Consider the following 92,139-nt stretch of genomic DNA (forward strand, 5'->3'; position numbering starts at 1 on the left):
GGGGTTCCGCATCGAGCCGGCGGAGATCGAGGCGGCCCTGGCAGGGCACCCGGGTGTCGTCCAGGTGGCCGTGACCGTCCGCGACCGCCGCCTGCTCGCCTACGTGGTCGGCGCCGTGGCGCCCGAGGAACTGCGGCGGTTCGCCGGGCGGACGCTCCCCGAGTACATGGTGCCGTCGTCGGTGATCGGCCTGGACGCGCTGCCGCTCACCCCGAACGGGAAGGTGGACCGCGCCGCCCTGCCCTCGGGGTCCGCCCCCACCGCGGGGCGCGACCCCGGCACCCCCGAGGAGGAGTCGCTCTGCCGGCTGTTCGCCCAGGTGCTCGGCCTGGAGCGGGTCGGCGCCGACGACGGATTCTTCGACCTGGGGGGTGACAGCATCGGGGTGATCCGGCTGGTCTCCCTCGCGGCGCGGGAGGGGCTGGTGATCAGCCCGCGCGAGGTGTTCGCCCACCAGACGGCCGAGGCGCTCGCCCGCGCGCAGGGGGAGAGCACGCGGGACCTGGGAGAGGGAGGCCTGGAGATGCTGCTCCCGCTACGTGCCTCGGGCTCCCGGCCGCCGCTGTTCTGCGTGCACCCCGGTGCCGGGCTCGGCTGGCCGTACGCGGGACTGCTCCGCCATCTCGGCCCTGACCAGCCCCTTTACGCCTTCCAGGCCAGGGTGCTGGCCGAGCCCGACTACGTGGCCCCGTCGATCGAGGCGATGGCCCTGGACTACCTGGAGCGTCTGCTCCAGGTCCGGCCGCACGGGCCGTACCGGCTGGCGGGCTGGTCCATGGGCGGCCTGATCGCCCACGCCATGGCCGTGGAGCTGCGCGAGCGAGGGGAGGAGGTCGCGCTGCTGGCGCTGCTCGACTCCTACCCGGGCCAGGAGATCAACCCGGACGAGCGTGACGTGCTGGTCGAGTTGCTCTCGGCCATCGACTACGACGGGCCGGGCGAGATCGGCGACGTCGTGGAGTTCCTGCGCGAGCAGGGCGGCCCGTACGCCACGCTGGACGAGCGGACGCTGACGGCGGTCTACCGGAACTACCGGAACGGTGTGAAGATTTCCGAGGAGTACGCGCCGAGGATGTTCGAGGGGGATGTGCTCTTCGTGACCGCGGCTCACGGCCACGAGGAGGGCGGCCCCACGGCCGCCGACTGGAAGCCGTACGTCACCGGCGCCATCCATGATCACCAGGTCGCCTGCGACCATGCGAACATGTTGAGTCCCGGGCCCATCGCGGAGATCGCCGCCCTTCTCAGAGAGGACACAGAGTGAGCAGCAACCCATTCGAGGACCCCGAGGGCGTCTATCTGGCGTTGATCAACGACGAGGGCCAGTACTCTCTCTGGCCCGCCTGGTCGGAGATCCCGGCGGGCTGGACCGTCGCCTTCGGTGAGGACTCCAGGCAGGCCTGCCTGGACCACATCGAGGCCAACTGGACCGACATGCGGCCCAACAGCCTGATCAGGGCAGTGGAACAGTGAGCGGCCGAGTGCGCGGAGGAAACGCATGACCTGGCTGCGCTGCGCCTCCCCCCGTCCGGGGGCGACCACGCGGCTGTTCTGCTTCACGCACGCGGGCGGGTCGGCCACCGCCTACCGGGACTGGCCCGCGCTGCTACCCGACTCCGTCGAGCTCCACGCGACGCAGCTGCCGGGCAGGGCGGACCGGTTCGGAGAACCGTCGCCGGAGGACATGGACACGCTGGCCGACCTGGTGACCGAGGCGATGTCGCCGCTGCTGGACCGGCGTTTCGCGCTGTTCGGGCACAGCATGGGAGCGACGCTCGCCTACGAGGTCACCCGCCGCCTGGAGGCCAGGGGACTCGCCCCGGCACGGCTGCTGGTGTCCGGGGCGAGGGCACCGCACGATCCCCGGGAGAGGATCGCGGTCTCGGATTACGACGACGACCGCCTCGTCGCCGAGCTGGCCAAGCTCGGCGGCACCGAGGTGGAGATCCTCTCCCACCGGGCGATGCGCGAGATCGTCCTGCCCTACATCCGCGCCGACTTCCGACTGGTCGAGGCCTACCGCCATCGCCCGGGACCCCCGCTGCACACCCCGATCTCCGCTCTCGTCGGCGACGCGGACCCGGAGGTCACCCCGGCCCAGGCCAAGTCGTGGGAGGCCCGCACGATCACCGACTTCTCCCTCACGGTCTTTCCCGGCGACCACTTCTACCTGCAGCCGCAGCGCGCGCCGGTGGTCAGGGAGATCATCCGGCTGCTCGCGGGATGAACGAGCCGATCAGAGGATGAGCGCGAAGCAGTCCGGCCGGTAACCGCGAGGCATCGGCCCGGGAGTCTCCAGCGCCTTGTTGACATAGGAGAGCATCACCGGATCGAGCGCCTCCAGGTTGTGCCCGATGGCACCCTCGATGATCCCCTTGAGCGGGCAGTCGTCCTGGAGCATCCGGTTGGTCACCTGCTCGGGCGGTCCCTCGACGAAGGTCGAGGCGGCCTCCTGCTCGGCCTTCAGCCCGAGCGCGGTGTAGTCGACGCCGGGCTCGACCATGGAGGGGGTGTTGAGCTCCTGCATCAGGGCCGAGTCCGAGTGGAGCTCGTCGCAGACCGTCTCCCCGCCGCAGCTCCTGCGCAACTCCCCGGTCAGTTCGTGGTGCGGCGCCCCCAGGGTGACCAGCTCGGACACCTTGCCCGCCCCGCCCTCCGAGCGCAGGTACGCCCGGGGGACGATCCCCCCGAGGCTGTGCCCGACGATCGCCACCTTCTCGGCCCCGGTGGCCTGGAGCACCCCGTCCACGAAGTTCCCCAGCGTCCGGGCCGAGCGTCTGATCGAGTTGCTCCAGCCGTAGTCGAGGGCGAAGACGCAGTAGCCCTGCTTGCTCAGGTAGGGGGCCGCGACGGGCCAGGTCGCCGCCCCCGTGCTTCTCGCGCCGTGGACGAGCACCACCGGGTACGGCGCGTCCTGGCGGGGCCGGCAGTCGAAGTCGTTGGCCTTCGACAGTCCTTCCGAGGCCAGCCGTCTGGCCTCGGCGACCATGTCCACCTTGGGCGGCGGGGACGCGGACCGCCCGCCGGTGAGCGTGCCGGCCGCGACGGTGAGCACCGCGAACCCCGTCACGACACACAGGACGATCACGATGACGTGGCCGAGACGGAGCTGCCCCACTCGATCTCTCCTCAGAAAGAACGCCGGACAAGAGCCTTTCTCGCCACCCCGCACCGGAGCTATGCCCTGCCCGCGCCTGTTGCCGTCGCAAAGTTGGCACTCTCGCAACAAGCGGGGCCGGGGAACGTCCTCTCCCGGCGCCACAGCCGGGGGCGTCTACGCCTCCGGAGACCACTCGGCTGGCGGATTGTGTCGAAGAGTTGGCCTTCCTTGGGCAGTGAGTGCCCATGAGACGAGGCGTGGGGGCCGTTAGCGTCAGCCTGTGGGTGAACGAGTACTGATCGCGCTCGGTGGCAACGCGATGACGGGGCCCGACGGCGGGGCCTCACCCGGCGACCAGCGCCGCGCGGTCGAGCAGGCCGTCCGCCATGTCGCCGCGCTCATCGCCGACGGCCACCAGGTGACCCTCACCCATGGCAACGGCCCCCAGGTCGGCAACCTGATCCTGAAGAACCAGCTCGCCGCGCACGTCGTGCCCCCGGTGCCGCTCGACTGGTGCGGGGCACAGACGCAGGCCACCATAGGCACCCTCGTCCTCAACGCGCTCGACGGCCGCGCGGCCGTCGTGGTCACCCGCACGCTCGTCGACCCCGCCGACCCGGCCTTCCAGGACCCGGTCAAGCCGATCGGCCGCTACTTCAATGAGGCGGAGGCCCGTCGTTTCGAGGAACTCGGGCAGACCTGGCGCCGCTTCGACCGGGGCTGGCGCCGCGTGGTGGCCTCCCCCGAGCCGCTGGAGATCCTCGACGCCCCCGCGATCGCCGCGCTGGTGGCCGCGGGCTTCACCGTCGTGGCCGCGGGTGGTGGCGGTGTGCCGGTGGCCCGCGACGCCGGAGGGCGGCTGGGCGGGGTCGAGGCCGTGATCGACAAGGATCTGGCGGCGGCGGTGCTCGCCCGGGACGTGCGGGCCACGGTCCTGGTCATCGCGACGGACGTCCCCGGGGCCGTCGTCGGGTTCGGCACGGCCCAGGCCAGACCCCTGGGCGCCGTCACCGCGGCCGAGTTGCGCGTACTACACGCCGCCGGGCACTTCGCCGGCGGCAGCATGGGGCCGAAGGTCGAGGCCGCGCTGCGCTTCGTCGAGCAGGGCGGCGACCGGTCGGTGATCACCTCCCTGGAGAACATCGGGGCGGCGCTCACCGGCGAGAGCGGCACCGTGGTGCGAAAGTGAACATGACGCGATTGAAAGGTGGCAGGGATGCCGGAACCCATTGAAGTGCGCAAGGTGCCCATCGAGAGCGTGACCGACGCCTCCGGGCTGGCCCGGCTCATCGACGACGGGGTGATCGAGGCGCACCGGGTGCTCGCGGTGATCGGCAAGACCGAGGGCAACGGCGGGGTGAACGACTACACCCGGATCCTGGCCGACAGGGCCTTTCGCGAGGTGCTGGAGGCCAAGGGGCATCCTTCCCCCGAGAGCGTGCCGCTGGTGTGGTCGGGTGGCACCGACGGCGTGCTCAGCCCGCATGCCACGATCTTCGCCACCACGGCGAACGCCGAGCCGAGCGACGAGCCGCGGGTGAGCGTCGGCATCGCGATGAGCGATGTGATCCTGCCCGAGGACATCGGCCGGCCCGCGATGGTGGAGAAGGTGGCCGCCGGAGTGCGTGAGGCCATGAAGCTCGCCGGGATCGACGATCCCGCCGACGTCCACTACGTCCAGACCAAGACCCCGCTGCTCACCCTGTCCACGATCAACGACGCCAAGTCGCGCGGCAAGGACGTGGTGATCGAGGACACCGGCCCGTCGATGGACATCTCCAACTCCACCACCGCGCTCGGCATCGCCGTCGCGCTCGGTGAGATCGAGATGCCCGCCGCCGACCAGATCCACCGCGACCTGTCGCTCTACTCCTCCGTCGCCTCGTGCTCCTCCGGCGTCGAGCTGGACCGGGCCCAGATCGTGGTCGTCGGCAACGTACGGGGCATCGGTGGCCGCTACCGGATCGGCCACTCGGTCATGCGGGACGCGCTGGACGCCGACGGCATCTGGGAGGCCATCCGCTCCAGTGGCATCGAGCTGCCCGACCGCCCCCACCCGTCCGACCTGGGTGACCGGCTGGTCAACGTCTTCATGAAGTGCGAGGCCGACCCGTCGGGCAGCGTACGGGGCCGCCGCAACATCATGCTCGACGACTCGGACGTGCACTGGCACCGCCAGATCAAGGCCACCGTGGGCGGCGTCGCGGCCAGCGTCACCGGTGACCCGGCCGTGTTCGTCTCGGTCGCCGCGGTCCACCAGGGCCCGAGCGGCGGCGGCCCGGTGGCCGCCATCGCCGACCTCGGCTGACGGGTACGCGCTCGGGTGGGGCGGAAATCCTCCCCGAGCGCCACCGCGGGTAGGCTCCCGGTTCGTGCCGAGTATTCCGCAGCCCCTGGTCCCCGGCGACGACGGCGCCGCCGACGCCACCGTGACATCCGCGCTCGCCGCCTTCGCCGCGGGGGAGGCGGAGGCCGGTGCGGTCGTCGCCGCGCTGAGCGGGACACGGCTGCTCGTGCCCGTGGTCGCCCTGCTGAAGGAGTCGGAGATCGGCGAGCACGGGTTGCGGCAGGAGAAGGAGAGCGAGATGGCCCTGCCGAAGCTCGTCGGCGCGGACGGGCGCGAGGCGGTGCTCTCCTTCACCGGGATGGAGCCGCTGCGGAGGTGGCGCCGGGACGCCAGGCCCATCCAGGCCACCATCCTTCAGGTCTGCCAGGCGGCGGTGCACGAGAACACCGCCGCGGTGGTGATCGACGTCGCGGGCCCGGTGCCCTTCGTGATCGAAGGTGCTCTGCTGCGGGCACTCGCCGCGGTCGAGTCGGGCACCCTTGACGAGCTGGGCCCCGAGGTCACAGTGGCACGGATGGAAGAGATCGCCGAGCCTCCCAGGCGTCGGCGGTTCGGTTGGCCACCGCGTGGACGAGGTTGACCGTCAGAATCGCCGGAGCGATCACGGCGACGAACCCGCCGAAGTCGCGCTCGAAGACCAGGGCGAGGATCACCGCGGTCACGCCGTTCTGCTGGGCGAGCCCCAGGTGCACCCGGTCGATCAGCGGCAGGCCGTGGGTGAGCACCAGCGCGGCGACCATCTGCGCGGCGTACGCGGCCAGCCCGAGCAGCACCCCCATGCCCATGTTCGTCCCGCCGACGAGCAGCAGGCCCATCAGGAACGCCGACAGCGCGAACGCCACGCTCACCGCCCGCCCCAGCCAGCGCGCGTCGGGCATGCGCAGGTAGAGCCCGGCGGTCGCCAGGCCGAGCATGAGGGAGCTCCACGCGGCCGACACGACGGCCCCGGCCGCCGTCAGGTAGGTCAGCACCGGCGGGGCGTTCCTGATCAGCCGCCAGAGCAGGTAGATCCCGGCCGCGAACAGCGCGTTCAACCCCAGGTCGGCGAAGTACGAGGCCGACAGGCCGCCCCCTCCCGAGCCGCTGACCAGCGCCGCCGCGTAAACGGCCAGGATGATCGTCACCGGGTCGTCGAAGGAGGACCACGCCCCGAGGATCGTCTTCGCCTGGCTTGAGAGCCGGCTGTTCCGCATCACCCCGGCGACCGAGAGCGGGTCGATCTGGGCGACCACCACCGCCATGATCAGTGCCCGGGGGTCGCCCGAGACGAGGTAGACGACACCGGCGATGAAGGCCGTCTTGAGCAGCACCCCGACGGTGACCGCGAGCACGATCAGCCGGGAGTGCTCCCTGGCCTCGGCGCGGTCGATCCCGTGCGTGCTGCCGTACAGGCCGATCGCCAGCAGCAGGCTGCTGAACAGCACGTACGCGCTTGAGTGTTCCAGGTCACGCAGGTCGCCCAGGTCGGCGGCCAGCCAGCCGAGGCCGACCACGACGATCAAGAGCCCGATTCGGGCCACCGCTCACTCCCTGGGATGGGTCGCAGGTGCCCCTGAGGTCTCGCGGGGCGTTGTCGCTGGTTGATCGGCGGAAGGGTGAAGTGCCCGCGGATCGTGTCCACGAGCTTGGCCAGCTTGTCGTCGGAGACGTCGACCTTGCGCTGGTCCAGCGTCACCCCGATCAGGTAACGGGTCTCGTCGATCCAGTAGAAGAACATGGCCCCGCGCTCCACGTCGAGGACCGTGCGGATCAGGACGCCGCCCTCCAGCCCGCGCAGCTGCTGGTTGAGCCGCTGGGTGAGCCAGTTGAGCTGGTTGCCCGCCTTGAGATAGATCCTTCGGCGCTCTTCCGGGTCGGTGTCGTGGAAGAAGTGGGCCAGGTCCGCGTCGTCGAGCACGTCGGTGTAGAAGCAGCACCGCTGGTCGCCGAAGTAGGCCACGAAGTGCAGGTCCTCCTGGTCGACCATGGCGACGCAGCTGGTCAGCGCCTTCTCCACCGAGGGGCCGATGCCCGGCAGGGTACGGATCAGGATCTCCGACTCGCCGATCACCCTGCGCTTGGTGGCGGTGGGCAGCGGGCCCATCCCGGCCTCCAGGTACGGGAGATAGAGGCCCCGGCGATACTGGACGAGCAGGTAGACGCCGGTGACGACGGCGAACGCGCTCACCCCCGTGGTGACCAGGCCGTGCAGCTCGCCGGGCAGCCCGCCCTGCCAGAGCACGGGACCGAACGCCGCCACGAAGCCCAGCACCACCTCGATCGCCGCGGTGCCGGTCAGCGCGATCACCATCAGTATCGGAAGCCGCGCCCGGATCCGGCCGAGCACGGTGGAGATGAGGGCGAGCATCACGATCACCGAGACCACGGTGGCCGCGCGGGCCACGTCGTACTCCTCGCCCTCGATGTACCAGGCGAGGAGTTCGAGCAGCACCGGAAGGAGCACGAATGACGCGATGACCGCGGGCAGCTTGCTGAAGCGATCCGTGTCCATGCGCACCGTCCCTCCGGATATAGGGATCGGGTACAGCCTCTGTGATCATCGCGAGTCCCGTCAATGACCTTCGAGGTCACTTCGAGCCCTCAGATCCCCGGCGGGGCCGGGGTTCGCGGATTATGGTCGCTCCGTGAGCGAGTACGCCGAGCCGGCACACCGGCCCCCCAGTCCTCCTCGTACCGTCAGGCGCCCCCGGGTCCTCGGGGCGGTGGTGGTCTCGTGAGCCTCGTGGCGGCGCCGCTCCTCCCGGTCCTGGCGGCGGCCGCGTCGGGGGCGGTGATCGGGCTGTGGACGCGGCGCGTGGTGGCCCGCCACTCGGTGCCCGACGGGGAGCGGTCCGGGCGGCCCCGGCCGGTGGCGGGGGTCGTGGAGGTGACCACCGCGGTGGTGCTGGCCGCTCTCGCGCTGCGGGCGCTCTGGCCCGGCGTACCGGCCCAGGCGGTGACCACCCCGGCCGGGAGGGCCGGAGAACTGCTCGCCTTCGGCGGGCTGGCGGTGGTCGCCGTCGCCCTGTCCTTCGTCGACGCCGCCGTCCACCGGCTGCCCGACCGGCTCACCCTGGCCGCCTACCTGGGAACCGCCGTACCGCTCGCCGCGTCGGCCCTCGTCGACGGCCGCCTCGGCGATCTGCTCGGCGCGGGTCTCGGCGGTCTCGCCCTGGCGGGCTTCTACCTGGTGCTGCTCCTGATCAACCCGGAGGGAATGGGGCTGGGCGACGTCAAGTTCGCGGCGAGCCTGGGCACCGCCCTCGGCTGGCTGGGCTGGGACACCCTGGTCGCCGGGACCTTCCTCGGCCTGGTGGCCGGGGGCGTCTACGGGGCCGCCCTGATGGTCCTGCGCCGCGCGGGCCGCAAGAGCGAGATCCCCTTCGGCCCCTTCATGGCGATTGGCGCCCTCGCCGCGGTCCTCACCGCGCTCTGACCGCCGGCGGATGTCTCACTCCGTGAACCGGGGCCATTCCAGTGGGCGACACGTGGAAGACTTGTCAGCATGTTGCGTTGGTTGACCGCCGGAGAGTCTCACGGCCCCGAACTCGTCGCGATCCTGGAAGGCCTGCCCGCGGGGGTGGAGGTGACCACCGCCCAGCTGGACGAGGCGCTGCGCCGTCGCCGCCTCGGTTACGGTCGCGGGGCACGGATGAAGTTCGAGCAGGACGTCGTTACCATCGTGGGCGGGGTCCGCCACGGCCGCACGCTCGGCAGTCCCGTCGCCATCCGGGTGGGCAACACCGAGTGGCCCAAGTGGGAGACGGTCATGGCGGCCGACCCCGTCGACCCGGCCGTGCTGGAGGGGCAGGCGCGCAACGCGCCGCGCTCCCGCCCCCGCCCCGGCCACGCCGACCTCGCGGGCATGCAGAAGTACGGCTTCGACGACGCCCGCCCGGTGCTCGACCGGGCCAGCGCCCGGGAGACCGCGGCCCGTGTCGCGCTCGGCCAGGTGGCGCGGAGCTTCCTCAAGCAGGCCCTCGGCGTCGACATCGTCAGCCACGTCGTCTCGATCGGCGGGGCGGCGACCACCCCTGGCGTCATCCCCGGCCCCGGTGACCTGGCGGCGATCGACGCCGACCCGGTGCGCTGCGCCGATCCGGAGGGCAGCGCGGCGATGGTCGCCGAGATCGACAGGGCGCACAAGGACGGCGACACCCTCGGCGGCGTCGTCGAGGTGGTCGCCTACGGCCTGCCGCCGGGCCTGGGCAGCTACACCCACTGGGACCGCCGGCTCGACGCCCGCCTCGCGGCCGGCCTGATGGGCATCCAGGCGATCAAGGGTGTCGCCGTCGGCGACGGCTTCGAGACGGCCCGCCGCCCCGGCTCCCTGGCCCACGACGAGATCGAGAACACCGCGGACGGCATCCGCCGGATCACCAACCGGGCCGGTGGCGTCGAGGGTGGCATGACCAACGGCGAGCCGCTGCGCGTCAGTGCGGCGATGAAGCCGATCTCCACGGTCCCCAGGGCGCTGGCCACCGTCGACGTGCTGACCGGCGAGGCGGCCAAGGCCCACCACGAGCGCTCGGACGTGTGCGCGGTCCCGGCCGCCGCGATCGTCGCCGAGGCCATGGTGGCGCTGATCCTGGCCGACGCCGCGATCGAGAAGTTCGGCGGAGACTCCGTCGAGGAGGTCGCCCGCAACCTGTCCGGCTACCTCTCCTCGTTGGTGATCAAGTGAGCGGGCGCCAGGCCGGCGAGCCGCGGTCCAAGGAGGCCGGATGAGTCCCCGTGCAGTACTGATCGGCCCTCCGGGGTCGGGCAAGTCGACCATCGGACAGCTCCTGGCCGACCGGCTCGGGGTCGCCTTCCGCGACACCGACACCGACGTCGAGCTCACGGCGGGCAAGCCGGTGAGCGACATCTTCATCGAGGACGGCGAGGAGATCTTCCGCGAGCTGGAAGCCGACGCCGTACGGCGGGCGCTGGCCGAGCACGACGGCGTGCTCTCCCTCGGCGGCGGCGCGATCCTCGCCGAGGCCACCTGCGAGCTGCTGGCCGACCATCCGGTGGTCTACCTGGAGGTCGGTCTCTCCAACGCCGTCCAGCGGGTGGGCCTGGCCTCGGCGCGGCCGTTGCTCGTGCTGAACCCGCGCAGCCGGCTGAAGAAGCTGATGGACGCCCGTCGTCCCATCTACGAGAAGCTGGCCAGGATCGTCGTGGTGACCGACGAGCGCGAGCCCGGCCAGATCGTCGACGAGATCGTGAGAGGCCTGGAGCCATGACGATCTCCAGGATCAAGGTCGCCGGCGAGAGCCCGTACGACGTGGTGGTCGGCACCGGAGTGCTCGGCGAGCTGCCCGGCCTGCTCGGGCCGAAGGTCCGCACCGTCGCCGTGATCCACCCCGAGAGCCTGCCGGAGATCGCCCGCCCGGTCTGCGGCGCGATCGAGGCGGCCGGGTACGAGGTGGTCCCGTTGCCGGTGCCCGACGCCGAGCGTGCCAAGACCGTCGAGGTGGCCGCGGGGCTCTGGTCGGCCTTCGGCCGCGCGGGCATCACCCGGTCCGACGCCGTGGTCGGCGTCGGCGGGGGGGCGACCACCGACCTGGCGGGGTTCGCCGCCGCCACCTGGCTGCGCGGTGTCAAGGTGGTGCAGGTGCCGACGACACTGCTCGGCATGGTCGACGCGGCCGTGGGCGGCAAGACCGGTATCAACACCCCCGAGGGCAAGAACCTGGTCGGGTCCTTCCACCCGCCGGCGGGGGTCCTGTGCGACCTGGCCACCCTGGTCTCGGTGCCCCGCGACGACTACGTGGGCGGCCTCGCGGAGATCATCAAGGGTGGTTTCATCGCGGACCCGAAGATCCTCTCGCTCATCGAGGACGACCCCGAGGGGGCCAGGCTCCCCGAGGGGCGGCACACCCGCGAGCTGATCGAGCGCAAGATCCAGGTCAAGGCCGACGTCGTCGGCGCCGACCTGCGCGAGGGCGGCCTGCGGGAGATCCTCAACTACGGCCACACCCTGGCCCACGCCATCGAGCGCGTCGAGCGGTACCGGATGCGCCACGGCGAGGCCGTCGCGATCGGCATGGTCTACGCGGCCGAGCTGTCTCATCTGGACGGCAGGATCGGTACCGACCTCGTGGAGCGGACCAGGTCCATTCTGACCTCGGTCGGGCTGCCCACCGCCTACCGCCGCGAGGCCTGGCCCGAGCTCCGCGACCACATGCGCCTCGACAAGAAGAGCCGCGGTGCCACGCTGCGCTTCGTCCTCCTGGACGACCTGGCGAAGGTGTCCTCGCTGTCCGACCCCTCGGAGGAGCTTCTCGAAGCCGCCTACCGGGAGATCGCCCGGTGAGCTTCACGACACCGGTGCTCCCGGCGGGTATCGCGGGCCTCGGCCTGAGATCGTACCTGCCGGCCCTGCACGCCGTCGCCGAGAGCACCTCCTGAATCCGGGCGACTCGGAACTTCCCGCGCTCCGGCGGCCGCACCCGGCCCCCGGCGATCCCGGTGCCGGGGTCACCGGGGGCCGGGGCGGTTTCAGGAGGAGCTGAGGCGTTTGAGGGCGCTGCGGACCTTCGCCGGGTCGTTCGTGGGCCAGAAGGGCGGCAGGGAGTCGCGCAGGAACCCGGCGTAGCGGGCCGTCGCCAGCCGCGGGTCCAGTACCGCGACCACACCCTTGTCGTGCTGGCTGCGGAGCAGGCGGCCCGCGCCCTGCGCGAGGAGCAGCGCGGCGTGGGTGGCGGCGACCGACATGAACCCGTTGCCGCCCTTGGCGGCCACATGGCGCTGGCGAGCGGAGCTGAGCGGGTCGTCCGGGCGGGGGAAGGGGATGCGGTCGATGATGACCAGGCGCAGCGAGGGGCCGGGGACGTCGACGCCCTGCCAGAGGGAGAGCGTGCCGAACAGGCAGGTCGGCTCGTCCTCGGCGAATTGCTTGACCAGCAGCATCGTGGAGTCGTCGCCCTGGCAGAGCAGCGGCACGCTCAGCCGGTCGCGCAGGGCCTCGGTGGCCGCCTTGGCGGCCCGCATCGAGGAGAACAGGCCGAGAGTGCGGCCCCCCGCGGCTTCGATCAGCTCGGTGATCTCGTCGATGTAGGCCTCGGGCAGGCCGTCACGGCCCGGCTGGGGCAGGTGCTTGGCGACGTAGAGGATGCCGCTGCGGGGGTGGTCGAAGGGGGAGCCGACGTCGATGCCGTTCCAGCCGGCCCGGCTCTTGCCGGCCTTCTTCCCGGACTTGGGGGCGGCGCGCTCCTCGCCCGTCTCGTCCTCCTCGGCTGGCTTTCCGCCGCCCTCGGCGCCAAGGCCCCACTGGCGGGCCAGCCCGTCGAAGGCGCCGCCCAGGGCGAGCGTGGCCGAGGTCAGGATGACCGTACGGTCGCCGAAGAGCCTGTCGCGGAGCATGCCCGCCACGGTCAGCGGCGCCACCCGCAGCAGGGGTGGCCGCCGGTCGGTGCCCGCCTCCAGCCAGACCACCTCGGCCCGGTCGATCTCCTCGGCGTGGCCGAAGGCGTCGAGCATGCGCTGCGCGGTGTCGTGCACCTCGTCCAGGGAGGTGAAGGCCGCCTTGCGCAGTCCCGCGCCCTCCGGGTCGTCCTTGTCGCCGGTGCGCGGGCCAAGGGCGGTGATGCACGCCCACGCCGAGTCGCGGATCAGGGCGAGCGTCAGCCCGAGCACATCGGGAAGCTCGTCGAGGCGCCCGGCGGGGGCGGCGGCGAGGAGGGCCCTGAGGTCCTCTCCGGCCTCCATGAGCCGGTCGGCCAGGTGCTGCTCGATGAGCTTGCCGACCCGCCGCACGGCCACCGTGACCATGGTCTCCGACAGCTCGCCGCTGACCACCGAGGTGACGCGGTCGACCAGCTCGTGAGCCTCGTCGACCACGACCACCTCGTGCTCGGGCAGGAGCGGGAAGTCCTCCATCGCGTCGATGGCGAGCAGCGCGTGGTTGGTCACGACCACGTCGGACTCGCCGGCGCGGGCGCGGGCCAGTTCGGCGAAGCACTCCATGCCACTCGGGCAGCGCGTGGCTCCCAGGCACTCCCTGGCGCTGACCGAGAACTGGCGCCAGGCCTGCTCGTTGACGCCGGGGACCAGCTCGTCGCGGTCACCGGTCTCGGTCTCGTTCGACCACTCCTGGATGCGCTGGACCATCCGGCCCGTCGCGTTGACCTCCCGGGGGTCGAAGAGCTGGTCCTGCTCCTCGTCGGGCCACCCCGCGCTCGCCTTGTAGCGGCACAGGTAGTTGCGGCGGCCCTTGAGGATCGCGAACGTGGGCTCGTGCGGCAGCTGTGGGGCGAGGGCCTTGGCGAGGCGGGGCAGGTCGCGGTCGACGAGCTGGCGCTGGAGCGCGATGGTGGCGGTGGAGACGACCACGGCTCCCTTGGAGGTCATCGCGTGCCTGATCGAGGGGATCAGGTAGGCCAGCGACTTGCCGGTGCCGGTGCCCGCCTGGACGGCCAGGTGGTCGCCCGACTCGATCGCGTGCTGCACCGCCCTCACCATGGTGATCTGTCCGGGGCGTTCGACCCCGCCCACCGCCTCGACGGCGGTGCTCAGCAGGTCCTCAACCGGGGGGATGTCCACCTTTGAGGAGACGTCTTCGGGAGCGGTGATGGAGTCGGTCGGCACGACAGCCAACCGTACCGGCTCGCTCCGACAAGCGTGGCGGCTCCGGCGGGAGCGGTGCGTCCCCGCCTTCCTCGGTCCTGTCGTGATCCACCGGCTGACTCCGGCACGTGTCACAGGTCCTGCTCCCGGTTCGGAAAGACGACCCGCCGGACCCTTCCGGGTGCTTTCACGTTCGGTCATCGGAATCGCCGGATGGAGGCCCCGTCGTTCACGGCGGGGAGGAAACGCGGAAAACGATGCCGTCCGGTGGCGGTGAGTGACAGACTCGGTACGTGCTGGTGATGGAAATGCTCAAGCTCGCGCCCTCGCCTGAGCAGGAGCAAGGGCAGGGGCAGGGGCAGCGTGCCGACCTGCACTCGTGGGATTTCCCTCGACTGCGGACGTTCGTGACGTGCAAAGCGGTTTCGGCCGGGGTGGCGGTGCGGCCGGTGGATTCGCGTGACACCTCCCGCACCTGCCCGGGGGGCGGCCACATCGACAAACGGAATCGTCCTACCAGGGATGACTTTCGTGGTGTTTCGTGCGGGCTCGCCGGCCCGGTGGATTACTTCGCGGCGACCAATATCGGTCGCCGGGCAGTGCGTCACGCTGCCGGCGACGCGGCCTGAACCGTCGAATCCATCGACGGCGAGAAACTACGGGCTTGGCCCCCGGGGCAGAGAAGCTGACCTGGGCGTATGGCCTTCCCCTTGTGAGGGTCAAGCCTGGGGGGACATCTGGGCCCTGGAGCAGGTTCCCCCGCTCTTGAGCTTACGCTCGGATATAGTCCCCTTTAGGTGTTCTATTGCGTACCCTTTGCTCGTTAGGCGGTGACCGAGAGTGATGGTCGGCGTGACGGTGTCCGCCGCGATTGCACCGCGATTGCACCGCGTAAGGTGCGATTGCCCTGCAAAGTCCCTGCTCGAACTGGATGTTTGGGGCGTTTGAGTACATTATGTCCTCCATGTCGGAAGTTGTCCCGTTGCCGTCGTTCGGCGAGGTGTTCTTTGACGAGCGTGGCCAGGAGCGGGTGCTCCGGGTCACCTGGCACGAAGGCACGCTGGTGCTGAGCCTGTGGCGTGGCGAGATGTGCACCGCGAGTTTCCGCATGCCCATGAACGACGTGGGGCGGCTGGTCGACACCCTTGACGAGGGCTTCGTCCAAGCCGGTGGGCAGTACCCCGACGAGGTGGGCGAGCCCGTTCACACCGAGCAGCAGATCCACAGCGAGTATCCCGGCACCGGTCAGTACGCCAGACCTCGGCCCGAGGACTACGCCCAGCCCCAGCAGTATCCCGACCCGGCCGGTCACGTCCCCGTGCCGGACGAGCCCCGCCAGGCCGCCGCGCTCGGGCCGAACGACGTGCTCGTCGCGCGGGGAGTGGTGCCTCCGCCGGATCGGCCCGACTGGTCTCAGGATCGGATGGTGCCGGGGCACGGCTCCGCCGACGCCGTGCCGCGCGAGAACATGATCGTGAACGACGCCCTGCCCTACGGGCAGCCGCAGTCCTTCGATCCGCTCGGTACGGGCCCGGTGCCCGGCGAGGCCGCCTACCAGATGCCGGACGACCGCTACCCGCCCGCGCAGCAGCCCGCTCCGTACGGCGCCCAGCAGCCGGACCCCTACGGCACGCCCGCGCAGCAGCCCGCCGACCGGTTCGGCGCCCAGCAGCCCGATCCGTACGGCGTGCCGCCCCAGCAGCGGCCCGTCGACCCGTTCGCGTCGCACGCCGACCAGTTCCCCAACCCCGCCCGCCGGCCGGATCCCGACCCCTACGGGCAGGGGCAGCAGAACTCGACGGACCCCTTCGGGTTCGCCGCCCAGCAGCAGGCCGGGGGCCACGGGACCCAGCAACCCGACCCGTACGGCTACCCGGCCCCCGCGCAGCCGGATCCCTACGCGTTCGGCACCGCGCAGCCACACCAGGCCGGTCACCCCGCCGACCTCCGAGACCTGTACGGCTCGCCACCCGCCTACCCGCAGCAGGACGTCGATCCGTCCGACCCGCTGGGCCTGGGAGGCCAGTCCGCACCCGACCAGAGGCTGCCGCGCCCCTACCTCCAGGACCCGCCGCACTCCACGGGCGAGAGACTCCGCCCCGAACAGGGCTACGACGACCGGTACGACCGCCGTCGTGACGAGCACCAGTACGACGACAGGCGCCGCGAGGGTCGGCGCCGCGACGATCGGGAAGAACGCCGGGAGTGGTGACTCTCCAGGGGATGTGAGTTCCCCGGAGGCGGGTTCCGTCGTGTCCCGGGCGCGAGATCCACGCCCGGGGATAGCGTCGTTCTGGCCGCCGGGGTGAAACCCGGCGCTCCGCTGTCCCGGGTGGTTCGCGAGGCGCGCGGAGGTATGGAAGCCGATCGATCCTTACCGGGCGGGGTGGCGTGGACCAGTCGACCGTGGTGCAGACGCTGGCCGTGTCCGTCCTCGGCATCGCGGTGGCCGCGGTCGCCAGGCGCAGGGGGTGGCCGGCGCCGCTGCTGCTGGTGCTCGCGGGCCTGGTGCTGTCGCCCGTCCTCCCCGAGTACAAGCTCGACCCCGACCTGGTCCTGCTGGTCTTCCTGCCCCCGCTGCTCTACTCGGCGGCGGTCGACAGCTCCTACCTGAGGCTCAAGGACTTCCGCAGGCCGATCGGGCTGCTCTCGATCGGCCTGGTGCTGTTCACCACGCTGGTCATCGGGTGGATCACCCACCTGCTCCTGCCCGAGCTGCCGCCGGCCGCCGCGTTCGCGCTGGGCGCGATCGTGGCCCCGCCCGACGCGGTCGCCGCCGTCGCCGTGGCCCGCAGGCTCGGGCTGCCCCGCAAGACGGTCACCATCCTGGTGGGGGAGAGCCTGTTCAACGACGCCACCGCGCTCACCGCCTACCGGGTGGCGGTCGCGGCCGCGCTGGGAGGGGGCATCACCTGGCCGGAGGTCACCGCCGACTTCGCCCGGTCCGCGGTGGGCGGCGTGCTGATGGGCCTCGGGCTCGCCTGGATCCTGGCCCGGGTGCTGATCCGGTTGCGCGACCCGCTCATCGAGAACACCGTCATGCTGCTCGTCCCGTTCGCCGTCTACCTGGCGGCCGAGAGCGTGCACGTCTCCGGTGTGATCGTCGTGGTGATCGTCGGGCTCTACATCGGCCATCGCCTGCCCAGGGCGGGCTTCAGTACCCGGCTGCTGTCCGAGGCGGTCTGGCGGGTCCTCGGGTTCTTCCTGGAGACGATCGTCTTCGCGCTGATCGGCCTGCAGTTCTGGCCGATCATGAGAGGGCTGGAGTGGGCCAACCCGTGGAAGCTCGCCGGGATGGCGCTGGTCGTCTTCGCCGCCGTGGTGGTCACCAGGGCGCTCTGGGTCGTGCCCAGCCTCTACCTGCCCCGGATGCTGTCCGCGAAGATCCGCGAGAGCGAGCCCCACGCGCCGTCCTGGAAGCAGGTGACCATCGTGAGCTGGGCGGGCATGCGCGGAGTGGTCTCCCTCGCCGCGGCCTTCGCCATTCCGCAGACCCTGCGGGGCCGCGACCTGCTGCTCTTTCTCACCTTCTCGGTGGTGATCGGCACCCTCCTGCTCCAGGGCCTGACGTTCCCGGCGCTGATCCGCAGGTTGAAGATCTCCAACGAACGGGAGATCTACACCGACAACCTGGCCGAGGCGGCCGCCCAGCAGGCGGCCACCTCCGCCTCGCTGGCCCGGCTGGACGAGCTGGTGGGCGAGGGCGTCGACGAGGTCTATCGGGAGGTCGTCGACCAGCTCAGGGCACGTGCCGAGCGCCGTACCCTCGCCGCCTGGGAGCGACTGGGCAGCGGCACGGGACCACAGGGGGAGGAGACGCCCAGCACGGTCTACCGGCGCTTCCGCCGTGAGATGCTGGCGGTCGAGCGCGAGGTTTTCGTACGCCTCCGCGACGAGCGGCGCATCGACGACGAGGTGCTCCGCCGGGTTCTCCACGAGATCGACTTCGAGGAGGCCATTCTGGAGCGCGACTAGCCTCTGTCAGCCGCCCTGGGTGTAGACGGTCTTCCATCGCGAGCACCGCCCGGTCGGCCGTGCGGAGGTGCCCCGGCAGGTCCTCGCCTTGATCTGCAGGACCCCGCCGCCGTTCTTGCGGAACGTTCCCGGGCCGGGAACGCAGTTGTAGTAGGACGCCGTGTGCCACCGTCCGTTCCGAGCGCTCAGGTAACGTATCTGGGCCCACGCGCAGCCCGAGCCACGGGTGTCCTCCAGCGTGCCGTACACGACGAGGCCCGACTGGCCGACGGCGACCTTGCCCCAGGCCGCGGCGAGCCCGTCGGTGGAGTGCAGGGGGCCCCATTTCCAGACCGTGGGGGCGGCGGTGGAGGCCAGCGCCGGGGCCGAACCGCCGAGAGCGAGCGTCGCGGCGGTGGTCAGGCCCAGCAGGACACGAAGACCGGTACGCATGGAGGGGTTCCAAACTCTTGAGCATCGTTACATGTCAAGAGATAGGCCCTCGCGCTTGGAAAAGACTTGCGGCTGACATCCCCGCGGGGTGGAGGAACCCCGCTGCCGCCGGTCAGCCGATGATTTTGTCCACGTAGCACCACCGCCAGTCCTCGCCCGGTTCGAACGAGGCGATGACCGGATGGCCGATCACCGTCGCGTGGGCGGTGGCGTGCTTGTTGGGAGAGGAGTCACAGCAGCCGATGTGCCCGCAGGACAGGCACTTTCGCAGGTGAACCCAGCGATCTCCGGTCGCGAGGCACTCCTCGCACCCCTGCGGTGTGCGTGGCGCCGGGTCCTGGGCCTGCGCGAGATGTTGACAGATCTGCATGGTCTCCCCTTCGTCGGAACACTGATGATCGTACGGCCGGAGCCGCGGTGCGGTCCCCAACGCCTCGCGGTCCGGGTAACGAGCCGGTACGACAGGCGCCTGTCGCACCGGCTCGTTGGGTAGGGTCTGGGCATGCGACCCCTTCCGCGACGAATCCCCGCCCTCGCCGCCTCAGCGCTCGCCGCCGCCCTGATCACCACCGGTTGCTCAGAGATCCAGGAGGTGAGCCAGGGTATCGACAAGGCACAGCAGTGCGTGCAGGCCGCGGGCATCGTCACCGAGACCGTCTCGAAGGTCTCCGGCCTGCTCAACGACCCCGCCGCGATGGAGCAGGCGCTGAAGGACGGGGGCACCAAGCTGGGCGACCTGGCCGACAAGGCGGCCAACACCTCGCTGAAGGAGGCGGCCGACAGCGTCTCCAACACCCTGGAGGGCTTCAACGTCCCCGATGCCAACAGCGCCATCGACACCGCGCAGAAGGTGGCGACCGACTCGGTGCGGTGGGTCGAGCAACTGACCGGCGCCTGCGGATAGCCCTCACCTGCGGAGGCTCCGTCAACCCGGGTTCTCGATGGGGAATGTGGCTGAAATAGCGTCGTTCTCATGAAGCCTCCGGAGCGTGAACCGGACCCCCGGTTCACCCTTGCCAACGAACGCACCTACCTGACCTGGCTGAGCACATCGCTCGCGCTGAGCGCGGGCGGTGTGGCCATGGCCGCGGTCTCCGCCGATGTCTTCGTCCCCTGGATGCGGACCCTGCTCGCGGTGGTCCTGGTGTCGTTGTCGGCTCTGGCGGCCGCGATGGCCTACCCCCGCTGGCGTCGTGTCCAGCACGCCTTGCGCAACTCCGCCCCGCTGCCGCCTCCCGCCCTCGCGCCCCTGTTCGGGTACGGCGTGGCGACGGTCGCGGTGCTCGCCCTGATCCTCATTCTGCTGTCGCGATGAACAGCCCCTGGGACGAGGGCCTGCAGAGCGAGCGGACCCAGCTCGCCTGGATACGTACCAGCGCCATGCTGGCCGTCACCGCCCTGGCCGGTGCGGGCATCGCCCTGCGCGCCGGCACGCCCCTGATAGCGATCATCCCCTTCGTTCCGGCCCTGCTCTGCGCCGGCCTCCTGCTGACCCACACGGGCATCCGGTTCCGCCGCGTCCAGGAGGCGCTCCACCAGAGCCGTCCCCTCGACAACCGGGCCGACGCCCTCATCGCCTGGCTCGGTACCCTTGCCACCGCGGCCGGAGCCATCGCCTTCGTGCTGGCGAGGTTCGGAGAATAGGGACCTCGCGGCGTGTCACGATTGGATGATCCGTCCGGCCGCCCGGCGCCGATCTCGGTGTACCTCGTCGCGAGCTGCGGGCCGTCCGCGCCGACCGGCTCCTCGGCCTGCCGCCGGGGCCCGTGCACGACCGGATCGAGGCGGAGACGAATCATCGCGCCGGGTGGCCGTACGAGATCCTGACCACCCGTGACCGGCGGACCCTGCTGCCCGGCCGGGGCGTCCCCGGCCCGCCGTGCGGCCGTGAAACGGCCCGGCCGGCACCGGAGGCGCCCCGTGAGCCGGATCGGGCTCGGTGTCGAGGGCGGGTCCGGGCCGGGCCGGACCAGGGCCGGATCATGGCCGGATCAGGTCCGGTGGGGGCCGGTCAGGGGCGGGGGTCGCCGCCGAGGGCGACGGTCTCGGCGACCTCCGCGTGGCGCTCGGCCTCCTCGGCGGCGAACCGCTCGGTGTCGAGCTTCTCGGCGATGTCCTCGTCCTGCCGCATCAGCGCATCCAGGCTCTGGCCCGCCATGTCCAGCACGCCCATGTCGGCGTAGGCCTGCTGCAGGCGGGGGCTCCACAGCCCGATGTCCTTGACGCAGGGAACGATGCGGCTGAAGAGCAGCGAGCGGAACAGCTTGAGATATTGGGATTTGTCAACGGATTCCATGGCATCGGCGACCTCGGCCTTGTTCAGGCCCAGGTTCTCCCAGGTCTCCTGGCCGCGCAGCCGGTCGCGCATCAGGTAACAGCCCTCGATGACGAAGTCCTCGCGCTCGCGCAGCTCCGACTCGCTGAGCTGGCGGTAGTAGTCGCGCAGCGCCATCCGGCCGAAGGCCACGTGCCTGGCCTCGTCCTGCATCACGTAGGCGAGGATCTGCTTGGGCAGCGGTTTGGTGGTGATGTCGCGCATCACGCCGAAGGCAGCCAGGGCGAGGCCCTCGATGAGCACCTGCATACCGAGGTAGGGCATGTCCCAGCGGGAGTCGCTCAGCGTGCTGTCGAGCAGCGACTTCAGGTGCGGGTTGATGGGGTAGGCCAGCCCCACCTTCTCCTGGAGGAAGCGGGCGTAGGTCTCGGCGTGGCGGGCCTCGTCCATGGTCTGGGTGGCGGCGTAGAACTTGGAGTCGAGGTCGGGGACCGACTCCACGATCCTGGCCGAGCAGATCATCGCGCCCTGTTCCCCGTGCAGGAACTGGGAGAACTGCCAGGAGGCGCCGTGCAGGCGCACCTCCTTGCGCTGCTTTTCGTCCATCCGCTCCCAGAGCGGGGTGCCGTGGATCGCGATGGTCTCGTCGGGGATGCCGAGCACGTTGTACGGGTCGACCTCCAGGTCCCAGTCGATGCGTTTGACCGAGTCCCACTGCTTGTCCTTGCCCTTCTGGTAAAGGGCGAGCATGCGGTCCCTGCCGTTGTCGTACTCCCAGGTGAAGCGGGCGGCTCCGGCCGCCTCGACGTCCCACGTGGAAAGCTCGGCGGGGATGGTGTAGAGATCGTGTGTCGACATGCGGCCTCCAGAGACGTACACCGTACGTACGCAACGAGCGTGCCACGTACACTGTACGTACGTCAATGGAACCAATGAGGGGACAATGGTCATATGCCTGCCGAGCCACTGTCCCGAGCGCGCATCGTCGCCACAGCGATCGACCTGATCGAGCGGGAGGGCGCCGACGCGGTGTCCATGCGCGCGATCGCCGCCGAACTGGGTGTGGGCGTGATGTCGCTCTACAACCATGTGCCGAACAAGGAGGCGCTGCTGGACGCGGTGGCCGAGACCGTGCTGTCGCAGATCGAGTTCACCGACGACCCGGACGCCGAATGGACCGACCGGGTGCGCATGCAGGCGCTCGCCTTCCGGCAGATCGCGCATCACTACCCGCGGTGCACGATGGTGGTGGTCAGCCGCCAGCTCCGTTCCACCGCCGGGCTGCTCCCGGTGGAGCGGGCGCTGGCCACGCTGCGCGGCGCGGGCTTCGGGGGCGACGAGGCGGTGCGCGCCCTGCGGGTGTTCATCGCCTACATCGTGGGTTCGCTGCTGAGGGAGGTCGGGGTGACCCCGACGTTCGCCCCGGTGCACCGATCCGACGTCCGCGTCAGCGAGGTCGACCCCCTGCTGTTCCCGCAGGTCGGTGAGCTGGCTCCGGCACTCCACGAGTGCGACCACGAGGCGGAGTTCGCCTTCGGCCTCGAACTGCTCATCCAGGCGTTGGCCCTGCAGCTCAAGAGGTGACGCCCGGGACCTCGCGGCCCCGGGCGCCGGAGAGTGTTCCCTTCCCCTGGACACTCTCCATGCGGGTCAGTACCAGTTGCTCGACCGGAAGTGACCCCACGCGCCGCACGGTGACCCGTAGCGGCTCTTGATGTAGCTCAGACCCCAGTGGATCTGCGTGATCGGGTTGTACCGCCAGTCCCCGCCGCTGCCGCCCATTTTCGAGCCGGGCAGTGCCTGCGGGATGCCGTACGCCCCCGAGGAGTGGTTGTAGGCGCGGTGGTTCCAGTTGCTCTCCCTGGTCCAGAGGCTGTCCAGGCAGCGGAACTGGCTGTGCGGCCACGCGCGGCGGGAGACGAGACGATAGGCGATCGTCTTGTTCCTGCTCTTGGCGGTCCTCGCGACCGCCTTCACTCTTGGCTTCACCTGGGTGACCCAGGTGAGGCGATGAACGGTTCTCGCCGTCCCTTTCCTGGACGACTCGGCCGTGCTGTCGGCCTGTCCCGACGTCGAGGACCCGACCATCGCCGAGGCGGCGAGAACGGTCACGACTGTGTTGCGCAGAACGCGGTAGCTGTTCACATGGATCCTTGTCCTTGGGCCGCGTGCGGAAGCCGCAGGAGGGCACGTAGGTGCCTCTCGTACGGTCGGCGATCCGGCGCCCGTGGCTCGGGCGGGGAACGTCCGCGCGGTCTCGCCGGCCTGTTTCCGGCATGAGACGCCGCGGCGGTATCTCTAGGCGGCTTTCTAGTACGCGAGAGAGTGTCGGACGACGGATGGGACACGCGAAGGGAAGGTGTTTGCCCGATCTTCTTGATCTACGGGAGATTCGGCGAGGGTCCGGTTACGACCGGCGAATCGCCCATGCGTGGAGACGGTGTGAAAATCACCCCGTCATGGGGTTTCAGATCACCGCTTCGGGATCAGTAGATCAGTACCAGCCCCGCGAGCCGAAGTGCGCCCACGCCCGGCACGGTGATCCGTAGCGCTGCTTGATGTATCCGAGTCCCCATCTGATCTGTGTCCTGGGGTTGGTGCGCCAGTCGCGGCCGGCGCCGGCCATCTTGCCCGCGGGCAGTGCCTGCGGGATTCCGTAAGCCCCCGAGTAGCGGTTGCGGGCGCGGTGGTTCCAGTTGCTCTCCCTGGTCCAGAGTCTGCTGAGGCAGTTGAACTGGGCTCTGCTCCAGCCGTGCGCGGTCACCATCGGCCTGGCGACGGCCTGGTTGCCCGTTCTCGCCGAGGACGCCTGGGCGACCGTGGTGGTGGTGCCGAGGGTGAGCGCCGAGGCGATCATCAGCACACCGGTACGGCGTAGCGTCGACATGGGACTCCCTTGTGCCTTGGGGTTGAGGGACGGCCGCCACGATGCCCGGCGATCCGCGGCCGGGCCAGTCGACACTGTCTGTCAGGAGCCATGTCAAAGATCGGTAAGAGAATGATCAGAGCCTTGGTGAGGGGGGTGTCGTCTCACCTGTGGCCTCTGTCACATTTCACTTTATGGACGACATAACTCTCAAATGTGACAGGGGGATTAGGGTGCGGAGCATGGGAATCCGTGATATCGCCATCCACACTCTTTCCGACGTGCCCACCACCCTGGCCGAGCTGGCCGGGGAGCGGGCGGTCCTTGTCGTCAACGTCGCTTCCAAATGTGGCCTGACCCCCCAGTACGCCGCTCTCGTCGACCTCCAGCGGACCTACGGCGACCGGGGCTTCACGGTCGTGGGGGTGCCCTGTAACCAGTTCTACGGACAGGAGCCGGGCACCGCGGAGGAGATCCAGGAGTTCTGCTCCACCACCTACGGCGTCGACTTCCCGCTCCTCGCCAAGAGCGAGGTCAACGGCGAGGGCCGGCACCCGCTCTACGACCTGCTCACCCAGACCCCCGACGGCGAGGGCAAGGCCGGCGACGTCGAGTGGAACTTCGAGAAGTTCCTCGTCTCGAAGGACGGGGAGGTGCTCGCCAGGTTCCGGCCGCGCGTCCTGCCCGACGACCCCGCGGTCATCGAGGCGATCGAGAGGTCCCTCTAGCCGCGCAGCTGCCCCTGACGATCAGCTCGGTGGGCAGCAGCACTCCGCGCGGCCGCCTGGTGCCGCCGCGCAGCACCAGTTCGGCGGCGCGGTAGCCGATGTCCTGGGCCGGCTGGGCGATCACCGTCAGCGGCGGTGAGCACAGCTCCGCCCAGGGCACGTCGTCGAACATGATCAGAGACAGGTCCCTGGGGATGCGCAGGTCCAGCTCCCTGGCCGCCAGCACCGCCGCCTCGCCCAGCAGGTTTCCCCCCGCCAGCACCGCGGTCAGGTCGGGCCGGTGCTGGAAGAGCCCGGCCGCGGCGGCGTACGCGGAGTCGCGGCTGCCACGGGCGACGACGACCAACTCCTCGTCGACAAGGGGTCCGAGCGCCTGCCGGAAGAAGGACAGGCGCTGTTCCTGTCCGGGGCCGCCCAGGTAGGCGATACGGCGGTGCCCCAGCCCCTTCAGGTAGTCGACCGCGGTCCTGATCCCCGCGCGGTCGTCGGCCAGCACCGCGGGGATGTCGTCGTGCCCGGGGGAGAGCCGGTGCGCGAACACGGTGGTCAGCCCGGCCCGCAGGGTCGGCGCCCAGCCGTCGCCGTCACCGGAGGGGACCGCGATCACCCGGTCCACGCCCTGTTCGAGCAGCGTGCCGATCAGCTCGGCCTCACGCTCGGGATCGTCGCCGGTGGCGCCCAGGATCACCGGCTCTCCCGCCGAGCGCGCGCAGGTGAGCACGCCGTCGGCCAGACGGCCGTAGAAGGTGTCGGTGATGTCGGGCAGCAGCAGCCCGATCCCGCCCGAGCGCCGCTGGCGCAGGTTGCGCCCGAGCGCGCTGGGCCGGTAGTCGAGCTGGGCCGCGACGTTCAGCACCCGTTCCCTGGTCTCGGGACTCGCCGATCCACCGGACAGAACCCGGGACACCGTGGCGACCCCCACCCCGGCCGCCTCGGCGACATCCTTGATCGTCGTACGACGCATGTTCATGGAAACGATTCCATCATGCTTTCCGTGTTCGATCCAGCGCGAAGCGATAACGACTGCCCTGTTGACAGGGCAGAACCGGTCATCCCCTTGACAGGGATATCCGTTTCCGGTGAGATGCATGAAAACGTATCCAATATCGGGTGAACACGGGGTTGCCCGAGGCGCTAAGGACTTCCATGGCATCCATCGTTCTCAGCAAAGTCGACAAGATCTACGCGGGCGGCGTCAAAGCCGTGAACGGCCTCGACCTTGAGATCAAGGACGGGGAGTTCATGGTGCTGGTCGGGCCGTCCGGCTGCGGCAAGTCCACCGCCCTGCGCATGATCGCCGGGCTTGAGGACATCAGCGGAGGCGAGATCGCCATCGGCGACCGGGTGGTCAACCACCTGCCTCCGAAGGACCGCGACATCGCCATGGTCTTCCAGAACTACGCGCTCTACCCGCACATGACCGTCGAGGAGAACCTCGCCTTCGGTCTGAAGCTCCGCAAGATGCCCAAGGCGGAGATCGCCAAGCGCGTCAACGAGGCCGCCAAGATGCTCGGCCTCGACCAGTACCTCAAGCGCAAGCCCGCCGCCCTCTCCGGTGGCCAGCGCCAGCGTGTCGCCATGGGCCGCGCCATCGTGCGTGAGCCGCAGGCCTTCCTCATGGACGAGCCGCTCTCCAACCTGGACGCCAAGCTCCGCGTCTCCATGCGGGCCTCCCTCAACACCCTGCACGAGCGCCTGGGCGTGACGACCGTCTACGTCACCCACGACCAGGTCGAGGCCATGACCCTCGGCGACCGCGTCTGCGTGCTCCGCGACGGCCTGCTCCAGCAGGTCGACACCCCGCAGAACCTCTTCGACAAGCCGGTCAACCTGTTCGTCGCCGGCTTCATGGGCTCCCCGTCGATGAACTTCGTCAACGCCGAGCTGGTGCGCGGCGACGGCGGCGCAGCCGTCGCCTTCGCGGGCTTCAATCTGCCGGTGCCGAACGAGACCTTCACCGAGAAGCGCGGCCTCGACCAGTACTTCGGCAAGAAGATCATCCTGGGCATCCGCCCCTCCGACTTCGAGGACTCGGTCGCCGCCAACGGCGCCTCGGGCGGCTGGACCCGCCTGCAGGTCCGCGCCGAGGTCACCGAGGAGCTGGGCTCCGAGATCAACGTGCTCTTCCTGATCGACGCCCCGCCCGTCCAGCACCAGGACACCGTGGCCGCCGCCGACGCCGACGGCGACGAGGAGGCGACGCTGCCGCTGGTGGGCGACAAGTCGCTGTGGACCGCCCGGGTCAACTCCCGCAGCCACGTCCGTCCCGGCCAGAGCGTCGAGCTGGTCGTCGACACGCACAACCTGCACTTCTTCGACCCGGTCTCGGGTCTGGCGATCGGCCACGAGGCCAACGCCCGCGTCTGATCGGCCCGGCGGGCCCGGGGCCCGCCCTCGACCACCCTCGCAGGCCGGAAAGGGCCCGCGCCACGACCCCCTCCCGTGGCGCGGGCCCTTTCTGTCGGCGATGTCAGGCCGGTGTCGTCAGGTCAGTGGTGTCAGGTCAGCGGCGGCCGAAACGGCGGGAGACCAGGGCGATCACGTTGGCCGGAAGCAACCTGCTGACCCCGACGATGGCCTTGTAACGAAGGTCGGGGACGCTCACCAGCACACCGCGGGCCAGATCGCGCATGGCCTCGCGGGCGACGTTGTCCGCCGACAGCCACAGGAAGCCGGGGATGCTCGACTTGTCTATCGAGGCGCGCTCGTGGAACTCGGTGTGCACGAAACCCGGGCACAGGGCCATGACCCGCACGCGGCTGCCGGTCAGCTCCACGGCCATGGACTCGCTGAAGTTGACCACCCACGCCTTGGAGGCGCTGTAGGAGCCCCCGGGCAAGAACGCCGCCACCGACGCCACATTGATCACCGCGCCTCGGTCCCGCTCCCTCATACCCGGCAGCGCGGCCAGCGTCAGCCGCAGCACCGCCTCGCAGTGCAGCTTGAGCATCCGCACCTCCTCCTCCACGGGGACGTCGAGAAAGTGGCCCCGATGGCCGAAGCCCGCGTTGTTGACCAGCAGGTCGACCCCCTCGCGGAGCCGTCGTTCCACCGCCTCCAGGCCCTCCTCGGTCGCCAGGTCGGCGGTGAGCACCTCGCTGCTCACCCCGTAGCGCAGGCGTAGCTCCTCGGCGACCGAGGTGAGGCGTTTCTCGTCGCGGGCGACCAGGACGAGTGAGAATCCGTCGGCGGCCAGACGGCGGGCGAAGGCGGCGCCGATGCCGGCCGTCGCCCCGGTGATCAATGCGGTTGGCATACCCGCAGTCTAGGGACGACACGGTGGGGGAGGGGCGGGCGAACGCCCCGGGGCTTCCGGCCGGTGGCCGTGTCGACCCGTGATCGTCAAAGGGCGGAGAACAGTTGGCGATCTTTCGGTAAGTGTCACGAGGCGGCGAGCCCGTTCCCGACGAGGTTGCATATAACGGGTCCCAGGGACATGTCGCCCGCACTCCGGGTGTCGTTTCCGCAGCTTGAAATGCCGCCACCGGGGAGCTTGAAATGGCTGGAAAGTGTTTGGGATCCACCGTCTTGACGGTGGCCGCCGGGGCCGTACTGGCCTTCGGAATATCAACGGCGGCCTTCGCCGCGACTTCGACCACCGTGACCGGTCTGTCCGCGCCAGCGGTCCAGCCGGTGCCGTACCCACCGCGTCCCGCGGAGCAGGTCAACGCGATCGCCCAGGACCAGGTCAACACGATCGACCAGAACCAGAAGCAGGGAAACCACATCCGCCTGGAGAACCGCAGGAGGCATCACCATCGTAACTGTGCGGAGGGCTGCCGTAACTGCGGGGGGAACTGCCGCGGTGGCGGCTGTGGGAGAAGTGGGAGAAGCTGCAGGCCGCGCGCGGTAGCGGGGAAGCAGTTGCCGTTCACGGGAGCACCCATGGGGTCGATGGCCGCGCTCGGCGGTGGCCTGCTGGCCGTGGGAGCGACCGGCACGCTGATCTCGGTACGGCGCCGTCGATCTGCCAGTGCCGAGTAGGCGACGACGCCGGATAGTCGTGGTGGGCCTGCTGGTCCCCGCAGCCCTGGGGCTGGCGGGGGGCTGGTCGGTCCACCTCGGCATGCGCGTGCGCGATCACCTGGAGGCCGCCAGGGGCGCGCTGGTCCAGTTGCGCGCGGTGGTGGGCGCGGGCGATCCGCGCCCGCTGACCGAGGCGCTGGCAGAGGCCCGGCGGCACGCGGTCGAGGCCCGGCGGCTCACCGAGGGCCCGGACTGGTGGGTGATCGCGCACACCCCGATCGCGGGGAACGCCGCGACCACCGTGCGCGGTCTCGCCGGGGCCGCCGCCGAGCTGACCGATGTGCTCGCCGGCGTGCGGGAGGCAGCCGACCCGCTCCTGACGATCAGGACGCGCTCCCCGGGCGACCTGCGGCATCAACTGGTCGCGCTCGACGCCGCGGCGCCGGCCCTGGACGACGGCGTCACCCGTCTCGGGCGGGTGCTCGCCCACCTGGCGGCCGCCCCGGACAGCACCGGCCTGGGCAGGCTGGACGAGGCGCGTGACACGGCGCTGGGCGAGATCGGCCGGCTGCGTGGCCTGCTCCGTGACGCGGCGGACGCGGCAGCCCTGCTACCCCCGATGCTCGGCCGCGACGGCCCCCGCCGCTACTTCCTGGCGTTCCAGACCAACGCCGAGGCGCGAGGCACCGGGGGGCTGGTCGGGGCCTTCGGCATCCTGAGAGCCGACCACGGCAGGGTCTCCGTCGAGCGCCTCTCCGCCAACACCGGCCTGGCCACGAGTCCGGTCCCCGTCGCCGACCACGGCCAGGACTTCCTCGGGCGCTACGGAACGAGCGCGACCAAGATGCTCTCCGTCTCCAACCTCTCCCCGCACTTCCCGTACGCCGCGGCCACCTGGACGGGGCTGTGGGAACGGCAGGCCCGCGGGCGGCTGGACGGCGCCATCGCCACCGACCCGGTGGGTCTCGCCCACCTGCTGAGGGTGATCGGGCCGGTCCCGCTCCCCGGCGGGAGCGAGGTCACCGCCGAGAACGTCGTCGACCTCACCGAGCGGGAGGCCTACGCCCGTTATCCCGACCCCGTGGCACGCAAGCGGTTCCTCATCGAGATCGCCGGTGCCGTCAGCGAGGCGCTGCCCAGGTCCCTCGCCGACCCCACCAGGCTGCTGCCCGCGCTGTCCGACATGGTGAGCGAGCGGCGGATCCAGATCTGGAGCCGCCACGAGGCCGAGCAGCGGCGGCTGGCGCGTACCCCGGTCGGCGGTGTGCTGCCGTCGAGCCCGGGCCCGTTCGCGGGACTGGTGGTCAACAACTCCGCCGGAGGCAAGCTCGACTACTACCTGGAGCGCTCCCTCGACTACGAGCTGGGTCCCTGCCGGGGCGGGCTGCGCTCCTCGACGGTGCGGATCCGGCTCACCAACGACGTCCCGAGACGGACGCTGCCCTCCTACGTCACCGACAGGCTCGACGCCCCGCAAAGCGGCCACCTCCCCGGTTCCAACCTGCTGTGGGTGTCGCTGTACGGCGGACTCGGCGCGAGGATGACCGCGGTCCGTCTCGACGGCGAGCGGGTGACGGTCATCAGGGAGGCCGAACGCTCCCACCCCGTCTACTCGGCTCTCCTGGAGTTCGCCCCGGGACAGTCCAGGAGGCTGGAGTTCGACTTCACCGAACTCGCCTCCGACGAGCCGCCGCTGGTTCCGGTGCAGCCGCTGGTCCGTCCCCAGCGGACTCGCGTCACCCAGGACCCGCGGGGTTGCGCCTTCTGACGCCGAACTCCCCGGCGGGACGGCGGGTGGACCCGTCCGGCACCTGTCCTCGCGCGGTGTCGGCGCTCCGTATCGGCAGAAAAGAGCAAAGAGGCGCGTGCCACGGGCGGTGGCGTACCGCGGGCGATCTACCCTCGCGCCATGAGGGCTTCACCGGGAACCGATGGGATCGCACAGCACCCCGTGACCGTAGAAGGCGCCGGAGCACCGGGCGGTGGCGAGGGCGTCCCGGCCGGGCACGAGAGCTGCGGGCAGCGCTGCTGGCGGGAGACAGGGGAGGCGCGGGTGCCGCGGGACGGTGCCCGCTTCCGCATCCTCTTCGTGTGCACCGGCAACGTCTGCCGCTCCCCGATGGCCGAGCGGCTGACCCGCTCCGCCATCGGGCCGTGCCCTGCGGTCCAGGTGATCAGCGCGGGCACCCACGCCGAACCGGGGCGGGAGATGACCGAGCACGCCCGGCGGGTCCTGGTACGGTTCGGCGGCGATCCGGCCGGCTTCGGCTCCCGCCCGCTCGTCCCCGAGCTGGTGGCCGCCGCGGACCTCGTGCTGACGGCCACCCGCGGGCACCGCGCGGAATCGGTGGCCATGCACCTCGCGGCGGCCACCCGGACCTTCACCATCACCGAGTTCGGCACGCTGGCGCGGGCCGTGTCGCCCGAGGAGATCGTCCGGCACCGGGAGCCCGCCCGGCGGGCCCGCGCACTGGTCGACGAGACGCGGGCGCTGCGCGGGCTGGTCCGGGTCGACCGGTTCGACATCGCAGACCCGTACGGGCGATCCCGGCTGGTCTATCAGATGGTGGGACGGCGCATCGCGAGATCGCTCGCCGTCCCGCTCCGGTTGCTCACACACTGACCGGTTTCTTGGCCGGTTTCTTGGCCTCAGCCTCGTAGCCGTACCCGTAGTTGTAGCCGTAGTACGTGCCGCTACCGGCTGGGACGAAGTTCAGGACGGTCCCTACCACGCGGGCGTTGATCGACGACAGCAGTTCCGAGGCGCGGGCCATCTGTTCCTGGCGGGTCTTGCCGTACCGGGCGACGAGCAACGCGCCGTCGCAGAGCGCGGCGATCGCCGCCGCGTCGGTGATGGGCAGCAGCGGTGGCGCGTCGATGATCACCATGTCGTACGCCGCGGTGAGCTGGGCGAGCACCTCACGCATCCCGCCCGAGCCGAGCAACTCGCTCGGGTTGGGTGGGATCTGGCCGCTCGGCAGGACGGACAGGCTGGCCTCGCCCCAGACCTGGATGACCTCGTCCAGGCGTGCCCTGTCGATCAGCACGTCCGTCAGGCCGGTCGTCCCCTCGATGCCGAGGTAGCGGGGAATGCTGGGACGGCGCAGGTCGCCGTCCACCAGGACGACCCGCCAGCCGGCCTGGGCCAGCGTGATCGCCAGGTTGGCGGAGGTCGAGGACTTCCCCTCGCCCGGCAGGCAGCTGGTGACCACGAGCGACTTCGGCTGCCGGTCGACGCCGATGAACTGCAGGTTGGTCCGGAGCGCGCGGAACGCCTCGGACCTGGACGACCGGCCGCGGTTGCGTAGGATCAGGGGGTAGTGCCGCGCGTCCCGCTCGTAGCCGATGACCCCGAGGGTCGAGCTGCCCGACGCCTCCTGCAGCGCCTGGGAGGACTTGATGGTCGTGTCCAGCCGGTCACGGAGGATGATCGCGGTCATGCTGGCGAGCAGCGCGGTCAGCACGGCGATCGCCAGGTTGGCCAATGGTCTGGGACTGACGGGTTCCTCTGGGACCTCCGCCTTGTCCACTATCGTGATCTTGACGGTGGGGCGGCTGTGCGGGGTGGGCCGCTCGATCTGGTCGATCAGCTCCGCGAACCGGGTTCCCAGGGCGTTGGCCAGCTGGGAGGCCCGTGCGGGGTCGGTGTCGGTGACCGTGGCGCGCAGGAACACGGTGCCGGGAACGGCCGCGACGGTGATGTTGTTCTGGAGGCGCCCGATGTCCTCGCCCTCGACGATCTGGCCGACCACCCGGCGGCTGGACAGCAGGCTGGCGTAGGACTGCACCCGCTGGGCCGACAGCATGCCCGCCTGGTAGGCGGTGGAGAGACTGCCCTCCCTGTCGTAACCCGACACCAGCATGGAGATCGTCGCGACGTATTTCGGGGGCGTGTTCGCCGTGACGGTGAGCGCCGCGCCTACTGCCAGGATCACCGAGAGGAGGAGCAGCAGCCAGTTCCTGCGCGCCAGCCGTACGTAGTAGAGCAGATCCATGGGGTCAACGCCGCCTTTCGCGGATTTTCTGAGGGGTCTTGGGGCGCTGGACCGGCGAGTCGACGCTCACACCGCGCAGCAGACCGATGAGAACGACGGCGATCACACTCGCGACGACCAACGCGATGAGCGGTGACAGCCAGTCCAGGGCCATCGCCAGGCAGAGGGCACCGGTGACCGCTGTGATCGCGCCCAGCATCGCGGCGACCGCACGGGTTCCCAGGCCCGTGTGGCGTAGCCGGTGTGACACGTGGTCGGTGCCGCCCTGCAACGGTGAGCGGTTCGTCAGTATGCGGGAGAGGAAGACCACGCAGGTGTCGACGGTCGCGACGAAGGTCGGCAGGAGCAATCCGGCGATCGTCGCGTCCGGCGGCCGTCCCGTGACCAGGACGGTCGCCGAACAGGCCAGCGTGAATCCGAGGAACAGCGATCCGGAGTCGCCCATGAACATTCTCGCGGGTGCCCAGTTGTGCGGCAGGAAGCCCAGACACGCGCAGGTGAGCGCGGCCAGCAGCACCGCGAGCGCGATATGGCCCTGGACCAGGGCCGTGGCCGCGAGGAGACCGGCGGTCACGGCGGCGACGGTTCCCAGCGCGCCGTCCATGTTGTCCAGCAGGTTGAAGGAGTTCGTCATCACGACGACCCACACCACGGTGAGGGCGCCATCCAGCCAGGTACCGGTCAGAGGTACCTGGACGCCGGAGAGCACCACCCCGATCGCCACCACGGTCTCCACGGCCAACCTGGTGGCCGCGGGTAGGGGGGCGATGTCGTCGATCAGGCCGAGGACGCACACCGCGGTGGCGGCGAGAAGGATCGCGGTGATCTGCAGGTCGGCGAGGCCGAGCGCGATCACGGTGGGCGCGACCGTGCCCACCGCGATCGCAATGCCGCCGAGGTAGGGAGTCGGGCGGGTGTGGGCCCTGTGCCCGCCGGGGCGGTCGACGAGATCCCACCGCAGCGCCAGGCGCCTCAGCGGCACGGCGGCCGTCACGCTGAGCAGGCAGGCTGTTCCCGCGGTGAGGGCGATCGTCCCGCTCACCGGGGGAGCACCGCCGGATCGCCGGAGGATTCTCTGATGATCTCAGTGAGGATGTCGTCGAGAGAGCGCTGCGGAACCCAGCCGGTGAGCGCGCGGAGCTTCGTGGTGTCCGGAACCCTGCGGGTCATGTCCTCGAATCCCCGCTCGTAGGCCTCGGAGTAGGGGACGAGGTCGACCCCGGAGGTGGATCCGGTGAGCTCGATGATGAGTTTCGCCAGTTCCATGATGCTCACCTCGTTGGTGGAGCCGATGTTGAACGTCTCACCGATGGCCGCGTCCTCGTCGAGCAGTCGGAGCAGTGCGTCGACGACGTCCGCGACGTGCGCGAAGCAGCGGGTTTGGGTCCCGTCGCCGAAGACCGTCAGCGGTGTGGCCGACAGGGCCTGCCGGACGAGGCTCGGGATCACCATGCCGTAAGTCGGACTCTGCCGCGGGCCCACGGTGTTGAACAGCCGGACGATGATAGTCGGCAGGTCGCGTTCCTTGTGGTAGGCGTTGGCGAGGATCTCGTCGACGGCCTTGGCGGTGCTGTAGGCCCAGCGGACCACCGCGGGGCTGCCGAGGATGCGGTCGGAGTTCTCGCGCAGCGCGTCGGAGGAGTTCTTGCCGTAGATCTCGCTCGTACTGGTGATCAAGATCTTCTTCCGGTATCGGTGCGCGGCCTCGATGACGATCTCCGAGCCCCGGATGTTGGTCGTCAGTGACCGCAGCGGTTGCTCGACGATCAGCTTGACGCCGACCGCGGCCGCCATGTGGACGACGACGTCGCACCGGTGCACCAACTCGTCGACCATGAGTTCGTCCAGGACCGAACCGTGTACGAAACGCAGGTCCGGGTGGGGCCGCAGGTTCTCCAGCCGCCCCGTCGAAAGGTTGTCCAGGACGACGACGGAGTCACCACGCGCGAGCAGCGCGTCGGTCAGGTGCGATCCGATGAATCCACTGCCACCCGTTATCAGATAGTTGGTTCTTGGTGCTGTGCTCACGGGTTCTCCTCATCACGTGCTTGGAGAGATCTCTGTTGGCGGGAGGAAGCGGTGGTTCACGCGTACGTGCCAAGCGTTGACTCGATGCCCGGAACCTGGGTTGTCTCGAACCAGTCCACCGTTGCGCGGAGCCCGTCCTCAAGCGGGACGGGACACACATCGGGGAACAGTTCGAGCAGAAGGTGGGGAGAGGCCTGTGACTGCCGGATGTCGCCCGCCCTCGGCGGCAGGTGGGCCGACTCGACCGGGCGGCCGAGGACCTCGGCGAGGACGTCTATCAGCTGCCGGAGGGAGACCGTGGCCCCGAACGCCAGGTTCACCGGCTTCATGCTCGTCACCCGGCGGACGGCCGCGTCGGCGACGATCCGCGTCACCGACTCCACGTAGGTGAAGTCCCGTGCCTGCAGACCGTCGCCGTGCAGCGGCACCGGCTCGCCCCGCAGCGCCGCCGAGACGAACGCCGGGATCACGGCGGCGTAGGCGTGGCCGGCGGTCTGTAGCGGGCCGTAGACGTTGAAGAAGCGGAACGGCAGCACCGGCAGCCCGAAACTGTGCGCGTAGGCCAGGGCGTAGGCCTCGCCTGCGAGCTTGCTGGCCCCGTACGGGCTGAGCGGCCGGGTCGGCAGGTCCTCGTGCTTGCGCGGTTCCGGACGGTCGCCGTACACCGACGAGGAGGAGGCGAGGATCACGTGCGGCCTGTTCGCGCGGCACGCCTCGAGCACGTGGAGGGTGCCCGTAGCGTTGACGGAGTGCGAGGCCAGCGGATCGAGGAGCGAGCGGGGCACCGACGGGCGGGCGGCGAGGTGGACGACGGTGGCGACGTCCGCGACGAGGCCGGCCAGGAGATCCCGGTCCAGGATGCTGCCCATCACGAAGTCCACTCCGACACCGTCGAGGTTGGCGAGCTCTCCGCTGCTCAGGTCGTCCAGCACGGTGATGTTCTTGACTTCGGGCCGAGCCGCGAGCGCACGGCACAGATTCGCGCCGATGAACCCCGCTCCACCGGTCACCAGGACTCTCACTTGTTCGTTCCTCTCATGATTCCTGTGGTAACAAGGCGATCGCGGCGTTCCGCGTACAGTGCTCGATAAAGGGCTTCGGTGTCCGCAACGAGGCGCTCCACGCTGAAGGAGGCATTGGCCCATCGGCGGGCCGCCTCGCCCATCCGGCAGGCGAGCGCGGGGTCGGAGAGCAGCCTCACGGTATGTCGCGCCAGCTCCCCCGCGTCGGCTCCGGCCAGCAGGCCGGTGCGCCCGTCCTGGACGATCTCGGCGACGCTTCCGACTCGCGTGGAGACGGCCGGGGTTCCGGCCATCCCGGCCTCGATGAGGGTGAGGGGCGTGCCCTCGTTGTCGGAGGTCAGCAGGATCACGTCGGCTGCGGCGTATACCGTCTCGACATCTTTTCTCCACCCGAGCATGCGAAAGGAGTCCCCCGCAGGCCGGATGCTCCGCTCCACCTCCTCCTTGAGGTCGCCTCCTCCGCAGACGACGAAGCGGCAGTCGGGCAGGCTCCGCAGGATGGCGTTCGCCGTGGCGACGAACCGGTCCGGCCGTTTCACTGATGTGAGCCGTCCCACGAAGGCCACGACAGGCGCGTCCAGGGGAAGGTTCAGAGCGGCACGAGCCGCCCCGCGCTCGGGGATCCGGTCCAGCCGGACACCGGGTGGTATCACGACATACTGCTCCGACCGGCCGATCCCGGCCGCCAGCAGGTCATCGCGGACCTGCGATCCGACGGTCACCAGCCGATCCGACATGGACGCGAAGAGCCGTTCCGCCTGTACGTACAGGTGGCGTTTGGCCGGTGAGAAGTAGCCGTGCAGGAGATGGCCGTGGAAGACGTGGATCCGGGCCGAACCGACGCCGGCGAGGCGTGACGCCGTACGGCCGAGCGCACCCGCCTTGGCCGTTCGTGTGTGGACGACGTGCGGGCGGAACGCACGTATGGCGCTGATCAGATGGAAGAGGGCCCGATAGTCGTCGGTGGGTCTGAGCGGCCGGCCGAGGCCCGCGACTCGGTGAACCTGCACCGCCGAGTCGCGGAGCCGGAGGTGGTCCTCCTCGCCGCTGTCGACGTGACCGGTGTAGAGATGGTGGTCGAACTCATCCGGGTTCAGCCCTTCAGACAATCCCATTACCTGGGTAGCGGGGCCGCCGACATTCATCCGGGCAATGATTTCCATGACACGAATCCGACTGTCGGGCTTCACACAGGCTCCTTGCTGACAGGCGTGGCTCACGTCGAGAAGCTAACTAGGGATTCGGGCCGTTCCGTCCACGCCGTCACGGCAGTGGTGAAATGTTTTATCGCTCCCTACCAGCGCGTTATCGAGCCGCGTTGCCCGGTGTGACGGCCGTCCGCGTCGCTTCACGGACAGCGGGCTCAACCGACGGGATACGCCGGCGAAAAGAATCGGCAATGGGGGGTAATCACCAGGCCATGGACATCCTCCGGACATGATGACATCCGTCCCTCGGCGCTAGCGTCGCCGACGCAGAGTCGCTCGCTGGTGGGTCAAACCGACCGCCGGCCCCTGTGACGTCGTCCTGACGCGGACCGAAGGTAGCCTTCCGTGGAATATCTCATCGTTGCCGCCGCCGCAGTGGTGCTCGTCTTTCTTGTCCGTGCGAACCTGGGCGCCGCAGTGGCGCGCCGGGTCCTGCCGGTCCTGCTCGCCGCCTTCGTCGTCCGGCTGGTCGTCCATGTCCTGGTGATGCGGAGCGGTGTCATCGACTACGGCGGTGACAATCTGGGTTACGAGGGGAGGGCCGTTGGAATCGTCGAATACTGGAGGCAGGAGGGTTTCCAGTTCGTCACGGCCGATGAGATCGACACCCTCACCTCCGTCGCTGTGCCGTGCCAGGTCTTCGCGATCGTCATCTACCTGTGCGGTGGCCTCGCTCCGCTCGCCTGCACCGCCATCGTCGCGCTCCTCGCCTGTGCGCTGTGCATCGTCATCTACAGACTTGCCCGGCTCGTCGGCGCCGACGAGCGCTCGGCGTTTCTGGTGCTCGTCGTCACGGCGTTCATGCCCGCGTTCCTGTTGCACACCTCGGATACGTACAAGGACGGCTTCAACGCATTTCTCGTGGTGACCAGCATCGGCCTGGGAGTTTCGCTTTCACGACGATTCGACCTGCACAGGCTCCTCATGCTCGTCCCGCTGCTGTGGGCCCTGTGGTACGTGCGGCCGTACATGGTGTTCATGTGCGCGGTGCCGCTGATCCTTGGCATGGTGGGTCTCAAAAGCGTGTTCTCCCCGCGGCGCATGCTCGTCTTCGCGATGCTGCTGGTATCCGCCGTGTTCGTTTTCGGGGGCGTTTACGGGGAAGCCCAGATCGAGGCGGCCCAGGAGCAGCTTGAGAACGGCCAGTCGGCGGCCGTCCGTCGTGCCAACGGGGACGGGAGGTCGGGCGTCGCCTTCGAAGACGGCGGCGACCCGTGGAACGCGCTCGGCTCCAAAGTGCTCTACACGCTCCTGTCCCCGTTCCCCTGGACCGAGGGCGACCTGATATTGCATCTCGGGAAGATAGACGTCCTTATCTGGTATTTCCTTCTTTACAGCGCGGTGCGCGGGTGCCGCCGGCTGTGGCGCCGTGACCGCGCGACACTCCTGATCCTCATGTCGTTCATCATCCCGGGCACGATCTTCTACGCCAGCACCATGGCCAACATCGGCCTGATCTTCCGGCAACGCATACCGATCGTCCTGGTCACGAGTGTGCTCGCCGCAGTGGCGTGGACCAGGAGCTCACGGGACGAGGAGCAGCCCGCGGCCTCTCCTCCATGCGGGCGGCCTGCCGATGACGGTGTCTCGAAGGTGATCTGACAGCGCGACCGGGCCGGGGCGCCGGAGGAAGCGCGGCCGGTGCTTCAACGCCGGAACCATACCTCCGACATGACCAACGTTGGCCGAACCTTTCGCCGGTGCATGCTGATCATCACGGCTGCGTGCCCGCCGTCCGCCGTAGCATCGGTCGCGATACGACAGCCTGCGAATTCGCTTCAGGACGGATGGTTCGATCGCACGGCACCGAGCCGGCTCGAAGAGCCCGCGCACGGTCTCCTCCGTCTGCCGTCCGTTTCCAGGATCCGTCCCTTCCCGAGATGGGAGCCATGTGGTGATGATGCACCGGATCGACGTGAGCGCGGTCCCCGGCCTGGTCCTTGCCGGACGGCGGGCAGGCGACGATCGACCGCGCGGGGGAGCCGTCGTACCGCCTGATGTCTTCGCGACAGTGGTATGAGGTGTGCCGGATGTTGGTCACCGTTCTCACTCCCACGTTCAACCGGGCAGGGTATCTCCCGGAACTCCACGCGAGCCTGTTGCGTCAGGACATGGACCTGGAATGGGTCGTCATCGACGACGGGTCGACCGACGACACCAAAGATGTCATGGAAGAACTGGCCCGAATCAGCCCGTTCCCGGTCCGCTGTCAATGGCAGCCGAACGGTGGGAAGCACTCGGCGTTCAATCACGGGGTCTCGATGGCCCGCGGCGAGCTGATCGCTCAGATCGACTCGGACGACCTGCTCGTTCCCGGCGGGCTGTGCCGCCTCCTGGACCATTGGTCCGATATCGGGGACAGCCGGCGGTACGCCGGGGTCGCCGGCCTCTGCGTGGACGAGCGGGGGCACGTCGTCGGTGAGAGATTCCCGCGCGACATGATCGATGCAAGCTGGCAGGAAGCGGTCTATCGGTATTCCACGGCCGGTGACAAACCGAGGATGTACAGAACCGATGTCCTCCGCGCGCATCCCTTTCCCCTGAGAACGGGGTACGTCGCCGAAAGCGTGGTCTGGCGGGCGATCGGAAGAAATTATCTGACGCGCCACGTCAACGAGCAGGTCGTCGTGTGCCGTATGTCCGCGCAGAATCGCCTGACCCGGCGTCCCTTCGCCGAGATCGCCTCTGGGGCCGTCATGCAGCACGGCATCACCCTCGCGGAGGACATCGCATGGCTGCGCTTCAGGCCGGTTCATTTCGTCAGGGCCGCGGTGAACCTCTCGCGGGCCTGTTTCCATCAGAAGGAACCGGTGTGGCGCCGCTCCCGCGGGTTCGACGCGGTGGCCGCCAGAGCTCTGAGCCTGGGCTCGATACCACTTGGCTGGGTGTTCTACCGAATGGACCTGCTCTCCTCAACGCTCATGAGAAAGTCATCATGAGCGTTGAGGGGAGACTCGGCCCTCCCGGCTGAGGGCCCGTGACGTCCGTGACGGGTGTCTGATCACGGCCACCGCCAGCCTCCAGGCGCCTCCGCAGACCTCCCCTAGAAGGAACGCGGCATCAGGCATCATTGCGGCGCCACCGGGCGATCAGGCCGGAATCCGTCAGCGGTGCCAGTACCGAACGCGCCTCGGACAGGCGAGGCAGGAGATCGCGTAGCGGGAGGTGTGCCGAACGCGTGAACCATGCCACTTCGAGCAAGGCCATGAGGATGTAGGCGACGCTGGACGCGAGGGCGGCGCCCAGCGCGCCCCAGCGAGGAATCAACACCAGGTTGAGCAGGATGTTCATGGTCAGCGCGCCGACGGCGATGACAGTCATGGAGATCGGCCGGGCGAGCCGTACGAGATGCTGCTCGACCAATCGGATCACCGAAAGCGCGATCATTCCGGGGGCCAGTGCCAGCAGCGGTATGACGCTACCGGCGAAAGGCCGGCCGTAGACCAGCGGGATCAGCACGGGGGAGACGGCCGCCAGGATCCCGATGAAGGTTGCGGAGAGAAGCAGGTTGAGCCGGAGGGCGCGGACGGTGATCTGCTCGGCCTGCCGGATGTCGCCATAGGCCTGCCGGGGAAGCATGACCCGGGTGATCGCCTCTGCCGGGATGCAGGCAAGGGAGAGCGTCGTGACCGCGACGGTGTAGATCCCGACCGTGGCGGCGGAGTCGAGAGCGTTTATCAGCAGGGTGTCAACGGTCATCAGGAGATAGAAGGCCACCAGCCCGATGTGGTAGCGGCTCCCCATGGCGAGCTGGTGGCAGGCGAGCCGACCGTCCGTCAGCAGGGGACGTGGGCGGAGCGCCCGGATGAGAAGGATGAAAGGAAGGACCACTGACATCGTCCAGCACACGATGACGCTGGTCACCGTGACGTGGCCGGTGGCCGCCAAGACCAGAAGGGGGAGGCACTGGATCGACGCGGCGGCGACGGTACCGCGGTTGATGATGTCCACCTGTGATCGCAGCAGCGCGATGCCTTTGAGATTCGTGGCCGCCACGCCGAAAGGCACGGTGAGCAGTGCCAGGCCGAGCAGCGGAGACGTCGTCGACATGGCGCCGACACGCATCAGCGTCAGCGCGATCAGCGCGGTGGCCGTCCCCGAGAGCAGGCCGATTACCAGGCCGTTCGCGAGGAGACTGCGGTGCCGTGCCCGGTCCGTCCACAGATAGATCTGTGCTTTCTCGACAGACAGGTGCCCCAGCACGATGGCGGTGAGCGTCGTGGTCGCGATGACCGAGTAGGTCCCCCGCCCCTCGGGCTGAAGGGTCCGTGCGATCAGCACGCCCGTCACCGTGCCCAGCAACACCTGGACCGCATGGCTCCCGACGGTCTGGAGCACCCTGCTGAGGGAGGAGCTCAGGTCCGCGGTACGGGGCATCGGAAGCCTGTCCGGACGCCGCGGGGTGACCGCTCGGTTGAACGGCCGATCCGGTTGACCTCAGTGGATCTTGATCCGGAGGGAGAGGTGTGATGGACGAGTTCGGGGTCTGGGTGTGATGTTGTGGCCATTCCGGCTATTCCACACATCGGGTCTCCAGGAGTTGGTGGTACAGGTTGATGTGCTGGATGGTCATGGCGGTTGCGTCGAGGTTCTTGCGTGCCCAGGCGCGTGCGGCGGTCGCCAGGGTGGTGGCGTGTTGGGGGTGGGTGAGCAGGTGGGTGATGGCTTCGGCCAGGGCTGCGGGGTCGGCGGGGGGGACGAGGAGGCCGCGGTCTTCGAGGAGTTCGGGTGTGCCGCCCACCGAGGTGGCGATGGTGGGCCGGCCGGCGGCCATCGCTTCCATGACCGCGTTGCTGAGGCCTTCGGACAGGGAGGGCAGTACGACGATGTCGGCGCGGGCCAGGAGGCCGGCGGTGTCGGTGCGGGATCCGAGGAAGCGGACGTCGAGGCCGAGTGTGGTGGCCTGGGTTTGGAGGGGGGCGTATTCGGGGCCGTCGCCGACGAGGATGATCGTGCAGGGGTTGCCCTGCCGGGCCAGGGTGGCGGCGGCGTCGATCAGGAACCGGTGTCCTTTGATCTTCAGGAGGTTGGCCACGCACAGGATGACGGGCAGGGGGGTGTCGATGTTCTCTGGTTCGGCCGGGTCGAAGGCCGTTTCGGGGAGGCCGTTGTAGATCACGCTGAGTTTGTGCGCGGGGAGGTGTTCGACGGTGCGGGCGTCCTCGGCGACGGCGGCGGCGTTGGCGATGACGTGGTCGGTGACGCGGTTCACGGCCCGTTCCAGGGTCGACCCCCACCCAGGCCTATCCGGGCGGTTTCTCAGGCCCCGGCGCCCCGCGACGACGATCGGAACCCGTGCCAGCCGGGCGGCCACTGCACCGATCATGTAACTCTCGTAGAGGAACGCGTGTAACACATCGAGCCTGAGGCCGCGCAGTAGAACGACGAGGCGGGCGAAGGCCACCAGGTTCCGCCTCAGGGCCGGCAGCCCTGACGGCTTGCGGCCGAAACCGAGATGATGGACGCCGATCCCTGCCTCGCGCAGAGTCTGCTCGTGAGGACCGCCTTTCGACAGCAGAAGAACGTGGACCTCGATGCTTCTGAGACGCAGTTCTCTCGCCAGTAGGGACAGCTGTTTCTCCGCGCCTCCCAGCTCCAGCTGTCCGATGAGAAACGCGACGCGCCGCAGGCCGGCCTGCTCTCCTCGTACCGCAGAGAGCCTCTCGTTGATCGTGCGGCTGGCGGGCGGTTCCGCGTGCCGGGTCATCGCAGTTGCCAGGCGTGGCATCCGGCCCCGCTGATGAGGGCGCTCTCCGGGATTGCGTGCGCTCGGTTCCAGAGCTCGAACTGCAGCAGCGCCCACAGTCGGGCGCCGTGGTCGGCGCCGTCCATGTGCCTCCGGAGCAGTTCCTGGACCACCGCTGGTCGGAAGAGGCCCCTGCTGCGGGCGGTGCCGTCGGTGAGCGTGTCGTAGGCCAGTTCCCGCAGTTCGCCACGGAGCCACGCAGCGAGAGGCACACTGAACCCCTTTTTGGGATAGTGCAGCAGCTGTTCGGGGAGCCAGGGGGCCACCGCGCGTTTGAGCAGGAGTTTGGTCTGGCCGTTGCGGATGTGCAGCGCGCTGGGAAGGGTGGCCGCCCATTCCATTATGTGGTGGTCCAGGAACGGCGAGCGGGCCTCCAGTGAGTTGGCCATCGATGTGATGTCAACCTTGACCAACAGGTCGCCCGGAAGGTAGGTGAGGGTGTCGACATCCATGACACGGCCGAGATCGGTCTCAGCGGACGAACCCTGGAAGGCCTCCTCCAGCAGGCGGTAGCTGTCCACCCCCGTCAGTAAGTCCCGGAGCGGGTCGCTGTAGATCTCGGATTTCTGCTCCGGCGTGAAGTAGGACATCAGACAGGCGTAGCGCTGTGATGGACGCGCCGCGGCGAACCTCATCATCCGGCCCAGCCGGTGGGGCAGGGATCGGGAGTCGCTCCGCTCGCTCACGAGGGTGCCAGTGCGCGTGAGCGTCGCCGCCAGGGCCGGGGGCAGCGCCGGAATCCTACGGGCCTGGTTCATCAGCGCGTAGCGCTGGTAGCCGCCGAAGCACTCGTCGCCGCCGTCTCCGTTGAGCGCGACGGTGACATGCTGCCGGCTCAGCTGGGCCACGTAGAAACTGGGGATCGCCGAGGAGTCGGCGAACGGTTCGTCGAAGTGCCAGGCGAGGCGTGGCAGCATGTCGAGCAGGTTCGATGTCACGACGAGCTCATGGTGATCAGTGGAGTATCGGTCGGCGACCATCCGTGCTTTGTGGCGTTCGTCGTACCGACTGTCCTCGAAGCCGATGCAGAATGTCTTGACCGGCTCGGTGCTCTGCATCGCCATGGCGGCGACCACGGCGGAGGAGTCTACGCCCCCGGACAGGAATGCCCCGATGGGCCGCTCGCTCACCATGCGGATCCGGGTCGCGTCCAGGATTAGCTCGCGTAGCCGTTCCTCCTCCTCCCACTGGTCCACCACCGGTCGTGGGGTGCGGTCCAGCTGCCAATAGCGGTTGACCGTGATCCTGCCGTGTTCCCAGACGAGCACGTGTCCGGGGGAGAGCTTGTGCACGCCCTGGTAGATGGACCACGGCGCGGGGACGTACTGGTACGTCAGGTAGTGATGCAGGGCGACGGGATCGATCTCGCGGCCCATGCCGGGGTCCTGTGCGAGGGACTTCAGCTCGGACGCGAACCGGATAGAGGAGTGGTCGGCCCGCCAGTAGAGCGGTTTCTTGCCCACCCGGTCCCTGGCCAGAACCAGCCGCTGGCGGTCTCGATCCCAGATGGCGAAAGCGAACATCCCCCTGAGCCGGTGAACGAGCTCTACGCCGAACTCTTCGTAGAGATGCACCAGGCATTCGGAGTCTCCGGCGGTACGCAGACGGTGCCCCTTGGCGATCAACATGTCGCGAAGCTCGGCGAAGTTGTAGATCTCGCCGTTGAACACGGCCACGACGCGGTTGTCCTCGTTGTAGACGGGCTGGTCGCCGGTCGCCACATCGATGATCGCCAGTCGGCGCATGCCGAGTGCCGCGTGTTCGTCACTGTGGAAGCCCGCGCCGTCCGGTCCTCGGTGCACGATCACATCGCACATGCGGCGGACGAGTTCGGGGTCTGGGTGTGATGTTGTGGCCATTCCGGCTATTCCACACATCGGGTCTCCAGGAGTTGGTGGTACAGGTTGATGTGCTGGATGGTCATGGCGGTTGCGTCGAGGTTCTTGCGTGCCCAGGCGCGTGCGGCGGTCGCCAGGGTGGTGGCGTGTTGGGGGTGGGTGAGCAGGTGGGTGATGGCTTCGGCCAGGGCTGCGGGGTCGGCGGGGGGGACGAGGAGGCCGCGGTCTTCGAGGAGTTCGGGTGTGCCGCCCACCGAGGTGGCGATGGTGGGCCGGCCGGCGGCCATCGCTTCCATGACCGCGTTGCTGAGGCCTTCGGACAGGGAGGGCAGTACGACGATGTCGGCGCGGGCCAGGAGGCCGGCGGTGTCGGTGCGGGATCCGAGGAAGCGGACGTCGAGGCCGAGTGTGGTGGCCTGGGTTTGGAGGGGGGCGTATTCGGGGCCGTCGCCGACGAGGATGATCGTGCAGGGGTTGCCCTGCCGGGCCAGGGTGGCGGCGGCGTCGATCAGGAACCGGTGTCCTTTGATCTTCAGGAGGTTGGCCACGCACAGGATGACGGGCAGGGGGGTGTCGATGTTCTCTGGTTCGGCCGGGTCGAAGGCCGTTTCGGGGAGGCCGTTGTAGATCACGCTGAGTTTGTGCGCGGGGAGGTGTTCGACGGTGCGGGCGTCCTCGGCGACGGCGGCGGCGTTGGCGATGACGTGGTCGGTGACGCGGTTCACGGCCCGTTCCAGAGCCAGCACCCACCAGCGTTCCCGCTTGAAGAAGCTCAGACTGCGCCGGCCCGCGACGACGACCGGAACCCCCGCCAGCCGGGCGGCGGGTGGAGCCACGACGTAACCGAAGTAGAGAAACGCATGCAGCACCTGAGGCCTCAGATGTCGCAACAGACGTATGAGACGTGCGGCGGCGCGCAGGTTGGCGACCAGGGCCGACGGTTCAGAGGAGAGGGGTACGAAGCCGAGCCGGTGTACCTCGATCCCCACCAGGCGCAAAGTTTTCGCATACCCCTCATCTCCCCGCAGGACGAGCACGCTGACGTCGATATTCCTCGCGTGCAGTTGCCGGGCCAGCAGGGAGACCTGCACCTCGGTCCCCCCGGGCAGCGTCAGCTGCGGGATGAGAAGCGCGACGCGCCGGAGGCTGGACCTATCGCTGGCCGCCACGACGTTCCCCTTCCGGAGGCTGCTCTTCGGTATAAGACCCAATGTGAGGTGCCACGTCCGCGGTTCTCAGCCGGAGTGGTCGTCAGGTGTGCGGTGAGGGTGAGGACGTGACCGGCCGGCCGGGCGGGGCCGTTTGACAGGTGTCACCCTGAGGAGGATCGAGAGAAGTCGGCCGCCGAGCCTGGCCAGGCGCGCCGATCGCCGACGTGCGGACGCTGGTTATTTGACGCCGCGGATGACGTACAGCCCGCGGTGACGTTCGATGGAGACCTCACGCAAAGCCAGCTCCTGCGTCCACCGCTCAAGGCGCCGCCGGGTCTGCGGCTTTTCGTAGCGCGGCGAGAGCCAGTCGAAGGTGTCCAGCACCGACCAGCTCCGGGCGGTCTCTCTGTCCGTCACACCCAGATAGCGGTGGTTCGCGACCGGGATCAGGCGCGCCAGGCACTGTCCCGCCCACGGGACGGCGCTGAGCTTCATGGACAGGGGGAGCAGCTTCGGCACGACCTTCTCCACGAGGGCGTAGAGCTTGGCGGGAGGCACGTGTTTGGTGATCGGACGCAGCAACTGCCGGGGATGGGGATAGGCGACGATCGCCGCGTACACGTCGATGCAGAACCGGCCGCCGGGCCGCAGATAGCGGAACAGCGTCTTGAACGTCTTTTCGACGTCCGGCGTGTGCTGGATCACCCCGCAGCAGAACAGGAAGTCGAACGACTCCTCGGGAAACGGCAGTGCGTAGATGCTGGCCTGGACAAGCCTCAAACGAGGAAAGTGGCCGTTCGAGGCGGCGTTGGCGTGGACGGCGCTGGATATGTCGACCGACGTCACCTGGGCGCCGGTCTCGCACAGGACCTCGGTGAACCGCCCCGCCCCGCTGCCGCACTCGAGTACGGTCTTTCCCGTGAGCTCGGCGGCCGACCAGCCGCTCGCGTTCATCAGTCGATCACGCGAGATCGGCATGCCGGAGTGTGAGTCAAGCTGCGTCAGCCGGTGCTGGTTCCACTGGTATCCGAACCCCTCCGCGTAGTTGTCCCGGGGAACGAACCGTGGAATTCCATTGTCGATGGGATACGTGCCCGAGCATTCACCGCACCGGAGTTCGGTGCCGGACCGGAGCGGACCGCGGCAGCGAGGGCAGCACAGCACGGAGAACCGGGGAATCACGGTGTCCGCGCCGCCGTTCATGCCTTCGGAAAGAGTCATTTAATTGCCTATCCAGCGAGACAACAAGGATGGCCACGCCGGCTGGCCCTGGTCCTGAGACATGTTACGGAACGTCACCTCTCGGATGCGAACACGTGAGAGGGTGTGTCCTGACCTGGATCACTGAAAAGGGCCTGGTGCTTTCCCTCACGCTGAGTATCGCGCTCCACCATGGCCCGGTAGCGCCCCTGCCCGCCGCAGGGGTAGCCCCACCGGTATGCCGTACTGGTTGACCGCGTGAAGGACTGGCAAGGACTTGACCTGTATGAAGGACTGGCAAGGACATTGAAAAACGCGGACGTCCGGACCCGGCCGGGACGCCCGCGTCGTGAGACTTGCGTGCATGGCCAAGACTCCGCACCTTCAAACTTCCCCGGTGGATTCCCTTGAACGTACGGGAAAAGCACAGGCGAATGCGATTCCCCATGGAGGGCGCATCGCTCGGTGGCGGGGATTCCGGCGTCTTTACGCGTCGAGATGGCTGCCGGCGGCGTCCGTGACCGCATTGGCGGTGGCGGTGCTGGGTCTCTTCGGTGTCTCCGCCTGGGATATGGTCTGCTTCGGCGCCTATGTCGCCCTGGGGCTCACGCTTCCGGGACTGCTGCTGATCCGCGCCCTATACGGCGGCAGGCGGACGCTGGCCGAGGAGATCGCCCTCGGGCTGACGCTCGGTTACGCGATCGAGGTGCTCGCCTATGTCGCCGTCCGCGCGGCCGGGATGCCGCTGCTCGTCATGGCCTGGCCGATCACCACCTACGCGGCGTTCATCGCTGTTCCCCGCCTGCGCCGGCACTGGAGGGGCAGGAATCGTCTCACCGCGCCGCTCTGGTGGTCCTGGTCCCTCGCCCTGGTCGTCGCCTATCTGATCGTTTGGAGCGCCGCGAAGTTCTTCAGAGCGCATGCTCTGACGTGGCCGGCGCTTGGGGCGGCCAATCTCGACATGCCGTTCCACCTGGCGCTGATCGGCGAGTTGAAGCACCATATGCCGCCCACGGTGCCGATGGTCGCCGGTGAGCCACTCTTCTACCACTGGTTCGTCTACGCCCACCTCGCGGCGGCGAGCTGGATCACCGGCGTGGAACCGCTGGTGCTGCTGTTCAGACTCTTCATGCTGCCCATGATGGTCGCCTTCGTCGTCCTGATAGGGATGATTGGACGGCGCGTGGTGGGCGCCTGGTCGGCTGGGTTGCTGGCCGTCGCGGGCACTGTCTTCATGGAGGCCCCGAACCTGTACCTGGGAACAAGCGTCGGAATCTTCACGTGGCGTCCCCCTCAGTCGTGGCTGAGCCCCACCCAGGCCTTCGGTGCTCTCCTCTTCGCGCCGGTCGTCATCCTCCTGATCAACCTTCTTGAGCGCAGGCGTATCGCCCTCGGCTCCTGGGTCCTCCTGGGCGTCTTCCTCGTGGCGGTGATGGGGGCCAAGGCCACCTACCTACCCCTGCTCGCCATCGGCCTGACGGCGATCGCCGTGATCGAGGTGGCGAGACGACGCCAGATGCCCTGGCGTGTGCTCGTCGTGCTGGTGACTACCGCGATGTGCTTTCTTTACGCGCAGTCCGTGCTGTTCGGCCAGGCGCGCCTAGGGATGATCGTCGAACCGCTCGCCATGACCCGCAAGATATGGGCGGAGCTGACCGGTCAGGACGGAGACATCGAGCCATTGTCGGCCTCGGCTCTCGGCGTCACGCTGCTGTATCTGCTGAGCTGGGTCATAGAGTGGTGCGGGATCTGGGGCCTGCTGAGCCGACCGCGGTTGCTGCTGCGGCCTGCCGTGGTTGTGATGCTCAGCATCGGGGCGGGGGGGTTCTGCGCCACGCTTCTGTTCGGGCACCCTCATCATGCCGAGATGTACTTCTCCGTGGCGTCCTATCCCTATCTGGCGATTGTCGCCGTCTACGGGATCTTCGTCATCGTTCGGCGGGCTCAGGTGCCTCCGCGCGTGACGGCGTACGCGGTCGGCGCGGCGATCGTAGCGACCTGCTCGATCCGTATGATCTTCGGCGTCCGGATCCCCCTGGGCCCGGGCCAGAGCGAGATCCTCCTGTACCGGCCGTATATCGCCTTTGCGGCTCTCGCCCTGCCGATGATCGGCCTGCTCCTCGTCGCCAACAGACGGCGCCTCGTCGCCGCCGGAGCCATCACGATCTCAATGGTCACGGCCGTCGGCCTGCCCGCGGCCTGGGTGGCCCGTGTCCTCTCGCCGACCGTTTCCGCTCCGGCGGGCGGCGGCGCGGACACGGGCCCGGGAGTGCCGGCGCCGGTGATCCGCAGGGACGCCTTGACCGCCGGACGATGGTTGCGTGCCCACTCGGATCCGGACGACCTGGTCGCCACGGACACACATTGCCGAGGGAAATCCGAGAACCCCTGTGACAGCCGTGAGTTCTGGGTGTCCGCGCTGACCGAACGACGCGTGCTGGTGGAGGGGTGGGCGTTCAGCCCGGCGAATTACCAGCACTGGCACAGGGGCCTCGTAGCGGAGCACCTGCCGTTCTGGGACCAGGAGCGGATCCAGCTCAACGATGCCGCATTCCGATCGCCCTCGGCGGCTTCCATCCAGCGGTTACGGACGCGTTACGGCGTGCGCTGGCTGTTCGTCGACGAGCAGCACACCGGTGCGGACTCCAAGATCGGTGACGGCGCGAACCTGAGGTTCCGTTCCGGCGACTACGCCGTTTACGAGGTGCCAGACGGTACGGCCTGACTCCTTCGCCGCATCCCGGCCCCGCCGGTGCCCGCCGATCGATCCTCAGGCCGGGCATGAGCCGGAGTGCCGGATGGTTGAAGCGGGGAGCCGAAGCGCCCGCGGCGAGCATTCGCATTCCGGGCGGAGAGCCTTGTCTTGGCGTCATCGCATCACCTATCCGATGAGCAGCGCCATGGCGGCCATGGTCCGTTGCGCTCTCCTTGGCCTGGGGTTGCCGGCCGCCAATGGACATTCCGCAGCGGCGGAAACCTATGGCTCCGGCAACTTGTCGCCCGCCCTTCAGTAAAGGCGGAGGACGGCATGCAGCCACTAATTCGAGTCCCGCATAAATTCAAGCGGACAGGTGGTCGCTGAGGCCATGCGTTCTTCGCGGAAGGGCTCAAACACCGGTGGAGGCACTTGTTCCGGCAGGCGGTAAGGGGACGAGATCGCGTCCGCTGTCCCACACGCCGGCGAAACAACTGACCCCCGTCACCGACAAGCCGGTGCTCTATTACGGGCTCGAAGCGGTTTGGGACGCGAGCGTCACCGGCGTGGGGATCGTCGTCGGCGACACGGCCTGCGAGATCCGGGAAGCGGCGGGCGACGACTCCGGGGTCGGCCTCGACGTGCCCTTCCTCGCCGGAGAGGAGCCCTCCGGCCTGGCGCGCTGCGTCCTGACCGCCCGCGACTTCTCGTCGGCCAGCCGTTCGTGGAGAGGATCGCCCAGATCATGCGCTGGTATCGGAACAACGAGCCATGGTAGCGACGGTTGAAGGAGAGGACCTGATGAACGGGGAAGAACCGATGGGGTGCCCGGTCGACCGGATCGCGGCCGCATTGGTCTGCCCGTCCTGCCGCGTTCCCCTCGACGCGTCGTACGGATGCGCGGCCTGCGGAACCGGCGGTCACCGGACGGGAAACCAGCTCCGTTTTGCCGGCTTCGGAGACGCCGAGCTACGGGACGATCCGCTCAATCGGATCAAGGAGACCGTCAAGCGCCGTTTCGGGCCCGCATATCCGCTTGTGATCCAACTGCTCTCACCCGTGCTGCTGAGACGGTTCATCCGCCCCTTCCTCATGAGTTTCGATCTTGATCGTGATCTGGTGGCGGATCTAGGGTCGGGTACCAACCGCTATGACCCACGACTTCTCTGTGTGGACGGAGGCGCGTACGCCAACGTTGACATTGTGGGTGACCTGCGAACACTGCCGATCGATGACGGGGCTCTCGCCGGTATCGTCAGCATCGCCGTACTCGAGCACGTGCCGGATCCGCAGGCTCACGTTCGGGAGATGTGGCGCGTGCTCAGGCCGGGAGGGCGGGTGCTGTGCTACGTGCCCTTCATGCAGCCGTTTCACGCGTCACCGTATGACTACCAGCGCTACACCGAGGCGGGTATGAAAACCCTCTTCAGCCGTTTCGACGTGATGCACGTGCGGATAGGCGCGGGTCCCACCTCGGCCATGCTGTGGACATTCCAGGAGTGGCTGGCCCTCCTGCTCTCGTTCGGCAGCAGACGGCTCTACCGCGTGCTGGCCCCCCTGATGTGGTTGCTCTCGCCCATCAAGTTCCTCGACGTCCTGCTGGCGCGGCACCCCAACGCCACGGTGGCGGCCAGTGGGTTCGTGATCGAGGCGCAGAAGCCGGCGGAGGCCCGGCCGGAGTAGCGGCCGGGCCTCCGCAGTGCGCTCATCGACGTCGAACACCACGTCAACCCGGTAGCCGGTGCACTGGCGGCTGCCGACGGGAAGGTGCTCGCCATGCCGTGGGCGCGCCGAACGAGAAAACCGGGGGGCGGCAGGGTTGACCGGTGTGACCTAAGGCTTACGTAATGGATCACCAATGGACGGCAGCGCAACGTCTGCCGACTGATCCTTCCGTTGTTCACTTCGGCTGTGAAAGTAACCGATCGGGAGACGATTCCCTTCAACCGAACGCATATCTCGCCGAACGAGCTGGACTATCTCGCCGAGGCTGTATGCCGGCGATCCACCTGCGGAGACGGGCCGTTCACCCGGCAGGCCTCCGAGCTTCTCGAGAAGATCACCGAGGCGGGCCGGGCGCTGCTGACCACCTCCTGCACGCACGCGCTGGAGATGTCGGCGATTCTGCTCGCCCTCCAGGCCGGCGATGAGGTGATCATGCCGTCGTTCACCTTCATGTCGATGGCCAACGCCTATGTTCTCCGCGGGGTGGTGCCGGTCTTCGTCGACTGCAGGCCCGACACCCTCAACATGGACGAGCGGCTGATCGAAGCCGCGATCACCGATCGCACCCGGGCCGTCGTGGTCATGCACTACGCGGGTGTCGCCTGCGAGATGGAGGCGATCGGAGAACTGTGCGAACGGTATGATCTCGCGCTCGTCGAGGACAACGCCCACGGTCTAGGGGGGGCCTATCGAGGCCGGCCTCTCGGTTCGTTCGGCAGCATGGCCGCCCAGAGCTTCCACGCGACCAAGAACGTGCAGTGCGGGGAGGGAGGCGCGCTGCTTCTGAACGACGCGGATCTGGTTGCGCGAGCCGAGATCATCCGAGAGAAGGGCACCGATCGCAGCCGGTTCTTCCGCAGGCAGGTGGACAAGTACAGATGGGTCGACATCGGATCGAGCTATCTTCCGTCCGATGTTCTCGCCGCACAGCTAACCGCCCAGCTGGAGTCGTTCGGCACGATCCAGGCCCGGCGCCATGCGGTATGGCGCCGGTATCACGATGAACTGGCGGACTGGGGTACGGCGAACGGGGTCGCCCAGCCGACGGTCCCAGATGGCTGCGCCCATCCGGCGCATCTGTACTATCTCTTGCTTCCGGATCTGGTGAATCGGCAGGAGTTGATCGCCCACCTCTCGAAGAGGGATGTGCAGGCGGTATTCCACTACCAGCCGCTGCACTCCGCGCCCGCAGGGGTGCGATACGGGCGGGCGGCCCCAGAAGGATGCCCGGTCACCGAGGAGGTCGCTGACCGCCTTGTACGGCTGCCGCTGTTTGCTGATCTGGCCGAGGCCGACGTCGACCACGTGATCAACGCCGTCCAGAGCTACGAGGTGAACTGATGGTGTGTGACGTGATCCAGGCGCGAGCCCTACGGGCTCGGGAATCACCGTTGGAGTCACCCAGGTCCGGGTGTCCGGCCGGGCATCTCGCCGCTCCCGCTGAGGTCGGGCCTCCGTTCTCCGCGGTCCGAAGGCCGTCTACAGATCGGCCGCATACGTCATCGTGCATCGACACCCGGCTGACCGCTTCGACTGGTTCATGAAGCCGATCGCGCCCGGCCGGACCGTGATGCTCGCCGGCTCTCTTGCATATCGGCGGCTGTGTGCGCAAAGGGGCCGCGCACGCAGACGCCATCGCGGGATCTGCGTATGACAGGGATCATGCGTGCGGCTGCTGGGAAGGCGCTGGTTTCCACCAATTCTGCCGCACACGGAAGTCACTGCCTGACACATCTTTGTTCAGCGCCATCGAGGTGTGGCGGGCTGACAGGGACGAGGGCTGAGATCCGTTAGGTCTCGACGAGCGACACGAGCCAGGTCACGAGCGCCGGAAGAGTCCGTTCAGGCGGTAACACGCGATGATCGGAACCGTCTCTGACGCCAACCCCTGGTTGATTTCCGGTGGCCGACCATAATTCATTCGATCCCGTTACTCGATCACGATCCGGAGTGACTGCCATATGGTTGAAGTCGGAAGCGGGACCGCCCACGAGAAGGATTCACGTCCCGGGTGGCGAGCTCTGGTTTCGGCATTTTGGGGCCGACGTGTCGCGTATCTGCTGGCCAGCGCCATGACGGCTGTAGTCTATTGCGCTCTCCTGGGGCTGGGGCTGCTTGCCGTCAAAGATCGGGTTCCTTATGTCTTCCTGCTTGTGGCCTGCCAGTTCCTCACCTCGGTGATCGTCTATCCATGGTACAGGCTGGTGGTTTTTCGCGTTGCCAGGGAATCGTGGCTCGCGGGTTACCTGAGGTTCTACGCGGTCGGATTGGGCTTTCTGGCGGCGTCCGTTGTCGGTGTCCCGATTCTGGTGGAATTTGTCGGTATTCCGATTATGGTGGCACAAGGCCTGCTAATAGCCGTGAGTCCGCCGCTAAGCTACTTGACGCACCGGACGTGGACGTTTCCCAATCGGGAAAAAGTCTAGTCTTGTCAAGATGCCACACGTTCTTTGACAAAAGCGAAGGATGGCGGCGGGCTGCTAATTGGAGCTCCGCGTAAATTGAGCGTGCAGGCGGTCGCTGTGACCAAGCGCTCTTGGTGGAAGGACTCAACAACCATGAAGGCACTCGTTCTAGCGGGTGGCAAGGGGACGAGGCTGCGCCCGCTGACCCACACCTCGGCGAAGCAGCTGGTCCCCGTCGCCAACAAACCGGTGCTCTACTACGGACTTGAGGCGATACGGGACGCGGGCATCAGCAACGTCGGGATCATCGTCGGCGACACGGCCCATGAGGTCCGGGAAGCGGTCGGGGACGGCTCGAAGTTCGGCCTCGACGTGACCTACATTCCCCAGGAGGCCCCTCTGGGGCTTGCGCATTGTGTCCTGATCGCTCGAGAGTTTCTCGCCGATGAGTCGTTCGTGATGTATCTGGGCGACAACTTTCTGGTGGGCGGCATCAGAGACCTGGTGGAGGCCTTCTGCGAGGCTGACAACGACGCCCAGATCCTGCTCACCAGAGTCGCCGAGCCACAATTCTACGGAATCGCCGAGCTTGGACCGGACGGCGGGATCATCGGGCTGGAAGAGAAACCGGAGCACCCGCGTAGTGATCTCGCGATCGTGGGGGTCTACACGTTCTCTCCGGCCATCCATGAGGCGGTCAACGCGATCACACCTTCCGCCCGCGGAGAGTTGGAAATCACGGACGCCATCAAATGGCTCATCGACAACGGTGGCCGCGTCCGTTCGCACTTCGTGAGCGGCTACTGGAGAGATACCGGACGTCTGCAGGACATGCTGGAATGCAATCGCATCGTTCTGGAGGCGATCGAACCAGACATCCAGGGAACCGTTGACGGGTTCTCGGAGATAACGGGGCGCGTTGTCATCGAGTCCGGGGCGGTGGTGGAGAACTCGGTGATCCGAGGGCCTGCGGTCGTCGGTGCCCACAGCAAGGTAAACGGCTCGTACATCGGTCCCTATACCTCGATCGCCGAGGGCTGCGTGCTGGAGGATGCCGAGGTGCAATACAGCATAGTTCTGGGAGAATCCATCATCAGAGGCGTCTCAGGGCTCACGTACTCCCTGATCGGCCGAAACGTCGAGGTCATCCAGGCCAGAGGAGTGCCCAACACGCATCAACTCATGGTCGGCGACCACAGCAGGATTCAGGTACGGGCATGAGAATCCTTTGGCTGCACGTCGATGATCACTGCCGCGGTATCCAGCTCGTGTTGGACAAGGGTTCAGGCGGCGAGATCTACAACATCGGTGGTGGGGTCGAACTGACCAACCGAGAGCTCACGGAACGGCTGCTCGCAGCCTTCGGCCTGAGCTGGGAGATGGTCGTCCAGGCGCCGGACAGGCTCGGACACGACCGGCGCTACTCCGTGGACAGCAGCAAGATCGCGGCGATCGGCTACGAACCCCGTATTGACTTTGATGAGGGACTTATCCAGGTCGTGCGGTGGTACCGCGATCATCAGGACTGGTGGCGCCCATTGCAGAAAACCGGTCGATAACCGCTGGAGTGCTGCGGTTTGAATCGCCCTGGCCCAGGTGGAGACTCTGACGAACCCGAGTCCGGCGGAGCGGGCTTGATGGACGGACCCGCACCCGCCGCCGTAGGGCCTGTCGGACTTCACGGGCGCAGCACCGAGTAGAGGATCTGGTCGTGCCAGCCGCCGTCCCGCCATTGGGCGCGGCGCAGGATTCCCTCGCGTTCGAACCCGGCCTTCTCCAGAGCGCGTTGCTCGCCGTAGTTGGCGATGTCCGTGAAGGACTGGATGCGCTCGGCTCGCGTGTGGGCGAACAGATAGTCCACGAGCTGGCGCTGAGCCAGTGTTCCGATGCCTTGGCTGCGGAAGTCGGAGAAGACACAGATGCCCATCGCCCAGCACCAACACGTAGAATCCGGTCCCCAGGAGGTCGTCCACCACACCACCCATCCGGCCGGGCCACCGTCGACGTCGATGGTGAGGCGCCCGGAGTTGGTGCCGAGGAATCCGTTCTCGGCGAACTCCTGGCGGAGCCCGTGAGAAGAGCGGTGTCCATACCACTGAAGCTCGCCTCTGAGCTCGGGGGTAGCCCGTTCCGCCTCGAAGATGTCCAGGTCCTCCTCGCGGACCGGCCTCAGTTTGATGACCTCCATGACCTTCCTTTCATATGGCCTGCGCAGGCCTCGTGGCAGAGCGGTTCCAGCGGTGCCGGCTCGGGAGGAGGCCGGCCTGACGGATCGGTTCGGGTGGGCGCCAGGTGGACGCGAGCCGTAGGACATCGTTCCAGACAAGACTCCACGAGCATCTTTCAAAGCCGACCATGTGAGACCGGCATGCTGGAATGCGAGCTGAAACGCGTTGGCCGATGCCCACTTCACTGACATCCGGCCCCCTCCGTTTAGTCGCCTTCAGGACGAGCCGTAAAATTCCATTGTCGATGGGACGCATGACCGGGCACGCGTCGCATCAAGGATCGCTCCCCGGATACGCGGATCACGACAGCGCGGGCAGTGCGGCGTGGGGCGCCGGGGAGCCCCGATGTCTGCGCCACCAGACATGCGTTCCGAAAGAGTCATTCGATTGCTTATCCAACGAAATAGGAAAGATGACCACGTGGGCCGGGGCTCCCATTCCCGAGCCATGCTATGGATCGTGACCTCCCGAAGACAAACATGCGGGAGGCGTGTCCTGAGCTGTATCGCCGGAAAGGCCGCCGGCCTCGATCCGTATGAAGAACCGGCAAGAATAATGCCGGGGTAAGGACGTCCGTCCCCGCCTGTGGCGCTGCGGTGGTCCCCCCCCCGGCCTGATCGCCGCCTGGTGGCAGGTCCAGGTCCGGCATCTCCGGCTTGAACTGCGAAAATACCAACGAGCGTGACGAAAGGCCCTTCCGCCGGCCTTATGGCACCGACCCGCACGAGGCAGCGACCGGACCGCGGGCATGACCGAACCCAAAACCCGTCCCCACAGAAGATCAGCTCGATGTGAGTCGATTACTCCAAGATCATGAAAGATTCAAGGGGTGGCGTAGAAAATTGCGGTTTCGTCCTTGGTCTCATCAATATAGTGTAAATCCGGCCTGTGGGCCCGACCGGCCGACTTGGCAGTCATGAGACTGGCACTATGACTAGCGTATCCGTCGTAATTCCATGTTATCGATCCGAGCAGACGCTTCCGGTGCTGGTTGATCGCCTCCTTGTTGTTTTGTCAACCGCCGCCTCCGTGTCCGAGGTCATACTCGTCGTCGACGGTTCACCAGACAAGACATGGGAAGTCGCCCAACAGCTTGCCGATCGGTATGAAACGGTCCGCGCGCTGCTGCTGGCCCGGAACTACGGGCAGCACAACGCTCTCGTCGCCGGCATCCGCTGTGCTCGCTACGACACCGTGGTCACCATGGACGATGACCTTCAGCATCCACCAGAAGAGATCCCCAAACTCCTGGCAGGCCTCCGGCCTGACCTCGACATCGTCTACGCAGTCCCACGCGCTGGGACGCACGGATTCATACGTGATCTCGCCTCCAGATCGCTCAAGATCGGACTTTCTGGGCGATTTGGTGAGGCAACAGGCCAAGATATCTGCGCGTTCCGTGCCTTCCGCAGTTTTTTACGCGAATCATTGGACGGGGTCGCAGGCCCCCACGCTCTAATCGACATCTCGTTCTCGTGGGCCACCATGCGGGTCGGAACCGTCCCGGTAAACATAGAGCGCCGACTTATCGGGCGCTCCAATTACACCGTTCAGATGCTCATTCGCCATGCGATCCATGTCATGATTGGATACAGCACTATCCCGCTTCGCCTGGTCACCTATTGCGGGCTGCTGGCGGGGGCTCTCGGCGCCGTCCTTCTCACTGTCTTTCTTTGGAACTACTGGTGGGGGGACAGCACGCTCAAAGGGTTCACGTCGATAGCGTCCATGATTTCACTGTTCGCCTCTGCCCAGATGGTCGCCCTTGGAATCATCGGGGAATATCTCGGCAGGATCCATGTGGAGCGCATGGGGCGCCCCACGTACATCGTTCGCGAACGGTCCGAAAGTCGCGACTCACGCCTGTCGGCGACGCCTGACGTGAACGCGGAGACTTTCATCCGCCCGGGAGTCGGCGCTCACGAACGGTAGTCCGGTCCGAGGGCCTTCCTGGGAGACCCATACGAAGCCCGAGCAAGTCGAAAGTGTGAGGCGCATGAAACGGGTTGCGATAGTGCAATCAAATTATATTCCATGGAAAGGATATTTCGACCTGATTGCCCACGTCGACGAGTTCATACTCCTCGACGAGGTGCAGTACACCGACAGAGACTGGCGTAATCGTAATCGCATAAAAACGGCGATGGGTCCTAGATGGCTCTCGATCCCGCTCGCGCGCGGCCCCCGGAGCCAGCTAATCAACGAAACGGTCATTGCCGACCCGAACTGGAACATCATGCACTGGCGAGCTCTCACGCATGCCTATCGGAAGACCGCATATTTCGACGAGTTCGCGCCGGTCCTGGAGGGGCTTTACCGTGGATGCCGGGATGAGCGGCTTTCCGAAATAAACAGGCATTTCCTCGAAGGGCTCTGTTCGGTCCTTGGCATCCGAGTCGATCTGCGCTGGTCCACCGACTACGTCACCACGGGATCCAAGACGGAGCGCCTCGTCGATCTATGCCAGAAGGCGGGTGCCCATGAATATATTACCGGTCCGACTGCGCGGGCCTACCTCGATGAGAGCCTCTTTCGGAGAGCGGGCATCGAGTTGCGATGGTTCGACTACTCGAGTTACCCGGAATATCCACAGCTCCACCCGCCGTTCGACCACCGGGTGAGCGTCCTTGATCTTATATTCAACACGGGGCCGAATGCCATCGAACACCTGAAGATCGCTACTTCTGGGCGGGCATCGCGGTGAGCGCCGGCTCGATGCTGTTTCAACTGGGGTCACATCACACGGTATTTTCGGATGGGGTGGGCCAATCCCCACGAGTTCGAGCAGCCGACTTGGCGCGTGGCCCGTTTCTCCCTTATTCCGGCCGCACCCCGTCTGCGCGAGCAGGATTCTCCGATGAAGCAATGGGAAGCCTGCTCGGCCCTACATCCGGCATTTGATAAGTTCGACTTTGGTGGTGGCGTCTTCCACGGTGCCATCGCTGCAGGACGGGGTGAGCCCGGCGACGACGGCCGGGAAGTCTTTGGCGGGTCCGTGAACGACGGCGTGCGAAGCGGGCAGGTCGGGGTTGCGGGTACTACATTCGTAGATCTTGCGGGAGGGGATCGCCGCGTCGGCGGTAGTGGCTGATCAGAGCGCGGGTCTGGTGGAGTTGTCGGAGGGCCGACCAGGCCAGGACATGAGTGATGGCGTTGGTCGCGGGGGTGAGCAGCCAGGCCAGGACGCGGCGGATCTCGGCGAGCGAGGGCCGCAGTAAGCGCGCCGGCCTCAGGGCGGCGTCTTTAGGAGCAGTCGCTCTTTTCCCGCATCACCGGTGTCGTCTGCCGGCAGGTGTGCGCGCATGACGGCCAGGAACGCCAGCGCGAGCATGGCGATGGTGACGTGCCGGTGCCAGGGCGTCCACTTGCGGACCTGGTACTGGGTCAGGCCGAGCAGGTTCTTTCCGTGTTCGTTGTTCTCTTCGATCTTCCAGCGAATCCCGGCCGCGTCGATGAGTTCGGTGATGGCGGTGCCGGTGGGGGCGTGGGCCAGGAAGAACTCCACCTCGGCCGGGACGGCGACCGACCGGCGGATCAGCAGGGTGTGGGCACATCCGGACGCGGGAGACTGACCGGCGACGGTGACGGCCACCGCCGTCCAGTCGTAGACGCGCTCCCCCTTGGTGCCGTTGCCGCACGAGCGATGCTCCCAGATCTGCGGGTTTCCCGCAGTTGTCCAGCCCCGACCGGCGCGGCAAGGTCCTGCAACTCCTGGCCGCTCAGCCCTGGCGGGCCTGGAGAGGAAGCGAATTGGCCGCCATCCTTGAGATCGAGAACGTCAACAGCTTCCGCGGCCAACTGTCGCAATGGTCCCACCAGGGCTACATCAACAAGATCGGACCAGCTCTCTACGGCCCTATGCCCGCCAGGACTTAAGCCTTTGTCAGCAGGCTCTCAGTGGCAGGGCCCCATCGATCACTTCAACAGCCAGCAGATTCACCGGCAGAGAAACTTCGGAGAAGCCCCTGCCCCCCTCAAAGCCGAAAAGACGGCATCCGAGCTTCCACGACATCACGGGCCTAAGCGGTTCGTTTCCCTGAACGACGCGTGGAAGCTCGGTCCCAGCAAGACCGTAATCTGTAGCTGGATTACTAAGGCGAAGTAAACACCACATCAACCCAGTAGTTGCTGGATTGGGTGCTGTTGACGGGGAAATTATTCACTGCGCCGTAGCGGTATACGCCGTTTCCGCCTGCTGCGCTATCCGCGGGCGCGATGAGCGGGCCGTTTGCGTATTGCGTGGTGAAGTAAGGCCTCGTTACCGACCAGAATCCGGATGTGGTGTGGTAGGAGGCGATGTAGGTGGTGTCGGCGGTGATGCTCACGGGTGTGGAGAAGTTCACCTGTTGCCACCCGGATGCGGTCTCGTTGGTGAAGGTCGCGGTCGCGAGCAGCTGGCCATCGGTGGTCCACAGGCTTCCGGTGTGCGTCCCGGTGTTCTGCGGACCCTTGTAGAAGCGGATGCCGTCGATGGTTCCGGCCGTGGTCGCCTTGAATTTCACGCCGAGTGTAATGGCACTGGGGTCGGGCTGGGACTGGACGGCCGGGACCACCGTGTTGTCCCATAGGCTGTTCGAGGGGGTGAATACGACATCCACCCAGTAGTTGCTGGCTTGATAGGCGGCGGTTGGGAAGGAGTTCGTGGCGCCGTATTTGTATACGCCGTTTCCGCCTGCCGCGCTATCCGCGGGCGCGAGGAGCGGGCTGTTCGTGTATTGCGTGGTGAAGTAGGGTCTCGTTACGGAATAGAATCCGGATGTGGTGTGGTAGGAGGCGATGTAGGTGGTGTTGGCGGTGATGTTCACGGGTGTGGGGAAGTTCACCTGTTGCCACCCGGATGCGGTCTCGTTGGTGAAGGTCGCGGTCGCGAGCAGCTGGCCATCGGTGGTCCACAGGCTTCCGGTGTGCGTCCCGGTGTTCTGCGGACCCTTGTAGAAGCGGATGCCGTTGATGGTTCCGGCCGTGGCCGCCTTGAATTTCACGCCGGCCGTGCTGGCATTGGCATCGGGCTGGGATTGGACGGCCGGGACCGCTGCGTTGTTCCATAGGCTGTTCGAGGGGGTGAATACGACATCCACCCAGTAGTTGCTGGCTTGATAGGCGGCGGTTGGGAAGGAGTCCGTGGCGCCGTATTTGTATACGCCGTTTCCGCCTTCCGCGCCGTTCGCGAGCGCGAGGAGCGGGCTGTTCGTGTATTGCGTGGTGAAGTAGGGCCTCGTTACCGAATAGAATCCGGATGTGGTGTGGTAGGAGGCGATGTAGGTGGTGTTGGCGGCGATGTTCACGGGTGCGGGGAAGTTCACCTGTTGCCACCCGGATGCGGTCTCGTTGGTGAAGGTCGCGCTCGCGAGCAGCTGGCCGCTGCTGGTCCACAGGCTTCCGACGTGCGTCCCGGTGTTCTGCGGACCCTTGTAGAAGCGGATGCTGTTGATGGTTCCGGCCGTGGCCGCCTTGAATTTCACGCCGGCCGTGCTGGCATTGGCATCGGGCTGGGATTGGACGGCCGGCACGGCCGACGGTGGCCAGATGCTGCAGGGGGAGCACCCTGGGACGACGGTGACGGTCATTTCCGTCGGAGTCCCCTGAATATTTCCGATGTCATCGACCGCTCGGGATTTGACCGTTACCGTTCCGCTGCTGGGCGTTGTCCAGTTGTATCGCCAACTGGTGCGACCCGTTGCCTGAAACCATCTCGTCCCGCCGTCAAATGAAACCTCGACTCCGCCGACGACCCCGCCTCCGGTGTCAGCCGCCGTCCCTTGAACGGGGATGACGGTTCCAGCGGGTACGGTGCCGCCACTTGCCGGATAGGTGATTGCCGATGTGGGCGGAGCGGTGTCCGTTGACGCGACCGCCGGAACCAAACCCGGCTGGATGCTGGCCGGCTGGGTTTTCATGTCGGCCAGCAGGTTGACTGTCGCCTGCTGCATCCGGATATCCGTGGGGGGCGTACCGGCCAAGCGGCCGCCGCCTGCGGGTTTCAAATCATGATTGTCATCGAGTCCCCAGGACCACTGGACGGTCCCCGTGCCGAAGACCAGCGCGCCATTCGCATTCCTGTAGAGCGTAAGGCTGTGTGTCGGGGTTCCGGCGCCGTAGGTGCTGCCGAAGTTAAGCAGGTACGTCGATGATTTGACCAAGGTTGTCTTGGAGAATTTCACCAACCCCGCCGGTGCGAACCCGTTGTCGGATGCTTCGTCCCACTCGTACCCCAGCGTTCCAACGGGAAAGGTCGCCTCCTGGCCGGGTTGCAGGTTGGCAATAGACGTGTTGCGCCAAAGTCGCATGTCTCTATAGTCGGCGGAAACGGTGATGGCATCGTTTGCCGGAGTATTCACCATGTACAACGGTCCCGTTAGGGCGTTCTCGGGTCTTCCGCCATCCGATGGAGGGGAGAAACGGGGATCGCGCCACGTCCCTGTCCACTGTGGACTCGGATCGATCTTGGCGTTGGCGTGAGTCTCCTTGTAGCAGACCAGTGTCCGGAAAGGGGTGCCCGTTGCATCCAGAGAGTTCTCCCATCTGGTTTTCCAGAAAACCTGGTTTCCAGAGAGGAAGATGAGACTCACCCCGTTGTCCCGGGCGTTCTGGACATTGCTTCGCATTTCATTGGACCAGTACTCGTCATGTCCGGAGGAGATGAATATCTTGTGTTCAAGCAGCTCCGCCCCCCGGCTGGCCGTGTCGACATTGCTGGTGTAGCTGACGTCGTACCCGTTGGCCTCGATCCATCTGACCAGAGGGTATTCGGCCATGAAGAAACTGCTGCGCGTAAAAAGCGGGCGGTTGTAGCTGACCTTGTAGGCGCGCCCCACCGGCTTGCCGAGATAGAGGCTGTTACCGCCATACTGGTTGTACGCCTGCCATGTGGTGTCAGAGGTTTGAAGTAAGATATCCGAATTGCGGGAATCGTCCCGGATGATGAATAGGATCTGACTGGTCCCGGCCGTGCCGTCTTCCCGTATCAAATTCGCAGCATAGACTCCGGAAACGGCGTCATTCGGCACCGGCCAGGAGGCCGACAGCCCCCAGTTTCCGCAATCGATTAGACCGGTCGTCGTGTCCCCCAAACAGGCCGGTTGCGTCTGGGGCAAGGTAGCGGAGGGCTCGATCGTCGTTATCAGCCGTGCGCCCATGCCGCCATAATATCCAATGCGGTAAATATCTATACGATAATTGGTCGCATTGGTGTTCACCTTGAATTGGACGTTCTCCCCCTTGTTCACGCTCATTTGAGTGACGTACCCCTCGATGTTGGTGCTCTGGGTCGGTACGTCCCACTGACTGGGAGGAGTGCCCGGCAGACTGTTCTCTATACAGACGACAGAAGTGGGCGGGCAGTCGGCTCTGCGTCTCAGGGCATCGGGAGACCGACTCCTGATCTTCGTGCCGTGTGCGCTGTCAGTCGCGCCCTTGACGGGCGACATCTCATCGGAAGGGGAGGGAGAGGGGATGCGCCTGGAATTGCTCGGCGCCGGCCTGGCGGATTCCATCCCGTTCTCCATCGGGCCTGCCGACGCCATCACGGTCAGCGATGCGGCCTCCGGTGCGGGGAGCGGAGGTAAGGCCGCCCCCAGTAAGCCGAGCATGGCCACCGCGCCGCCTCCGAAGGAGGTCACGCTCCGGAGAATCCGCCGCAACCTCGGACCGGACTGTTGCTTGTCGTCTGGCACTTAAACTCCTCACTCGAACCATCGCAGTAGATGACTAGACGACTGAAAGCCTGACAATCTGATGACCGAAAGGGGCCAGGGACGCTCCCACCTGGGGGTGTCCTTGCCAGACCTTTATTGAGCTTCTGTTGAAGGGGGACACTCCTGACGGCCGCGTTGACTCTGGTGACGTGCCCTCAGCAGACCGGACCCGGGCCTCATGGACGACGCTGGCGCCGCCGAGACGGGTGGCGGTGAGCCGACGCTCTCGGATTTCGAGGGCTGAGACCGTGAACGTGGCAGTTCGCCATCGACCGGATCCGATGCACCGCCACCGCGATCAGCTGTGATCTGCTCACCTGGTTCTGCCTGCTGTGCCGCGACGACGATCTCGTGACCGCCGAACTCCGCCGCATCGCGGGCCGCCCCTCCCGCGTCCAGTCCCGGTGATACATCCGCACGGCTGCGCGTCTGGCTTTCTCCGTTCTCCATGTCCACGCGCACTCGCCTGATCCCGCGCCGCACGACGGCCTTGGGCCGAGTAGGTCACCATGGCCGTCGTGCGGGCTGCAGGCATTGCCCGCACCAGCCTGCCGGCGGCAAGCCGCCCGGACGATCAGAAGGACATCTGCGGGCCCGTGGAACCTCGCCCGGCGGGCGTGAGCCAGGCCGCCACGCCGCCCGGACACCGAAATCAGTGGTCGGCCACGGCGTCAGCCGACCACACCTTTGACCAGGAAAGATCGAGGCTAAGGCGAAACGAACATCACGTCGACCCGGTAGTCGCCGGACCGGTAGGAGCCGGTCGGGAAGGAGTTCTTCGCGCAACATTTGTATACGCCGTTTCCGCCTTCCGCGCCGTTCGCGAGCAGCCGGCCGCCGCCGGTCCACAGGCTTCCGACGTGCGTCCCGGTGTTCTGCGCACCCTTGTGGAAACGGATGCCGCTGACGGCTCCGGCCGTGGTCGTCTTGAATTCGATGCCGAGCGTAACGGCCTTGGAGACGGGATCACGTTGGACGGCCGGGACCGCCGCTTCGTTCAAGAGTTATCCGCAGGGGTGAACACGACATCCACCCAGTAGTTGCTGGCTACATAGGCGTCGGTTGGGAAGGAGTTCGCGGCACCGTATTTGTATACGCCGTTTCCGCCTTCCGTGCCGTTCGCGAGCGCGAGGAGCGGGTCGTTTGTGTATTGCGTTGTGAAGTAGGGTCTCGTTACGGAATAGAATCCGGATGTGCTGTGGAAGGAGGCGATGTAGGTGGTGTTGGCGGCGATGTTAACGGGTGTGGGGAAGTTCACCTGTTGCCACCCGGACGCGGTCTCGTTGGTGAAGGTCGCGCTCGCGAGCAGCTGGCCGCCGCTGGTCCACAGACTTCCGACGTGCGTCCCGGTGTTCTGCGCACCCTTGTAGAAACGGATGCCGTTGACGGTCCCGGCCGTGGTCGCCTTGAATTTCACGCCGGCCGTACTGGCTTTGGGATCGGGGTGGGACTGGGTGGCCGGGACCGTTGCGTTGTCCCATAGGCTGGCCTGCACGGTCTGGATCAGTTCGGGCGACCTGCTCGGGGCGAAATGGACGATGGCCTCACCGTCGTGGGTATCGCCGCCGAGATAGACGGCAGTGATCGAACGCTGCCCGGCGGCCAGGCTCGAGGTCGTGAAGGTGGCAGGGCCCGAGTTGTCGTGCCAGCCCGAGCCGATGATGGTCGAGCCATCCTTGAAGACCACCTCGCCCTGGGGGACGAGCGAGCCCGTGACCGGGCTCACCACGGCGGTGAAGGTGACCGGTTGTTCCTGCTGGGAGGGGTTGGCCGACGTGGTCAGGGTTGTCGTGGTCGGCGGGTCGTTCGGCACGCTGATACGGGTTTTCGGTGGGTCACTGGCGCCTTGGAGCGTGACCGTGTTGTTGAGCGCGAAGGCGCGGCCGTAGAGGGTGGCGCCGGGGCTCACCGTCACCGATGTCAGCGCCAGAACGTTTCCCCGGAAGGTGGAGAACGTCCCGAGCGTCGCGGAGTCGCTGACCCGCCAGAAGACATTGTCCTCTTGGGCGCCGTTCACAAGGTTGATGTTGCTGACGTTTGCCGCGGAGAGGGTGGACGCATTGAAGATGAAGACCGCGTCCGGATCATCGTCGGCATCGAGTGTGAGCGTCCCGGTTATTCCGAAGGTGCCGTTGGCGGAGTTGTAGACGCCCGGGGTCCTGGTCGTTCCGCCGAGCTCTGTCGGTATGGTGACGACAGGTGTCCGCCCGGCGATGTCGTTGTAGGCGGCGACCAGGTCGGCTTTGGCGCCGGACGCCGTAGCGTCGCCCACGTGGACGGCTCCGCTCACCGTGCCGGGTGGGAATCCGGTCACCGAGCTGCCCGGACTCACTCCGAGGTCTCCGGTGATCGCCGTGAGATTCGTATTCGTCACGGCGGTCCCGGCCAGAACGCCGAAGGACGCGGCGTCGCCGAGACTCACCGGTGCCTGATCCGCGTTCGCGCTGTGTGGCGTTCCGACGAGCACGTCCATCGACAGGACGGTTGTCAGCAGTACTACAAGCCAAGAGCGACCGACGCTCCGCCAGAGAAAGCCGCGGTGACCGGTTTCACGCTTCAGCTGTGCCGGTGAAGTCGTACTGGCCGGTTGCTCGGGTGGGCTGTGATGGGATTTGGACATGGGAGTCAACTCTCCGGTGATCTCAGGTGTCGGACCTTGCGTGCAGTCCGTACGTTAAGGATCAACCTCGCGATCCCTGCTTACTTCTGCCCGGTTGGTCACTGTTTTTAATAAAAATTAAAGATGCTGGTGGTGAGAAACGCCGACCTGACATCTTGGTTCCCGTTGAAGGCGCCGCGATTCATGAGAGCGGACAAGGATTTGCCGATGTCATTATGTGTCTACAGTGAATCGCGGGTCGAATTCCATCGACGCTTGTTTAAAGCAGAATTCACCTGCAGATATCTTCCGTGGCCAGTGCCCTGAGTGGGTTCGCTGTCCAGCCTCAGGCTTCCCTGGCAGATTACAGTGTCTTTGATTGTTTTCATGAGAGAACCCGCTTCGGACGGCCGCTTATGGCCGCTTACCCGGCCAGGGCGCTCAAGGCGATTAGGGGGCGCACTCTCGCATGGCAACGGGCAGGGCGCCGGCGGGACAGGGCGACCCCGGTGCCGCCGGCGATCGATCCTCGATCGCCGACGGCACCGCTTTGACCACTTGACGACAGGCATCCATCCCGACCTGGACAGACCCGGGCCAGGATTTTCAGCGGGCACCCAGGGCGGATGGCGGGGTGATGACGGTGAACAGGGCGTAGCAGGTTGATCCCCAGGCCGGATCCGGAATCGGGGGAGGTGCGGTGAGAATGCGCTTGGTCTCGGCAAGGGTGCCGTCCGAAGTCAACACCGCGATCCGAGGGCTGCTGAAGGGGGTGGTGGCTTCGGTCAAAGAGACGCCGATCACGCCGGTGGGGTAACTCGGCACTGCGGACAGGCCATGCCACGCCTGTGGCGGGGCGGTCCGGGGATTCTTGATCCGGGTGATACCACCTACGGCATGGGCGGTGAAGTTTGTATCAAATGGTGGAAATGTAAGCGAAGTCGGCGCCGTATCGATGCTGAAAATCATCACAGGCGGGCCATTCTGTCTTTCCTCCCCCCTTTTTTCGAGCGGTCCCTGTTTTTTGCCGCTGCCTTTTTCGCCGGACGGTCCTCTCGGTCCGAGAGGACCCCGGCGCCGGCCGTCCCGTCGGTGCCCGCACCGATCACACCGGCACCGACAGGACTTCCGGTGACGATGTCCGCGGGCCGGATGGAGAGTGGCGCCTCCATCCGTCTGCCGGTCCAGGAGAGTGGTCCCGGCCGTTTCGGTGGTCATACTTGCCGAGGTCGCTCCCGGAGTCGGGGATTCCAGTGTTCCGCAGGCTGTCGCCGATGCGGCGACCGCCGTGTTCCTGCGAGGAATCAATGGGTTCTCCCTGCGGCGAAAATCGGATTTTCGAGTCACCGCATTGCATGGCGGTGCAAACGAGAGATGCCCATTCATGAAGTGGTGATGCTTGATCGAAGTTACGATTGGGGCAAACAAACGACACGCCGAGATAAAAGGTGTCCGTTTGGTCGGTATCTTTCGTGATCTCAACTCATTTAGTGAACGCGCGCCGTTGTGCCGTTATCCGATTACCGTGGGAGGCGAGGTCCAGGCACAGGCGCATGCCGTGGTTCCGGAGTGCCCGGCTGATGAGACACCGGATATGGCGGTGCGGGTCACAAGTCGCCTGCGAGGCAGGACGTCATGAGGCCCCGCGAACAGGTGATTGCCAATGGCGCCTGTTCCTGCGGAGCCTCGTTGTCGTTGACTCTGCCGTGTCCGCGGCCAGTGGGCGGTCGGCGCACCAGAACGGGTGCCGACGGCTCTGGGGGTACGGCAAGGCGGTGGGTGGTGCCGTCGGAGTCGGCGGGCGCTGTCCCGTTCGGCATCCTCGATCTCACGATCTGAGAACGCCGGAGTCAGGAAAAGGTGCTGATCTATGTCGTCCCGCGGTCGAGCACCTGCTGATTCACCACGGGTGATTCGCTCGGGGCGAAGTTGACCCAGGCCTCGCCGACGGAGGTGCCACCGGCCACGTAGACGGCCGTGATGGGGTGCACGCCTTTGGTGAGTTCCGCGGTCGTGAACGTCGCGACGCCGAGGTCGTCGAGCATGGCCGAGCCGATGACGACGGAGTCGTCCTTGAAGAGCACTGTATTGGTGGGGCTGACCCCATGGAAGTCCCCGCTGACCCTGGCGACGAAGGTGACCGGATCCCCCAATCGGGACGGGTTCAACGACGAGGTGAGGGACGTATCGGTCTCTGGGGCGTTCGGCAGCATGATCTGGGTGGCCGGCAGGATGGTCGTGCCGTTCAAGGTGACCACGTTGTTCAGCGCCATGGCGCGGCCGTGCATCGCCGCGCCCGTCATCACCTTGACATCGTTCAGGGCCAGGACGGTCCCACGAAAGGTGGAGTATTCCCCCAGGGTCGCCGAATCGCCGACCTGCCAGATGATGTTGTCCTCCTGGGCGCCGTTCGTGAGGTCGATGTTGCTGGTCTTTGCCGTGTTGAGAGCGGAATCGGCTTGGAAGATGAAGGTTGCGTCCGGGTCGCCCTGAGCGTCGAGTGTGAGCGTCCCGGCTAGCTCGAAGACGCCTCCGGGAGTGTCGTAGACACCCGGCGTGATGGTCGCCCCTTCTCCAAGGTTCGGCGGGATGGTGGCGGTGGGTGTCCGCCCGGCCGCGTCGTTGTAGGCGGCGACCGCGTCGGCCTTTTCCTTCTGCGCCTCTGCATCGTTCTGGTGCACCTCTCCGCGCACTATCCCCGGTGGGAAGCCGGTCATCGTGATGCCCGGACTCAGGGCGACCGTACCGATGATCGTGGTGAGATCCGTGCTTGTGACCGCGTTGCCGGCCAGGACCGCGCAGTCCTCGGCCTGCCCGAGGGTCACCGGCTGTATGTCTGCGTTCGCGCTGAGTGGCGTCACAAGGGGAATGCCCAATGTGAGGACGGCTGCGAGAGCCGCTTCCAGGTAGGGGCTGAGGCCATTCCGGCGGAGAGCGCGAGGGCGATCACTATTTATCATAAGATTGTCCCTTTGTCCGGTAATTTGAAATCAATATGCACCTGAGCAATCGACCTTACTGTTGTCGTTCTCGCCATCCTGAATCGACATGCGGCGGACCCGCGAAATGCTGAGGCGACACGCCCAGGGGCCGCCAAATCAATGTTGTGAGAACACTCGGCTCCTACAGTCAGGTCATATATCACTTGAAGTGACGGGGGTCCTGACATGGGAGAGAAGCTGGTCGTTGTCGGCCAGGGTTACGTCGGCCTGCCTCTGGCGATGCGGGCGGTCGACGCGGGGTTCGACGTCGTGGGGATCGACCTGGACGAGTGGCGGGTCAAGCGGCTCAACGCCGCCGAGTCCTATGTCGAGGACGTCGGCGATGACCTGCTGGCCGCCGCCTTGGACTCCGGCCGTTACCGGGTCAGCGCCGACTACGCCGACGCGGAGGCGTTCGACATCTGCGTGATAACCGTGCCCACGCCGCTCCGCGAGGGCGTCCCCGATCTCCGTCACATCGGCTCGGCGGGCCAGTCCCTCGCCCCGCTGCTACGGCGGGGCGCGACGGTGATCCTGGAGTCCACCACCTACCCCGGGACCACCGAGGAGTACCTCCGGCCCCTGCTGGAGGAGGGCTCCGGGCTGCACGCGCCCGAGGACTTCTCCCTCGGCTACAGCCCGGAGCGGATCGATCCGGGCAATGCCCGGTGGCGCCTGGAGAACACGCCGAAGGTCGTGTCCGGAATCGACGCGGTCTCCCTGGAGAGGATCCAGGCGTTCTACGGGCGGATCGTGCAGAAGGTCGTTCCCGTCTCCTCGCTGCAGGTGGCCGAGCTGTGCAAGCTCCTGGAGAACACCTTCAGGCACGTCAACATCGCCCTGGTGAACGAGTTGTCGATCTTCGCGCAGCAGCTCGGGATCGACGTCTGGGAGGCGATCGACGCCGCCTCCACCAAGCCGTTCGGCTACATGCGCTTCACCCCGGGGCCCGGTGTCGGCGGGCACTGCCTGCCGATCGACCCCTCGTACCTGTCCTGGAAGGTCAAGCGCAGCCTGGGGCACAACTTCCAGTTCGTGGAACTGGCCAACGACATCAACGACCACATGCCGGACCAGGTCGTGCGCCGGGTCGGCCTCGCGCTGAACCGCCTGCGCAAGCCGGTCAACGGCAGCCGGGTGCTCGCGCTCGGCCTCGCGTACAAGAAGAACGCCGGAGACTGCCGCGAGTCGCCCGCGATCGACGTGGTCAGGGGCCTGCGCAAGCTGGGCGCGGACGTACGGGCCGCGGACCCGCATGTGGACTGCTTCCTGCTGCCGGAAGGCGTCGAGATCGTCGCCTTCTCGGAGCGGGAGCTGGCGGCGGCGGACGTGGTGCTGGTCCTCACCGACCACGACCACTTCGACTACGAGCTCGTCCAGCGGGCGAGCGCCTTCGTCCTCGACACCCGGAACCGGTGCCGCGGGCCCAACGTCGAGAGGCTTTGACCTCCCGGCGCGGGGTCCGCGGCTCCGCGGAGGGTCACGGCTTCATGACGCGGGCGATCAGCTCCTCGACCTGGCCGTTGAGCTTGGCCCCCCGGGGCCACCCGGCGTAGTGGGTGAGGAAGACGACGATCTCGCGCAGCTCGTCGGGGGTGAGGTCACCGGTCCTCAGCGCCGCGTCCAGTTGGAGCCCGACGACGTCGTCCATGCCCTGCCCGACGAGCAGGCCGACCAGCAGCAGCCGCCGGTCGCGGGTCGAGATCCCCTCCCTGGACCACACCTCGGCGAACAGGTGCTCGACGGTCATCCCGAAGAAGTCGCCCGGCCCGTCCCCGACGTGATCCCAGCCGTAGACCTGTTTCATGATCTCCAATCCGCGCTTCCGGCGGTCAGGAGTGGTGTCATCCGTGTGATCGCTCATGGGGCACTCCGAGTCCGTCGGCCAGCTGTTCCAGGGCGAGGGCGGCCAGGGGGGTCTCCACCCCTCTGGCCCGTGCCAGTTCCAGTGCGAGGGTAAGGTCTTTCTCCCTCAGAGTCCTAACATGTAGCAATATGTCGTACCAGGGATCGTCCGGCGTTACAGGTCCCGTCGTCTTCCTCAACATGATCGCCCCCGGGCCGCTGGTGATCGCGTCCGAGTGCTTGACGGCCCGCGCCGGCGCCTTCGGTGAGATCCCGCACGACTCGGCCCTGATGTCGTGCACGAGCAGCCCGCCGGGCCAGCCGGCCAGGTGCGTGGCTATCGGCGCGCCCATCTGCCCCAGCCCGATGAATCCGAGTCTCAACGGAGAACCCCCTCGTTGATTCGAAGGTCACACGATCGGGGTTGCGTCCACGTTGCGCCGCTCATGACCGGATCACCTGCCCGCCGTCCACGTTGAAGATCTGCCCGGTGATCCAGCCCGCCTCCTCCGACAGCAGGAACAGGCACATCCCCGTCAGGTCCTCGGGCCGGCCGAGCCGCTTGAGTGCCAGGTCACCGACCATCTGCCTGCGGTAGCCCTCGGGGACCACCGTCCGGGTGGCCTCGGGGTCGGTGGGGCCGGGGGCGATCGCGTTGACCCGGATGCCCATGCCGCCGAGTTCGTGGGCGAGCTGCTGGGTCAGGCCGTTGATACCGACCTTGGCCAGGCCTTGAACTCCTCCCCGGCCTGAAGGCCGGAGACTCTCCCGTCGCGTCGCGGTTCGGCCGCTGGGACCCGGCTCCTTCCCTCGTCGAGTGAGGTCGCTCGTTCCTCACGACCTCACTCTCCTCAGTCCAGTCCCCGGCGCGGCCTCACGGGATGGTCCCTCAGGGCGGTTCGCCTGGTCCTTCCCTGGTAGCAGTAGCCGGTGCGGCCTCACGGGCACTCCTCAGTCCGGGGGAAGATGGTTCCGGCCGTGGTGGCGAGGAGGCCGGGGAGGTCGCGGCAGGAGAGGTGGCCCATTCCCGCCTGGACCAGCGCGCCGTAGAAGGCCAGCTCGAAGGCCTGCAGGGCGGCGGGGGAGGCGTCGGTGGCGCCGGAGATCCGTTCGTGGACACGGAGCCGGATGCGGGCACGCAGCCGGAGGACGTTGGGCTCGTCGGCGAGCATCGCGGTGATGCCCCGGCTGCGCGGCACCGTACGGGTGCGGGAAAGTCGTGATAATCGGGGTATGCGGTTCGACGTTCTCGGCCCCACCCGGATCCGGCTCGATGATGGGCGCGCGGTCGTCGTGGGCGGGCCGCGGATGCGCGCGCTGCTCGTGATGCTCCTGCTCGACGTGGGAAAGGTCGTGACCACCGAACGGCTGATCGGCGGCCTGTACGGCGCCGATCCGCCCGCGGGCGTCGCCAATGCCCTGCAGTCGCAGGTCTCGCGGCTGCGCAGGGCACTCGGTGCCCAGGAAGTGATCGAGTTCCACCCGGCGGGCTACCGGCTCGTGGCCGGTGCCGATGCCGTCGACGCCCACCGCTTCGAGCGGCTCGCCGCCGAAGGCCGGCGTCTCCTGGCCTCCGGCGACCACGGGCGGGCGGTCGAATCGCTGGGCGAGGCGCTCTCGCTGTGGCGCGGGCCCGTGCTCGCCGACGTGGCGGAGTTCCCGTTTGCCCAGGCACCCTCGGCCAGGCTGGAGGAGCTCCGGCTCGACTGCGTGGAGGATCGCCTGCAGGCCGAGCTGGAACTGGGCCGCCACCGTGAGCTGGTGGCCGAGCTACAGGAGCTGACCGCCGCACATCCCCTCAGAGAGCGGCTGTACGGGCAGCTGATGCGCGCCCTGTACGGCTCGGGCCGGCAGGTCGAGGCGCTGGAGGTCTACGACAGGGCCAGACGGATCCTCGGTGAGGAGTTCGGCGTGGACCCGTCGGCGGAGCTGGCCGCCGTGCACCTGGCGGTGCTCAGGGCCGATCCCGAACTGACCGGTGCCCCCGCCGCCGGTGCCCCACCCCTCCGGTCGGGTCTGCGGGCCCCGCTGACCAGCTTCGTCGGCAGGGAAGACGAGATGTCCGAGCTCCGCGCGCTGCTCGGTGAGGCGAGACTGGTCACCCTGGTCGGCCCCGGCGGCGCGGGCAAGACCAGGTTGGCCGGTGAGGTCGCCGCCGGGGAGCAGGGGGAGGTGTGCTTCGTGGAGCTGGCCCCCGTCTTCGACGGCGGGGAGGTGGCCCAGGCAGTCCTCGGGGCGATGGGGGTCCGCGACGCCCGGCTGTTCCCCGGCCCCGGCCGGCCGGTGCCCACCCCCCTCGCCAGGCTGGTCGCGGTGCTGGCCGGTCGTCCGCTGCTGCTCGTCCTGGACAACTGCGAGCACCTGGTGGCGGAGGCCGCCGAGCTCGCCGACCGCCTGCTCGCCGCCTGCCCGGCGCTGCGCGTCCTGGCCACCAGCAGGGAGGCGCTCGGCATCACCGGGGAGGTGATCCACCCGGTCGCGCCGCTGCCGGTGCCGAGGGTCGGCACAGTTGCCGGGGAGGCCACGGCCTACCCGGCCGTGCGACTCCTCGCCGACAGGGCGGCCGCCGTGTGCCCCGGTTTCCGTGTCGACGACACCAACGTCGAGCAGGTGCTGGACATCTGCCGGGCACTGGACGGCCTGCCCCTCGCTCTGGAGTTGGCCGCGGCACGCCTGCGCTCCCTGCCGGTGACCGAGGTGGCCTCCCGGCTGGGCGACCGGTTCCGGCTGCTGTCGCGTGGCAGCCGCACCGCGCTGCCCCGGCACCAGACGCTGCGCGCCGTGGTCGCCTGGAGCTGGGACCTGCTCGACGACGACGAGCGGTCGCTGGCCGGGCGGCTGACCGTCTTCGTGGGTGGCGCGACGCTGGAGGCGGTCGGGCGGGTGTGCGGGCTGCCGGAGGCCGAGGCCGTCGACCTGCTGAGCTCCCTGGCGGAGAAGTCGCTCATCGAGCGGGTGGGCGGGCGCTACCGCATGTTGGAGACCATCCGCGCGTATTGCGCGGAACGGCTGGCCGAGACCGGCGAGACCGAGGTGCGCCGCGAGGCGCATGCCTCGTACTACACGGATCTGGCGGCCACGGCGGACCGCCGGCTGCGCGGCGCCGGGCAGCTGGAGTGGTTGCGAAGGCTGGACGAGGAGCGCGACGACCTGCACGCCGCGCTGCGCTGGGCCGTCGACACCGGCAGGACCGGGCAGGGGCTGCGCCTGCTGGCCGGGCTCGCCATGTACTGGTGGATGCGGGGTCGCCGCTGGGAGGGCGCGGGCCTGGCCACCGACCTGCTCGGTGTGATCGGGCCGGCCCCGGTGGAGGGACTGGAGGAGGAGTACGCCATCTGCGTGCTCGTCGCCTTTGGTGGCGAGTCGCGGTCGCCCCGGCTGCTGGCCCTGCTGGAGGCGGCCGCACCGCTCGTTCCGGCGATCGACCAGCCGTACCGGTGGCCGTTTCTGGCCATGCTGCAGGCGATGTTCACCGGCCCGGTCGCGGACCTCCGCTCCCACCGGCCGCGGATCCCGGCCATCGCCGACCCGTGGGTCCGGGCTCTGTCCCACTTCGGCTGCGGCTACTTGCAGCTGTACGACGGCGACGCCGGGGGCGCCGAGCGCTCCTTCGAGGACGCGCTGGAGCTGTTCGGCTCCATCGGGGAGCGGTGGGGCAGTGCCCTCACCCTGGCCGAGCTCGCCGACCTGCGGCAGGACGTGGCGGCGTCGCGCGCGCTGGCCGACGAGGCGCTCCGGCTGGCCGAGGAGCTCGAATCGGCCGAGGACATCGCGGATCTCATCTGCCGCAGGGCCCTGGGAATCGTGCGTGAGGGCGACCTCGCGACCGCTCACGCCGAGTACCTGCGCGCGGCCGTGTACGCCCGCAGGGCGGGCACGCCCGATGTGATGGCCAAGGTACGGCACGGGCTCGCCGAGCTCGCCAGGCTCCGCGGCGAGCTGGACGAGGCCCGCACCCTCGCCCGCGAGGCACTGGACCTGTGCCCGCAGGAGTGGTACGCCGCAGAGGAGACGCGGTTGCGCATCACCGTCGAACTGGGCCGGATCTCCACGTCGAGCGGAGACGGGGCCGGGGCGAGGGCCTGGTACCGCGAGGCGCTGGAACCGGCGCTCCACCGCTACCTGCTCGTGGCGGGTTCGGCGATCGAGGGCCTGGCGGAGGTCGTGCTGCTGGAGAACGACGTCCGGGGAGCGGCCCGGCTGCTGGGGGCGGCCACGGCTCTCAGCGGCGCCGCGGCGGCGCACCCGGACGCGGCCCGGGTCACGGCAGCCGTCCGCGCCCGGATCGGCGGCGCCGGGTACGAGAAGGAGTGGCGTGCGGGAACCCGCATGTCGCGGAGCGAGGTGCTTTCGATGCTCGAGGCATGACCATGTCCGGGTGACTCCGACCGCGCGGTTGTCAGTGGCCGTCAGTGGTTGTCAGTGGCCGTCAGCACGAGGTGCGCGGGCCGTCAGCGACGACGATCACGATGGCGGGCATGACCGATCACCTCCCGATCACCGACCGCCGCAGGCGGGCGACCCTCGCCGTCGCCTGCCTGGCGGCGCTGCTGCTCTCCGTTGACGTCACAGTCCTGCACCTCGCCCTTCCCCAGTTGGTCGCGGACCTGCGGCCCTCGGCCACCCAGATCCTGTGGATCGGCGACGCGTACGGTTTCGCGCTCGCCGGCCTGCTGATCACGATGGGCAACCTCGGCGACCGGATCGGCCGCAGGAGGCTGCTCCTCATCGGCGCCACGGCCTTCGGGGTGGCCTCGGCGGTGACCGCCTACGCGCCCACCCCCGAACTGCTCATCGCGGCCCGCGTCCTGCTCGGCGTGGCGGGTGCCACGATCATGCCCTCCACTCTGTCGATCATCCGTAACGTCTTCACCGACCCGAGGCAGCGGACCACGGCGATCGGTCTGTGGAGCGGGATGGGCGCGGCGGGGTTCGCCCTGGGGCCGGTGGTCGGCGGTCTGCTGCTCGATCACTTCTGGTGGGGGTCGGTCTTCCTGATCAACGTGCCGGTGATGGCGCTCATCGTGGTCGTCGGCCTCGCCGTGCTGCCGGAGTCACGCAACCCCGCCGCGGGGCGGGTGGATCCCGCGAGCGTGTTGCTCTCCCTCGTCGGCGTCACCTCTTTGATCTACGCTGTAAAGGAGGCGGCCGGTCACGGTCTCACGGATGCCGGAGTACCGGTGGCGGCGGTCGTGGGGATCGCCGCGCTGGTGATGTTCGCCCGGCGGCAGGCTCGGCTGGCCGAGCCGCTGATCGACGTTCGTCTCTTCCGGCGCCGGGCCTTCACCGCGTCGGTCGGCGCCAACCTCATCGCCATCTTCGGCATGTCCGCGCTGTCGCTGATCTTCGCCTGGTACTTCCAGCTGGTCCTGGGCTGGTCGCCGCTGCGTGCCGGTCTCGCGGGACTGCCCGGTGGCCTGTCGGCGGCGGTCGGCGGGGTGCTGGCGGCCGGGTTGATCACCCGATGGGGCCGGGCCAGGGTGGTGGCACTGGGCCTGGCGATGGCCGCCGCGGCCTTCGCCTGCTACAGCCGGGTCGGGCTCGACACCCCCTACCTCTACTTTCTCGTTCCCATGATCGTCTGCGGGGTGGGCATCGGGCTGACGTTCGCGGTCACCAACGACACGGTGCTCGCGAGCGTGCCCAGGGAGCGGGCCGGTGCCGCGGCGGCGATCTCCGAGACCTCCTTCGAACTGGGCGGCGCGTTGGGCATCGCGATCTTGGGCAGCATCCTGACCGGTGTCTACCGGGGCGACCTCCGGCTCCCGGCGGGGGTGCCGGGCGAGGTGACCGCCGCCACGGCGGAGTCGCTGCCCACCGCTCTGAGGGCCGCCGCGGCGCTCCCGGCCGAGCTGGGGGAGGTCGTCGCCGAGGCGGCCAGGCGGGCCTTCGTCACCTCGGTCGGGGTGACCTCGCTCGCCGCCGCGGTGCTGATCGCGGTCCTCGCCGCGGTCTCGCTCGCCGGTCTGCGCGGCGTGCCCGACGTGATCCCCGAAGAACTCCTTTCCGAACCGCGTGGCTGACCTGTAAGGCGCACGGATCACGTGGGTGCCGCGGCCCGCCACAAGGGGGGCGATTTCACTCGTGGCGGGAGAGCCGTGAAATCCTGAGAAGTCAGGAAAGGGGAAGCGGATGGGATGCGCGCTTGTCACCGGGGCCTCGCGGGGGCTCGGTGCCGCCATCGCCGTGCGGCTCGCCGAGGACGGCTGGACCGTCGCCGTCAACTACGCCCACGACACCGCGGGTGCCACGGCCGTCGTCGAGCGTATCTCCGCGGCCGGGGGCCGGGCGTGCGTGGCCCGCTTCGACGTGACGGACGAGGAGTCGGTACGGCGGGGGATCGCGGAGGTGGCCGAGAAGGCGGGACCGGTCGAGATCGTGGTCAACAACGCGACCGGGCCCCAGCCGCTGGTCCCCCTCGCCGAGCAGACCTGGGAGCATCACCTCGACCAGCTCCGGTTCTTCGTCAAGGCGCCGCTGCTGATCCTGCGGGCCGTGCTGCCCGCGATGCGCGAGGCCGGCCGGGGCCGGATCGTCAACGTGGGCAGCGAGGTCGTCGACCTGGGCAACGTCGAGATGGGGCACTATGTCGCGGCCAAGGCGGCGCTGCACGGTCTGACCCGTTCCTGGGCCAACGAGCTCGGACGGTACGGCATCACCGTCAACACCGTCGAGCCCGGCTGGATACCGGTGGAGCGCCACGAGGGAATGGACGTCGAGGAGTACCGTGCGGGCCTGCCGCTGGGCCGGATGGGGGTGCCCGCCGAGGTGGCCGACGCGATCGCCTTCCTGGCCTCGCCCGGCGGCCGTTTCATCACCGGCCAGCGCCTGGCGGTCAACGGCGGCAACACCATGTCCTGAGGCGCGCGGGCCACCGCCGGCCCCGCCTCCGGGACGCGTCGATCCCGTTTCCGGCCGGCACTCGTTCCCGGCCCGTGGTCCACGTGCTCCCGGCGCCCGGGTCCGAGCCGTCGCGAGAGCGCCGGTCGCCGGCCCGTGTCCTGACGGCCTGCCGGCCCGCCCGGCTCGGACAGTGCCCGCCCAGCTCCTGAGAGCGCTCTCAGTAGGGTGGAGTTTGGGCCGTCCGGCCAGGGGTGATGTGGCTGTATCGCGTTGCGAAGGGCCTGGTGGGCGGGGTTTGCAAGTCATGGGCCAGGCATCGAACAGGAGTTCAGTCGAGAGAGCGCTCTCGCGAAACTATTGACTCGGCAGCGTCACAGCGTAAGGATCTGCGAAGTGCGGACTCGGGGGCCGCCACGACCGTCGCTGTGCCTGGAGAACGGACCTTCGATGATCAGACCCTTCGCCCGGCCGGGCGCCAACCGGAGCCGGCTCGCGGTACTGGCGAGCCTCACAGTCCTGGCGGCCGGTGTCGCCGGAATCCCGAGCGCGGGCGCCGAGACCGCGACGGGCGGCCGGCAACCGGTGATCGGCAAGCCGGCCCTGGACGCCCGCGGCTGCGCCCGCATCGAGAAGAAGCTGCCCGCCCTCGCCGAGTGGCCCAAGGTCGACAGCGCCATCGATCAGAACCGGTCGGACGAGAAGCGGGTGGCGAAGATCCTCGCGGGCATGACGCTCGCCGAGAAGGTCGGCCAGATGACCCAGCCGGAGATCACCGCGATCACTCCCGACGAGGTCAAGCAGTACTTCATCGGCTCGGTGCTCAACGGCGGCGGCGCGTGGCCCAACCGTGACAAGCACGCCGCGCCGAAGGCCTGGCTCGACCTCGCCGACGCCTACTGGAACGCCTCCGTCGCCACCCGGACGAAGATCCCCGTCATCTGGGGCATCGACGCCGTCCACGGCAACAACAACGTCTACGGCGCGACGGTCTTCCCGCACAACATCGGCCTGGGCGCCGCGCAGGACCCGTGCCTGGTGCGTGACATCGGGGCGGCGACCGCCAGGCAGATTCGCGCGACCGGCCAGGACTGGGCGTTCGCGCCCACCCTCGCCGTCCCCCTCGACGACCGGTGGGGCCGTACCTACGAGGGCTTCTCGGAGGACCCCCGGATCACCCGCGCGTACGGCTACGAGGCGGTCAGGGGACTGCAGGGCAAGCACCCGCGCGGCATCGGCTCCGACGGCGTCATCGCCACCGCGAAGCACTTCATCGGTGACGGCGGCACCGTCAAGGGCGTGGATCAGGGGGTCAACCCCTCGTCCGAGGCCGAGATGATCAACGTGCACGGCCAGGGCTACTACAGCGCGCTCGCGGCCGGCGCCCAGAGCGTGATGGCGTCGTTCAACAGCTGGACCAACGCCGACCTGGGTATCAACGAGGGCAAGCTGCACGGCAGCAAGCGAGCCCTCACCGACATCCTCAAGCAGAAGATCGGCTTCGACGGCATCGTCGTCTCCGACTGGAACGGCATCGGCCAGGTCGCCGGGTGCACCAATGCGAGCTGCCCGCAGGCGATCAACGCGGGCATCGACGTGGTCATGGTGCCCAACGACTGGAAGGCGTTCATCGCCAACACGATCGCCCAGGTCCAGAGCGGTGAGATCCCGATGGCGCGCATCGACGACGCGGTGACCCGCATCCTGCGCGTGAAGCTGCGCACCAACGTGCTCGACGGGCCGAAGCCCTCCAAGCGCGCCTTCGCCGGTTCCACCGACGCGCTGCAGGCGAGGAAGCTCGCCAGGGAGGCGGCGCGCAAGTCGCAGGTCCTGCTCAAGAACAACGGCAAGGTCCTGCCGCTGGCCGCGAACTCCAAGGTCCTCGTGGTCGGCAAGAGCGCCGACAGCCTGCAGAACCAGACCGGCGGCTGGACTCTCACCTGGCAGGGCACCGGTAACGTCAACGCCGACTTCCCCAACGGCACGACGATCCTCGGCGGCCTGCGCGAGGCGCTCGGCGCGGCCAACGTCACCTTCAACGAGACCGGCGAGGGCGTCGACCCCTCGGCGTACGACGCGGTCATCGCGGTGATCGGCGAGACGCCGTATGCCGAGGGCGTCGGGGACCTCGCGCGGCGCTCGCTGGAGGCCGCCAAGATCTACCCCGCCGACCTCGCCGTGCTGGAACGGGTCAGCGGCAAGGGCGCGCCCGTCGTCACCGTCTATGTCAGCGGCCGGCCGCTCTGGGTCAACAAGGAGCTCAACCGCTCCGACGCCTTCGTCGCCGCGTGGCTGCCGGGCACCGAGGGCGGCGGCGTCGCCGACGTGCTCGTCCGGGGCAGGTACCGCGACGGTTTCACCGGCAAGCTGCCCTACTCCTGGCCCAAGAGCGCCTGCCAGACGCCGCTCAACGCGGGCACCGAGGGCTATGACCCGCTCTTCCCGCTCGGCTACGGCCTGCGCAACGGCCAGACGGGGTCGGTCGGCACGCTCGACGAGACCGCGCCCGAGTTCGGCTGTGGCGGGCAGGGCGGCGGCGGTGAGGCGACCGAGGATCTGGAGATCTTCAACCGGACCGACATCGCGCCCTACAAGAGCTTCATCGGTTCGGCGGAGAACTGGGGCGGCACCGAGATCGGCGCCGACGGCCAGGCGTCGCACGCCGAGATCTCCGTGGTGCAGTCAGACGTCAACGTGCAGCAGGACGGTCTGAAGGCGACCTGGAGCGGCACGGGCCCGGCCCAGATCTACATGCAGGACCCGGCGGGCGGCTCCGATCTTCGGGGCTATCTCAACTCCGACGCGGCTCTGGTCTTCGACACGATCGTCCACCAGGCCCCGGCCGCCAGGACCGTGCTCAGCGTGCACTGTGTCTATCCGTGCTTCTCCGAGGTGGTGGCGACCTCCCTCTTCCAGGGACTCCCGGCCGGGAGCAAGGCGACGGTCAAGATCCCCATCGCCTGCTTCGCCGCGGGGGGCCTCGACCTTGAGGTGGTCAACACCCCGTTCCTCGTCTACACCGACGGAGCCTTCTCCGCCTCGTTCGCCAACGTCCGCTGGGTGCCGAAGGCGGCCAACGATCCCGACGCCAAGAAGTGTGAGGACCTGACCTAGGGCTCTTCGCACACGAGAGACGCGAGGGACGGGGTTCGGTGGTGTCCGGCCATCGGGCCCCGTCCCTCGCGTCTCCGGTCCGGGGACGCGGGGGTCAGTCCGTGGGAAGCAGGGTTCCGAGCGGTCCGAGATCGAGGTTGAGGTCGGAGGGTGAGAGCCCGAAGCGTTCGCACAGTTCGGTCATCGCCTCCTCAAGACGCATGAGCGTCAGGCCCAGCACCTCGACCTGCTCCTCGGTCAGGTCCCCCTGCTCCATCCGGCGCACGCACTGGCGTTCCACCAGCTGTCGCACGAGTTCGACGAGGGTGAGTACGAGGCGGGTCAGGTCCCGCTCGACCGCCTCGGGGTCGGTGTTCACCCGCCACCGGCCGCCCCGCGCCGCTCTCCGGGTGTTCCGGAAGCCCTCCCAGGTGTTCACGGAGTCCTTCCGCCCGCTCGCCGGAGTCCCTTTCGCCGGAGTCACCGAGCGCGCCCTGCCGGATGTCCTCCGCGCGGTTCGCAGGTCCTCCGCGGCGGCGCGGAGCCTCTCCCGGGTGACGCCGGGGTCCTCCGTCTCGCGAAGATTCTCCGCGGGCGGGCCGCCGCCGGGACGGTTCACCGTGGGGACCCGTGGTCCGGTGGGTCGAGCGCGCTCGCCGGGGTGGTCGCGTCGGATGTCCGTACGACCGTGACCGCGCCCGGCGGGTGCACGGAGGGAATCGCGTCGGACGCCCGTACGGATGTGATCAGGGCACGCAGTGAGATGCGGACGAGGTCGATGTCGGCGATGGAGAGCACGAGGTCGCCGCTGACCACGACCCCGCCCGCCAGCAGCCGGTCGAGCAGGTCGACGAGTGCCACGCGTTCGGCGGGCAGGCGTCCCTGGGCGGCGAGCGCGGCGCCGCGCGGGCGGCGGTCAGGTGTCATCGGGCACCTCCCGGCCGGTCGTGCCGAGATCCAGCACGGTGAAGGAGTACGGCGCCCAGGGGCCGGTGAGCTCCAGGTCGATCCCCTGCCCGCGCAGGCCGTCGACGGCGGTGACGAACTCCTCGGCGTGATCCTCGTCGACGAGGTAGGCGCCGTTCAGCACCATCGGGTCCTCGCGGCCGGACAGCTCCGGATCCTGGGGCCGGTGCCGGTGGCTCGCGACGGAGGTGGCGGCCAGGGTGGCGTGGATGTGCTCCGCGCGCTCGGCCGCCTGGCGCCACGCGTCCTCCCGGTTGCGCAGGCTGGCCCGGCGGCGTTGCAGGTAGGCCGTCCCCGGCTTGCCGCTCTCCGCGGCACTCTCCCCTGCCGGCGGCGAGTCGGCCGCGGCCGGGGCGGCGTACGCCTTCACCCCCCACTCCCTGCGCCCGGTGACGTGGGCGAGCACCGCGGCGAAGTCGTCATGCCTGCGCCGCAGCAGGTCGCGGACCTGCTCCTCGCCGGTGTAGACCGTCACCAGCCGGACCGGTGCGGTGGGGGCCTCCTCCGCGACGGTCTCCACGACGCGATGGTGAGCGCGGGCTGTGTCTCCGACCCAGTCCAGATCCTCCAGAGAGCGCCGTAGCGGCTCCTCGCCGAACTCGTCCAGGGGCACCGGGCTCACGTACGCGACCAGGCCCTCGTGCGTGATCGCATGTACGGGCGCATCGGCCACGCCCGTCACGCCGGCGGGGAGGGTGCGGCCCAGGTCCTGGGCGATCGCGTAGAGGTACGTGCCCGCCTCAGCCATCGCGGTCCCCCTTTCTGGACCTTCTGGGCTCGCGAGGCTCCCGGTACCGCCTCGGCTCTCCGGCACCCCTCGACTCCCTGACCTCTTCGGGGAATCTGTCCAGGGAGCGGCGCCTTGGGGTCTCCCAGTCCTCCTCCGCGGCGGCCAGCCGGCGGCGCAGGCGGCGGTTCTCCTCGACCAGGTCACGGTCCTGCGCGGTGAGCCAGGGATCGTGCTCCCACCAGTCGATGCCCAGCTCCCGTGCCGTGTCGACCGAGGCGATGAGCAGGCGCAGCTTGATGGTGAGCAGCTCGATGTCCAGCAGGTTCACCCGGATGTCACCCACGATCACGATGCCTCTGTCCAGCACCCGCTCCAGGATGTCGGCGAGATTGGCGGGCTCCCGCCCGCCGGACGCTCCCCGGCCGTAGGGCTGGGAGAACGCGCCGCCGGGGCGTGCCACCTCGGCCATGTCAGCTCGCCTCGCCGCTGTCGGCCCTGCCGCGCCGGTAGCGCTTCACCCTGCGGTACGACAGCAGGTCCCCCTCGGGGCCCAGCTCGACCTGGTAGAGCGCGAGCATGTCGCCCGACGAGGGGATGTGCCGGTCCTCGACGACCTCGACCTCGACCAGCCAGCCGCCCTCCGTCGGTCGTACCTGTGTCACCCCCTCGGTGTCCTTCGAGGTCAGCTCGGCGATGTGCCGCAACCCGGTCGTTCCCGCGGTCGCCGCGGACAGGGCAGGAGAGCGTCGTCCCGGACGGCGGGCCTTCGCCTGTGGCCTGTCCTCCTCCAGGTCCTCCTCGTCCTCGACCTCCTCGTAGAACTCCTCGTCCTCCTCCTCCGGCTCCTCCTCGTCGAAGGCCTCGTCGGAGGTCTTGTAGGAGTCGTCGGCAGGGCGCTCCGCACGGGTTCTGCGCTTGACAGGCACGGGATCGCTCCCCTCGTTGTCTCTCCGTTCTCCGCCGGTGCGGCCGTACCGGCGGAGGTCCGGGCTAGGTGATCATCTCTCGGAGGATCCGCTCCGCGGCCATGGACTCCTCCTCCTCGGAGATCTCGCCGGATGCCCTGGCCTCCGCGAGCTCCTCCAGGCGGCGTCTGACCGCCGCGGGGCTCCGCAGTTCCATCTCGGCCTGTTCCTCAAGCAGCTCCGCGAGCCGGATCAGCCCGCGCAACGGCGCGAGCGGCAGACTGAAGATCAGTCCCAGTGGGTCCATGGTCGATCACCTGCCTTCAGGTCCTGACGAAGTCGTACGGTGCCAGCGGGCCGAGCAGGCGCAGCCCCACCCGGCCCGCCCACCGGGTTCCGAACTCGGCCAGGGCCTCCTCGATCTCCGGCTGCCGGTCGGTCTGCGCGAGCAGGGCCAGATGGGCGGCGTCCTGCTCATGGGTGGGTTCGCGTACCGCGATGGCGACGCAGAGCGGGGTGAAGACGTCGAGCAGCGCGGCGGTGTCGGCCTCGCGCTTGGCCGCGATCGATGTGTTGATCAGCTCTCCGAGCCGCATCCTGGTGTCCCACGTCGCCTCTTCGGGGCGCCCGCGGATCTCGTCGCGCAGCCTCGCCGTCTCGGGGTTCTCCTCCAGGACCTCCCACAGGATCGTCTGCTCGACATAGCGCCCTTTCACGATGTACTCCGCTCGGCCCTCCAGTTCGTTCAGCGTGTTGCGGAAATCGTCGTGGTACGGGGTGAGCAACTCGTCGACGACCGCCTGCGCGTCCGTCACCACCGCCCCGAAGCGGAGCGGGAGCACGGGTACCTCGGCGGCGGCTTCGTCCAGCAGCCGCTGGTGGGCCATGAGATCGTCCGGCCTGCCCAGCGGGCGGTCGGTGGGGACATCGCTCACCAGGGCGGCGATCTCGCCGTACCGCACCAGCCGGACCTGGCCAGGAGGATCTCCCACGCCGAGGGTGTCCGGGGTCAGCTCGACGTCTGCGGGAACGATCCCGTAGATGTAGGAGCCGGCTCCGCGCTCGGGGGCGCCGGACCTCTCGGACCCGGTGGGCCTGGGCCGCTTACCGGAACCGGTGCCACGCCGTCCGGGTGCCTGGCGCTTTTCGGACTTCGATCTGTCGGACTGGGCGGTCCCGGATTTTCCGCTGGGATCGCGCATCTCACTCTTCCCTCCGTCGTCTGCGCCGGGGGGCCGGTTCGCGCTCTTCTTCCTCCTCGAACTCCTCCTCCTTGGACCCGCCGGTCAGGCTGCGGAGCTTCTCTCCGGCCGCGTCCAGCAGCCCGTCCGTCGCGCCCTTGACCTTCGCCTTGCTGCCGCTCTGGGTCACGTCCTGCATCAGCTCCGGCAGCCCCTTCTGGCTGCCGACCTGGGAGAGGTCGAGGCGGTTGACCGCCTCCGCGAAACGCAGGTAGGTGTCAACGCTGGCCACCACGACTCGTACGTCGATGGTCAGGAGTTCGATCCCGACGAGGGAGACCCTGACGAAGGCGTCGATCACGAGCCCCTTGTCGAGGATCGTCTCGATGACGTCGGCCAGACCCGATGAGGATCGGTAGCCGCTCGCTCCGCCCCCCGAAGGTTGGACAATGGTCATGGTGTTCCTCTCCGGTACCTCCTTCGATCACGCCCTGGTGGCCGTCTTGCGACGGGCGGGACGCCTGGGCGGTTCCTCCTCCGATCTGCGGGACGCGCCGGAACCGCGGCGTCGCAACGGGCGCCTGGGCGGCTCCTCCTCTTCAGGCTCCTCTTCTTCCTCCTCGTATTCGCTCTCTTCTTCCTCGGGTTCCTCCTCGCCGGGCTCTTCTTCTTTTTCTTCTTCGAGTTCCTCTTCTTCCTCGGGGCCCTCTTCCTCTCCCTCGGGGCCCTGGGCCTCCTCCTCTTCCCGGAGAGCCGTCTCCTGGTCCTTGACGACCTTGCTGTCGCGGATCTCGCCGCGCCAGCCCTGAAGGTCGTCGGGGTGCAGGAGCACCTCGTTCATGACGTGCCGGCGGAAGTGCTTGAGTTCGAGGCGCGCGCGTCTGCCCTGGGCGCGCCACAGGTTGCCGGTGCGCTCGAACAGGCCCTGCGGGTGGTACTCCAGGACGAGCAGGATCCGGGTGAGCTCGGGGGCGATCTCGTGGAAGGTCACGGCGCCGTCCACGTAGCCCTTCGCACCCTTCGAGCGCCAGATGATCCGCTTGTCGGGCACCTGCTCGATGATCGTCGACTCCCAGATGCGGTGGGACAGGAAGACCTGTGCCTTCCAGTGCAGCTTCTCGTCGGACGGTTGGTCGACGTTCTCGACCTTCTTCATGAACTTCGGGAAGTCGCCGAACTGGGTCCACTGGTCGTAGGCCATCCGGACCGGAACACCGATGTCGATCGTTTCGATGATGCTCGTCAGCTTCAGCTTCTTGCCTTTACCCCCCTTTCCGCCCTTGCCTCCGGTGATCTTCTGTATCAGGCCACCGATGGCCATCTTGCCCAGTCCCTTCACCAGGCCCCCGGCCATCGATCCTTTCGAGCCGCCACCTGTCACGGCGCTCATCAGGCTCGATCCGTTGCCTCCGGCATAGTCGGTCAACCGGCCGGTCGCGCCCTTGACCTTGTCACCCACCGATGACAGCGCCCGCTCCCCGGCGGCTCCGAGGAGATTCTGGAACTCGTGGGTGAGCCGGTTCATGGGGGACTCCTGGCCGTTCTGCTGCTTGGGCCGGTCCGTTGAGGTCTTAGCCATCGAGATCACCCCCGTGCCCTGGCGGGTGCCCGCCTGGTGCGCGGCGGTGCCGATCCACGGCGGGAGGGGGCCCGGCTCCTGGGCCTGGCCGGCGCTTCCTCCTCTTCCTCTTCCTCTTCCTCTAGCTCCTCCTCTTCCTCCTCCTCGGGCTCTTCTTCCTCTTCTTCGTCCCTCGGCCGGGACTTCTCACGGGATCTCGTGGCCTTCCCGCGGCGCTTCCGGCGTTCCTCGAACTCTTCTTCCTCTTCTTCCTCTTCGGCCTGCTCAGGGTTTCGCAGTGACTCGGCCCGGTCGTGCAGCCTGCTGCTCAGCGAGTCGATCTGCTTGCTCACCGCTGCTTTGGCGGCGTCCTTGCCCGCGTCCAGAAGATCGCTGCGAATGCTTTCGGTGATCTTTTCCACTTCCGGAGATGAGGTGAGCATCTTCAGTCCCTGCTGCAACAGGTCGCCCTTGCCGGCGCGCAGGTGGCCGGTCACGCCGGCGATGGCCAGCACAGCCGCCAGCCGGTATTTCCCGCGCCCCAGAAGGTAGCCTCCGGCCACGGCGAGGGCCATTCGCACTACGTTGTTCACGATCACCACTCCTTGTCGATTGTCCTGCTGCGGAGTCCGTCTCATCTCTTCGAGTCCCCGGGGCCGGGCCCCGCCAGCGCACCACGGAGAAAGACGACATTGACCAGAGCCGACGCCCGTTGCGGTGAATGTGGGAAGAGCATTCCGTTCCCACAATTTCATTTCCCCATACCCTAGAAAACCCCCATAAAAGCACATATGGGCAAAAAAGGAACAAAAGGGATATTGCTCTGGCTGGGCCTTCCTTGGGAGCCGGATTCCCGTCGTGGGCTGAGGGGTGGAACAACCGTCCATCCGCCTCTGGTCTACGGCAGAGGTTGAGAGTTCAATGATGTGTTGGGGCCAACGGCGGAGCTTTGTAACAAGTGAAGCCAGGTTCCCGGAAAGATTTGGTCAAGATTCCTAAGACGAATGAGCCGAGACAGGAGAGAGGCGCTTAAAAAACGGGCACAACCACCTCGTTAACCCGTAAAGCGGAGGTACAGCCCTGGTGAGAAGATCGAGGGCCGGGTTCGCCTTGGTTGCCATGACGGTTGTTTCCACCATGGTCGGCGGGCTCACGGGATGTGCACGTGCGGAGTTCACCTACGTCCGCCACGACGACGGGCAGACATACTTCAAGGTTCCGGCGGCCTGGCAGAAGGTCGACCAGACGGCGCTGGACAAGGCGACCATCGGAGCCGACCTCGAATCGGCCACCGCGCAGCTGCGCAAACAGCTCATCTGGTCGACCGCCTACGACGCCCACAGCAAGCCGTCTCCAGACCACCTGCTCGGCTACGGCACCGAGGACGAACCATTCGTCTTCGCCCGGATCGCCAAGCTCCTCCCCGAGGAGCAGGACGCGCTCTCCCTGAACAGCATGCGCAACTCCGTCCTGCCCGTCACCGAGACGGTGCGCAAGGAGTACGCGGAGATCCCCGGCTACCCGCTGAAGGACTTCGAGCTTCTCGCCGACGAGGTGCTCCAGCCCGGAGACGGCCTGCGCGGGGTGCACGTGCGGTTCAACTACGCGATCGAGGGCGCCGGGACGGAGACCTTCGACCTCACCTCCTATCTGGCCCCGGACGGCAAGCAGATCTCCACCCTGCTGATCCGCTGCTCGGCCGCCTGCTACCGGAAGCGCGCCGGGGAGTTCGACAGGATCGCGCAATCTTTCAAGGTCAAACGACTCACCGGGTGAGGAGAAGCCCGTACATGAAGTCACCTCCGCAGCCCCCCACCTTCGAAGGACTACGGGCCCCCGGCTCGGGTCCGACGGACCCGCATCCCGACAAGCGTAAGAAGATGCCGTTCTGGGATCGGATCAAATTCCTCCTCATCCTGACGATCATTTATTTCATCCTGGTGTGGAGTGAGATGGCCTCATTTGAGGGCATCATGACGTTCCAGGATGCGATGATCACCACTGCCGTCGCGGCGCCGTGGATCTTCTGGCTCCTGGGCGCCGAGTTCCTGCGCCAGCTCCACTTCTTCGTCAGCGAGCGCTCCGCCGGATACAACCGGTTCTGGACGCGCGGTGTGTTCGGCGGCTTCGAGCGCTGGACCCACCGCCGCTTCTCCGACTGGAATCGCTTCAGGATGGCACGTGCCATCAAGTGGCTGTTCTGGATCGCGGTGCTCGCCCTCATCCTCGGCGAGGTGCTGGACACCTCTCCCGCGCTCGCGTTGTTCCAGGCGCCCGCGCTGCTCTGGCAGGCGCTGCCGTACATGGCGCAGCTCGCCTTCGCGTTCTTCTTCATCGCCTTCCAGTTCATCGGCCTCTTCTGGCTGCTGTCGCGGGGCGGCGTGGAGACCTACTTCCCCGACGACATCAAGACCCGCTTCACCGACGTGTGGGGCCAGGACCACGTCGTCGAGCGGGTCAAGGAGAACATCGTCTTCCTGGAACGGCCGGACGCGATCGAGGAGCGCGGTGGCTACGTGCCCAGCGGCCTGCTGCTGTGGGGTCCGCCGGGCACCGGTAAGACCCTGATGGCCGAGGCCGTGGCCGGGGAGACCGGCAAGCCGTACGTGTTCGTCGACCCCGGCGCGTTCGTCAACATGTTCATGGGCATCGGCATCCTGAAGGTGAAGTCGCTGTTCAGGAAGCTCCGCAAGCTCTCGCTGCGGTACGGGGGCGTGATCGTCTTCTTCGACGAGGCCGACTCCCTCGGACGGCGTGGCTCGCTGGCGCAGCAGGGGCCCAGGGGCGGCCCCGGATTCTCCCCGCACGCCGCCGGGTGCCATGGCTTCGGCTACCTCAGCGAGGACACCCGCTGGTTGCTGACCCGCAAGGGCGCGGCGGAGCGGGAGGAGCCGGACACCGGCCGCAGCCGCTTCATGATGGGCGGCATGGGCGGCGGAGGTGGCGACCCGGGCACGCTGCAGGCGCTGCTCACCGAGCTGTCGGGCCTGAAGAAGCCCCGGGGCATCGTCAACCGGCATGTGAGAAGGCTCTTCGGCATGCGGCCCAAGCCGCCGCCGAAGTACCGGATCCTGGTCATGATGGCCACCAACATGCCCAACTCGCTGGATGAGGCGCTGCTGCGGCCGGGCCGCATCGACCGCATCTACAAGGTGGGCTACCCGTCGAAGGCGGGCCGGGTCCGCACCTACCGGGGCTACTTCGACAAGGTCGACCACGAACTGACCGACGAGCAGCTGGACAAGCTGGCGACGATCACGCCCTACGCCACCGGTGCCACGATCAAGGACCTGGTGAACGAGTCGCTGATCACCGCGATCCGCGATGGCCGGGAGGTCATCACCTGGTCGGACGTGACCAGGGCCAAACGGCTCAAGCAACTCGGACCGCCCGAGGACGTGGAGTACATCGAGCGCGAGCGGCACGCGGTCGCGGTGCACGAGGCCTGCCACGCCGTGGCGGCCTACCGCACCCGCTACCACCTCGAGATCGACATCGCCACGATAGAGAAGGGCGCCGACTATCTCGGCATGGTCGCGAGCATCAAGCCCGAGGACCAGTTCACCCGCTGGAAGTCCGAGCACGAGGCCGACATCATGGTCTCGCTCGCCTCACTGGCGGGGGAGCGGATGTTCTTCGGCGAGGACAACTCCTCCGGCGTCTCGGGTGACCTGTTCTCGGCGACGTACCTCACCGCACTGATGGAGGCGCACTGGGGCATGGGGCGCGGGGTGACCTCGGTGCCCGCGCTGCAGGAACTGGAGATTATGGGAGGCAAGTCGATGCCCAAGCCCGGCGGCGGTGGCATCGGTTTCACCAAGACGCCAGGTGGCGGGCAGTCGCCGGCCCCCGACGTGCTGGGTGAGCGCATCGAGTTCAACCTGGTGCGCCTGCTGGACCGGACCGAGGAACTGCTGCGGGAGCACCGGAGAGACGTCCTGTGCCTGGCCCACGCGCTGGAGACGCACAAGACGCTCAACGGTGACGACGTGGTCGCGATCCTGGAGCGAAGGCAGGGGCCGCTGGTCGACGGCTCGGTCTATCTCTCGGACGACTTCTACGCCGAGATCGAGGAGTATCACCTGGAGGCGGCGCGGGCGCATCGCGAGCACAGCCACGTGTCGCGCACCCTGCCCGTCCCGGCGGCCCTGCTCAGGCTCGAACCCGCCGTCGCGGTCGTGCAGGGAGCGGTGGTGACGGGCAACGGCCACGGCGCCACGATGTCGGCCGGGCCGGCCTCGGCGGTCGCGGCCGAGCCGGACTTCGTGCCGTGGGGTGACGGCGGTCCGGTGCCCCGGCTGTCACCGCCAGCGCCCGTGCCGTTGCCACAGCCTCCGCCGTCCGGCGTTCCCGCGCCGCGGGGTGGGCGGCTGAGGGTGGTGCTCCTGGTCGTGGCCAGCCTGGTGGCGCTGGCGGCCTTCACCCTGCTGGGCGTGTACCTGCTCAATGGCGGGAGTGTCGTGATGGGCGGGGCGGGCTCGCTGGAGTCCGGCACGCTCCCGGTGGTGCTCGTCGCCGTACTGGCCGCGATCGTGGGAGCGGGCATCGTCGCCGCGGTCACCCGGGGATCGCGGGCCGCCAGGGCCAGGGCCGAGGCCCAGCGTGACAGCGCCGTGGAACGGGCACAGTTGCTCGCCGCGGCGATGGACCCCGAGGTCGCCATGCGGGTCCTCGGCTACAAGGGCACCGATGAGCGGCCCCCACGCTGAGGGCTTCGAACACGCACAGCCCGCCGGGCCGAGGCCGCGGGCGGGCTGTGCGGTCGGGAGGTTCCGGGGGAGCCGGTGAGCCGGTTCCCCCGGAGGCCCGTCAGTCGAACTCGCCGTCCTTCACGCCGCCGACGAAGGCGTCCCACTCGCTTCGGGTGAACGCCAGAGCTGGGCCGCCCGGATCCTTGGAGTCGCGGACGAGGTAAAGCCGATCGGCGTCGGCCTTGTGTCGGGCAACGGCCGGATCACCGGGGACGACCGCCACCTCCACGCAGTCGCCTCCGTTGGTGCTGCGACCGCTCTTACGCCACTCGGCGTCGGACAGATCCATCGTGGACCCTCGCACTTTTTCTTCCTTCTACGGCTAGGGGGAGGAAAACCTTCTCGCCATCTGGGCGATGAAGGCCGCCGACTCCTCCTGACCGAGTGCCATCTCGCAGAGGCTCTCGAACATGGAGGCGTATCGGCTGACCTGCTCCGGGTCGTCCGGCACGAGCCCGCTCGAGGCCTGCTCCAGATAGAGCAGGTCGGGAACCTCGGGCTCGGGGAAGCTGAGCAGGCAGAACTTGCCGTCCATCGCCGCGTGCGCCCCCGCGGAGAACGGGGCGACCCGGATCTCCACGTTGGGCAGCGCGCCGAGGTGGACGAGATGTTCCAACTGCTCCGACATGACGTCGCGCCCGCCGATCTGACGCCGGATCACTGCTTCGTCGAGCACCGCGACAAGGTGGATCGGGTCACCGGGTCCGTGCAGCAACCGCTGGCGCGAGATGCGCACGGAGACCGTCTCCTCGACCTGGGAGGGGGTCTGGACAATGGAGGTCGCCTCGATCACCGCGCGTGCGTACGGTTCGGTCTGCATCAGGCCGGGAACGACGAGCGGCTCGTACGAGCGCACGAGCGACGCCTCCGCCTCCAGCCCGATGTAGGAGTCGAAGCCCGGTTTAAGGGCTTGGCGGTGGGGGTGCCACCAGCCACGCCGCCGGGCCTCCACGGCCATCTGGATCAGGGAGTCACGTGCCTCCCCGGTCACGCCGTACACATCGGTGAGGGCCGACACGTCCGAGGGGCGGGGACGGGTCAGGCCCGTCTCGTATCTCCAGACGGTGGTGTCGGTGGAGCCGATCCGCTCGGCCACCTCCACCCGTGTCAGCCCGCTGTCCTTTCGCAGACGGTTCAGTTCAGCCATCAGGCGGCGATGACGGGCCGTGGGGCTGCGTCGAGAAGCCACGCATCTACCTCCCTCCGTCCTTTGATAGCAAATCTGTGGAATCTCAACATGAGGTATTGCAGTCCTTGATAGAACAGTTCACCGTGAGTGAGTGTGCCATCTCAGACGGCGATGTGCATGGAATGTCAACAACCCCCTCCTGCAGGAGGGGGCTTGAGGCGCGGTGATGCGCTTCGAAGCCCCGCGTTGACCAGCCCTGGCCATCATGAACTGGAGGTGTGATCCAGATGGCTACGTTGAACACAAGATTGCAGACCGACCTTGGGGTGCTTCCTCAGCTCCAAGCTCTCGAATCCGTGGGAGCAGACACGCCCGAGGGTGGGCACGAAACGGCTCACGGACACC

At 67.9% G+C, this 92,139-nt stretch carries 83 protein-coding genes and 1 pseudogene (1 of these 84 cut by a window edge); 40 read left to right on the forward strand and 44 right to left on the reverse strand.

Annotated elements, in window-relative coordinates:
• The 3 genes in view from ABT130_RS04140 to ABT130_RS04150 are tightly spaced (at most 25 nt apart) and all read left to right on the forward strand, a layout consistent with a single transcriptional unit that may run on beyond the window.
• Positions 1 to 1,264, forward strand: the end of a protein-coding gene (locus ABT130_RS04140) for a non-ribosomal peptide synthetase (protein WP_350952686.1). It extends 2,528 nt beyond the left edge of the window; the window shows 1,264 of its 3,792 coding nt (coding positions 2,529-3,792); its start codon lies beyond the left edge, outside the window; it ends in the stop codon at positions 1,262 to 1,264.
• Positions 1,261 to 1,473 (forward strand): MbtH family protein, encoded by a 213-nt coding sequence (locus tag ABT130_RS04145; protein ID WP_350952688.1) that lies wholly within the window; start codon positions 1,261 to 1,263, stop codon positions 1,471 to 1,473. The genes ABT130_RS04140 and ABT130_RS04145 overlap by 4 nt, the downstream gene beginning before the upstream one ends.
• 25 nt (positions 1,474 to 1,498) lie before the next feature.
• Positions 1,499 to 2,227, forward strand: coding sequence for a thioesterase II family protein (locus ABT130_RS04150; RefSeq protein ID WP_350952690.1), 729 nt, complete (start codon positions 1,499 to 1,501; stop codon positions 2,225 to 2,227).
• Positions 2,228 to 2,236: 9 nt separating this feature from the next.
• Here ABT130_RS04150 and ABT130_RS04155 read toward each other — a convergent pair whose 3' ends face one another.
• Entirely contained in the window at positions 2,237 to 3,118 is an 882-nt protein-coding gene (locus ABT130_RS04155) for an esterase/lipase family protein (protein ID WP_350952692.1), read from the reverse strand.
• Between the two features lie 262 nt (positions 3,119 to 3,380).
• On the opposite strand from ABT130_RS04155, the gene ABT130_RS04160 reads away from it, so the two are divergent.
• From ABT130_RS04160 to ABT130_RS04170, 3 genes are all read left to right on the forward strand, one after another.
• Positions 3,381 to 4,289, forward strand: coding sequence for a carbamate kinase (locus ABT130_RS04160; RefSeq protein ID WP_350916169.1), 909 nt, complete (start codon positions 3,381 to 3,383; stop codon positions 4,287 to 4,289).
• Between the two features lie 27 nt (positions 4,290 to 4,316).
• Positions 4,317 to 5,408 carry a barbiturase gene (bar, locus tag ABT130_RS04165; protein WP_350916171.1) on the forward strand — a complete coding sequence of 364 codons (1,092 nt, stop codon included), beginning with the start codon at positions 4,317 to 4,319 and terminating at the stop codon, positions 5,406 to 5,408.
• 64 nt (positions 5,409 to 5,472) lie between these two features.
• The gene (locus tag ABT130_RS04170; protein ID WP_350916173.1) at positions 5,473 to 6,027 is read left to right on the forward strand and encodes an SseB family protein; all 555 of its coding nucleotides are present in this window, start codon (positions 5,473 to 5,475) and stop codon (positions 6,025 to 6,027) included.
• On the opposite strand, the gene ABT130_RS04175 is transcribed toward ABT130_RS04170, so the two are convergent.
• The gene (locus tag ABT130_RS04175) at positions 5,948 to 6,967 is read right to left on the reverse strand and encodes a cation:proton antiporter (protein WP_350916174.1); all 1,020 of its coding nucleotides are present in this window, start codon (positions 6,965 to 6,967) and stop codon (positions 5,948 to 5,950) included. The genes ABT130_RS04170 and ABT130_RS04175 overlap by 80 nt on opposite strands.
• Positions 6,946 to 7,938: a hypothetical protein gene (locus ABT130_RS04180; protein WP_350952694.1), complete on the reverse strand. Its 993-nt coding sequence runs from the start codon at positions 7,936 to 7,938 to the stop codon at positions 6,946 to 6,948. Before ABT130_RS04180 ends, ABT130_RS04175 begins: the two co-directional genes overlap by 22 nt.
• 222 nt (positions 7,939 to 8,160) lie before the next feature.
• Between ABT130_RS04180 and ABT130_RS04185 the strand changes: the two genes are divergently transcribed.
• The 4 genes from ABT130_RS04185 to aroB all read left to right on the forward strand — a co-directional run bounded on the left by ABT130_RS04185 (position 8,161) and on the right by aroB (position 11,727).
• On the forward strand, positions 8,161 to 8,862 hold the full coding sequence (locus ABT130_RS04185; protein ID WP_350916178.1) for a prepilin peptidase: 702 nt from the start codon (positions 8,161 to 8,163) through the stop codon (positions 8,860 to 8,862).
• Between the two features lie 69 nt (positions 8,863 to 8,931).
• Complete coding sequence (aroC, locus tag ABT130_RS04190) at positions 8,932 to 10,110, forward strand: chorismate synthase (RefSeq protein ID WP_350952696.1); 1,179 nt, start codon at positions 8,932 to 8,934, stop codon at positions 10,108 to 10,110.
• Between the two features lie 40 nt (positions 10,111 to 10,150).
• Positions 10,151 to 10,654, forward strand: a complete 504-nt coding sequence (locus ABT130_RS04195) for a shikimate kinase (RefSeq protein WP_350916182.1) — start codon at positions 10,151 to 10,153, stop codon at positions 10,652 to 10,654.
• Positions 10,651 to 11,727 carry a 3-dehydroquinate synthase gene (gene aroB / locus ABT130_RS04200; protein WP_350916184.1) on the forward strand — a complete coding sequence of 359 codons (1,077 nt, stop codon included), beginning with the start codon at positions 10,651 to 10,653 and terminating at the stop codon, positions 11,725 to 11,727. Before ABT130_RS04195 ends, aroB begins: the two co-directional genes overlap by 4 nt.
• Before the next feature lie 185 nt (positions 11,728 to 11,912).
• Here aroB and ABT130_RS04205 read toward each other — a convergent pair whose 3' ends face one another.
• Positions 11,913 to 14,000, reverse strand: coding sequence for an ATP-dependent DNA helicase (locus tag ABT130_RS04205; RefSeq protein WP_451935130.1), 2,088 nt, complete (start codon positions 13,998 to 14,000; stop codon positions 11,913 to 11,915).
• Between the two features lie 281 nt (positions 14,001 to 14,281).
• On the opposite strand from ABT130_RS04205, the gene ABT130_RS04210 reads away from it, so the two are divergent.
• The 3 genes from ABT130_RS04210 (at position 14,282) to ABT130_RS04220 (ending at position 17,954) form a co-directional block, all read left to right on the forward strand.
• On the forward strand, positions 14,282 to 14,608 hold the full coding sequence (locus tag ABT130_RS04210) for a zinc ribbon domain-containing protein (protein WP_350952818.1): 327 nt from the start codon (positions 14,282 to 14,284) through the stop codon (positions 14,606 to 14,608).
• A 335-nt stretch (positions 14,609 to 14,943) separates the two neighbouring features.
• On the forward strand, positions 14,944 to 16,191 hold the full coding sequence (locus tag ABT130_RS04215) for a hypothetical protein (protein WP_350952698.1): 1,248 nt from the start codon (positions 14,944 to 14,946) through the stop codon (positions 16,189 to 16,191).
• Between the two features lie 179 nt (positions 16,192 to 16,370).
• Positions 16,371 to 17,954 carry a Na+/H+ antiporter gene (locus tag ABT130_RS04220; RefSeq protein WP_350952700.1) on the forward strand — a complete coding sequence of 528 codons (1,584 nt, stop codon included), beginning with the start codon at positions 16,371 to 16,373 and terminating at the stop codon, positions 17,952 to 17,954.
• Positions 17,955 to 17,960: 6 nt separating this feature from the next.
• On the opposite strand, the gene ABT130_RS04225 is transcribed toward ABT130_RS04220, so the two are convergent.
• Together ABT130_RS04225 and ABT130_RS04230 are read right to left on the reverse strand one after the other, a co-directional pair.
• Entirely contained in the window at positions 17,961 to 18,386 is a 426-nt protein-coding gene (locus ABT130_RS04225) for a hypothetical protein (protein WP_350952702.1), read from the reverse strand.
• Positions 18,387 to 18,498: 112 nt separating this feature from the next.
• Positions 18,499 to 18,756: a ubiquitin carboxyl-terminal hydrolase 14 gene (locus tag ABT130_RS04230; protein WP_350952704.1), complete on the reverse strand. Its 258-nt coding sequence runs from the start codon at positions 18,754 to 18,756 to the stop codon at positions 18,499 to 18,501.
• A gap of 132 nt (positions 18,757 to 18,888) precedes the next feature.
• Between ABT130_RS04230 and ABT130_RS04235 the strand changes: the two genes are divergently transcribed.
• From ABT130_RS04235 to ABT130_RS04245, 3 genes are all read left to right on the forward strand, one after another.
• A complete protein-coding gene (locus ABT130_RS04235) occupies positions 18,889 to 19,290 on the forward strand; it encodes a DUF8711 family protein (protein WP_350916197.1) in 402 nt (133 codons plus the stop codon).
• Positions 19,291 to 19,359: 69 nt separating this feature from the next.
• On the forward strand, positions 19,360 to 19,701 hold the full coding sequence (locus tag ABT130_RS04240) for a YidH family protein (protein ID WP_350916199.1): 342 nt from the start codon (positions 19,360 to 19,362) through the stop codon (positions 19,699 to 19,701).
• The gene (locus tag ABT130_RS04245) at positions 19,698 to 20,030 is read left to right on the forward strand and encodes a DUF202 domain-containing protein (RefSeq protein WP_350916201.1); all 333 of its coding nucleotides are present in this window, start codon (positions 19,698 to 19,700) and stop codon (positions 20,028 to 20,030) included. Before ABT130_RS04240 ends, ABT130_RS04245 begins: the two co-directional genes overlap by 4 nt.
• Positions 20,031 to 20,397: 367 nt before the next feature.
• Here the strand turns inward: ABT130_RS04245 and ABT130_RS04250 are convergent, their stop codons facing one another.
• Positions 20,398 to 21,519, reverse strand: a complete 1,122-nt coding sequence (locus tag ABT130_RS04250; RefSeq protein ID WP_350952706.1) for a ferritin-like domain-containing protein — start codon at positions 21,517 to 21,519, stop codon at positions 20,398 to 20,400.
• 93 nt (positions 21,520 to 21,612) lie between these two features.
• Between ABT130_RS04250 and ABT130_RS04255 the strand changes: the two genes are divergently transcribed.
• A complete protein-coding gene (locus ABT130_RS04255; RefSeq protein WP_350952708.1) occupies positions 21,613 to 22,245 on the forward strand; it encodes a TetR/AcrR family transcriptional regulator in 633 nt (210 codons plus the stop codon).
• A gap of 66 nt (positions 22,246 to 22,311) precedes the next feature.
• Here the strand turns inward: ABT130_RS04255 and ABT130_RS04260 are convergent, their stop codons facing one another.
• Together ABT130_RS04260 and ABT130_RS04265 are read right to left on the reverse strand one after the other, a co-directional pair.
• On the reverse strand, positions 22,312 to 22,806 hold the full coding sequence (locus tag ABT130_RS04260; RefSeq protein ID WP_030923427.1) for an aggregation-promoting factor C-terminal-like domain-containing protein: 495 nt from the start codon (positions 22,804 to 22,806) through the stop codon (positions 22,312 to 22,314).
• A 349-nt stretch (positions 22,807 to 23,155) separates the two neighbouring features.
• Complete coding sequence (locus ABT130_RS04265) at positions 23,156 to 23,548, reverse strand: aggregation-promoting factor C-terminal-like domain-containing protein (protein WP_350952710.1); 393 nt, start codon at positions 23,546 to 23,548, stop codon at positions 23,156 to 23,158.
• A gap of 221 nt (positions 23,549 to 23,769) precedes the next feature.
• On the opposite strand from ABT130_RS04265, the gene ABT130_RS04270 reads away from it, so the two are divergent.
• Positions 23,770 to 24,255: a glutathione peroxidase gene (locus tag ABT130_RS04270; RefSeq protein WP_350952712.1), complete on the forward strand. Its 486-nt coding sequence runs from the start codon at positions 23,770 to 23,772 to the stop codon at positions 24,253 to 24,255.
• On the opposite strand, the gene ABT130_RS04275 is transcribed toward ABT130_RS04270, so the two are convergent.
• Complete coding sequence (locus ABT130_RS04275) at positions 24,227 to 25,225, reverse strand: LacI family DNA-binding transcriptional regulator (protein WP_350916211.1); 999 nt, start codon at positions 25,223 to 25,225, stop codon at positions 24,227 to 24,229. The genes ABT130_RS04270 and ABT130_RS04275 overlap by 29 nt on opposite strands.
• A 176-nt stretch (positions 25,226 to 25,401) precedes the next feature.
• Here ABT130_RS04275 and ABT130_RS04280 point away from each other — a divergent pair, with 176 nt between their 5' ends.
• On the forward strand, positions 25,402 to 26,622 hold the full coding sequence (locus tag ABT130_RS04280) for an ABC transporter ATP-binding protein (RefSeq protein WP_350952714.1): 1,221 nt from the start codon (positions 25,402 to 25,404) through the stop codon (positions 26,620 to 26,622).
• Between the two features lie 136 nt (positions 26,623 to 26,758).
• Here the strand turns inward: ABT130_RS04280 and ABT130_RS04285 are convergent, their stop codons facing one another.
• Complete coding sequence (locus ABT130_RS04285) at positions 26,759 to 27,511, reverse strand: SDR family NAD(P)-dependent oxidoreductase (RefSeq protein ID WP_350952716.1); 753 nt, start codon at positions 27,509 to 27,511, stop codon at positions 26,759 to 26,761.
• 257 nt (positions 27,512 to 27,768) lie between these two features.
• Between ABT130_RS04285 and ABT130_RS04290 the strand changes: the two genes are divergently transcribed.
• The 3 genes from ABT130_RS04290 (at position 27,769) to ABT130_RS04300 (ending at position 30,844) form a co-directional block, all read left to right on the forward strand.
• Positions 27,769 to 28,239, forward strand: coding sequence for a hypothetical protein (locus ABT130_RS04290; protein ID WP_350952718.1), 471 nt, complete (start codon positions 27,769 to 27,771; stop codon positions 28,237 to 28,239).
• On the forward strand, positions 28,229 to 29,989 hold the full coding sequence (locus tag ABT130_RS04295) for a DUF4012 domain-containing protein (protein WP_350952720.1): 1,761 nt from the start codon (positions 28,229 to 28,231) through the stop codon (positions 29,987 to 29,989). The genes ABT130_RS04290 and ABT130_RS04295 overlap by 11 nt, the downstream gene beginning before the upstream one ends.
• A gap of 183 nt (positions 29,990 to 30,172) precedes the next feature.
• Complete coding sequence (locus ABT130_RS04300; protein WP_350952722.1) at positions 30,173 to 30,844, forward strand: arsenate reductase/protein-tyrosine-phosphatase family protein; 672 nt, start codon at positions 30,173 to 30,175, stop codon at positions 30,842 to 30,844.
• Here the strand turns inward: ABT130_RS04300 and ABT130_RS04305 are convergent.
• From ABT130_RS04305 to ABT130_RS04325, 5 genes are read right to left on the reverse strand one after another with little or no spacing between them, the layout of a single operon-like run.
• Positions 30,834 to 32,216 (reverse strand): tyrosine-protein kinase domain-containing protein, encoded by a 1,383-nt coding sequence (locus ABT130_RS04305; RefSeq protein ID WP_350952724.1) that lies wholly within the window; start codon positions 32,214 to 32,216, stop codon positions 30,834 to 30,836. The genes ABT130_RS04300 and ABT130_RS04305 overlap by 11 nt on opposite strands.
• A 4-nt stretch (positions 32,217 to 32,220) precedes the next feature.
• Complete coding sequence (locus ABT130_RS04310; protein ID WP_350952726.1) at positions 32,221 to 33,258, reverse strand: glycosyltransferase family 4 protein; 1,038 nt, start codon at positions 33,256 to 33,258, stop codon at positions 32,221 to 32,223.
• Positions 33,255 to 34,244, reverse strand: coding sequence for an NAD-dependent epimerase/dehydratase family protein (locus ABT130_RS04315; RefSeq protein WP_350952728.1), 990 nt, complete (start codon positions 34,242 to 34,244; stop codon positions 33,255 to 33,257). Before ABT130_RS04315 ends, ABT130_RS04310 begins: the two co-directional genes overlap by 4 nt.
• Positions 34,245 to 34,300: 56 nt before the next feature.
• Positions 34,301 to 35,266, reverse strand: coding sequence for an NAD-dependent epimerase/dehydratase family protein (locus ABT130_RS04320; RefSeq protein ID WP_350952730.1), 966 nt, complete (start codon positions 35,264 to 35,266; stop codon positions 34,301 to 34,303).
• Positions 35,263 to 36,429: a glycosyltransferase gene (locus tag ABT130_RS04325; RefSeq protein WP_350952732.1), complete on the reverse strand. Its 1,167-nt coding sequence runs from the start codon at positions 36,427 to 36,429 to the stop codon at positions 35,263 to 35,265. The genes ABT130_RS04320 and ABT130_RS04325 overlap by 4 nt, the downstream gene beginning before the upstream one ends.
• A gap of 390 nt (positions 36,430 to 36,819) precedes the next feature.
• On the opposite strand from ABT130_RS04325, the gene ABT130_RS04330 reads away from it, so the two are divergent.
• Together ABT130_RS04330 and ABT130_RS04335 are read left to right on the forward strand one after the other, a co-directional pair.
• Entirely contained in the window at positions 36,820 to 38,076 is a 1,257-nt protein-coding gene (locus ABT130_RS04330; RefSeq protein ID WP_350952734.1) for a hypothetical protein, read from the forward strand.
• Positions 38,077 to 38,504: 428 nt separating this feature from the next.
• Positions 38,505 to 39,413: a glycosyltransferase family 2 protein gene (locus ABT130_RS04335; RefSeq protein WP_350952736.1), complete on the forward strand. Its 909-nt coding sequence runs from the start codon at positions 38,505 to 38,507 to the stop codon at positions 39,411 to 39,413.
• Positions 39,414 to 39,534: 121 nt separating this feature from the next.
• Here the strand turns inward: ABT130_RS04335 and ABT130_RS04340 are convergent, their stop codons facing one another.
• The 5 genes from ABT130_RS04340 to ABT130_RS04360 form a co-directional block, all read right to left on the reverse strand.
• Entirely contained in the window at positions 39,535 to 40,851 is a 1,317-nt protein-coding gene (locus ABT130_RS04340; protein ID WP_350952738.1) for an oligosaccharide flippase family protein, read from the reverse strand.
• 136 nt (positions 40,852 to 40,987) lie between these two features.
• Positions 40,988 to 42,181 carry a glycosyltransferase gene (locus tag ABT130_RS04345; RefSeq protein WP_350952740.1) on the reverse strand — a complete coding sequence of 398 codons (1,194 nt, stop codon included), beginning with the start codon at positions 42,179 to 42,181 and terminating at the stop codon, positions 40,988 to 40,990.
• Positions 42,178 to 44,079, reverse strand: a complete 1,902-nt coding sequence (asnB, locus tag ABT130_RS04350; protein WP_350952742.1) for an asparagine synthase (glutamine-hydrolyzing) — start codon at positions 44,077 to 44,079, stop codon at positions 42,178 to 42,180. Before asnB ends, ABT130_RS04345 begins: the two co-directional genes overlap by 4 nt.
• Positions 44,080 to 44,084: 5 nt before the next feature.
• Positions 44,085 to 45,227, reverse strand: coding sequence for a glycosyltransferase (locus ABT130_RS04355; RefSeq protein ID WP_350952744.1), 1,143 nt, complete (start codon positions 45,225 to 45,227; stop codon positions 44,085 to 44,087).
• Between the two features lie 219 nt (positions 45,228 to 45,446).
• Positions 45,447 to 46,430 (reverse strand): methyltransferase domain-containing protein, encoded by a 984-nt coding sequence (locus tag ABT130_RS04360; RefSeq protein ID WP_350952746.1) that lies wholly within the window; start codon positions 46,428 to 46,430, stop codon positions 45,447 to 45,449.
• A 496-nt stretch (positions 46,431 to 46,926) separates the two neighbouring features.
• Between ABT130_RS04360 and ABT130_RS04365 the strand changes: the two genes are divergently transcribed.
• From ABT130_RS04365 to ABT130_RS04395, 7 genes are all read left to right on the forward strand, one after another.
• Positions 46,927 to 49,134, forward strand: coding sequence for a hypothetical protein (locus tag ABT130_RS04365; protein ID WP_350952748.1), 2,208 nt, complete (start codon positions 46,927 to 46,929; stop codon positions 49,132 to 49,134).
• A 392-nt stretch (positions 49,135 to 49,526) separates the two neighbouring features.
• Positions 49,527 to 49,892 (forward strand): sugar phosphate nucleotidyltransferase, encoded by a 366-nt coding sequence (locus tag ABT130_RS04370; protein ID WP_350952750.1) that lies wholly within the window; start codon positions 49,527 to 49,529, stop codon positions 49,890 to 49,892.
• Between the two features lie 13 nt (positions 49,893 to 49,905).
• Positions 49,906 to 50,787: a methyltransferase domain-containing protein gene (locus ABT130_RS04375; RefSeq protein WP_350952752.1), complete on the forward strand. Its 882-nt coding sequence runs from the start codon at positions 49,906 to 49,908 to the stop codon at positions 50,785 to 50,787.
• A gap of 228 nt (positions 50,788 to 51,015) precedes the next feature.
• The gene (gene rffA / locus ABT130_RS04380; RefSeq protein WP_350952754.1) at positions 51,016 to 52,170 is read left to right on the forward strand and encodes a dTDP-4-amino-4,6-dideoxygalactose transaminase; all 1,155 of its coding nucleotides are present in this window, start codon (positions 51,016 to 51,018) and stop codon (positions 52,168 to 52,170) included.
• 620 nt (positions 52,171 to 52,790) lie between these two features.
• Positions 52,791 to 53,255: a GtrA family protein gene (locus tag ABT130_RS04385; RefSeq protein ID WP_350952756.1), complete on the forward strand. Its 465-nt coding sequence runs from the start codon at positions 52,791 to 52,793 to the stop codon at positions 53,253 to 53,255.
• A gap of 132 nt (positions 53,256 to 53,387) precedes the next feature.
• Complete coding sequence (locus tag ABT130_RS04390) at positions 53,388 to 54,455, forward strand: glucose-1-phosphate thymidylyltransferase (RefSeq protein ID WP_350952758.1); 1,068 nt, start codon at positions 53,388 to 53,390, stop codon at positions 54,453 to 54,455.
• Positions 54,452 to 54,793 carry a GDP-mannose 4,6-dehydratase gene (locus ABT130_RS04395; protein ID WP_350952760.1) on the forward strand — a complete coding sequence of 114 codons (342 nt, stop codon included), beginning with the start codon at positions 54,452 to 54,454 and terminating at the stop codon, positions 54,791 to 54,793. The genes ABT130_RS04390 and ABT130_RS04395 overlap by 4 nt, the downstream gene beginning before the upstream one ends.
• A 119-nt stretch (positions 54,794 to 54,912) precedes the next feature.
• Here the strand turns inward: ABT130_RS04395 and ABT130_RS04400 are convergent, their stop codons facing one another.
• Entirely contained in the window at positions 54,913 to 55,422 is a 510-nt protein-coding gene (locus tag ABT130_RS04400) for a GNAT family N-acetyltransferase (protein WP_350952762.1), read from the reverse strand.
• Between the two features lie 970 nt (positions 55,423 to 56,392).
• Between ABT130_RS04400 and ABT130_RS04405 the strand changes: the two genes are divergently transcribed.
• A complete protein-coding gene (locus tag ABT130_RS04405) occupies positions 56,393 to 57,394 on the forward strand; it encodes a glycosyltransferase (protein WP_350952764.1) in 1,002 nt (333 codons plus the stop codon).
• A gap of 64 nt (positions 57,395 to 57,458) precedes the next feature.
• Complete coding sequence (locus ABT130_RS04410; RefSeq protein WP_350952766.1) at positions 57,459 to 58,166, forward strand: WbqC family protein; 708 nt, start codon at positions 57,459 to 57,461, stop codon at positions 58,164 to 58,166.
• Between the two features lie 525 nt (positions 58,167 to 58,691).
• Here the strand turns inward: ABT130_RS04410 and ABT130_RS04415 are convergent.
• The 6 genes and pseudogenes from ABT130_RS04415 to ABT130_RS04440 all read right to left on the reverse strand — a co-directional run.
• Positions 58,692 to 59,129 (reverse strand): annotated as a pseudogene (locus ABT130_RS04415) (IS701 family transposase); the annotation flags it as partial.
• A gap of 424 nt (positions 59,130 to 59,553) precedes the next feature.
• A complete protein-coding gene (locus ABT130_RS04420; RefSeq protein ID WP_350952770.1) occupies positions 59,554 to 62,694 on the reverse strand; it encodes a DUF4082 domain-containing protein in 3,141 nt (1,046 codons plus the stop codon).
• 1,169 nt (positions 62,695 to 63,863) lie between these two features.
• Positions 63,864 to 64,157, reverse strand: coding sequence for a DUF4082 domain-containing protein (locus tag ABT130_RS04425; protein ID WP_350952772.1), 294 nt, complete (start codon positions 64,155 to 64,157; stop codon positions 63,864 to 63,866).
• The gene (locus tag ABT130_RS04430; protein ID WP_350952774.1) at positions 64,154 to 65,629 is read right to left on the reverse strand and encodes an ice-binding family protein; all 1,476 of its coding nucleotides are present in this window, start codon (positions 65,627 to 65,629) and stop codon (positions 64,154 to 64,156) included. Before ABT130_RS04430 ends, ABT130_RS04425 begins: the two co-directional genes overlap by 4 nt.
• 732 nt (positions 65,630 to 66,361) lie before the next feature.
• Positions 66,362 to 66,724, reverse strand: coding sequence for a hypothetical protein (locus ABT130_RS04435; protein ID WP_350952776.1), 363 nt, complete (start codon positions 66,722 to 66,724; stop codon positions 66,362 to 66,364).
• Positions 66,725 to 67,623: 899 nt separating this feature from the next.
• Positions 67,624 to 68,715, reverse strand: a complete 1,092-nt coding sequence (locus ABT130_RS04440; RefSeq protein WP_350952778.1) for an ice-binding family protein — start codon at positions 68,713 to 68,715, stop codon at positions 67,624 to 67,626.
• A 207-nt stretch (positions 68,716 to 68,922) separates the two neighbouring features.
• Here ABT130_RS04440 and ABT130_RS04445 point away from each other — a divergent pair, with 207 nt between their 5' ends.
• Positions 68,923 to 70,182: a nucleotide sugar dehydrogenase gene (locus ABT130_RS04445; RefSeq protein ID WP_350952780.1), complete on the forward strand. Its 1,260-nt coding sequence runs from the start codon at positions 68,923 to 68,925 to the stop codon at positions 70,180 to 70,182.
• A gap of 34 nt (positions 70,183 to 70,216) precedes the next feature.
• Here the strand turns inward: ABT130_RS04445 and ABT130_RS04450 are convergent, their stop codons facing one another.
• The 4 genes from ABT130_RS04450 to ABT130_RS04465 all read right to left on the reverse strand — a co-directional run bounded on the left by ABT130_RS04450 (position 70,217) and on the right by ABT130_RS04465 (position 71,780).
• Complete coding sequence (locus ABT130_RS04450; protein ID WP_350952782.1) at positions 70,217 to 70,600, reverse strand: carboxymuconolactone decarboxylase family protein; 384 nt, start codon at positions 70,598 to 70,600, stop codon at positions 70,217 to 70,219.
• Positions 70,581 to 70,964, reverse strand: a complete 384-nt coding sequence (locus ABT130_RS04455) for an NAD(P)-binding domain-containing protein (protein ID WP_350952784.1) — start codon at positions 70,962 to 70,964, stop codon at positions 70,581 to 70,583. The genes ABT130_RS04450 and ABT130_RS04455 overlap by 20 nt, the downstream gene beginning before the upstream one ends.
• Before the next feature lie 61 nt (positions 70,965 to 71,025).
• Positions 71,026 to 71,310 carry an SDR family oxidoreductase gene (locus ABT130_RS04460; RefSeq protein ID WP_350952820.1) on the reverse strand — a complete coding sequence of 95 codons (285 nt, stop codon included), beginning with the start codon at positions 71,308 to 71,310 and terminating at the stop codon, positions 71,026 to 71,028.
• A gap of 209 nt (positions 71,311 to 71,519) precedes the next feature.
• On the reverse strand, positions 71,520 to 71,780 hold the full coding sequence (locus tag ABT130_RS04465) for a hypothetical protein (protein ID WP_350952786.1): 261 nt from the start codon (positions 71,778 to 71,780) through the stop codon (positions 71,520 to 71,522).
• 34 nt (positions 71,781 to 71,814) lie between these two features.
• Between ABT130_RS04465 and ABT130_RS04470 the strand changes: the two genes are divergently transcribed.
• The 4 genes from ABT130_RS04470 (at position 71,815) to ABT130_RS04485 (ending at position 80,535) form a co-directional block, all read left to right on the forward strand.
• Positions 71,815 to 74,949: an AfsR/SARP family transcriptional regulator gene (locus tag ABT130_RS04470; protein ID WP_350952788.1), complete on the forward strand. Its 3,135-nt coding sequence runs from the start codon at positions 71,815 to 71,817 to the stop codon at positions 74,947 to 74,949.
• Between the two features lie 110 nt (positions 74,950 to 75,059).
• A complete protein-coding gene (locus ABT130_RS04475) occupies positions 75,060 to 76,604 on the forward strand; it encodes a DHA2 family efflux MFS transporter permease subunit (RefSeq protein ID WP_350952790.1) in 1,545 nt (514 codons plus the stop codon).
• A 109-nt stretch (positions 76,605 to 76,713) separates the two neighbouring features.
• A complete protein-coding gene (locus tag ABT130_RS04480; RefSeq protein WP_350952792.1) occupies positions 76,714 to 77,442 on the forward strand; it encodes an SDR family oxidoreductase in 729 nt (242 codons plus the stop codon).
• Between the two features lie 429 nt (positions 77,443 to 77,871).
• On the forward strand, positions 77,872 to 80,535 hold the full coding sequence (locus ABT130_RS04485) for a glycoside hydrolase family 3 N-terminal domain-containing protein (protein WP_350952794.1): 2,664 nt from the start codon (positions 77,872 to 77,874) through the stop codon (positions 80,533 to 80,535).
• A 94-nt stretch (positions 80,536 to 80,629) separates the two neighbouring features.
• Here the strand turns inward: ABT130_RS04485 and ABT130_RS04490 are convergent, their stop codons facing one another.
• The 10 genes from ABT130_RS04490 to ABT130_RS04535 form a co-directional block, all read right to left on the reverse strand.
• Positions 80,630 to 80,953 (reverse strand): gas vesicle protein K, encoded by a 324-nt coding sequence (locus tag ABT130_RS04490; RefSeq protein WP_350952796.1) that lies wholly within the window; start codon positions 80,951 to 80,953, stop codon positions 80,630 to 80,632.
• 176 nt (positions 80,954 to 81,129) lie between these two features.
• Positions 81,130 to 81,441, reverse strand: a complete 312-nt coding sequence (locus tag ABT130_RS04495) for a gas vesicle protein (protein WP_350916340.1) — start codon at positions 81,439 to 81,441, stop codon at positions 81,130 to 81,132.
• Entirely contained in the window at positions 81,431 to 82,228 is a 798-nt protein-coding gene (locus ABT130_RS04500; RefSeq protein ID WP_350952798.1) for a GvpL/GvpF family gas vesicle protein, read from the reverse strand. Before ABT130_RS04500 ends, ABT130_RS04495 begins: the two co-directional genes overlap by 11 nt.
• On the reverse strand, positions 82,221 to 82,679 hold the full coding sequence (locus ABT130_RS04505) for a gas vesicle protein (RefSeq protein WP_350916346.1): 459 nt from the start codon (positions 82,677 to 82,679) through the stop codon (positions 82,221 to 82,223). The genes ABT130_RS04500 and ABT130_RS04505 overlap by 8 nt, the downstream gene beginning before the upstream one ends.
• A gap of 1 nt (position 82,680) precedes the next feature.
• Positions 82,681 to 83,136: a gas vesicle protein GvpO gene (gene gvpO, locus ABT130_RS04510; protein ID WP_350952800.1), complete on the reverse strand. Its 456-nt coding sequence runs from the start codon at positions 83,134 to 83,136 to the stop codon at positions 82,681 to 82,683.
• Between the two features lie 64 nt (positions 83,137 to 83,200).
• Positions 83,201 to 83,422, reverse strand: a complete 222-nt coding sequence (locus ABT130_RS04515; RefSeq protein ID WP_350916352.1) for a gas vesicle protein GvpG — start codon at positions 83,420 to 83,422, stop codon at positions 83,201 to 83,203.
• A 16-nt stretch (positions 83,423 to 83,438) separates the two neighbouring features.
• Positions 83,439 to 84,317: a GvpL/GvpF family gas vesicle protein gene (locus tag ABT130_RS04520; protein ID WP_350952802.1), complete on the reverse strand. Its 879-nt coding sequence runs from the start codon at positions 84,315 to 84,317 to the stop codon at positions 83,439 to 83,441.
• Between the two features lies 1 nt (position 84,318).
• Positions 84,319 to 84,753, reverse strand: coding sequence for a gas vesicle protein GvpJ (gene gvpJ, locus ABT130_RS04525; RefSeq protein ID WP_350952804.1), 435 nt, complete (start codon positions 84,751 to 84,753; stop codon positions 84,319 to 84,321).
• Positions 84,754 to 84,780: 27 nt separating this feature from the next.
• The gene (locus tag ABT130_RS04530; protein ID WP_350952806.1) at positions 84,781 to 85,875 is read right to left on the reverse strand and encodes an SRPBCC family protein; all 1,095 of its coding nucleotides are present in this window, start codon (positions 85,873 to 85,875) and stop codon (positions 84,781 to 84,783) included.
• Between the two features lie 5 nt (positions 85,876 to 85,880).
• Positions 85,881 to 86,453: a hypothetical protein gene (locus ABT130_RS04535; protein ID WP_350952808.1), complete on the reverse strand. Its 573-nt coding sequence runs from the start codon at positions 86,451 to 86,453 to the stop codon at positions 85,881 to 85,883.
• A 520-nt stretch (positions 86,454 to 86,973) separates the two neighbouring features.
• Here ABT130_RS04535 and ABT130_RS04540 point away from each other — a divergent pair.
• Both ABT130_RS04540 and ABT130_RS04545 read left to right on the forward strand, forming a co-directional pair.
• Positions 86,974 to 87,630 (forward strand): hypothetical protein, encoded by a 657-nt coding sequence (locus tag ABT130_RS04540; RefSeq protein ID WP_350952810.1) that lies wholly within the window; start codon positions 86,974 to 86,976, stop codon positions 87,628 to 87,630.
• 14 nt (positions 87,631 to 87,644) lie between these two features.
• The gene (locus ABT130_RS04545) at positions 87,645 to 90,563 is read left to right on the forward strand and encodes an AAA family ATPase (RefSeq protein WP_350952812.1); all 2,919 of its coding nucleotides are present in this window, start codon (positions 87,645 to 87,647) and stop codon (positions 90,561 to 90,563) included.
• 100 nt (positions 90,564 to 90,663) lie between these two features.
• Here ABT130_RS04545 and ABT130_RS04550 read toward each other — a convergent pair whose 3' ends face one another.
• Entirely contained in the window at positions 90,664 to 90,894 is a 231-nt protein-coding gene (locus tag ABT130_RS04550) for a DUF397 domain-containing protein (protein WP_030922935.1), read from the reverse strand.
• 33 nt (positions 90,895 to 90,927) lie between these two features.
• On the reverse strand, positions 90,928 to 91,752 hold the full coding sequence (locus tag ABT130_RS04555) for a helix-turn-helix domain-containing protein (RefSeq protein ID WP_350916373.1): 825 nt from the start codon (positions 91,750 to 91,752) through the stop codon (positions 90,928 to 90,930).
• Between the last annotated feature and the right edge of the window lie 387 nt (positions 91,753 to 92,139).

Source organism: Streptosporangium sp. NPDC001681 (assembly GCF_040298085.1).
Lineage (GTDB): Bacteria > Actinomycetota > Actinomycetes > Streptosporangiales > Streptosporangiaceae > Streptosporangium.

What these genes read in the sequence shown, in the direction of transcription:
- ABT130_RS04150 (WP_350952690.1), top strand. Translation starts at nt 1,499, where the DNA reads ATGACCTGGCTGCGCTGCGCCTCCCCCCGTCCGGGGGCGACCACGCGG.
- bar (WP_350916171.1), top strand. Translation starts at nt 4,317, where the DNA reads ATGCCGGAACCCATTGAAGTGCGCAAGGTGCCCATCGAGAGCGTGACC.
- ABT130_RS04180 (WP_350952694.1), bottom strand. Translation starts at nt 7,938, where the DNA reads ATGGACACGGATCGCTTCAGCAAGCTGCCCGCGGTCATCGCGTCATTC.
- aroC (WP_350952696.1), top strand. Translation starts at nt 8,932, where the DNA reads ATGTTGCGTTGGTTGACCGCCGGAGAGTCTCACGGCCCCGAACTCGTC.
- ABT130_RS04195 (WP_350916182.1), top strand. Translation starts at nt 10,151, where the DNA reads ATGAGTCCCCGTGCAGTACTGATCGGCCCTCCGGGGTCGGGCAAGTCG.
- aroB (WP_350916184.1), top strand. Translation starts at nt 10,651, where the DNA reads ATGACGATCTCCAGGATCAAGGTCGCCGGCGAGAGCCCGTACGACGTG.
- ABT130_RS04210 (WP_350952818.1), top strand. Translation starts at nt 14,282, where the DNA reads ATGGAAATGCTCAAGCTCGCGCCCTCGCCTGAGCAGGAGCAAGGGCAG.
- ABT130_RS04215 (WP_350952698.1), top strand. Translation starts at nt 14,944, where the DNA reads ATGTCGGAAGTTGTCCCGTTGCCGTCGTTCGGCGAGGTGTTCTTTGAC.
- ABT130_RS04225 (WP_350952702.1), bottom strand. Translation starts at nt 18,386, where the DNA reads ATGCGTACCGGTCTTCGTGTCCTGCTGGGCCTGACCACCGCCGCGACG.
- ABT130_RS04230 (WP_350952704.1), bottom strand. Translation starts at nt 18,756, where the DNA reads ATGCAGATCTGTCAACATCTCGCGCAGGCCCAGGACCCGGCGCCACGC.
- ABT130_RS04235 (WP_350916197.1), top strand. Translation starts at nt 18,889, where the DNA reads ATGCGACCCCTTCCGCGACGAATCCCCGCCCTCGCCGCCTCAGCGCTC.
- ABT130_RS04240 (WP_350916199.1), top strand. Translation starts at nt 19,360, where the DNA reads ATGAAGCCTCCGGAGCGTGAACCGGACCCCCGGTTCACCCTTGCCAAC.
- ABT130_RS04245 (WP_350916201.1), top strand. Translation starts at nt 19,698, where the DNA reads ATGAACAGCCCCTGGGACGAGGGCCTGCAGAGCGAGCGGACCCAGCTC.
- ABT130_RS04250 (WP_350952706.1), bottom strand. Translation starts at nt 21,519, where the DNA reads ATGTCGACACACGATCTCTACACCATCCCCGCCGAGCTTTCCACGTGG.
- ABT130_RS04255 (WP_350952708.1), top strand. Translation starts at nt 21,613, where the DNA reads ATGCCTGCCGAGCCACTGTCCCGAGCGCGCATCGTCGCCACAGCGATC.
- ABT130_RS04265 (WP_350952710.1), bottom strand. Translation starts at nt 23,548, where the DNA reads ATGTCGACGCTACGCCGTACCGGTGTGCTGATGATCGCCTCGGCGCTC.
- ABT130_RS04270 (WP_350952712.1), top strand. Translation starts at nt 23,770, where the DNA reads ATGGGAATCCGTGATATCGCCATCCACACTCTTTCCGACGTGCCCACC.
- ABT130_RS04275 (WP_350916211.1), bottom strand. Translation starts at nt 25,225, where the DNA reads ATGAACATGCGTCGTACGACGATCAAGGATGTCGCCGAGGCGGCCGGG.
- ABT130_RS04280 (WP_350952714.1), top strand. Translation starts at nt 25,402, where the DNA reads ATGGCATCCATCGTTCTCAGCAAAGTCGACAAGATCTACGCGGGCGGC.
- ABT130_RS04285 (WP_350952716.1), bottom strand. Translation starts at nt 27,511, where the DNA reads ATGCCAACCGCATTGATCACCGGGGCGACGGCCGGCATCGGCGCCGCC.
- ABT130_RS04305 (WP_350952724.1), bottom strand. Translation starts at nt 32,216, where the DNA reads ATGGATCTGCTCTACTACGTACGGCTGGCGCGCAGGAACTGGCTGCTG.
- ABT130_RS04325 (WP_350952732.1), bottom strand. Translation starts at nt 36,429, where the DNA reads ATGGAAATCATTGCCCGGATGAATGTCGGCGGCCCCGCTACCCAGGTA.
- ABT130_RS04335 (WP_350952736.1), top strand. Translation starts at nt 38,505, where the DNA reads ATGTTGGTCACCGTTCTCACTCCCACGTTCAACCGGGCAGGGTATCTC.
- ABT130_RS04340 (WP_350952738.1), bottom strand. Translation starts at nt 40,851, where the DNA reads ATGCCCCGTACCGCGGACCTGAGCTCCTCCCTCAGCAGGGTGCTCCAG.
- ABT130_RS04345 (WP_350952740.1), bottom strand. Translation starts at nt 42,181, where the DNA reads ATGACCCGGCACGCGGAACCGCCCGCCAGCCGCACGATCAACGAGAGG.
- asnB (WP_350952742.1), bottom strand. Translation starts at nt 44,079, where the DNA reads ATGGCCACAACATCACACCCAGACCCCGAACTCGTCCGCCGCATGTGC.
- ABT130_RS04360 (WP_350952746.1), bottom strand. Translation starts at nt 46,430, where the DNA reads ATGACTCTTTCCGAAGGCATGAACGGCGGCGCGGACACCGTGATTCCC.
- ABT130_RS04375 (WP_350952752.1), top strand. Translation starts at nt 49,906, where the DNA reads ATGAACGGGGAAGAACCGATGGGGTGCCCGGTCGACCGGATCGCGGCC.
- ABT130_RS04385 (WP_350952756.1), top strand. Translation starts at nt 52,791, where the DNA reads ATGGTTGAAGTCGGAAGCGGGACCGCCCACGAGAAGGATTCACGTCCC.
- ABT130_RS04390 (WP_350952758.1), top strand. Translation starts at nt 53,388, where the DNA reads ATGAAGGCACTCGTTCTAGCGGGTGGCAAGGGGACGAGGCTGCGCCCG.
- ABT130_RS04395 (WP_350952760.1), top strand. Translation starts at nt 54,452, where the DNA reads ATGAGAATCCTTTGGCTGCACGTCGATGATCACTGCCGCGGTATCCAG.
- ABT130_RS04400 (WP_350952762.1), bottom strand. Translation starts at nt 55,422, where the DNA reads ATGGAGGTCATCAAACTGAGGCCGGTCCGCGAGGAGGACCTGGACATC.
- ABT130_RS04405 (WP_350952764.1), top strand. Translation starts at nt 56,393, where the DNA reads ATGACTAGCGTATCCGTCGTAATTCCATGTTATCGATCCGAGCAGACG.
- ABT130_RS04410 (WP_350952766.1), top strand. Translation starts at nt 57,459, where the DNA reads ATGAAACGGGTTGCGATAGTGCAATCAAATTATATTCCATGGAAAGGA.
- ABT130_RS04420 (WP_350952770.1), bottom strand. Translation starts at nt 62,694, where the DNA reads ATGAGCGTGAACAAGGGGGAGAACGTCCAATTCAAGGTGAACACCAAT.
- ABT130_RS04430 (WP_350952774.1), bottom strand. Translation starts at nt 65,629, where the DNA reads ATGGACGTGCTCGTCGGAACGCCACACAGCGCGAACGCGGATCAGGCA.
- ABT130_RS04435 (WP_350952776.1), bottom strand. Translation starts at nt 66,724, where the DNA reads ATGATTTTCAGCATCGATACGGCGCCGACTTCGCTTACATTTCCACCA.
- ABT130_RS04440 (WP_350952778.1), bottom strand. Translation starts at nt 68,715, where the DNA reads ATGATAAATAGTGATCGCCCTCGCGCTCTCCGCCGGAATGGCCTCAGC.
- ABT130_RS04445 (WP_350952780.1), top strand. Translation starts at nt 68,923, where the DNA reads ATGGGAGAGAAGCTGGTCGTTGTCGGCCAGGGTTACGTCGGCCTGCCT.
- ABT130_RS04450 (WP_350952782.1), bottom strand. Translation starts at nt 70,600, where the DNA reads ATGAGCGATCACACGGATGACACCACTCCTGACCGCCGGAAGCGCGGA.
- ABT130_RS04470 (WP_350952788.1), top strand. Translation starts at nt 71,815, where the DNA reads ATGCGGTTCGACGTTCTCGGCCCCACCCGGATCCGGCTCGATGATGGG.
- ABT130_RS04475 (WP_350952790.1), top strand. Translation starts at nt 75,060, where the DNA reads ATGACCGATCACCTCCCGATCACCGACCGCCGCAGGCGGGCGACCCTC.
- ABT130_RS04480 (WP_350952792.1), top strand. Translation starts at nt 76,714, where the DNA reads ATGGGATGCGCGCTTGTCACCGGGGCCTCGCGGGGGCTCGGTGCCGCC.
- ABT130_RS04485 (WP_350952794.1), top strand. Translation starts at nt 77,872, where the DNA reads ATGATCAGACCCTTCGCCCGGCCGGGCGCCAACCGGAGCCGGCTCGCG.
- ABT130_RS04495 (WP_350916340.1), bottom strand. Translation starts at nt 81,441, where the DNA reads ATGACACCTGACCGCCGCCCGCGCGGCGCCGCGCTCGCCGCCCAGGGA.
- ABT130_RS04500 (WP_350952798.1), bottom strand. Translation starts at nt 82,228, where the DNA reads ATGGCTGAGGCGGGCACGTACCTCTACGCGATCGCCCAGGACCTGGGC.
- ABT130_RS04505 (WP_350916346.1), bottom strand. Translation starts at nt 82,679, where the DNA reads ATGGCCGAGGTGGCACGCCCCGGCGGCGCGTTCTCCCAGCCCTACGGC.
- ABT130_RS04515 (WP_350916352.1), bottom strand. Translation starts at nt 83,422, where the DNA reads ATGGACCCACTGGGACTGATCTTCAGTCTGCCGCTCGCGCCGTTGCGC.
- ABT130_RS04520 (WP_350952802.1), bottom strand. Translation starts at nt 84,317, where the DNA reads ATGCGCGATCCCAGCGGAAAATCCGGGACCGCCCAGTCCGACAGATCG.
- gvpJ (WP_350952804.1), bottom strand. Translation starts at nt 84,753, where the DNA reads ATGACCATTGTCCAACCTTCGGGGGGCGGAGCGAGCGGCTACCGATCC.
- ABT130_RS04530 (WP_350952806.1), bottom strand. Translation starts at nt 85,875, where the DNA reads ATGGCTAAGACCTCAACGGACCGGCCCAAGCAGCAGAACGGCCAGGAG.
- ABT130_RS04540 (WP_350952810.1), top strand. Translation starts at nt 86,974, where the DNA reads ATGACGGTTGTTTCCACCATGGTCGGCGGGCTCACGGGATGTGCACGT.
- ABT130_RS04545 (WP_350952812.1), top strand. Translation starts at nt 87,645, where the DNA reads ATGAAGTCACCTCCGCAGCCCCCCACCTTCGAAGGACTACGGGCCCCC.
- ABT130_RS04550 (WP_030922935.1), bottom strand. Translation starts at nt 90,894, where the DNA reads ATGGATCTGTCCGACGCCGAGTGGCGTAAGAGCGGTCGCAGCACCAAC.
- ABT130_RS04555 (WP_350916373.1), bottom strand. Translation starts at nt 91,752, where the DNA reads ATGGCTGAACTGAACCGTCTGCGAAAGGACAGCGGGCTGACACGGGTG.